The sequence below is a fragment of the Ruegeria sp. AU67 genome (assembly GCF_900312795.1).
Lineage (GTDB): Bacteria > Pseudomonadota > Alphaproteobacteria > Rhodobacterales > Rhodobacteraceae > Ruegeria > Ruegeria atlantica.
The window spans coordinates 56059-168687 of the sequence record NZ_OMPH01000018.1 but is presented as its reverse complement, the minus strand read 5'-3'; the positions used below and the strand labels follow the sequence as shown (position 1 = coordinate 168687).

Genomic DNA, 112629 nt, shown 5'->3' with positions numbered 1-112629 from the left:
CGCGATGCCAAGCCGCCAAACGGTGTCCCAACCGCTCCAATAAACGATGAGCGTGGCGACAGCGAATGCCGTGATGGCCACCACTTTGACGAAAGGGATGCGAATGGAACGCGGGTGGTCCGGCATCAGGCGGCGCAAGCACACAACGGCGATTGGCCCAACGGCAAAAGATACGACTATGGCGGCGCCATTCAGGGCAATAACGGTGGTGAACGGGACCGTAAGAAGGAACAGAATTCCAATCAGAAAGTTCAGAGACAAGGCCCACAAGGGCACCCCAAATGAAGACAGTATTTGCAAACGCTTTGGCAGGAAACCGTTCTGTGACAAGGCCAGCGCGATACGCGCGTTCGAGCCGGTGGACACCAAACCGTTGCCAAAGGGGCCAATGACCGAGCCGACATTCAAAACGCTCAGGAACCAGACGATCCCAACGGATAGGATGACCCCGTCCAATGGCCCCTGACCGCTAAAATTCAGGCTTGCCCAGCCGTTCTTCAGCATCTCCGGGCCAAGAGCGCCGATAAACGCAATCTGTAATCCGACGTAAATGGCTGCACACAGAATGATGGACAGCACCAGTGCCGCAGGAATGGCTACTTTGGGGTTTCGAACCTCACCAGCCATATCGACCACATGGCGGAAACCGATGAAGGAAAAGATGACGCCTCCGGTTGAAACAGCCGCCATGATGCCCTGCAAGCCGTACGGCGCAAAACCACCCGGTTGGGTGAAGTTCCCGGTGTCAAATCGACTTGCGATCAGCAGAATCGACAGAACGATCGGAATGGCAATTTTGGCCCATGTCAGCGTTGCGTTCACTTGCGTAAAGAATTTTACCCCCAACGCATTAATGACAACGAACAACAACATGAAAAACAACGCCACGGCGATACCCGCGCCGGTCAAATCGCCCGTAGCGGCTGTGTGCAGCCAGGGAGCATAAGGCCCGAGGTATTTAAGCATCGCCTCGACCTCAATCGGGGCAGTGGTGTTGTACCCAATCCAGGCTGTCCACCCCATTGCCATCGAAACGATATTCCCGTGCGAAAACTGGGGGACGCGGGCGATCCCCCCGGGAATGGGCAGCATGGCCGAAATCTCGGCGAAGGTTATCGCAAGAACGAACATGGCCACCGCGCCAATGATCCACGAAAGGATAGCGGCAGGACCTGCGTGTTGAACTGCGAGGAGGGGACCGAACAACCAGCCGGAACCGATAATTCCACCGACCGAAATGAAGGTCAGGCCGACAAGGCCAATATCCCGTTTCAATTTGGCCATGCGAAACCCCATGCCTCAGCGCCGGTTGATCACACGGCAGATGCAGGAACGATACGCAGCTGAAATGCAAGCTGGCAAGTAATGTAATTTCAAGGCCTTAGAATGCGTTGATTCTGAGGAAGTGGAATGGTGGGTGATAAGAGATTTGAACTCCTGACAACTTCGATGTGAACGAAGCGCTCTACCACTGAGCTAATCACCCGTAGGCACTGCTGTTACAGCGACTCGGATTGGTTGGCAAGATGGCCGGTGGTGAATTCGATACAGCTCATGAAAAGCTGGTTTTCCGGCCTCGGGGGTGGGTGGCACAATCGGAAAAAATCAGGTTCTTCGAAAAAACTTCAAAACGCCGCTTGACGATGTCGGGGCGTAGCCATAATACACCCAAACGTTCAGCGATGAACAGACAGCGGGCGGTTGTAGCTCAGATGGTTAGAGTACCGGCCTGTCACGCCGGGGGTCGCGGGTTCGAGCCCCGTCAACCGCGCCACTGCTGTCCGCCTGGATCCGGGTTAAGGGATCACGAAAATAGATGCGCGGTTGTAGCTCAGTTGGTTAGAGTACCGGCCTGTCACGCCGGGGGTCGCGGGTTCGAGCCCCGTCAACCGCGCCATTTTCCCTAAAGTCAGCGGTAAATTCATTATTTATGCCACGCTTCAGCGTGTCAAATGCGATGCTGCTTTGTCGGATCGGCGAATAGATGACAGTTCTTGCTTTGTTCTAACTTTTCTGTTGGAGTTCCAGCGTCGTTCACCTATTTCTAAGACACTTGTGTGTTGGGGGCCAAAAATGGCTGAGCTGAAGAATATCGAAGTGCGCGGTGCGCGCGAACATAACCTCAAAGGTATCGACGTGGACATCCCACGTGATCAGCTTGTGGTGATCACCGGGCTGTCGGGGTCTGGTAAGTCGTCTTTGGCTTTCGACACGATCTATGCCGAGGGCCAGCGTCGTTACGTTGAAAGCTTGTCAGCCTATGCCCGCCAGTTTCTGGACATGATGGAAAAGCCGGATGTGGATCACATCAGCGGCCTGTCACCAGCCATCTCGATCGAACAGAAGACAACGTCCAAGAACCCGCGTTCGACCGTCGGAACGGTCACCGAGATCTATGACTATATGCGCTTGTTATTCGCCCGGTCCGGAACGCCGTACAGCCCGGCCACTGGGCAGCCGATTGAGGCGCAGCAGGTTCAGGACATGGTCGACCGCATCATGACGATGGAGGAGGGGACACGCGGATACTTGCTCGCCCCCATCGTGCGCGACCGCAAAGGCGAATACAAAAAGGAATTCCTCGAACTGCGCAAGCAGGGCTTCCAACGCGTGAAGGTCGATGGAGAATTCTACGAGCTGGATGAACCGCCCACGCTGGACAAGAAGTATCGCCATGACATTGATGTCGTTGTCGACCGCCTTGTCGTGCGCGAAGGGATGGAGACCCGGCTGGCCGACAGTTTGCGTACTGCTTTGGACTTGGCCGACGGTATCGCCGTTCTCGAAACCGCGCCGCGTGAGGGCGATCCGGAACGGATCACGTTTAGCGAGAACTTTGCTTGCCCGGTCAGCGGCTTCACCATTCCTGAAATCGAACCCCGTTTGTTTTCGTTCAACGCTCCGTTCGGGGCGTGTCCGGATTGTGATGGTCTGGGTGTCGAGCTGTTCTTTGACGAACGCCTTGTGGTTCCGGACCAGACCTTGAAACTGTACGACGGGGCGTTGGCGCCCTGGCGCAAGGGAAAGTCGCCTTACTTTCTGCAGACCATCGAAGCGATTGCCCGACACTATGAGTTCGACAAGAACACGCCGTGGAAGGACCTGCCGCCAAAGGTGCAGCAAGTGTTTCTGCGCGGTTCCGGCGACGAAGAAATCCAATTCCGCTATGATGAAGGCGGGCGGGTCTATCAGGTCACCCGCAGCTTTGAGGGCGTGATCCCGAATATGCAACGCCGCTATCGCGAGACCGACAGCGCGTGGATCCGTGAAGAGTTTGAGCGGTATCAGAACAACCGACCCTGTGGTGCCTGTGAAGGCTATCGCCTACGTCCCGAGGCGCTGGCGGTTAAGATCGCAGGCGCGCATGTCGGGCAGGTTGTTCAGATGTCGATCCGCGAGGCCTTGACCTGGATCGAAGATGCACCGAACCATCTAAGTGTCCAGAAGAACGAAATCGCACGCGCCATTCTCAAGGAAATCCGCGAGCGGCTGGGATTTCTGAATAACGTTGGTTTGGAATACCTTACGCTGTCCCGCTCAAGTGGTACCTTGTCTGGTGGTGAAAGCCAGCGCATTCGTCTGGCCAGCCAGATCGGATCTGGTTTGACAGGAGTTTTGTACGTTCTGGATGAACCGTCCATCGGTTTGCACCAGCGTGACAACGACCGCTTGCTTGGAACGCTCAAGAATCTGCGTGATCAGGGTAACACCGTGATTGTCGTCGAGCATGACGAGGAAGCAATCCGCGAGGCGGATTATGTTTTTGACATTGGGCCAGGGGCTGGCGTGCATGGCGGTCAAGTTGTCAGTAAGGGAACGCCTGACCAGATCGCGGCTGATGCGGCCTCAATGACCGGGCAATATTTGTCGGGGACCCGCGAGATTTCGGTCCCGGCTGAGCGACGCAAAGGGAACAAAAAGAAGGTGACGGTTGTCAAAGCGACCGGGAACAACCTGAAAAACGTGACCGCGGATTTCCCGTTGGGCAAGTTCGTCTGCGTTACCGGGGTGTCGGGCGGCGGAAAATCGACGCTTACGATTGAGACGCTGTTCAAAACTGCCTCCATGCGTCTGAATGGCGCGCGGCAAACGCCGGCGCCCTGCGAAACCATTAAAGGGTTGGAGCATCTGGATAAGGTCATCGACATTGACCAGCGTCCTATCGGGCGAACTCCGCGTTCAAATCCAGCGACTTACACCGGGGCCTTCACGCCGATCCGCGATTGGTTTGCCGGTCTGCCCGAGGCAAAGGCGCGCGGCTATAAGCCCGGACGGTTCAGCTTCAACGTCAAGGGTGGTCGTTGCGAGGCCTGTCAGGGTGACGGCGTCATCAAGATTGAGATGCATTTCTTGCCCGATGTTTACGTCACCTGCGAAACCTGTAAGGGCGCGCGATACAACCGCGAAACGCTGGAGATCAAGTTCAAAGGCAAGTCTATCGCCGATGTCCTTGATATGACCGTCGAAGACGCGCAGGAGTTCTTTAAGGCCGTGCCGTCGATCCGCGATAAAATGGACGCACTGGCGCGGGTCGGGCTTGGTTATATTAAGGTTGGGCAGCAGGCGACCACACTTTCGGGTGGCGAGGCGCAGCGCGTTAAGCTTTCAAAGGAATTGTCCAAACGCTCGACCGGGCGGACTTTGTATATTCTGGATGAACCAACCACTGGCCTACATTTCGAAGACGTGCGCAAGTTGTTGGAGGTGCTACATGAACTGGTCGATCAGGGCAATACGGTCGTTGTGATTGAACACAATCTGGATGTCGTCAAAACCGCCGACCACATCATTGATATCGGCCCGGAAGGCGGCGATGGCGGTGGTGAGATCGTGGCAACCGGGACACCCGAGAATGTGGCCGAGGTCGACCGCAGCCATACCGGTAGGTATCTCAAGCCGATGTTGGACGGTGCGCGCGTTGCTGCGGAATAGTGCCGTTCTTTAGTAAAGAATATCTGCCACTGCGCCGATCAGGTTCAGCACCTTTTGCGTTTCGGGGTCGACACGATAAACGTAATCGCCGGCGCGAATGTAGGATCCGCCGCGATTCAGACCATAGCGGTAGGGATCATTGATCCAGCGATAGTCACGCGTGATATAGTCGCCTTTGTTGTACAGGTTTTTTACCTGACCCGGCGGAACACAGGGCACTGCTTTTTTTGCCAAGCCTGGCGGGCAATGACCCGCCTTACTCTTTCCGTTCCCAGCCATTGCAGTAGCCGGACTCAATGAAAGCGCGACAATGGTCAAAGTAACAGACAGAATTCGCGACATCGTGTTTCCTTTCGCGTTAAAGCGCGGTTAGGAAACAGATGGCCGCTGTTTATCCGCCGGTCAACCCGATGGGCAGGAAGTCGCCACCCTGTGGCGACTAGCTCCGGGTACGGTTTTCAAAACGTGGCAGCATGGCGGAAAAATCCTTGCCCAGCCCGTCTTCGGATTCGACGAATTTCTCATAAAGCGTTGTTGCAACCTGTCCCATGGGCGTGTCTGCGTCCGAGCTTTCTGCCGCTTGCTGGCTGAGCCGCAGATCTTTTAGCATCAGCTCGGCCGCGAAACCGGGCTGATAGTCGTTGTCCGCGGGGCTTGCAGGGCCGACACCTGGGGCAGGGCAATAGGCGTTCATCGTCCAGCTATAGCCCGAAGACGTGCTGACCACATCAAACATCTTTTGCCGGTCTAGCCCAAGCTTGTCGGCCAGCGCAAAGGCTTCGCAGGTGGCGATCATAGTTACGCCCAGGATCATGTTGTTGCAAATCTTGGCCGCTTGACCAGCACCGGATTCGCCGCAATGCACGGCTTTCTGACCCATAATGTCGAACAGCGGCGATGCCTTTTCAAACGCCGCGTCGCTACCGCCGGCCATGAAAGTCAGCGTACCCGCTGCCGCACCGCCGATGCCGCCCGACACCGGGGCGTCGACTGCGAGAACGTCCGCTTCCTTGGCTTGCTCGGCAACGGCGCGGGCGCTGTCTACATCGACCGTCGAACAGTCGATCCAGACCGCGCCGGGTCTCATGGCGGGAATGATCTCATTTGCCACCGCCCGCAGGATCTGTCCGTTCGGCAGCATGGTCACGACGATGTCGGCATCGGCCGCGGCTTCAGGGCCGGAGCTGGCCATAGTGACACCCGGCACGGTGACATCCGCCATATCAAAGCCGCTGACATCATGCCCTGCTTTGGCAAGGTTGGCCGCCATCGGATTGCCCATGTTGCCCAGACCGATAAACCCGATTTTCATTCCTTAATCCTCCTCAAAAGTCAGCGTGTTCGCGCCCAAAGGTTGTAGCATCTTTGAAACAGCGACAGCCGGTATGTCTTGGTTCTGATGGCGCCAGCTCGGGTTGCGATCCTTGTCGATGATCTGCGCCCGGATACCCTCCAGAAAGTCCCCGTGTTCCATCGCGCGATAGGTAAAGCGATACTCCAGCTCCAACGCCTTGCGCATGGTCAGGTTTGGAGTGCGGAGACGGTGCAGCATCTCGACCGTGCAGGCCATGGAGAGTGGTGAATTGCGCCCGATCAATTTCAGCGCGTAAGTGGCGGCGTCATTGTTCGAGTTGCGCAGGCTGTTCTGGATATCTCCAAGCGTTTCGCCCCCGAAATCCGTCTCAATTGCATCTTGCATTGCGACCAACGAACCTTCGGGCGGCGTGTCGGAATGGCTTTCAAGAATGCTGGCGTCGCCGGATGCTTCAAGCATGTCGATCAGATCAGACCATTGCTGGATCGGAATGTGATGATCTGCGAAACCGGCCAGAATGGCATCGGCTGGCCCCATGCGATGCCCGGTTGTGCCGAGGTATTCACCTAACCGTCCGGGTGCGAGTGCCAGCATCAGCGTGCTGCCGACATCCGGAACCAAACCGATCGAGCATTCGGGCAGGGCGATTTGCGACGTTTCACCCACGATGCGATGGCTGCCATGGCACCCGATGCCGACGCCACCACCCATCGTGAATCCCTGAAGAAAGCTGACTACTGGCTTTGGGTATTCGAAGATCAGAGCATTCAAGCGGTACTCATCGCGCCAGAACTTTCGGCCGTATTCAAAATCGCCCTTGGTTCCGGTCTCATAAAGCTCGGCAATGTCACCGCCCGCGCAAAAGGCCTTGTCGCCCTCGGCATCCAGAATGATCAGATCCACCGCGTCATCCTCACGCCAATTGCGCAGGGCGGTGTCGATAGCCAGGCACATATCATAGCTGAGCGCATTCAGCGCCTTGGTCCGGGTTAGGGTGATACGACCGGCACGGCCTGCTGTGCGAATATAGACGTCTGACATAAAGTCCTCAGCGCTGAGAGACCATCTGGCGGGCAACGATGACCCTCATGATCTCGTTCGTGCCTTCCAATATCTGATGCACGCGCAGATCGCGTACAAGTTTTTCGATGCCATAGTCGGCCAGATAACCATAGCCGCCGTGCAATTGCAGGCATTGATCCACCACTTTCGATCCCGTTTCGGTCACAAATTTCTTGGCCATAGCGCAGAACTTTGTTGCATCCGGCGCGCCTTGATCCAGTTTCCACGCCGCCTGACGCAGGAATGTCCGGGCGGCCTGCAATTCGATCTCCATATCTGCCAGACGGAACTGAAGGGCCTGAAACTGGTCGATGGACTGCCCGAAAGCCTTCCGCTCGGACATGTATTGCAGTGTCATGTTCAACCCGGTTTGTGCGGCACCTAGAGAACAGGACGCGATGTTCAGGCGCCCGCCATCCAACCCCTTCATCGCGTATTTGAAACCGTCGCCCTCGACACCGACAAGGTTGTCGGAAGGGATCTTGCAATCGTCGAACTGCACCTGCGCCGTAGGCTGGCTTTTCCACCCCATCTTTTGTTCAAGCGCGCCAAAGCTAAGGCCGGAGGTGCCATCTTCGACATAAACTGTCGAAATGCCCTTGGGCCCATCCTGACCGGTGCGCACCATGCAGACATAGGCATCCGAATACCCGCCACCCGAGATGAAAGCCTTGGTGCCGTTCAGGGTATAGCCTTCGTTCGTGCGTTCAGCACGGGTTTTCAAAGCGGCTGCGTCAGAACCTGAGCCGGGCTCGGTCAGGCAATAGCTGAGCACGGTGTTCAAGCTTAGAACATTGGACATGATGCGGGATTTCAGCTCGTCACTCCCAAAGCTGTCCAGCATCTTGGCGCACATGTTGTGGATCGACAGAAAGGCCGCGACAGAGGGGCAGGCCATCGACAAAGCTTCGAACACAAGCGTAGCGTCCAGACGAGACAGGCCAGAACCGCCGCTGTCCTCAGAAACATAAAGGCCGCCGAAACCCAGCTCACCAATGCGCGGCCAAAGGTCTTTGGGGATGGTGCCTTCAGCCTCCCACTGGCGGGCATATGGAGCGATGTTTTCCTGCCCGAAATCATGGGCCATGTCGAAGATCGCATTCTGCTCTTCGGTCGTTGCGAAATCCATGGCTTGCCTCCCATGCTGCCCGATGAATTGAACGAGTGTTTATTTCCCAATCCTTACAGAAATTTTGCACGGCCAGCAATCACTGGCACATTCTTGTGTGGGAAAACGTGCCAAGGTTCAGAGGTCTTGATGGAATTCGTCAATCAAGTGCTGAACAACAGCCTTGCCAGGGTCATCGCCTTTTGCCGCTGCCTCGGCATGTACGCGGCGCTGGCGGGTGGCCGAGGTGCCGTTCTGGGCAATCTGATGTAGTTTGGCCAACTCGGTCATGGTGCCCAGAGCTTCGGCATCTTCCGCGAGTAAGCCCATCAGTTCGCCCATGAGTTCCGGCATAGGTTTGATCGAGCGATCACCGAAGTCAATCATCCCTTCGCCAACGCCATAGCGCTGCGCACGCCAGCGGTTTTCGCCAATTAGGAACCGATCGTATTGTCGCCACCTGAGGTTTCGGTCTTTCAAGCGACAAAGCATGCGCGTTAACGCCTGCACCATTGCGGCCAGTGAAAGTGCATGCTCCATGCGGGGCTGCACGTCCATGATCCGGGTTTCCAGCGTTGGATATTGGTGCGACGGTCGCAAATCCCACCAAATTTTCGTGGTGTCTTCGATCACGCCCAGTTCGACCAGAACGCCCGTAGTACGTTCATATTCGGACCAGCCGGAAAAGATCGGGGGCAGACCGGTCCGGGGCAGGTTGTCAAATACCGTTAACCTGTACGAAGACAGACCTGTGTCCTCACCGTTCCAGTATGGCGATGACGTCGACAAGGCTAAGAGATGCGGCAAAAAGTAGGACAGCTGCGGAATCAGGTCGGCGCGCAAGGCTGAATCGGCCACCCCGATATGGACATGCATGCCACAGATCAGCATACGCCGCGCCACTCCGCCCAACGCGTGTTGGAGCGCGTCATATCGGTCTTTGCGCGTATGTTGCTGCTTTTTCCAGTCGGCAAAGGGGTGGCAGGATACAGCGATTGGGGCAAGGTTGTGCTCGGCGGCGCGTTTCGAAACACAGGACCGCAAGCGTTTCAGATCCTCGCGCGCAGAGCTGATGGTCACATGCGGCCGCGTACCGACCTCGATCTGGCATTGCAGGAATTCGGGGCTGACCTGTCCTTCAAAATCGGCCTGGCAGGCTTCCATTAACGCGGCAGGCGCTTCGGCGAGTTCCAGACTGTCTCGATCAACCAACAGATACTCTTCTTCGATGCCCAGCGTAAATTCCTGCTGCATTCCGGCCCTCGCAACTGTGTTCTGACCAGTGAATACGGAAATTGTCTTTTTGCCAAGTGTTTGCCAGCTGGGTTCTTGCGAAGCCCCCATGCGCACAGGTAAGGAGGCGTCTAGACCGTCAGCAAACCCGGAGCCCCCCCGTGAAACCAAGGAAATTCCCACGGCTGAACGCCGCGCTTGATCGGTTTGGTGTGAAACTGATCGACAAAGTGACCGAACGGGACGAACGCGCGCGCCTTGAGGCATTTGAACGTGCAGGGGGTCTGACCCGACCTGCCTATGCTCTGTCTCCGGGGATGGAAGGGTTCGATATCACTCAATTGGTGTCGGAATACCAAGAACACTCTACTTCTCTGGAAGCTCTTAAAGACCCGGCGCGCAACAAGACCGGTTATCGTATCAACAATGGGTATTACGACAGCCCGGACGCGGATGCGCTGTATCTGATGATACGCAGGTTCAAACCCAAGCGGGTGATCGAGGTAGGTTGCGGAAACTCGACCCGTGTGACCCGGCAGGCGATAATTGACGGCGGATTTCAGACAAAGGTGTCCGCAATCGATCCGTATCCACGGGCAGATATCGCGCATGTGGTGGATGAGTTCGAACAAAAACGTCTGGAAGAAGTCGATCCGGCGCTGTTCGAGCAACTCGAATCCGGTGACGTATTGTTCATCGATTCCAGCCACGTTGTTCGCATGAGCAATGACGTCGCGCACCTGTTTTGCCGCATCATTCCGGCGCTCAAACCCGGTGTGGTCATTCATGTGCACGATGTTTTTCTGCCTTATGAATATCCCAAACGGTTCTTTTATGATTGCCCGGGCTGGGGTGAGCAGTACATGCTGCATGCACTCCTGCAATCTGGTGCATATTCAATGCTTTGGCCCGGATACTACCTTCAACAGGATCGCCCCGATGCGGTCGAATCCTTGCAATTTTTGAAAGACGGTCGCGCCCAAAGCATATGGGTTCAGGTCAAAGAAAATTGATCTGTTAGTGATCCGGCGCGACTAAGAGCCCGTACCCCTTTTCATAACTAGCTGGAGAGGAGATGACAGCCATGTTTCGTCGTACGTTTATGGGCGCCGCCGCCGCAATTGCACTGACACTGCCTGTAAAAGCACAGGCTGCAGATATCGTGGATACCGCAGTATCAGCCGGTTCCTTCAACACATTGGTCGCCGCTGTTCAGGCTGCGGGTCTTGTCGACACGTTGAAAAGTGACGGACCGTTCACAGTGTTCGCACCAACTGATGAAGCTTTTGCGGCACTGCCCGACGGTACGGTGGAAACACTGCTGTTGCCGGAGAACAAAGACCAACTGGTCGAAATACTGACCTATCACGTGGTTCCCGCCAAGGTGATGTCCGGTGACATCGCTGGCAAGCGCGCCAAGGTTCTGACCGTGCAAGGCGATCGCCTGAGCGTAAATGCAAAGAACGGCGTGAAAGTGAACGGTGCCGAAGTCATTCAGGCCGATATTGAGACCAGCAATGGCGTGATCCACGTTGTCGACGCTGTGATCCTGCCGGAATAAGATATTTTTGTTTCATGAAAAAGCCCCGGTCCTCATGGCCGGGGCTTTGTCGTCAAACCAGTCTGACCTGGGTCCCGACCTGGACAAGAGGAAACAATTCCTCGACATGTTGATTGTACAGGCCGATGCACCCGGACGAGCTTTGGCGCCCGATTTTTCGCGTATCGTGGGTGCCGTGCACAAGATAGGCTGGCCAGCCCAGATACATTGCACGGGTGCCCAACGGGTTGCCTGGTTCACCACCTTCCATACGCACTGGCAAAAGCGGATCACGCTCGCGCATTGATGCGGTCGGTGTCCAGCTTGGGTTCTCGGCTTTGCGCACAACCTTGGTATAACCGCGCTTCGTCAGCTCTTCGCTCATCGGTACCGAACTGGGGTACAGTTTGTAGGTGCCATCGGGCCCCCAATAGTGCACCGCGCGGCTTGTGATATCGGCCAGCAAAGCCCCTGCGCCCAGCTGGTCAAAATGGTCCTGCCAATTCTGTTGCGAGAAGGACGAGACATTGCGGCGCACCGGCAGTTGCGTGCTGATCGCCTCTTCTGTTGTTGGGAAAGCATCTGAGCTTTGGGCGCGCAGAAGCGTCGGCGTCGCTAGGACGGACGCAGCACCCAGCAAGGCGGTACGACGATTAATACGGGAACTGGACACGGATGCCTCCTGAAGGAATGCTCTATGGTTTCGGGCAATTTAGTAACTGCTTTCCCTCAGGGCCAGATGCTTGGCTTAAATTTTCCGTGAGATTTACACATTTGACGCAGTTTATTGCCTGTCCGGACGGGGGAATACTCGGTGTCCGGACAGGTTTTTGCTGTTTGCGGGACACGGCTTGGGGTATTTTTTCGGGCATGTCTGCTCCAATTCCAGGGGACAGGCCCACAGATGTTCGGAGACCGCACGATATGACCAAGAAATCGGAAACCTTGGAAATTCGCGTATCTTATGAGTTGAAAAGCAAGTTGGCAGATCTGAGCGAACAGCGCGGATCGTCGATGAGCGAACTCGTGCGTGGTGTGATCGACCGCGAGCTGGCAGGGCCTTCACCAGACACAGTTGGAGAAGATGAAATGCCCATTCGAACGCTCAGCCGTTTTGCCCCCAAGACGCTCTATCTGCTGCCGGTCCTGTTACTGGCTGGTCTTTATTGGGGGTCTGCCCAAACACCTGCACAAGCAACGCCTATGGCGCGGATCTTCTTTGCCGAGTTGGATCGCGACGGGGATGGGGTGATTACTGAACCGGAATTGTACCAATTCCTGACGGAAGATGAGGGCCTCATCGTCGGGGATGATTGTGAAGCGGCAAAAGAATCCTGCACACCAGAAGCTATTGCAGCTGAGGAGATCAATCGGGCGGATTCCAACGCAGACGGACACGTCGAATATTCTGAATTCGAAATCTTCTATCTTGCAGAGCGGGCGGTGGAGTTTCTCGAATATGATGCCGACGAAAATGGCGTGGTGTCCCCGGATGAATTTGTGGCCATGGAAGTGCGGGATCTCATCGAGTTCCCCGATCCGGAAATGGATGAGCCGCTGTCGGCCGAATGCTTGACCATGGTTGAAAGCGACAAGATCGAAGGCATTGCCAAAGCTTGTATCCATGCGCACGAGCTTCGGATGGTCATGGCCGAGTTTGACGCGGATTTTGATGGCAGAGTCACATTGCGCGAATTTTTACAGAACTGACCCCTCGCCGCGCAACGAAAAAGGCCGCCCAACGGGGCGGCCTTTTGAATTTGTTTGGGTGGGAAATCAGTCCATCGCTTTGAAGTTGAATTCGCCACCTTCTTTGATGCCCGACGGCCAACGGGCCGTAACGGTTTTCGTGCGGGTGTAGAATTTGAAGCTGTCCGGACCGTGCTGGTTCAGGTCACCAAACATGGATTTCTTCCAGCCGCCAAAGGTGTGGTAGGCCAGCGGAACCGGGATCGGAACGTTGATCCCGACCATGCCGATATTCACACGGCTGGCAAAGTCGCGCGCAGTGTCGCCATCGCGCGTGAAGATTGCAGTGCCGTTGCCGTACTCATGGTCCATCGCCAGTTTCAGCGCTTCTTCATAAGAGCCTGCGCGCACGGTCGACAGAACTGGGCCAAAAATCTCTTGCTTGTAGATGTCCATCTCAGGCGTCACGTTATCGAACAGGTGCGGGCCGACAAAGAAGCCGTCCTCATAGCCCTGCAAGCTGAAGTCGCGGTTATCAACAACCAGCTTCGCGCCTTGTTCTACGCCCGAGTTGATCAGACCAAGAATACGCTCTTTGGCAGCACCGGTTACAACTGGGCCCATGTCGACGTCATCGCCGGCGGTGTAGGGGCCGACCTTCAGCTTTTCTACGCGCGGAATCAGCTTTTCGATCAGTGCGTCGGCTGTTTCTTCGCCAACGGGCACAGCAACCGAGATGGCCATGCAGCGTTCGCCCGCCGCGCCAAACCCGGCACCGACCAGCGCGTCGGCAGCCTGATCCAGATCCGCGTCAGGCATGACGATCATGTGGTTCTTGGCGCCGCCGAAACACTGCGCGCGCTTACCGTTCGCAGTCGCGCGGGAATAGATGTACTGCGCGATCGGGGTCGACCCAACGAAGGACACGCCCTGAATGGTATCGCTGTCCAGCAGAGTGTCCACGGCCTCTTTGTCGCCGTTGACGACCTGGAAGACGCCCTTGGGCAAGCCGGCTTCGACAAACAGCTCTGCTAGCATCAACGGCACGGATGGATCACGCTCGGACGGTTTCAGAACCACGGCGTTGCCGCAGGCTAGGGCAGGGCCTACGTGCCACAGCGGCATCATTGCCGGGAAGTTGAACGGCATGATCGAGGCCACAACACCCAGCGGCTGCCGCATGGAGTACATGTCGATGCCAGGGCCTGCGCTGTCGGTGAACTCACCCTTCAGCATCTGCGGTGCGGCGATGCAGTATTCGATCACTTCCAGACCGCGCTGCAAGTCGCCCTTGGCGTCTGGGATGGTTTTGCCATGCTCGCGGCTGAGCGCCTCGGCCAACTTGTCCATGTCGCGGTTCATCAGGTGAACCATGGCCATCATGACACGTGCGCGTTTCTGTGGATTGGTTGCACCCCAGGCAAGCTGCGCAGCGGCTGCGCTTTCGATTGCCGCCGTGGTTTCGGCAGCACTTGCCATCGGGCACTTGTACTGAACCTCGCCAGTGGCGGGGTTAAAGACGTCGTCAAATCGTCCTGAGGTTCCGGCGACATTCTCGCCGTTGATGAAATGGGACAGCTCGGTCATTGCAGATCTCCTCCGATGCGTTTGTGCGCACAATAGGCTTGCATAAATTGCTTGAACAGAGGCAATGTCCCAAAGATATTTTGCAAAAATGCAAAGGGCAGGGCGTGACACCAAACTGGGATGATATGCGGGTCTTTCTGGCCGTCGCGCGCGAAGAAAGCCTTTCGGCTGCTGGGCGGCAGTTGAAGATCGACCCCGCCACGGTTGGACGCAGGATCGCCCGGTTAGAAGCCTCATTGGAAGCCCCCCTGTTTACCAAGTCGCAACAAGGCTACCTTTTGACCGCTGCAGGTGAGCGCCTGATGGAACACGGGCTAAAAGCCGAAGAGGCGATGCGCGCGGCGGCGGGTGCAATGGCGGGCACGTCGAAAACGCTCAGCGGACAAATACGGATTGGCGCGCCGGACGGGTCGGCCAATTACCTTTTGCCGCAGGTCTGCGCGAAAATCAGTGATGCAAACCCCGATTTGGATATTCAGATCCTGGCCCTGCCGCGCGTGATCAACCTGTCCCGGCGCGAGGCTGATATGGCGGTGACGGTCAGTGCACCAACAGCTGGGAGCCTTCTGGTCCAGAAAATCACCGATTACAAACTGCACCTTGTTGCGACGCGCGACTATCTGGCCTTTTGCCCGGCAATCCGTTCGATCCAGGACCTGAGTGGCCATCGCATGATTGGCTACATTCCGGATATGATCTTTGACCGCGAGCTGGATTATCTAGTGGATATCGGCGTTGACCGTGTCGCGCTTGCATCGAATTCGGTGTCGGTTCAGCTGCGGCAGGCCACGCTTGGGACGGGGGTTTGTGTTGCGCATGACTTCACCTTGCCGTTTCATCCCAACCTGCAGAAAATCCTGACGGATCAGGTGAGTTTGACCCGGAGTTTTCACCTGGTGCGACATCAGGGCGATCAGCGGAATGAAAGGTTGAACCGGTTTGCGCAGGCCTTGACGCAGGGTATTCGGGAAGAGGTTGAGCGGCTTGAGGCTCAAGTGTCACCTTGACAGGTTTAAGCATTCCGGCAACGCTTTGGAAAACAGGACATTATTTCGGAGGTTACGCTTATGCTCGTTCAGGCCATTCTGAAATCCAAGGCCACCGGAGGGGTCGAGACAGTCAGCCCGACAATCACTGTGGCTGACGCCTCGAAAATCCTGGCCGAAAAACGGATCGGGACGGTTGTTGTATCAGAAGATGGCGGCGAAACGGCATCTGGCATCCTTTCCGAGCGGGACATCGTAAGAGAGCTGGCCGCAAGCGGCAGTGGTTGCCTGGCGCAGCCAGTCAGCGCCTATATGACCCGTAACCTTGTGACAGCCACTCAGCAGGACACGGTTCAGGATATCATGACCCGCATGACCGAAGGGCGCTTTCGCCACATGCCCGTTGTCGAAGATGGCAAGCTGGTGGGGATCGTCACACTGGGCGACGTGGTAAAGGCGCAGCTGGCAGAACTGGCTATGGAAAAAGACGCGCTGCAAGGCATGATCATGGGGCATTGAGGCCCTTGAACCCCAAAGCTGGCTCTTGCACCTGCGGCGAAGTTATGTTTGCTTGCGCAGAAATTTTGTTGCGCAGGAGGCCGCGATGAGGGTTGGATTATATCCCGGAACATTCGATCCAATCACCTTGGGTCATATCGATATCATTCGCCGTGCGGCTGCTTTGGTGGACAAGCTCGTCATTGGCGTCGCAATCAACCGAGACAAGGGGCCTTTGTTCTCGCTCGAGGAACGCGTTGCGATGATCGAGGCGGAATGCGCCCATCTGACTGAGCAAACGGGAACCGAAATCGTTGCGCATCCCTTTGAAAACCTGCTGATCGACTGCGCCCGTGATGTTGGGGCGCAGATCATTGTCCGCGGGCTGCGGGCTGTTGCGGATTTTGAATATGAATTCCAGATGGTCGGGATGAACCGGGCGTTGGACGACACGGTCGAGACGGTCTTCCTGATGGCCGAGGCGCGGCATCAGGCCATTGCCTCCAAATTGGTTAAGGAAATCGCCAGGTTGGACGGGGACGTGTCGAAATTCGTCACGCCCCGCGTTAATGCCGCGCTGCGTGACCGTTTAGGCTAGGGCACCCATCGCTGCGGCGGTGTCCAGCATCCGGTTCGAGAAACCCCATTCGTTGTCATACCACGCCAGCACACGCACCAGTGTGCCGTCGGTCACCTTGGTTTCCGGCAGCGAAACGGTCGAGCTGTGTGGGTCGTGGTTGAAGTCCACCGAGATCAGCGGGCGGTTCTCTGCCGCCAGAACCCCGGGGATTCTGGCTGCGGCTTCGGTAAACAGCGCGTTGACTTCTTCCTCGGTTGTCGGGCGTGAGACCTCGGCGACCAGATCAACCACGGACACGTTCGGTGTGGGGACGCGAATGGCCTGACCCGTCAGTTTGCCGGCCAGTTGCGGCAGGACGAGGCCAACGGCAGAGGCCGCGCCCGTAGTGGTCGGGATCATCGACAATGCCGCCGCGCGTGACAGATAAGGGTCTTTACCGGCGGTGTCGTGAACCGGTTGGCTGGCTGTGTAGGCGTGAACCGTGGTCATGTTGCCGTGGACAATGCCTAGCCCTGCGTCCAGCGCTGCGGCCACCGGTGACAGGCAGTTGGTGGTACAAGACGCATTGGACACCACGTTATCTTCGGCCGTAAGCTCGTGATCGTTAACGCCAAACACGATCGTTTTCACAGCGCCATCGCCGCGGGCGGGGGCCGAGATCAATACCTTCTTCGATCCGTTCGTGAAATGGCGGGATGCAGCTTCGCGTGTGCGGAATACGCCAGTGCATTCCAGAACGACGTCCACATCGGACCAATCCAGTTTTTCCGGCTCACGCTCGCTGCTCAGGCGGATTGGACCGTTTCCAACGTCCAGGCCTGCCTCGGTTAAAGTGACCGGTTTGCCGTACCGGCCATGGACGCTGTCGAATTCGAACAGATGCGCGTTCATTTCCGGCTTCGCCAAGTCGTTTATCGCAACGATTTCAACATCCGTACGCCCGGATTCCATGACCGCCCGCAGCACGCCGCGTCCGATCCGTCCAAATCCGTTGATTGCCAGTTTGAGTGTCATGTCCTGCTCCGTCCGAAATGCGGCTAATGTGAAGTTAGCGCTAACAAAGCCAGATCAGAGGAAAAGTCAAGCAAAACCTCTGTCACCGCCAGAAGGCGAGCCAGTCCAGAAAGGTGTAGAGTTTCTTGCCAAGGAACACGAATTGTTCGGTTCCAAAGAGGGCATAGCTGACAACGAACAAGCCCAGAATGAGCAGGGCAAGCCAGATGGCGATTTGATTTGTCATGCTTGCCCCGGACGAAAACGCCCGCCCAGTTAACCTGAGCGGGCGAAAAGGTTCAAGATTTCAAAGCAACCTTAGTTAAGGCGACCCATGGCAACTGCAACGTCTGCCATGCGGACCGAGAACGCCCATTCGTTGTCGTACCAAGCCAGAACGCGAACCATGCGGTCGCCGACAACGCGGGTCTGATCGGGTGCGAAGATCGAGCTTTCTTCGGTGTTGTTGAAATCGGTCGAAACAAGCGGTGCGGGTTCATAGCCCAGAACACGCTGCATCGACCCCAGCGAGGCTTCGCGTACGATGGCGTTCACTTCTTCTACCGTTACATCACGAGCAGCGCGGAATGTCAGGTCAACCGCAGAAACATTCGGGGTCGGGACACGGATGGCCGAACCGTCCAGGCGACCTTTCAGATTGGGCAGAACCTCACCCAAGGCTTTCGCGGCACCTGTCGATGTCGGAATCATCGACATCGCGGCAGCACGGGCGCGGTAAAGATCACTGTGACGGCGGTCCAGGGTCGGCTGGTCGCCGGTATAGGCGTGGATCGTGGTCATGATGCCGTTCTCGATGCCGATACCCTCGTCCAGTACCTTGGCAAGCGGAGCAAGGCAGTTCGTGGTGCACGAGCCGTTCGAGACCATTTTATCATCGGTCACAAGGCTGTTGTGGTTTACACCATAGACGATGGTCTTATCGACGTTTTTGCCCGGGGCAGACAGCAGTACCCTTTGTGCACCGCGATCCAGGTGCGTTTTGGCTTTCAGACCGTCATTGAATTTACCGGTGCATTCCAGAACGACATCGCAGCCATCCCAGTCCAGTTCGTTCATGTCATAGGTCGAGAACATCTCCATCGGGCCGCGGCCCAGATCCATGGTTTTGCCATCGATTGCGACATCGCGGGGGAAACGTCCGTGGACACTGTCATACTTTAGCAGGTGCGCTGTGGTTTCCAGCGGGCCGGTTGCGTTGACCTTGATCACTTCGATGTCGTTGCGGGCGGATGCCGCGATATGCGACAACGTGCAGCGGCCAATGCGGCCAAAACCATTGATACCGACCTTGATGGTCATGTGCTGTCTCCAAATGCGCTTGCGTTGGACGCCATATAGCTGTCAAAGCGCTTTCTCAAAAGACCAAAAGTGACATATTTTTAACGTGTTAGCGCAAACCTGCGCCGGTTGCGCTAACGCTTGCGCTAGCCGTCGGATCGGGTAGGCTCCGGTTGCGGCAGGTGAAGTGAAAGGAAACACCATGAGCGGTCTGTTGGCCCTGTTGGATGACGTAGCAGGTATTGCAAAGGTTGCGGCCTCGTCCGTGGACGATGTGGTCGCAGCGGCCGGAAAGGCGGGCGCAAAGACCGCTGGTGTGATCATCGACGATGCCGCCGTAACCCCGAAATACGTTCAGGGATTCGCCCCGGCGCGCGAGTTGCCCATCATTTGGCGCATCGCGCGTGGTTCCATATTCAACAAGATTATCCTGCTGCTGCCGGTTGCTTTGCTACTGGCGAATTTTGCTCCGTGGTTGATCACGCCTTTGCTGATGATCGGCGGCTCTTACTTGTGTTTCGAGGGGGCCGAGAAGATATTTCATGTCCTATTCCCTCATGGCAGTCACGTTATCGACGAAGACATGGCCATTCGCGACCCCGGCCATCTGGAAGAGCAAAAGATCAAAGGCGCGATCAAGACGGATTTTATCCTTTCGGCTGAAATCATGACGATTGCGCTGGCTGCGATTGAGGCCCCAAACCTGTGGATGCAGGCCGCGACCTTGGCGGTTGTGGGGATCGGTGTCACCGTGGCGGTCTACGGGTCAGTTGCCCTGATCGTTAAGATGGACGATGTCGGGCTGTACCTCGCGCAAAACGCACCGACACCGATTGGGCGAGGGCTTGGGCGCGGGTTGGTCAAAGCCATGCCGGTTGTCATGAAAATCCTGTCCATAGTCGGCACAGCCGCGATGTTGTGGGTCGGCGGTTCCATCATCATTCACGGGATGGAGGTTCTGGGCTTTGGGTGGCTGGGACACCACATCCACGACTGGGCCTATGCCATTGGTCATTCAGTGTCTGAGCAGTGGACCGGTGTTGTTGAATGGGTATCCAAGGCGACGATGGACGGTGTGTTCGGTCTGGCATGGGGGTTTGTTCTGATCCCGGTGGCGACAAAGGTGGTCGGGCCGATGATCGAGATGTTTTCAAAGAAGACTGATGCGCATTAAATTTATAATCCTGAAATGAGTGACCTGAGCCATCTACCGACTTTTAGACCGGTTCAGAGTTGGGTCCGCATACAATTGAAGGGGCGGGCAGCCAAACGCAAAGCGGCGGCCTTGTCGGCCATGAACCTTGGCGCGGAACAAATGCCGTTTGAACCGCTCAGGCTTTACCAGGTACTGCATTTCCGGATCGACACGGCGGAGACTGCGGCCCGACGCGCCAAGTGGGCAGGGGGGCGATTGTTTAACCTGCTCAGCGGCCAGTCGGCGCAATTCATTCCGCTATATGGAACGCATGTTAGGCAGGTTTTGTCTGCTGCAGTGCAGAACGTGCCCGATGGGATTGTGCCAGCAGAACGGTATGAGTTGCGGTTGGATTATGCGAAACGGGCCTATACGGCGTTGAAGGCCGAGCTAAAGCAGCCAAAATAGGAAAGGGCGGCCAAAGCCGCCCTTTTTGTATCTGGCTGATGAGCAGAGCGTTTACTGACCCAGCAGTTCCTTGACCTTGGCCACTGTCGCCTCGGCGGTGATGCCGAAATGCTTGTACAGTTCACCGGCTGGGGCCGACGCACCGAAGCTGGACATGCCGATGAAACCGGCTTTGGCTTCGCGACCACGTTCACCCAGCAACCAGCGATCCCAGCCACCGGCGCGAACGGCGGCCTCGATACCGACGCGGACGGGGCCGCCCGGCAGGACGCGCTTGCGATAGGCTTCATCCTGCTGCGCAAACAGCTCCATCGACGGCATGGAGACGACGCGGGTGCCGATGCCTTCAGCCTCGAGCATCGCTTTGGCTTCCATCGCCAGCGACACTTCGGACCCGGTGGCGATCAGAATGGCCTGACGCTTGCCCTCGGCATCGGCCAGAACATATGCGCCTTGCGCGGTCAGGTTCTTGGCCCTGTGTTCTTTACGCACCGTCGGCACGCCCTGACGGGTCAGCGACAGAACCGAAGGGCTGTCCTTGAACGTCAGCGCCAGTTCCCATGCCTCAGCCGTCTCAACCACATCGGCGGGACGGAACACATAAGTGTTCGGCGTCGCGCGCGAGATGGCCAGATGTTCAACAGGCTGGTGGGTCGGGCCGTCTTCGCCCAGACCGATCGAGTCGTGGGTCATCACGAAGACCGTCGGCACCTTCATCAAGGCGGCCAAACGCATCGAGGGGCGGGCATAGTCGGTGAACGCCATGAACGTGCCGCCATAGGGGCGGATACCGCCATGCAGCGCCATACCGTTCATCGCTGCGGCCATGCCGTGTTCGCGGATTCCGTAGTGGATATAGCGACCCTTGCGGTTTTCCGGCAGGAACACGCCCATATCCGCAGACTTGGTGTTGTTCGACCCGGTCAGGTCGGCGGAACCGCCAACGGTCTCGGTCATGATCGGGTTCACTACGTTCAGAACCTTTTCCGAAGACGCGCGGGTGGCGAGTTTCGGCTGATCTTCCGACATCTGCTTTTTGAACGCACGGATGGCACCGGCCAGTTTCTTAGGTGCATCAAACGCATAGGCGCGGTTGAATTCGGCCTGTTTGCGTTCGGAAATCTGCGCGAAACGCTCTTCCCATTCGGCGCGTTCAGCCGCGCCACGGGCACCGATGGCCTCCCAAGCCGATTTGACGTCAGTCGGGACCACAAAGGCATCATGGGGCCAATCATAGCCGTCTTTGGCGGCTTTCAGCTGATCCTGATCGGTCAATGCGCCGTGACCTTTGGAAGTATCCTGTGCGGCGTGACCCAGCGCGATGTGGCTTTCGCAGGCGATCATGGATGGTTTGTTGGACGATTTGGCTTGCACAATGGCCGCATCAATCGCGATCGGATCATGGCCATCGATTTCAATCACGTTCCAGCCCGAGGCCTTGAAGCGGCGCACCTGATCGGTGCGATCAGCAATATCCACGGTGCCGTCGATGGTGATGTTGTTGTTGTCCCAGAAAACAATCAGCTTGCTCAGCTCATGACGGCCAGCCAGTGTGATGGCCTCTTGGCTAACGCCTTCCATCAGGCAACCGTCGCCCGCAATCACATAAGTATAGTGATCGACGACCTTTTTGCCGTAATGCGCACGCTGGATTTCTTCGGCCATGGCGAAACCAACTGCGTTGGAAATGCCCTGACCCAGTGGTCCGGTGGTGGTTTCGATACCGTTCACCAGGAAGTTTTCCGGGTGACCCGCAGTTTTTGCACCCAGCTGGCGGAAGTTCTTGATCTCATCCAGTGTCACGTCCGCATGACCAGTGAGATACAACAGAGAATAAACCAGCATCGAGCCGTGCCCCGCGGACAGGATGAACCGGTCGCGGTCGGGCCAGTTCGGGGCCGAGGCGTCAAATTTCAGGTGCTTTTCAAACAGCACGGTCGCAACGTCGGCCATGCCCATCGGCATACCGGAATGGCCGGAATTAGCGGCGGCGACGGCGTCAAGGGTCAGGGTGCGGATGGCCGCAGCCTTGTTCCAGTGTTCAGGATTGGCATTGCGCAGCGCAGTCAGGTCCACGGGCGTTGTTCCTTTGGATTACAGGCAGATGGGGCGCTCAATACCATCCGCCCCCCAAAGTGCAAGTGGAACCGGGGATTGCGTCGCGTTCGTGGTTCAAGAATGCTGTCCAAGTGATTGAAAGCAAACAGTGGGTATTTTCCGTTTCATTCGGTTAGACTAGGCCAATACCCGGCCTGTATTGATTCGGACGGGCCGCGAAAAAGTGAACCTTGGTAAAGAGGTGGCAGGGGCATGAGCCAGATCGAAGAATTACAGCGCCGTATCGTTGCCGCGATGGAGAGGATCGGAACCGGGGTCGACGCCCTGCGTGACGCGGTGCCCGCAAGTGGCGGTGATGACACTGCTTTGCACACGGCATTGGAAGACGAGCGCGTCGCCAATGCGCAGCTGGAAGAGCGGCTGAAATCCCTCAAGGAACGGCACGAAAAAGAAGTCGACGCGATGCGCGCCGACATGGATGCGCTGAAAGCAACGCCAGCCGAAGATCCTGAAAACGGCGCTTTGCGTCAGCAGCTGTCAGAGGCCACTGCCAAATTGGTGGCGGTCGAAGCGGCCAGGGCCGAGTTGGCAGAGGCTAAAGCTGCATTGGAAAACCAGGACGAACTGGTTGTTCTCAAGACAGAAAACGATGAACTTAAAGCGGTTGTGAGCAAAACGCAGTCGCTTGAAGATGAGAATAAAAAGTTGCGGTCCGAATTGGCCGACAGCGAGCGTGTTGCGGAGTTAAGCGCAGAGCTCGAGATGTTGCGTGCGGAACGTGCCAGCCACGGCGCGGCCATGTCGCGTTTGGATGATGATCTTCAACGTATGCGCAAGGCGAACGAACAACTGCGCAACTCGGTGGACGAGTTGCGGGCGGCCAGCAAGGACGGTCTGGCCGATGCCGAGCTGTTGAACCGCGCGACTGTGGCCGAGCTTGAGGCGACGAAGGCTGCACAGGCGACGGACGCTGCCGAAGCTCAAGCTGTACTAGCCCGGCTGGAACCGTTGCTGTCGCAGGCAAAGCTGGCTGAGGGAGAGGTGGAGTAATGCCCGAATTGACCATTCATATCGGTGGCCGCGGTTTTGATGTTTCGTGTCAGGACGGTGAAGAGCCATTTCTGCAATCTGCGGCGAAAATGCTGGATGATGAAGCGCAGGTTTTGTCTGATCAGATCGGTCGGATGCCCGAAGCACGCATGCTGTTGATGGCCGGGCTGATGCTGGCTGATAAGACCGCCGCGACAGATGACAAGCTCAAACGGGCAGAGGCCAAACTGGCCGAGGTTGAAGCCGAATTGCAAAGCCTGCGCAACCGGCCAGAGCCCGAGCCTGAAAGGATTGAAGTGGCGGTCGTCCCGCCTTCGGTCACGGACACACTGGCCGAACTGGCCGCACGCGCTGAGGCCTTAGCCTCGGTGGTTGAGGAGAATACGGCGAAATGAATGCGTTGAAAACGGTAGCGTTGGCCGGATTGTTCGGTCTACCAGGGGGCTTGGCCTGGGCGGACATGGATATCCTGCCGGTTAGCTTCACTTGCCAGAATGGCATTGAGTTGCAGGTTGCGTATTTCAATGCGTCCGACGGCTCCGGTGCGGCGGCGATGATGGTAGACAACCAATTGGTTGCCTTGCAGCAAGTGCCCAGCGGATCAGGTATTCGCTATGAATCCAAAGGAGAGACCGGGTCGTATATCCTTCGGTCAAAAGGGTGGGATGCGACCGTCAGCTTTCTGGCGGCCAGTGGGGCCACCAGTGAGCAGGTTGTTCTGGAGAATTGCAGCAGTCGCTGATCAGGCGTTTGCTTCGCGAATTTTGTCAGCCGCTTCTTTGTTGAATTCGACACCATTTTCGTCAAACAGCGTGTCCAATTCGCCCGACAGGGTCATCTCGGTGATGATGTCGCAACCGCCGACGAATTCACCTTTGACGTACAGCTGTGGCACGGTCGGCCAGTCAGAATAATCCTTGATGCCCTGACGAACGTCTTCGTTGGCCAGAACATTCACATCGGCATATTCAACGCCCATGTAGTTCAGCACGCCGGCCACGCGGGACGAGAAACCACATTGGGGCATCTCTTTGGTGCCTTTCATGTAGAGTACCACATCGTTGGCTTTGACGGTTTCGTCGATCTGAGTCTTAACGTCGGTCATCTTGCTTGTCCTTTTCACCCGCGTCGGGGGCGGTCGTTTCATCCTTTGACGGGTCCGGGACCCATCCTTCTTCCTCTAGTCGCCGATGCTCGGCCTGTGCCAGGGCCAGCGGATCCAGCCCGTATCTTTCAATGCCGCCGACCTTGCTGATCTTGTCCGGGTCCGGGCGCATGTCGGCCAGCTTACGCTTTCTGTTGCGCTTCACATAGGCTTCGATCAGAGCGGCGGCAACAATCAACGTTGCGATTACTGATATCCAGAACAGCCAACTACTCATTTTTTGCCATCCAGCTTTGGCGAAGGTTGTAGTCGCGGCGCCTCATTATCCTGGTAACACGCCAATATCTGGGTCCGTATTTCAGTAGCTTTGGCAGATCACAAAACAAGATCGCTACGAAGTTGGCAATATCAAAGACCAGAAAGGTCAACCTTAGCAGAATCCATCCAATCGGCTCATTCACCGTTCAGGCACTTTTGTGGTCAACGCCAGCGCATGCAACTCTCCGTCCGCGCCGTCCATCTTGCCCTTCAGGGCCGCATAGACTGCGCGTTGCTGCTGCACCCGGTTTTTCCCCCGAAAGCTCTCGTCCACGACCATTGCGGACATATGCACGCCATCACTGCCGCCAACCTGAATTTCCGCATCCGGAAAGGTTTCGCGCAGTAGGGCTTCGATTTCGTGGGCGCTCATCGGCATGTAGGTTTCTCCTGAAGGTCTTTCTCAAGATGTAGAGCGCCCAGACGGGGCGTGCAAGGGGAGGATAGAGGCCTTGAAACGACAAAACCTGCGCCGGGACAGGCGCAGGTTTCATGTTGCAAAGATTGCTTTGGTATTAGGCGACGGATTCAGCAAAGCTGGTGCGGAACGTGGTAGCCAAATCCTCTAACGCGGCCTCAGAGTTGCCAACCCGAATGCTGTCGCCAGTGAACCGTCCTACGGACACCAGAGGGACGCCTGCCTGACCAGCAGCGATCATCAGTGCTTCGGCCTGATCAAAGTTGCACGCAACCAGATAACGGGCCTGATCCTCGCCGAACAGGAACTCGGTCGTGGCTTCATCGAGGTGAACGCCGACGCCTGCGGATTCCGCCAGCTCAAAGGCTGCCAGCGCCAGACCACCGTCACCCAGATCGGTGCAGGCCTTGATCATCTCGCGGTTGGCACGGATGAATTCGCCATTGCGTTTTTCGGCATCCAAATCGACATGCGGCGCGTCGCCGTCTTCGCGGTTGAACACTTCAGAAAGCAGAGCGGACTGCCCAAGATGGCCGTTGGTTTCGCCGATCACCAGAGCAACATGGCCCTCTCGGACCTCATTGCCGATGATCTCGTCCGTGTGAGTCAGCAAGCCTACGGCGCCAATGGTCGGGGTCGGCAGGATCGCCTGACCATCGGTTTCGTTATACAACGAGACGTTGCCCGACACGATGGGCATATCCAGCGCGGCTACGGCTTCGCCGATGCCCTGGATCGCGCCGACGAACTGGCCCATGATCTCGGGCTTTTCGGGGTTGCCGAAGTTCAGGTTGTCGGTGGTCGCCAATGGGTTGGCGCCAACGGCGGTCAGGTTGCGGTAGGCCTCGGCCACAGCCTGCTTGCCGCCCTCAACGGGGTTTGCCCGTACATAGCGCGGGGTTACGTCGCTGGTGAAGGCAAGCGCCTTGTCAGTGCCGTGCACGCGGACCATGCCTGCGCCCAGACCCGGCGTGCGGGCGGTGTCGGCCATGACCATGGTGTCGTACTGCTCATAAACCCACTGTTTGCCTGCATAGTTCGGCGAAGCGAGCAAGGCGCGCAGACCGTCGATCGGGTCGATTTGCGGGACTTCGGCCAGCTCTTCGGCTTCCGGCGTGGCTTCCCATGGGCGGTCGTATTCCGGTGCCGTCGAAGAAAGCTTGGACAGGACCAGATCGGCTTTGACTTCGCCGTTGTGAAGGATCAGAAAGCGGTCTTCGGCGATGGTTTCGCCGACGATTGCGAAATCCAGGTCCCATTTTTCGAATACGGCGCGGGCTTCGGCTTCAAGCTCGGGCTTCAATACCATCAGCATGCGTTCTTGTGATTCAGACAGCATCATCTCATAGGCTGTCATATCTTCTTCGCGCTGGGGAACGTTCTCCAGATCCAGACGCACACCCAGACCGCCCTTGTCGCCCATCTCAACGGCAGAACAGGTCAGACCCGCTGCACCCATATCCTGGATCGAAATCACGGCACCGGTCTGCATCAACTCCAGCGTCGCCTCCATTAGGCGCTTTTCAGTGAACGGATCGCCGACTTGAACAGTGGGGCGCTTTTCTTCGATTGTGTCGTCAAACTCGGCCGAGGCCATGGTTGCGCCGCCAACGCCGTCACGTCCGGTTTTTGCCCCCAGATACACAACAGGCATACCGACGCCAGAGGCCGCCGAATAGAAAATCTTGTCGCTGTCGGCCAGACCGGCAGCAAAGGCGTTCACAAGGCAGTTGCCGTTGTAGGCGGGATGGAACCGAACTTCGCCACCCACGCAAGGGACACCAAAGCAGTTGCCGTAACCGCCAATGCCTTCGACCACACCGTTGACCAGCTGGCGGGTCTTGTGGTGGCCGGGCTCGCCAAATGACAGCGCGTTCATCGATGCGATGGGGCGCGCACCCATGGTGAAGACGTCGCGCAGAATGCCGCCAACACCTGTGGCCGCACCTTGATAGGGTTCGATATAAGAGGGATGGTTGTGGCTTTCCATCTTGAACACCACCGCCTGACCGTCGCCGATATCCACAACGCCGGCGTTTTCACCTGGCCCGCAGATCACCTGAGGCCCAGAGGTGGGCAGGGTGCGCAGCCATTTCTTGGACGATTTGTAGGAACAATGTTCGTTCCACATGGCCGAGAAGATGCCGAGTTCGGTAAAAGTCGGCTCGCGCCCGATGATCTCAAGGATCATATCGTATTCTTCGGGCTTAAGCCCGTGTGCGGCAATCAGATCCGGGGTGATGGCGGGCTCTTGCATCGTATGTCCTTGTCCAGGTTGGCCGGGATTGCGGGCCTTTTAGGGCAAGGTGCCGCTTGTGGAAAGGGTCAAGTCAGCGCAGGCCAATTGTGAAAGTAAAAAACGGAACCGCCAATTGGGCCGGTTCCGTCTGTTGTTTGGAACGTGCGGGTGTCACCCGCTGACGCGTCAGCGGATGATCCATTATCGTTAAGCTGGGTTCTGCGCCTTTCTGGACGCATCTGCAGCCGCAGCGCCAACTGCTGCTTTTTGTTCTTCGGTCAGGTTTTCAGCTTCATCCAGTCCCGGGATGGCGACACGAACTTCGCGACGGGCAAAGTCGATGCCATTTTCCTTAAAGGCGGCCTTGACCCGGTTGAAGATCTCCTTGCGCAGGGTGAACTGCTTACCCGGTTTGGCCATGAACTTGCCGCGGATGATCATGCCGACATCGTCAAAGTCGAACACGCCCTGAGATTTGAAGGGCTGCAGGAAGCCGTCCTTGTGAACTTCATCCTCCATCATCTCGGCACCGATCTTCTTGAAGATTTTCTTCACCTTGTTCGGATCGGTATCGAAGGGCACGGTGAATTTCAGCTTCATGATGACCCAGTCGCGGCTGAAGTTGGTGATCTTCTGAATCTCACCATAGGGGATGGTGTGAACCAGACCGCGGTGGTGGCGCAATTGCATCGAGCGGATCGAGATCTTTTCGACCGTTCCCATGGTGCCGCCGATATCAACATATTCACCAACCCGGAACGCATCGTCGATCAGGAAGAAGATTCCGCCGACAATGTCCGAAACAAGCTTTTGCGCACCAAAGCCGATGGCCAGGCCAAGAATACCGGCACCAGCAAGCAGCGGCGTGATATCCAGACCCAGCGCGCCAAGCGCGAGCAGGACAAAGATCACCGCAATCGCGACCTGAGCGGTCACACGTAGCAGGGGCAGAACCGTCGCCAGACGTGATCCACCGGAACCGCCGCCTTCGCCCGCTTCTTGATCGGCACTTTGTTCAACCGCAGTTTGCTCTTTCGCAAGCCGACGGTTGATCCAAAGCGAAACGACCTCGTTCAGGATGTAGCCAACAGCAATGATGATGAAGAACTGGATGACCTTGCTACCGGATTCATCCCCACCACCCGCGATTTCACTGAGGTCGAGATCCCATGCCCGGGCAATCATCAGGATGACAAGAATGCCGGCCAAAACCCGACCAATCCGGATATAGCTGCGTTTAGTGGACTTGTATGCGCGCTCGGCCACCGGTCCTTCGCCGAGCATCGGCGGTTGCAGATGGCGAACCAGCCCACGTATCAGCGTATCCAACGCAGGTGCGATCAGCAGCCATGCCATGGTGGTGAAATGCGCCCCCTTGACCAGCAGCGCCAAGGACGAAGGATTGCGTTGCGCTACGATAAACTCGACCAGCAGCCAGATTACCGCCGACACGCCGATTGCGAAGTAGGGGTAGTAGTGGGCGACTTCCTCATCAAATTTGGAGTGATCAGGGTCGGTACCCAACATCATCTGAGACAGGCCTTCGCGCGCGGTCCAGGCGATGACGCCGATATAGATATGGATCGCTGCGTTCAGCCAGAAACCAATGCGTGTTTCGCCGCCGGTAATGCCGTTCAGCCTGTTGAAATGAAGCAGGAACAGCGTGAAACCGACCAAAATAAGCAGACCGATCAGGTTGCGGTGTAGGTATTTCGCCCAGTGATCATCAATGTTTACCAGCCGGTAGTGTGGTTTGCTTGGTGCAAGTACGAACCGCGAGGCCGCTGCGCCCAGGCGCGGAATCCAGATCAGGTAAAAAACGAAGGGTGCCGCGTAGGTGATTTGTTCCGGAGTCAGAAGCCCACGCCCGACCGCGCGGATGACGACATAGAACACGACCAATCCTGCGATCTCGCGGCAAAAACGGCGAAACAGGTACCTGACGGCGCCCCAAAGGTCATTTTCATCCCCAACTTCAGCATGTTCGTGCCACCGGCGAGTAAGGAATTCGAACAGCTTTTCCGCGAGGAAGCCGACGACAAGTACACTGAGGATCAGGCCCAGCAGGGTAAACGCGCCGGTCGTACCAAAGGTTGCCGAAAAGTTTTTGAAAGCGTCGGCTTGCGCACTGAAGATGTTCGGGACCGTGACGATAACCTGAGTCCACGACGCCACCATTTCGGCCCAGATCTCATTGATTTCCGTGATTGGGTCTTCGCGCTCTTCCGCTTCGGCGGCGTTTTTTTCCGCAACTGCGTCCAGACGCTCCAACAAGATCGCGCGGACCTGGTCGTCGGACATTCGTGCCACCATGTCATCGACTTGTTCGGGCGTCAGATCCTCGGGGATTGTGACGGTAGCCGGTGCACTAGAGGTACTAGTGACCTGGGCAAGTGCTGGCCCAGATAATAGCGCAATGGAGAAGAACGCCATTAACAGGCGAGTGAGGTGAAACATCGAATCTGTCCTCGACCATAAGTCTTGATGATTTTTTCGTGATCATAGGCTTAAGTGCAGGATTTTCCCAGATGTTTCACCCATTTCAGATATGAATTTAGTGTTGCGGGCAAAAAAAAGGCCGAGCACTAAGCTCGGCCGTAGTCCAACAGGGAGGTGAAGATGATGAGCGTTACAGCATCACCGCCTTCGATTGCTCATTTAGGGGGCGGTTTGTGTACTATCAAGGTTTTATAGACTGATCGCAGATCATTGCCGCTATGCTACTGGCGCATAGCTACAGTTTTCCCATCTGCTTCAACTGCTTGCGCTGCGCAATGATCTCATCCTGAACAAAGTCGCGGAATGCCGCGACGCGTTTGGAATGGCGCAGTTCCTCGGGGTAGGCGAGATAAACCGGGACATCGGCGGTTTCGATATCCGACAGGATCGACTGCAGATGCGGAAAGTCATGGGTCACGTAGTCCGGCAACACACCGATGCCAAGGTTGTGCAAAACACCCTGCAAAACACCGAAATAGTTGTTCACCGTCAACAGCGAGGTCGGATTGTAGGTCATCAGGTGCCGAACCATCATCGCGCTTGCGCCGACCTGCGGGGCCGAGGGTGTCTGGCAGATCAACCTGTGTTTCGAGATGTCTTCGGGACTTTCCGGGCTGCCGCGTTCTTCCAGGTATTCCGGCGTAGCATAAAGCTGCATCTGCACGGTCATCAGGCGTTTTCGCACCAGATCGGCCTGGCTGGGCTCTTTCATGCGGATGGCTACATCAGCCTCGCGCATCGGCAGGTCCAAGACACGCTCCTCCAGCATCAGGTCGATGTTCAGATCGGGGTATTGCTCGTATAGTTTCGGCAGGCGCGGTGCTAGCCAGAGTGTGCCAAAGCCAAATGTGGTGGTAACGCGCAGAACTCCGAACACTTCTTCTTCGCTGTCGCGAATGCGGGCAGCGGCGGCGTCCAGACGTTTCGACATGGCCGAAGTTGCGTCGAACAACAACTCACCCTGTTCGGTTAGAATCAGTCCCCGGGCGTGGCGGTGAAAAAGTGTCGAATCAAGCGACTCTTCAAGCGCGCGGATCTGCCGGCTGACCGCGGATTGGGACAGATTCAGCTTGTCTCCCGCATGAGTCAGGCTGCCCGCATCCGCAACCGCGTGAAATATCCTTAACTTGTCCCAATCCATCGCCGCAACTTTCGTTATCCTTCCGAAGCCCTATATGAAATAGGTAACAAGTTCTACATTCAAACTGTTGAAACGTTACAATAACAGACTGGTAGGCCCTATACAGGTCAGCTTTTTTGACCTAAAATGCGTATGAATGAAGCACACTGATCTGACGAGGGGAGGCGTCTGATGAGTCAGCCACAAATATCGCTAAACGACCGGTTCGATCTTGAGAAAAACCCCGTTCTTTTGAACGGCACACAGGCGCTGGTGCGTCTTATGCTGATGCAGAAGGCACGGGACAATGAGGCGGGCCTGAATACTGCGGGTCTTGTGACCGGATACCGCGGCTCGCCCCTTGGGGCAGTAGATCAACAGATGATGCGAGCCCAAAAACATCTGGCTGAAAGCGATGTGACCTTTCAGTTCGGTTTGAACGAAGATCTGGCCGCCACGGCACTATGGGGCAGCCAGCAAGCCGGGTTGCGCGGGGACGGCAAGTTCGACGGCGTCTTTGGACTTTGGTACGGCAAGGGTCCGGGAGTGGACCGTTCCGGCGACGTGATGCGTCACGCGAACATGGCCGGAACCGCCAAACATGGCGGCGTTCTGATGGCAATGGGCGATGACCATACCGGCGAAAGCTCGACCGTGTTGCATCAATCCGAATGGTCTTTGGTCGACATGTACATGCCTGTGGTTAGCCCCGCTGGTGTACAGGAAATCTTGGACTATGGCATCTACGGGTTCGCACTCAGCCGGTTTGCAGGCGTCTGGGTAGGCCTGAAGACGATGAAAGACACGATCGAGGTTACTTCGGTCGTGGATGGCAGCCCGGATCGCATAAATGTGGTGGTTCCCGAATTCGACATGCCTGAAGGTGGTTTGAACATTCGGTTGGGTGATACACCGCACCTTCAGGAAGCACGGGTCATCGACTATAAGCGGTTCGCGGCCGAGACGTTCTCGCGTGCGAACAAGATGGACAAGCGTGTCTGGGGTAAGCCGGGTGCGAAAATCGGGTTTGTAGCGGCCGGCAAGAACTGGCTGGACCTGACGCACGCCATGTCACTACTGAATATCGATGAGGCCGAGGCCGAGCGCCTAGGCATTACGACTTACAAGATTGGTCAGACATTCCCGCTGGATATGGCAGGCTTCCATGACTGGGCCGAGGGTTTGGACCTGATTGTAATCGTTGAAGAAAAACGAAAGCTGATTGAGGTTCAGGTCAAAGAGGCCATCTTTGACGACCGCCGCGGGCGTCGCGTCTACGGCTGGTACAAGGGTGGGGCCGGGACCTTGCATCGGGAAGAGCTGTTCCCGACACGCGGCGCGCTGGATCCGATCATGATCGCCGAAAAGCTGGGCGATATCCTGATCGAGGAAGGGCGCGATACTGACGGGGTGCGCGCCGGGATGGCTAAGCTTTCCGAGGCGCGCCGGGCGGATAATGCAGAAGAGATTGCAACGCGTTTGCCGTACTTCTGTTCAGGCTGCCCACATAACAGTTCGACCAAACTGCCCGACGGCAGCCGGGCCTATGCAGGGATCGGCTGTCACTACATGGTGCAGTGGATGGATCGGGAAACCACCGGGTTCACCCAGATGGGCGGAGAAGGTGCAAACTGGATCGGCGAAGCGCCGTTCTCGACGACCCATCACGTGTTTCAGAACCTGGGCGACGGGACATACAACCACTCGGGCGTTCAATCGATCCGAGCGGCGCTGTCGGCAGGCACCAACATCACCTTCAAAATCCTGTTCAATGATGCCGTCGCCATGACGGGCGGGCAGGATAACGAAGGTGATCTGAGCGCAGAGCGGATCGTGGCCGAGGTCAAGGCGATGGGCGTTCAGCATGTGGCTGTGGTTTACGATGAAAAAGAAGACGTGAACTTCAGGGCGATGCCGTCAGGCGTGGAAACCTTTGAGCGCGCCGAACTGATGAACGTGCAGAAGAAATTCCGCGAAATCGAGGGTGTATCGGTCATCGTCTACGTTCAGACCTGTGCGGCAGAAAAGCGTCGTCGTCGCAAGCGGGGTACGTTCCCGGATCCAGACAAGCGCGTGTTCATCAACTCGGACATTTGCGAAGGATGCGGCGATTGCGGGGTTCAGTCGAACTGCGTCTCGATTGTTCCGAAGGAGACTGAACTGGGGCGCAAGCGCGCTATCGACCAATCCAGCTGCAACAAGGATTTCTCTTGCCTGAAAGGGTTTTGCCCGTCTTTCGTGACGTTGGAAGGGGCCAAGATTCGCAAAGAAGCTACGACCGAGATCGATTTGCCCGACTTGCCGATGCCCGTTCTGCCGACGATCAACGGTACACATAACGTGGTCATTACCGGTATTGGCGGGACCGGAGTGGTCACTCTGGGCGCTGTGATGGCGCAAGCGGCTCAGATCGACGGCAAGGGCGCCGGGATGATGGAGATGGCGGGTCTGGCCCAAAAAGGTGGCGCAGTGCACATCCACTGCCGTCTGGCCAACCGACCCGAAGATATCAGCGCCATTCGTGTGGCTACCGGCGAGGCGCATGCGCTGATCGGGGGCGACCTTGTTGTGTCCGCTGGGGCCAAAACCCTGGGTCTGACCCGCACGGGTCAAACCGGTGCCATGGTTAACAGCCATGAAACCGTCACGGGCGACTTTACCCGCGACACAAACTTTCAGATCCCCGGTGATCGACTAGAGCTTGCGCTGCAAGCACGGCTGAAAGAGGGCCTGTCGCTATTTGACGCCACTGATCTGGCGCGCGCGGTTATGGGCGACTCGATCTATTCGAACATGATGGTCCTGGGTGCCGCATGGCAACGTGGTCTATTACCGATTAGCCATGAAGCAATGCTGCAGGCGATCGAATTGAACGGGACCGCGGTTGAGCGCAACAAACGCGCCTTTGATATCGGCCGTTGGGCCGTTCTGCATCCGCAGGACGTCACCGCGATTTTGAGCCCTCAGGTGACTGAGCTGCCAAAAACTTTAGAACAGCTGATTGATTTCCGTGTGCAGCACCTGACCGACTACCAAGGCGCCCGTCTGGCAAAACGTTATCGTAAGCTTGTCGATAGCTTCGAGGATGAATCCGTCAAAGAGGCCGTCGCAAGAGGGTATCATAAGCTGTTGTCCTACAAGGACGAATACGAAGTTGCGCGTCTGTTGCTGCGTAGTCGCGAACAGGCTGCGGCCGAGTTTGACGGCGACTTCAAAATGACCCTGCACCTTGCGCCACCGATTTTGGGTGGCAAGGACGCAGAGGGTCGGCCACGCAAGCGGACATTCGGAGAGTGGATGTTGGGTCCGTTGAAGCTGCTTTCCAGGTTGAAAGGCCTGCGTGGTACTCCATTGGACATCTTTGGCTACAGCACCGAGCGAAGGATGGAGCGCGCCTTGATCCGGCAATATGAACACGATCTCAAAGAGATAACGCCCTTGGTTACACCACAAACTCACGATGCGGTTGTCGCTTTGGCCAAGCTGCCGCTTGAGATTAAGGGCTTTGGCCCGGTTCTACTTGAAAACGAGGCTAAGGCCGCAAAAAGGCGCGAAGAACTGTTGGCGACCATTCAAAATGGCGGTCCAGAAATGCAAGCGGCGGCCGAATAATCCGTCACAAGCCTGTCACGATAGCTAGGCAAAATTGTTACTTGGCACTATCTAGCAGGTGCCAAGTATCGGAGTTCGAAATGCCCTCGCGCCGCCATGTAGCTCGTGACATCTCTTATGCCTATTCTGCCGAAACCAAAGGCGGGCGTATGGTCATTAAGTTGATGGAGAACACAACGGGCCGCATGCGCCTGATCAAGCGTGCAGATGGGTATGAAAAAGAGGTGGCCGACGGGCGTGATTTCTGGTCGGTCATGGTTGAGAGGTACGGGCTTTCGCTGGACGTGGTCGGCGGATCGTCGTCGAACATCCCCCGAACCGGGCCGCTAATCCTGATTGCCAACCATCCCTATGGCATTTTGGACGGAATGATGATGGGTCACATTTTGTCCGAAACGCGCGGCGATTTTCGCATTCTGGCAAATCATGTGTTTCGCAAGGCTGAAGACTTGGACAACATTGTCTTGCCGATATCGTTTGAAGAAACGAAAGAGGCGATGAAGCAGAATATTGAAACGCGCAAAACCGCGCTGAACTATCTTGGTGATGGCGGTGCCATTGGGATATTCCCGGGTGGAACGGTCAGCACTGGCTTAAAACCGTTCTCTCAACCGATGGATCCGGGCTGGCGCGGGTTTACCGCAAGAATGGTGGCTAAATCCAACGCGACTGTCGTGCCGGTTTTCTTTGACGGACACACCTCGCGCCTGTTCCAGATTGCCAGCCATCTGCACAACACTTTGCGTATGGGATTGCTAATCAAAGAGTTCAAGAAACGCGTCGATACGCCGGTTAAAGTGGTCATCGGAGAGCCGATTTCCCGCGACGTTTTGGACCCGTTATCCACTGACAAACGCAAGATGATGGATTTCTTGCGCAAAGCCACGTATGAGCTGTCCCCGAAGCCGCTGAAGTCTTATGACTATGGCTATGAATTTGAGGAACGGCATCGCGCCTGAAGGGGCAAATGGCAGTAGGCATCTTTGATTCCGGGTTGGGCGGCTTGACCGTCCTGAACGCCGCGCAGAAACGTCTGCCGGACGTGGATTTTCTGTATTTCGCGGACAGCGAACACGCGCCCTACGGCGTGCGGGACGCTGAAAATATTTACGACCTGACACGCAGGGCGGTAAACGATCTGTGGAACCGGGGCTGTGACCTGGTGATTCTGGCCTGCAATACTGCTAGTGCTGCGGCGTTACGCCGGATGCAGGAAGAGGGGGTGCCCGAAGGCAAGCGCGTGCTTGGCGTGTTTGTTCCGCTGATCGAAGCGCTGACGGAACGGCAATGGGGCGATAACAGCCCGCCGCGGGAAGTCGCCGTCAAACACGTGGCCCTGTTCGCAACGCCCGCCACAGTGTCCAGTCGGGCCTTTCAGCGGGAATTGGCATTTCGAGCCATCGGTGTAGATGTCGAGGCGCAGGCCTGTGGAGGCGTCGTAGACGCGATTGAAGACGGCGACATGATCCTGGCAGAAGCGCTGGTTCGGTCCCATGTGGACGCGCTAAGGCGCAAGATGCCGGAACCGCAAGCCGCGATTCTAGGCTGTACCCACTACCCGTTGATGGCTGAGACCTTCCAAAAGGCGCTGGGGTCGGATGTACAGGTGTACAGTCAGGGTGATTTGGTGGCCGAAAGCCTTGCGGATTACCTGCAACGACACCCAAAAATGCAAGGTAACGGCGACGGTGGATTTTTAACCACCGGCAAGCCCGCGTTTGTCAGCGACAGGGCGACGCAATTCCTCCGACGACAAATCACCTTCGAGGCTGCCTGACTTAGGTCAAGGACGCAGCCTGTTTGATTCCGTAGTTCAACGACCGTCACACCGGCGATCGTATCCTGTGACACACTGAAACAAGAGGTCTCACATGACCCATAGAATCGCAATTTTGGGCGCATCTGGTTATACCGGCGCTGAACTGGTGCGGCTGATCGCCGAGCACCCGAATATGGACATCGTCGCGCTGGCAGCCGAGCGTAAGGCTGGTCAGTCGATGGCGCAGGTCTTTCCGCATCTGCGGCACATGGACTTGCCGGATCTGTGCAAAATCTCCGAGATCGACTTTTCGCAAGTCGACCTGTGTTTTTGCGCGCTGCCGCATAAAACCAGCCAAGAGGTCATTCGGGACTTGCCCAAGACCCTGAAGATCGTCGATCTGTCTGCGGATTTCAGGCTGCGCGACCCCGAAGAGTACGAGAAGTGGTACGGAAACCCGCATGTGGCAATGGAGCAGCAGGAAGAGGCTGTCTATGGCCTGACCGAGTTCTATCGGGATGAGATCCGCAATGCGCGCCTTGTGGCCGGAACCGGTTGCAATGCGGCGACTGGTCAGTACGTGCTGCGCCCGCTGATTTCGGCCGGCGTCATTGATCTGGACGATATCGTGTTGGATCTGAAATGCGCTGTGTCCGGGGCAGGGCGGTCGCTGAAGGAAAACCTGCTGCATGCAGAGCTTAGCGAAGGTTACAACGCCTATGCGGTTGGTGGCACGCATCGACATCTGGGTGAGTTTGATCAGGAATTCTCGGCTCTGGCCGGGCGGACCGTTCATGTGCAATTCACACCACACCTGATCCCGGCCAACCGGGGTATTCTGGCAACGACTTATGTCAAGGGTGATCCGAGCAGCGTATATGAGGCGCTGGCAAAGGCTTACGTAGACGAACCCTTTATCCAGATGCTGCCCTTTGGCGAGGCACCCTCGACCCACCATGTGCGGGGATCGAACTTCTGCCATATCGGTGTGGCGGCAGATCGGATAGAACGCCGGGCCATTGTGATTGGCGCGTTGGATAACCTGACAAAAGGTAGCAGTGGGCAAGCCTTGCAGAACGCTAACCTGATGTTAGGTGAGGATGAAACCCGGGGCCTTATGATGGCCCCCTTGTTCCCGTGAGGACGGTATGAAAACGCTCAAGAAACGTCGTCGAATTCAGGTTATTGTGCTGGCAGCTGTCGCTTTGGCGCTGTCGACGGCGTTGATTGGGTATGCCATGCGGGACGGCATCAATTTCTTCCGTTCACCCAGCCAGGTGATCGCCGAGCCCCCCAAGCCGACCGAAGTATTTCGGATTGGCGGGCTGGTCGAAGAAGGCTCGATCGTGCGGGGGCAGGGCAAGACGGTACGCTTCGTCGTGACCGATGGTGGCGATAGTGTTCCCGTAGCCTTTACCGGCGTTCTGCCGGACCTGTTCACAGAAAATCAGGGAATGATCGGTACCGGATCTTACGTAAACGGCGTTTTCGAAGCCACTGAAATTCTTGCCAAACACGATGAAACCTACATGCCGAAAGAGGTCGTAGATGCCTTGAAGGAACAGGGTGTCTATAAGGAGGTCGACGGAGGCTGATCCAGGACCGAATTCTAGTTTGAAAACAAGGGCGTTGCGTGCACATGACACTCTGCTCCCTTTTTAATTGCCACGTGTTAACGAATTTGCCCGAGCCTTTGCGCAATCACAGGCGGAGGGTGCGATGCAGACAGTTCGGCAAATTGCGACTGAGATCGTGGGGCGAGAGGGTGGGTTCGTAGATGATCCGGATGATCCGGGCGGCGCAACAAACTATGGTGTGACGGTTCATGCCATGCGGCGTCTGGGTCTGGATTTGTCCGGTGATGGAGTGGTGGACCGAACGGATGTGCGAAGGCTCAGCAAAGCACAGGCCACCGACATTTTCGTCCGGTATTATTTTGAGCTTCCGCGCCTGAGGCTGTTGCCCAAGGTGGTTCAACCCTCGGTGTTTGACATGTACGTCAATGCTGGTGCGCAGGCAGTCCGGATTCTGCAGCGATTGTTGCGCGAAATGGGATTCGACGTAGTCGTTGACGGTGTTGTCGGGCCACAGACAGCTCGGGCATGCCAAAGCGCGGCCAAGTCTGACCCGGTTACGTTCGCAGATGCCTATGGGGTCGCGCGTCGCAACTATTACTTCCGTCTCGCGGATCGAAGGCCCGCGTCCCGAAAATACGCGCGTAGCAGGGCGGGCGGTAAAGGGGGCTGGATCCGGCGGGCGGAAGAGTTTGTTTCACCGCCCTACCACCTAACGGATGCAGAGTTTCAAAAGAGGGTTTCACGATGGGATTGATCTCGGGTATTTTGGGTTTTCAGTTTGGAAACGAGCGCAACATCATACGTGAAACCGTCGAAGTCTTTCGGGAAAATGCCGAAAGCGGCGCCGAGAGGGGTTTGCAGGTTCGACAGCAAGCCGTCAGTCAGTTCGGGGCGGAATTCCATGGCGCTGGAAAAGCTCCGTTTGATCGGGTTATCGACGGTCTTAACCGCCTGCCGAGGCCCGCGATGGCACTGGGAACGCTTGGTCTTTTCGTGGCGGCCATGGTCGATCCGATCTGGTTTTCGGCGCGTAAGCAGGGGAGCGCCTTGGTACCCGAGCCGTTGTGGTGGTTGCTGGGGGTGATTGTGTCCATTTATTTCGGCGCGCGGCATCAGGCCAAGGTGCAAGAATTGCAATGCGAAATTTCCGCCACAATGATGCGCACTCCGCAGGTACTTGGGAACATAAAGGCGCTGGCGTCGATGCGTAGCGACAGCGTGGGTGTGGCCAATGCCGACCCGGACGCGGCACTGACAGCAGACACAATAAAATCCGACGAAAACCCAGCGTTAGAGACATGGCGGCGTAAAAGGACCGGCTGACCCGCGACACTATGTTCGCGGCAAGAGGGCGAAAGTGATTGGTGCTTGTCACGCAACAGGATTATATCCGGGGCATGATTACAGAACTTGGCCATTTCGCCCTGATCCTCGCCTTCCTCGTCGCAATCGTGCAGTCGATCGTTCCCTTGATCGGCGCAGCCAAACGCTGGGTCGGCTGGATGGGGGTCGCGGAACCCGCCGCAATCCTCCAGTTCTTGCTGGTTTCTTTCTCGTTCGGAGCCTTGGTCTGGGCGTTCGTGACTTCGGACTTTTCCCTGCGTGTGGTCGTCGAGAACAGCCATTCGGCCAAGCCGATGCTGTACAAGATCAGCGGGACATGGGGAAACCACGAGGGCTCAATGCTGTTGTGGGTTCTTATCGTGTCATTGTTCGGAGCGATGGCTGCGTTTTTCGGAGGTGGCCTGCCGCCAACGTTGAAGGCGCGCGTTCTTTCGGTTCAATCGATGATTGCGGTGGCGTTTTTTGCGTTCATCCTGTTTACCTCGAACCCCTTTGATCGGCTGATCGTTGCCCCGTTTGACGGTCGCGACCTGAACCCGTTGTTGCAGGATCCCGGTTTGGCTTTCCATCCGCCGTTCCTTTATCTGGGTTATGTGGGGCTTAGCATGGCATTCAGTTTTGCTGTGGCGGCCCTGATTGAAGGGCGCGTTGATGCCGCATGGGGCCGCTGGGTGCGTCCGTGGACCTTGGCCGCGTGGATATTCCTGACCATTGGCATCGCTCTGGGATCATGGTGGGCCTATTACGAGCTGGGTTGGGGTGGTTTCTGGTTCTGGGACCCGGTGGAAAACGCCTCGTTCATGCCATGGCTTTTGGCCGCTGCCCTGTTGCATTCCGCCATCGTAGTTGAAAAACGCGAAGCGTTGAAAAGCTGGACCATCCTGTTGGCCATCATCGCATTTGGCTTTTCGCTGATCGGGACATTCATCGTGCGGTCGGGCTTGCTGACTTCTGTGCATGCCTTTGCAAATGACCCGGAACGCGGCGTCTTTATCCTGATCATTCTGGTGCTCTTCATCGGTGGCGCATTGACCCTGTTCGCGGCCCGCGCACAAGCGATGGAGGCAAAGGGTGTGTTCAGCGTGGTCAGCCGCGAAAGCGCGTTGATTCTAAATAACATCCTGCTGGCGGTCAGCTGTTTCGTGGTATTCTTCGGAACGATGTGGCCGATGGTGGCCGAGATGGCGTTTGACCGTAAGCTCTCGGTCGGGGCGCCATTCTTCAACGCGGCCTTCACGCCCTTCATGGTGGCCTTGGGAATTGCTTTGCCGATAGGGTCCATGTTGCCATGGAAACGGGGCAAATTGGGCAAGACGGCCTATTCCCTGCGCTATGTGTTCATCTTGTCGGTCGCGTTGGCCCTGTTGGTCTGGGTTATGCAGACCGGGCGCAGCGCCCTTGGGCCAATCGGACTGTTTCTTGGGGCCTGGATCACTTTAGGTGCGGCTGTGGACTTGTGGAGCCGCACCGGTCGCAAGGGCAGTATCCAACGTCTGTTCCGCTTACCTGGCGCGGACTGGGGTAAAGCTGTGGCTCATACCGGGCTTGGCGTGACCATCTTTGCCATTGCCGGTCTGACCGCGTGGGAGGTTGAAGATATCCGCGTTGCGCAGCCCGGTCAGCCGTTTGAAGTTGGGCAGTTCACACTGACGCTTGAAAATGTCCGCGACGTGCAAGGGCCGAACTATTTTTCAACCACTGCGGATGTTCAGGTTGAAAAGAGCGGTCGGTCTATGGGCACGCTACATCCCGAGAAACGCAATTACCCCGTTGCCCGGATGCCTACTACCGAGGCGGCGATCGACTATCGCTTTTGGGGCGACCTCTATGTCGTGATAGGGGACCAGCAAGCCGATGGTGGTTGGGTCATGCGGACTTACATCAAACCTCTGGCCAACTGGATCTGGGGCGGATGTATCCTGATGGCATTAGGCGGGCTTCTGAGCTTGACTGACCGCAGGTTCCGGGTGGCAGCGGGTGCGCGCAAAGCACCCTCGGGCGGAGTACCGGCGGAATGAAGCGTCTGATCCTGATTTTCGCCCTGATCGCATCGCCCTTGTTTGCGGTGCAGCCAGACGAGGTACTGGAGGACCCGGTCCTGGAGCAACGCGCGCGTGACCTGAGCACCGGCCTGCGGTGCCTTGTCTGCCGCAACGAAAGCATCGACGAAAGCAATGCCGAACTTGCTCGCGACCTGCGCCTGCTGCTGCGCGAACGGCTGGTCGCGGGCGATACGGATGAGGAAGCGGTCGATTTTATCGTGGATCGTTACGGTGAATACGTTCTGTTAAAGCCTACGGTTACGGGGGCGAACCTGATGCTTTGGCTGGCCGGTCCGATCATGCTGTTGATCGCCGCCGTGATAGGCTGGAGTTTTTTACGCAACCGATCTCAGGCGGTGGGCACTGAAGTCAAGGACGGCCTCAGCGAAGCTGAGAAAGAACGACTGCGCCAGATTCTTGACGACTGACCCACCGTATTTCTTTCCCTTCGTCTTGAATTGAGTCAGGGTTCCCAAATGCCGTGAGCATGGGGAGAGGACTACATGGACTATGAGGCTATACTGCTGGAAATCACTGACAATCTGGCAGTGGTAACCCTGAACCGGCCCGACAAGATGAACGCGCTGACCGCACAGATGCGGGCCGAGGTCACCCATGCGATGACGCATGCGGCCCGGCATGCGCGGGCAATCGTGCTGACAGGGGCAGGGGGCGCATTCTGCTCGGGTCAGGACCTGGGCGATTCTTCCAGCACTGGCCGGATTGATCTGGAACGCACACTGCGCGACGAATACGATCCCATGCTGGAATCCATCTACAACTGTCCGGTCCCAACTATCGCAGCCGTCAACGGACCAGCTGCCGGGGCCGGGGCGAACATTGCGCTCAGCGCAGATGTGGTGATTGCGACTGAAAGTGCGTATTTCCTGCAGGCGTTTTCCCGTATCGGCTTGATGCCAGATGCGGGCGGAACATGGTTCCTGCCACGCCAGATGGGGTTCGCCAAGGCCATGGGCGCTGCGCTGTTTGCCGACAAGGTCAGTGCCAGACAGGCGGACGAATGGGGAATGATCTGGGAAGCGGTGGCTGACGACGATTTCGACGCGCATTGGCGCAAGCGAGCTGCCTATCTGGCAAACGGACCGACCACCGCGTTTGGCGCGATCAAACAGGCAATCCGCGGAACTTACGACAACACTCTGCCGCAGCAACTGGAGATGGAGGCGCATTTGCAGGGCGACTGTGGCCGTTCGCGCGACTTTGCCGAAGGGGTAGTGGCCTTCATGGAAAAACGCCCCCCGAAATTCGAGGGGCGCTGAAAGATTTAAGCGCGGCGGCGGCGGCGATTGCGCCGTTCAGGCACTGCCGCATCGTCTCCGGTACCGTCCGAAGCTGATGAGAACGGGCCTAAAGCATCCGTGATCTGATCCAGCGTCGGGCGCGTGCCGCGGCTGGTTGTATCCAGTGCCTCGCGCATTTTGCGCAGGTGATCTGGCATGGTGCCACAGCACCCGCCGATGATCGTGGCGCCCGCATCCCGTGCCATCGCGGCGTACTGCCCCATCAATTCAGGCGTGCCGTCATAGTGGATATGGCCATCGACATATTTCGGGATACCCGCGTTGCCTTTGGAAATCACCGGACGTTCGGTTCCCTGAGCCGCAAATCCAAGAACCGTGCGCAGGATGTCCGACGCGCCCGTGCCGCAGTTGGCACCGAATGCAATCGGCGGATTGGGCAGGGTTTCGACCAATTGAGCCAGATCTGCGGAGGTTACGCCCATCATGGTGCGTCCGGCAGTATCAAAGCTCATGGTGCCACACCAGGGCATGTCGGCCAGCGCAAAAGCTTCCGCCGCTGCTTTGAATTCCTCTGGTGCGCTGATGGTTTCGACCCATAGAACGTCCGCGCCACCTTCTTTCAGCGCTTCGGCTTGCTCGTGAAACATCTCAACAGCGCCGGCATGGGACAGGCTGCCAATAGGTTCCATGATCTCACCGGTCGGACCAACCGAGCCTGCGACAACAACGGTGCGCCCGGATTTGTCCGCCACTTCACGGCCCAGTTCGGCACCGATCCGATTCAACTCACCAACCCGGTTCTGGGCGTCGTGCAATTTCAGGCGCGCGGATGTGCCGCCGAAGGTGTTGGTCAGAAACAGGTCGCTGCCTGCGTCAACAGAGCCTTGGTACAAAGCGCGGATTTTGTCCGGAGCTTCGACATTCCACAGCTCGGGCGCGTCACCTGATTGCAGGCCCATATTGAACAAGTTCGTGCCCGTGGCACCATCGGCCAGCAAAGCATCATTTGTTTCCAGAAGTTTATTGAGCGCATTTGTCATGGGGGTATTCCCAAATAGCCGAATAGGGCCGTTAAAAATAGAGACGCCCCGTGTCTCATGACCGGGGCATCAAATCAAATTCATAAAACTCATGAAGATCATGAGCCGAGTGTTTTTTATTCGGTTTCGCTCAGGACCTGCGCTTTGGCTTCAGGCAATAGCTCGGCCATTTTTGCGCGGATTTCCTCATCGGACGACAGCGCGCCCAAATCACCGGAAACCTTGCGCACAACATCCTCGTGCCCGGCCTCTTCGAAATCGGCGATTACTACGGTTTTGGCATAGGCTTCGGCGTCCTCGCCGGACTTGCCCATCTTTTCTGCGGCCCAGAGGCCCAACAATCTGTTGCAGCGCGCCTGTGCTTTGAACTGCATTTCTTCGTCATGAGCGAATTTTGCTTCAAAAGCGTTTTCGCGTTCGTCAAAAGTGGTCATTGTTTGCGGGCCTCATAGCTTACATCTTCTTAATTGATGATATGACTATAGCTGAGCGCCTGTGCAAGGGAATTGCGCTGCGTCAAAGCCTCTCGGTCCGCTGAACTTGCGGGAAAGGGGGGCTTGGACTATGAGGGCGCCAACGCGAAGGGACTCATTCCCTCGCCCCGGACTGGAAAGGTCGCTCATGGCGCGTCGCAAAAAGATCTACGAAGGTAAGGCCAAAATTCTGTATGAAGGCCCAGAGCCTGGCACCATTGTGCAGTACTTCAAGGATGATGCCACCGCGTTCAATGCGGAAAAGAAAGATGTCATCGACGGTAAGGGCGTGCTGAACAACCGTCTGAGCGAGTTCTTCATGAACGGCCTCAACCAGATTGGTGTTCCGACCCATTTCATTCGTCGCCTGAACATGCGTGAGCAATTGGTGCGCAATTGCGAGATTGTTCCACTTGAAATTATCGTTCGCAACTATGCCGCGGGAACAATGTCGAAACGTTTGGGCATTGCCGAAGGTACGCAACTGCCGCGACCGATTGTCGAATATTGCTATAAAGACGACGCGTTGGGTGACCCGCTGGTTACTGAGGAACACATCGCTGCCTTTGGCTGGGCCAGCCAACAGGACATGGACGATATCCTGAGCCTCGCGCTGCGCGTCAATGACTTTATGAGCGGCATGATGCTGGCTGTCGGCATTCGTCTGGTCGATTTCAAGATCGAGATTGGCCGTGTTTATGATGGGGATTTCCAGCGTTTGATCGTGGCCGATGAAATCAGCCCCGACAGTTGCCGTCTGTGGGATATCGAAACCGGTCAAAAACTGGACAAAGACGTATTCCGCCGCGATCTGGGCAGTCTGACGGATGCCTATTCCGAAGTCGCACGCCGGCTGGGCGTTTTGCCGAAAAGTAACGTCGCTAAGCCTACGTTGATCAACTGATCACACCGGCGAACCGCATATTGTTAAAAGCATCGCTTTACCCAAAGCGGTGCTTTTTTCTTTGTATCTGGCGGTTTGACAGGGTTACCGGTTGTCCGGCATTGTCGGGCAAATTCGAAAACGAGGGTGGCGCTATACATGGCCGAATTGTTTGATCAGGCAGTTTTTCTAAAATTCCTTGCAGCCCTTCTGGCTATTTTCAACCCGCTCTACGGAATCCCGATTTTTCTTAGCATGACAAAAGGATATTCGGCCCCCGAACGTCGGCGGGTAGCGTTTATCGTGACAGGGACGGTGATTATAGTCGGTCTGATAGCGGTTGTGATCGGAGAAGAGATCCTGGCTGTGTTCGGGATCGACATACCGTCGTTCCGTATTGCCGGGGGGCTAATCATCTTCGGAATTGGTATGTCGATGCTGAACGCTTCGGACAGGTCACAAGGGGATCAGCAAGCCGTTGAGGAGGGGCATAAGAAAAAAGACAACATCGCCGTTGTACCACTTGCTATTCCGTTGACTATCGGGCCTGGCACTATTGCGATAACAATCGTTTACTCTCATACGCTTAGCGATGGTGCCGAAGTAGTAACCCTTGGAACGGCAATCGTGATCGCCTGTTTGATCGTTGGCCTTGGCTTGTTGTTCGCCGATCCGATCTCGCGCCTATTGGGTATGACGATGATTAATGTCATCACCCGGGTCATGGCTCTCATACTGGTGGCGGTCGCAATCGAGATGGTTTTGACAGGCACGTTCAATGCAATCGACGCGCACTATCCCGGTTTGAATTCCGGTGGTGGCGGGTAGCGGGTGTAAGTGCGGTCATCTGCCCACCTCAAGAAGGGTTGTCGAACGCCTTCCAGCGCGTTATCCCCCGCGCAACGGAACGGGCCGACAACATCGGTCCTCAGCTGGAGTTGCGAGAATGAAAGCACGTGTGCATGTGATGCTCAAGAACGGGGTCCTCGACCCTCAGGGTGAGGCGGTGCGTCACGCATTGGGTGCCATGGGCTTTGATCAGGTCGAAGGTGTGCGGCAGGGCAAGGTGATCGACCTTGAGCTGGCCGAAGGCGCGACCGAGGCGGACATCACCGAGATGTGCGAAAAGCTGTTGGCCAACACGGTCATCGAGCGCTACGAAATCGAACTGGTCTGAACCTTATCCCCGGAGGCCCCGCCATGCGCGCAGCTGTCATCGTATTCCCAGGGTCCAATTGTGATCGGGATCTTGCCGTCGCTTTCGAACAGGCTGGTTTTCAGGTCGATATGGTCTGGCACAAGGACGCCGCGCTGCCCGAAGGTGTGGATATCGTCGGTGTTCCGGGTGGCTTTTCCTACGGCGACTACCTACGCTGCGGTGCCATCGCCGCACAGTCGCCGATCTGCAAGGCCGTGGTCGATCATACCAAACGTGGCGGTTATGCCGTTGGTGTTTGCAATGGCTTTCAGATCCTGACAGAAACCGGCATCCTGCCGGGTGCGTTGCTGCGAAATGCCGGTCTGAAATACATCTGCCGCACGGTTGACCTGAAGGTGGAAACCAGCGACAGCGCGTTCACCGAAGGTTACAATGCGGGCGATGTGATCGGTATTCCGATCGCGCACCATGATGGTAACTATTTTGCGGATGACGCCACACTGGCCAAATTGCAGGATCAGGATCGGGTCGCGTTCACCTATACCGAGAATCCGAACGGCTCGGTCGGAGATATTGCCGGTATCCTGTCTGAAAACCGTCGGGTGCTGGGAATGATGCCACACCCTGAACGTGCGGCAGACGACGGCCATGGCGGAACGGACGGAACGGCATTGTTCCGCGCATTGTCTGGCGTTCTTGCTCCGGCGTGACTTGAGCTTACGATCCAGCCCGCGTAACTTTCCGGGATGAGTTCCGAAGTTCGCTCTGGCTGGTCCTTTCTGACAAAACCGTTTCGTGGTGCGCCATTGGGTTGGCGGCTGCGCTTGGCGGTTATCTTTCTTTTGATCGCAACGGTTACCACGGTTTATGTAACCAACCGTCTACTGACGGACCGGTTTACCGAATCCACACGAAACCGGGCCGAAGTGCGACTGGCGCTGTATTCAGGCAACTTGCTGAGCGAACTGCGCCGAAATGCAATTGTTCCGCAGCTTTTAGCGCGCGACCCCACATTGATTTCCGCGCTGCAGTCCAGTGATTATTCGCTGTCCACCCAGCGTTTGATCTCGTTTGTTGAAGAGATCGGCGCGGCCTCGCTGATGTTGCTGGACGGTGATGGCCGTACTGTTGCGGCCACTGATCGCGCGCGTTTGGGAGAGCCACACCGGAGTTCGCCGTATTTCATTGATGCGGTGCGGGCGAATTCGACAATATTCACGGTGATTGAAAAAGATTCGGGCGGCTACAGCTTTGTCTATTCAAGACGAATGGAGGCGAACGCCGAGGTTCTTGGCGTTATCGTGGTCGAAGTTGACCTGCAGAAATTCGAGCGCGCCTGGGCAGGTATTTCCGACGCTGTGATGGTGACGGACAGCACCGGGACGATCATTCTGTCGACTGAACCGCAATGGCGCGGGCTTGAAGAAAACGCCGCATTGCTGCGCCAGCCGGCGCAAGGTGCTATCCAGCGTGCAATTCGTGCCACGACCGACTGGACCGCCTTGCCGCCAGACGCCTACCTGCAGGGCGAGGCAGTGATGCGGATGGAAACGCGCATCCCGTTTCGCGGTTGGAAAATGACCTCGTTCACCACCTACGAGTCGATTCGGGAAAAAGTGAACAGTGTTATCGCGCTTGAGATCATGGGTTTTGCGATTCTTCTGGCCTTGGCCTTCTACGCGCTTAGCCGCCGAGCCACGTTCCGCATGGCGTTGTTCCAACGCGAGTCGGCAGAGCTTCGCGCATTGAACTCAAGGCTAAAGCGGGAAATTGCTGAGCGGGAACGGGTTGAAAAAACACTGGAAGTTGCCGAACAGACGCTGGCGCAAAGCTCGAAACTGGCCGCTTTGGGCGAGATGTCGGCGGCCGTGAGCCATGAGCTAAATCAACCTCTGGCTGCAATGAAAACCTACCTGGCTGGCGCACGTCTTTTGCTGCGTCGGAACCGGCCGGAAGAGGCGCTGGCAAGCTTTGGTCGGATCGATGGTTTGATCGAAAGGATGGGGGCGATTACCCGTCAGCTCAAATCCTATGCGCGGAAGGGTGCGGATACGTTTTCCCCAGTAAACCTTAGTGAAGCGCTGGCAGCGTCCCTCTCCATGATGGAGCCGCAGCTGCGCCAGCGTCACGTCAAGATCACCCAGATACTGCCCGACGAACCGGTGTCTGTGATGGGGGACCGGATGCGGATCGAGCAGGTGATGGTGAACCTCTTGCGCAATGCTCTGGACGCCACCAAATCAGTATCCGAACCGGATGTCGAAATCATACTGGCAGCGGGCGATACGGCGGTGCTGACAGTGCGCGACAACGGCTATGGAATCGAGAACATCGAAAACCTGTTCGAACCGTTCTATACTACGAAACAGCCCGGCGACGGGGTCGGTCTGGGGCTTGCCATCTCATCCGGGATCGTAAACGACCATGGTGGACGCCTGACAGCACGAAACAGCCCGCAAGGCGGGGCCGTGTTCGAGATGCAGTTGCCGATACTGGGAAGCGACGGCCTTGAGGCCGCGGAATAACGAGGAATGACTATGGCACAGGCCATGAAAATCGCCATTGTGGATGACGAACAGGACATGCGCCAGTCGATCAGCCAATGGCTGGCACTGTCGGGATATGACACGGAAACCTTCGCCAGCGCTGAGGATGCGCTGAAAGTGTTGGGACCGGAATATCCGGGTATCGTGATCTCGGATATCAAAATGCCCGGCATGGACGGCATCCAACTCCTGAAAAAGCTGATGGGCGCCGACAGTACGTTGCCGGTCATCATGATCACCGGTCATGGCGATGTGCCGATGGCGGTAGAAGCGATGCGCGTTGGGGCGTTTGATTTCCTAGAAAAGCCCTTTAACCCTGATCGAATGTCGGAACTGGCCAAACGCGCCAGCAACGCGCGCCGACTGACCTTGGACAACCGTGCCCTGCGGCGCGAACTGTCAGGTGGAACCCAGATCATGAACAAACTGATCGGGGCCAGCCCGGTCATGGAGCGTCTGCGCGAAGATATCCTCGATCTGGGCCAGGCCGATGGCCATGTACTGATCGATGGTGAGACCGGCACCGGTAAGACACTCGTGGCTCACGCGTTGCACGCGGTTGGCAGCCGTGCTGGCAAGAAGTTTGTACTGGTTTCCTGTGCCGCGCTTGAGGAAGAGGCGCTGTCGAAACGCCTGTTTGGCCCAATGATGCCGGAAGATGCGCAGTTGCCTGCGATCGAAGAGGCGCGGGGCGGTACACTTGTGCTGGAAGACGTAGAAGCACTGAGCGATACGCTGCAGGCCCGCCTGTTGAGCGTGATGAATGATCAGGGCACCCCGGCTGAAACGCGGATCATAGCGATTTCCAACCTTCAGGAAGCAGGAAAGACCAGCGAAGACGTTCTGCGCCCGGACCTGTTCTATCGCCTTGCGGCACTGCGGATCACGATGCCGCCATTGCGTCAGCGTGGCGAGGACATCCTGACGCTGTTCACCCGTCTGAGCGAGCAGTTTTCTGAAGAGTACGGCTGCGAAGCGCCGCAGGTGAGTGCCCAAGAAGCGGCGCAGTTGTTACAGGCGCCTTGGCCGGGAAATGTGCGGCAGTTGATCAACATCGCGGAACGGGCAGTTCTGCAATCGCGGCGTGGGTCGGGGACGATTGCGTCGCTGTTGATGTCCGATCACGAAGAAATGCAGCCCGTCATGACGACCGAAGGCAAACCGCTTAAGGAGTATGTTGAGGCGTTCGAACGGATGTTGATCGACAATACAATGCGGCGGCACAAGGGATCGATTGCGTCTGTGATGGACGAACTTTGCCTACCACGCCGGACCTTGAACGAGAAAATGGCGAAATACGGGCTGCAGCGCTCGGACTATTTGTGAGAAAGAGAGGGGGCCAGCCCCCTCTTGAGCCTGCGGCTCAAATTACCCCCGGGATATTTCTGGCCAGATGAAGTGATCCCGGGGCTTTGTATTGTTCTTCTCGCAGTTTGCCCATTGTGTTTTCCACAGGACTGCTTTTATTGTATCTGGACGGGCAGGGCTAATTTGCGCCCAAAAGTCCCGAATCTTTGAGTTTCGCTGCTCTGCCGTTGATGGTGATCAATCCCGCAAGGCAAAGCAGACCGATTATGCCCCATAGGGGCAGATGAACGCCTGAGCCCGCATCAGCGGGCGAAAGGAATAAATGGGCAGGCGGCGGTTAGATCTGCGCCTGTCGGAGAAGAACCGCGATGACGCGCGCGCAACGATTGAGTATACGGGCAGGGGGCCACAGCGCCAGACCCTGCCGCGCGCCGTCCGAAATCGCCCTGACAAGACACCACCCCAAAAGCGCCTGTCCCCCCGGACGGGTAAGGACAACGCGTTTGGCGCGGTGCACCAAGGACACATGGCTAAGAAAATGCTTATCGATGCCACCCACGCGGAGGAAACCCGCGTCGTGGTGGTTGACGGAAACAAGGTCGAGGAATTCGATTTTGAATCCGAAAACAAACGCCAGCTTGCTGGCAACATCTATCTTGCAAAAGTAACCCGGGTCGAACCGTCACTTCAGGCGGCCTTTGTCGATTATGGCGGGAACCGGCATGGGTTCCTGGCGTTTTCGGAAATCCATCCGGATTACTATCAGATCCCCGTGGCCGATCGCGAAGCGCTGATGGAAGAAGAGCGCGCCTATGCTGAGGCAATGAAAGCGCGTGACGAAGCCGAAGAGGCCAAGCCGAAGAAACGCCGGTCACGGTCGCGGTCGAAGGCTGCGGACGTTAAGTCTGACGATGCGGTTGAGTCGATTGAAGTATCGAACGAACCCACCGGCATGGAAACCATTGATCTGGACGAAAGCGAAGACGGCGCTGATGGCCCGGACCTTGAGGGCACATCCCCGGCAGATCGCGTTGCTGAAACACCGGTAGAAGAGCCTGGTGATGATGTGGGGGCGTCTGAAACCGACGCTGATGGTGCAGCAGAAGGTGCGTCGTCGGAAGACAGTAGCGAGGCAGCTAATAGCTCTGATGCGCCTGCAATCGAGGCGACGGAAGCCAAAGATGAGGAAGCCGCCGACAAGTCCGATGACGCGGTTAGCGAAGCAGAAGCACAAGATGCACCCGAACCTTCGGAGGACACGACCGAAGAAAACGAGGGCAAGTCTGAAGAAGAAGCGCGAGCCGATGCCACCGCGAAGGACGATTCGATTGAATCCGTCGCCGACGAGGATGACAGCGAAGACATTCGCCCGGTGCGCAAACCGCGGCCACGTCGCTATAAGATTCAAGAGGTTATCAAGGTCCGCCAGGTCTTGCTGGTGCAAGTCGTCAAGGAAGAACGTGGCAACAAAGGCGCTGCCCTGACAACCTACTTGTCTCTGGCAGGACGATACTGCGTTTTGATGCCGAACACGGCTCGTGGCGGCGGGATCAGCCGCAAAATCACCAACGCACCTGACCGTAAAAAGCTCAAGGAAATTGCTGCGGAAATTGACGTTCCAACCGGTGCGGGTCTGATTATCCGGACAGCCGGTGCCAAGCGGACGAAATCCGAGATCAAGCGAGACTATGAATACCTGCAGCGCATGTGGGAGCAGATCCGCGAGCTGACACTGAAATCGATTGCGCCGGCGAAAATCTATGAAGAAGGCGATCTGATCAAACGGTCGATCCGTGATCTTTATAATCGCGAAATTGATGAGGTTCTGGTCGAAGGTGAAGGCGGTTATCGCATCGCCAAAGACTTCATGAAGATGATCATGCCGTCACACGCGAAGAACGTGAAACGGTACGAGGATGCGCTGCCGCTGTTTGCACGCTATCAGGTCGAAAGCTATCTGGCGGGCATGTTCAACCCGACCGTTCAGCTGAAATCGGGTGGTTACATCGTGATCGGCGTGACCGAAGCGCTGGTCGCGATTGATGTGAACTCGGGTCGGGCGACCAAAGAGGGCTCGATCGAGGAAACCGCGCTCAAGACCAACCTTGAGGCCGCTGAAGAGGTGGCACGACAGCTGCGTCTGCGCGACCTGGCCGGTCTGATCGTCATCGACTTTATCGACATGGACGAGCGCAAGAACAATCTCGCCGTCGAAAAGCGTATGAAAGAACGGCTGAAAACAGACCGTGCGCGTATTCAGGTTGGCCGTATCTCGGGTTTTGGCCTTATGGAGATGAGCCGCCAGCGTCTGCGTCCCGGCATGTTGGAAGCCACGACTCAGCCATGCCCGGCTTGCCACGGAACAGGTCTGATCCGGTCGGACGACAACATGGCGCTGTCGATCCTGCGGCAGATCGAGGAAGAAGGCACACGCCGTCGTTCCCGCGAAGTACTTGTTCGTTGCCCTGTCAGCATCGCCAACTTCCTGATGAACCAGAAACGCGAGCATATCGCACAGATTGAGGCCCGTTATGGCCTGTCTGTACGTGTTGAAGGCGACGTACATCTGGTCAGCCCTGATTTCTCGATGGAGAAATTCAAGACGGCAAGCCGGATCGTTCCCGAAGCCAGCGCGCCCGTTGTTTCCGTGGATGCGTCCCTGATGGATCTTGTCGACGCCAGCGAGGATGAGCCGGCCGAAGAGGACACCACCGTTCAGGCTGAGGAGGAGGCCAAGCCCAAGCGCAAGCGTCGTCGCCGCCGTCGGAAAAAGAGCAATGGTTCTGACGAAACTCCTGAGGTGAACGCTGAAGAGGGTGACGTGGTGGCGGCCGAGGAATCGGATGAAGCCAAAACCGAAGCGGCAGATGACGCAAAACCCGAGAGTGAAGCATCTGAGCCTGCCGAAGAGGAAAAAGCAGCCAAGCCCAAGCGCCGCCGTGCACCGCGCCGCAAGAAGAAGGACGCCGAACCTGTTGAAGCTACGGAAGAAGTCGCTGCTGAAGCTGTTGTGAGCAAGGATGCCCAGGCCGCAAGCCCTGAAGCACCGGCCAAGGAAACTGGTGTGACAGATGCACCTGTTGAAGCTCCTGTCGAAACCGCCGAGAAGGTTGAACAGGCCGAAGCGGTGGCGGAACTGCCCACGCCCGAAGCGGAAAGCGTCGTTGAAGAAAAGGTTGAACCTGCAGAGGCCGAACAACCCGAACCTGTGGCCGAAGTGGCCGCAGAAGACCCGCAAGAACTAGCGGACGTAATGGTTGAAGAAGCCCCTGAGCCGGTTCTGGAGGTCGTGTCCGAAGAACCGGAGCAGCCGGCCAAACCCAAGCGGCGTGGTTGGTGGTCACTGGGTCAGTAACAAGAAGAGGCGGGCCATGTGCCCGCCTTTTTCTTTTGGCCGATCTTAGTGAGATTTCTGGATCAAATAGATCTGATGGCCGTCTGCGTCTTCCTGCGACAACAATTGGTGCCCGCTCTCAGAGCAGAAATGCGGGACATCAATTATGGCGGCAGGATCATCTGCCAGCACGCGCAGAACGGCCCCGACAGGCATGGATTTCAAACGCTTGCGCGCTTTCAGGACGGGCAAAGGGCACAACAGACCTAGCGCATCGAGTGTTTCTGATGGATTTGACATAAGGTTCAGATATTTCCACTTTGGCGGGGTGTCCAGCGTGCAACCACGAGGATGTGACCGATTGGCCCCGTGACGTTGGCCGCCTCATACCATATGTGCTTGAACATGTTCGGAATAGATATCATAGACGCGGGCCTGCTGCCTGCCATGTTCATCGCGATGCTGGGCGGGCTGATCAGCTTTCTGTCGCCCTGCGTTTTGCCCATCGTTCCGCCGTACCTGGCTTATATGAGCGGTGTGACGATCAACGAAATGCAGGATGAGGCGAAAGCACGCCGCAAGGCAACCTTGGCCGCTCTGTTCTTTGTTCTGGGCCTGTCTACGGTGTTTTTGTTGCTGGGTTTCACCGCTTCTGCCTTCGGGGTGTTTGTCCTGCAGAACCAGGTGTTGTTCGCAAAGATCTCTGGCGCTGTGGTCATCGTCTTTGGCCTGCATTTTCTGAACGTCTTCCGCATCCCCTTTCTGGATCGCGAGGCCCGGATTGAAACCGGTGATTCCGGTGGATCAGTGTTTGGCGCTTATATCCTTGGTCTGGCCTTTGCATTTGGCTGGACACCCTGCATTGGGCCGCAGCTGGGGGCAATCCTGTCGCTGGCCGCGTCTGAGGCCTCGGTCGCAAGGGGAACACTGTTGCTGGGCGTCTATGCGGCGGGCCTCGGTATTCCATTCCTTCTGGCCGCGATGTTCCTGAACCGGTCGATGTCGGTGATGAATCGGATCAAGCCATACATGGGCACGATCGAAAAGGTGATGGGGGGCTTGTTGCTCTTCGTAGGCATCATGCTGATTACTGGCTTGTTCACGGAGTTCAGCTGGTGGCTGTTAGAGACATTCCCGGCACTGGCAAATTTCGGATGATCTGTTGATCTGACTTACCTTGACGCTCAGGCTGCGTTAATCTGCGCTGCAGAAGGTAAGGCCATGAGCAGTCAGAATAATCATCCTCGGGTGCGGAAACGCCGGGTATTCTATATTCCCGGCTACGACCCGATTCCGCCGCGGCGGTATCGTGAACTTTATCGTACCGAAGGCTCGCTGCAGGCGGAGATATCCGGTTATGAGATTTTGGTATCCGCCAAGTCAGACGATGGCCCATATGGATGGCACGTCACTTCCCGGCAGGATGATGATGAAGTTCAGGCCGATGTGAGTGTTTTGGTCTGGTCGGATCTAGTGCGTGACAGTATGTCCAATTCGATCCCGGCGACCTATCTGCAATTGGTGCAGACCGCATGGACCTATATGTCCTCCGGAACGCTGTGGCGCCTGATGCAGCTGCGCAAGGGACCGGTGATTGCCGCACTGTACCCGGTTGGAATGTTGGTGGCTCAACTGCTGTTGGCGATCCTGCTAGCCGGGGCCATGACATGGGTTTTGATGCCGTTTATCGATTGGCTGGGCGTAGTCCTGGCAGTTGGTGCCGCCTACGGTCTGATGCGCTGGTTTCGCCAGCAAGACGGCCAGCTTTTTGCCTATTACCTGATGCATGATTACGCCTATTCCGCAAAACTCAAAGGGGCGACGCCTGTTGAATTACGCAATCGCCTGCGTGCATTCGGTGCGTTGATCCAAGAGGCGCTGAATTCAGACGCAGACGAGGTGCTGGTCGTCGGGCATAGCTCAGGGGCCCATCTGGGTGTCAGCGTTCTGGCCGATGTTATCCGCGACAACAGTCAACGTGATAACGGCCCCGCGTTTTCGTTCCTGACATTGGGGCAGGTCGTGCCCATGGTGTCATTTCTACCCGAGGCGCAGGGTTTGAGGGCGGATTTGCAATTCTTGTCCACGCAGGAAGGCCTGACCTGGGTCGACGTCTCGGCCCCCGGCGATGGCTGTTCTTTTGCGTTGTGCGATCCGGTTTCCGTCAGCGGTGTCGCCACCGCCGAAAAGAAATGGCCTCTGGTTCTGTCTGCGGCCTTCACACAGACCCTGTCCCCCGAACGCTGGAAGAACTTGCGATGGAAATTCTTCCGTTTGCATTTCCAGTATCTCTGCGCCTTCGACGAGCCCGATCGGTATGACTATTTTCGTATCACCGCCGGGCCTCAAACCTTAGGTCAGAGGTTTGAGGGGCGGGAACCGTCGAAATCGCGGATGGATAAGCCGGTCTCAAAACACACGACGGTGAAGGCATGACGCCGCCCAAGCCAACTTCGCGCCCTGATAAAGTATCGCTTTGGCGGTATCTGAGGTTGTTTCGCAAGGACATTCTGTCAGCTCAACCCCATAGGCTGTACCGCGCCTGGATGGCCGAATTTCGCACGCCGTTCTTTCGATCATATTTGGTAAATCAGCCAGAATTGATCGACACAGTTCTGAAAAAACGCCCTGATGATTTTCCCAAATCAAACCGCATAAGTGAAGGGCTGCGTCCGTTGCTGGGGGACTCTGTCTTCCTGACCAATGGGGACACCTGGAAGAGGCAGCGCAGTATCATTGATCCGGCGTTCGAAGGCGGCCGTTTGAAAGATACCTTTCCGGCGATGCACACGGCTGGTCAAGCAGCGGTGGATCGGTTGCGTCCGCAGTCAGGTGGTGTCGTTGAGTTTGAAGAGGTCACCAGCCATATCGCGGCGGATGTCATCTTTCGAACCTTGTATTCGGTGCCCATCGAACACGAAATTGCCGCTCAGGTTTTTGACAAGTTTCGCAGCTATCAGCGCGAACAACCCATTCTGAACATTGCGGCCTTTGTCCCTCTACCAAAATGGTTGCCGCGATTGCATTCAAGACGCACCAAGAAGAATGCCAAGGATATCAGGGCGCTAATCCAGCGACTTACGGCGGATCGGGCTGAACTGATCGCTCGTGGTGGCGCGCCGGATGATCTGGCAACCAAGATCATGACCACGCGTGATCCCGAAGCCGGGCGTGGGTTTGACACGCAGGAAATGGTTGATCAGGTGGCGATCTTCTTTCTTGCCGGGCATGAAACCAGCGCGTCCGCACTGGCCTGGACGTTGTACTTGATGGCCATGTATCCCGAATGGCAGGACAGGCTGGCCGAGGAAGCTGCGGCGCTCGACACGCCCGATTTTTCTGTAATGTCGCGGCTAAAACTTAGCCGGGATGTGTTTCGCGAAGCGCTGCGGCTTTATCCGCCTGTGCCGATGGTGGTGCGCGAGGCGGCTTGCCCTGAACGTTTCCGGGACAGGGATGTCCCCGAAGGGTCGCAAATCGTGATCAGCCCGTGGCATCTGCATCGGCAGGAAAGGCTCTGGGAACGTCCCGACGAATTTGATCCGACCCGGTGGGGAACAGAAAATGGAAAGACCTGTCAGCGCAACGCGTACATTCCATTCTCGACAGGGTCCCGCGTATGTCCCGGTGCCGGGTTCGCCATGATCGAGGGGCCGCTTCTGTTATCCATTCTGTTGCGACACTTCCGGTTCGAGTTGGTCGCGGGACAAACGCCGGTTCCGGTCGCGCATTTGACCGTCCGATCGAAAGACGGAATTTGGTTGCGCTTGGTTGAGCGCTAACAAACTACCATCCTTTCACGCCTTGCTGTATGCGGTTTGAAATCGCGGAATCATATTGAACGGGAAAGTCTTATGTCATCAGCAGAACAGCGCACACAAATGTCCGACGGCGCAGGATTCATCGCAGCATTGGATCAAAGCGGTGGCTCGACCCCCAAAGCGCTGGCGCTTTATGGCGTGGACGCATCTGAATACAGCTCGGACGAAGAGATGTTCGGTGAAATCCAAAAAATGCGCGCGCGGATCATTCTGGCGGATGATTTCACCAAGGACAAAGTGATCGGTGCGATCCTTTTCGAACGCACTCTGGGCGAGCAAATTGATGGTCAGAAGGTCGCCGACTATTTGTGGTCAGTGAAAGGCATTGTACCTTTCCTCAAGATTGACAAAGGTTTGGAAGACGAAGCGAATGGCGTTCAGATGATGAAACCCATCCCGGGTCTGGCCGCAACATTGGCCAAAGCCGATGGTGTTTTCGGAACCAAGGAGCGCTCGGTCATTCATGAGGCAAACGCCGAAGGCATCGCGGCGGTTGTTGCACAGCAGTTCGACGTTGCGCGTGAAGTCGTGGCTTCCGGAATGGTTCCGATTGTTGAGCCTGAGGTGAACATCAACTCCGCCACCAAAGCCGAAGCCGAAGACATCCTGAAGGCTGAAATCCTGAAAAACCTTGATCAGTTGGCTGACGGACAGGACATCATGCTCAAGTTGACGATCCCTAACCAAGCTAACCTCTATGACGAATTGGCCGATCATCCGCGTGTTCTGCGCGTGGTTGCGCTGTCGGGTGGTTATTCGACGGAACAGGCCTGCGATCTGCTTGGCCAGAACGGTAAGATGATCGCGTCCTTCTCGCGCGCGCTGACCGAAGGATTGTCAAAAAAGCAATCAGACGCCGAGTTCAATGCAGCCCTGGGCGGAAACATCGACAAGATTTTCCGCGCGTCAGTCTAAACACTATTGGGGTTTGGTGAATTCGCGGCGCAACTGCGCCGCTTTTTCACGCATGACGCAACCTTCGGCGTGATCATTCACCAGCCCCATTGCCTGCATGAAGGCAAACACGGTCGTCGGCCCGACAAACTTCCAGCCCCGTTTCTTCAGGTCTTTCGACATCGCCACAGATTCAGGCGACGTTGAAGCGGTTTGCGGGGCAGGCGGTGTATCTGCCTCGTATCGCCACACATAAGCGGCCAGAGACCCTTCGGCAGCGATTAACTCTTGCGCGCGGCGTGCGTTGTTAATCACGGCCTCGATCTTTCCACGATGTCGAACAATTCCTGCATCTTGTAGCAAGCGCTTTGTATCTGCATCATCAAACGCGGCGACGGCGTTGATATCAAAAGTTTTGAAAGCTTTCCGAAAGTTCTCGCGCTTGGACAAAATCGTGCGCCAGCTTAGACCGGACTGAAAGCTTTCGAGGCATAGCTTTTCGAACAGACGCTGGTCATTGCCAACCGGATACCCCCATTCAGAATCGTGGTAGTCAAAGAATTCGGGCGCGGCCTGACACCACGCGCAGCGTGGTTTTCCGTCTGGACCTAGAACTGTATCAACCACCGTTTCGTACTCCTTTTGTTCCTTTTACTGTAAGCGGTTTCAGGATGTCAGAGCAAGACTGATCTACTTGGATTGATACCAGTGTAGAATGAAAACCCTTATGGCGGATGCAAGTCCGATGTCCGGGTCACGCTCGACATCAATTTCGGCCGCCAGAGCGTTGATCGGTAGGTTTTTTTCCTTGGCAATGGTCCGGAACGCCTGCCAAAATTCGTCTTCCAGCGATACGGATGTCCGATGGCCTTTCAGCGTCAGGGATCGTTTGACCGGGCGTCCGCTCATTTATCCAACTTACGGCCTTCGTGGTCTTGGTTCAGCTTGTGTTGCTGCTTTTTTGCCAGATCCTTTTCGGCCTTGGTGCGACCAAAAGCAACGGCATTTTGATCAGCGCGGGCCTTGTTTTCGGTTCGCGCTTTTTCTTTTCGATATTTGTTCAGATTGACCGGTTCCGTCATTGCGTATGTCTCACTTTGGTCAGACTATCGAACAATTCCGCACGGCTGTCATCTGAAAGGCATTCGACATTCACGGTGTCCAGAAAATCAGCCTGCGACGCAGTTGAGACCGGTGGTTGATCCGACAATGTGTCAAGGATTCGCCCGCCCAAATCCAACAGAGCGGGGCGCGCCTCGGTCGTCAGATCCGCATAGCTTTCGGGAACAGAGGTTTGGTCTTCGGTCCACCGTTCAATCCAACAGGATTGAATCTCTTTCGCAGCTTCGATCTGCGCTTCAAAAAACAGCTGAGCGCTGTCCGGGTCAACGCCCGCAAGCGCTGCTTGTTCCAAGGTTTTGTCAATCACGACTTTTTCACGCTCAAGGTCTTCGACCGGGCGGTCATTGGCGTGTTTGAACGCAGCAACGTCCTGCATCCATTCCAGCCTGGAGTCGATCAGGTCGAACAGGTCAGCCTGAGCTGAGGTCGCTGTGCCTGCAATAAGCAGGCACAGGCAGGCAGGCTGACGCCACCCGATCACTTGGGGCCGATCATGTGCTCGGGCCGCACGACCGCATCGAATGTCTCCTCATCAACAAAGCCCAGCGCAATGGCCTCTTCCTTGAGGGTCGTGCCGTTCTTATGCGCCGTTTTGGCGACAGTAGTGGCGTTGTCGTAACCGATGGTCGGGGCCAGCGCCGTGACCAGCATCAGGGATTCCTTCATCAGCTTGTCGATGCGTGGTTCATTGGCCTTGATGCCCAGCAGCATACGCTCGGTAAAGCTGTCGGTGGCATCACCCAGCAGCTGAATGGATTGCAGCAGATTGTACGACATCATCGGATTGTAGACGTTCAACTGGAAATGACCCTGCGAGCCAGCGAACTTCATCGCCGCATCGTTGCCTATTACATGCGCGGCCACCTGTGTCAGTGCCTCGGCCTGTGTTGGGTTCACCTTGCCGGGCATGATCGACGAACCCGGCTCATTCTCTGGCAGGATCAGCTCACCCAAGCCAGACCGCGGGCCAGAGCCCAGGAACCGGATGTCGTTGGCGATTTTGTAGCAAGAGCCAGCAATCGTCGCCAACGCGCCTGACAGGAAGACCATAGCATCATGGGCAGCAAGCGCTTCGAATTTGTTGGGCGCGGTAACGAAGGGCAGGCCGGTGATGTCAGCCATGTTCTTTGCGACGGCCTCATCCCAGCCATCATGCGTGTTCAGACCGGTGCCAACAGCTGTACCGCCTTGTGCCAGTTCATAGATGCCGGGCATCGCGGCTTCGACCCGGGCGATACCCTGACGGATTTGGTGTGCATAGCCGCCGAATTCCTGTTCCAGGGTCAAAGGAGTCGCATCCTGCGTGTGTGTGCGGCCGATTTTGATGATACCTGCGAACTCTTTCGCTTTGGCTTCCAGTGCCGACGCAAATTTCTCAAGCCCGGGCAGCAATACGTCGCGTACGCTCATGGCGGTGGCGATGTGCATTGCCGTCGGGAAAGTGTCGTTCGACGACTGACCCATATTACAGTGATCGTTCGGGTGCACAGGCTCTTTCGAGCCGATCACACCGCCCATGATTTCAATCGCGCGATTGGCGATCACTTCGTTCGAGTTCATGTTCGACTGAGTACCCGAACCGGTTTGCCACACGACCAGCGGGAAGTTGTCGTCAAACTTACCCTCAATCACTTCACCCGCGGCCTGGATAACGGCGTCTGCGATCTTGGCATCCAGCTTGCCGATGGCTTTGTTCTCCATCGCACAGGCCTTTTTGATGACGCCCAGCGCCCGTACGATAGCGACGGGTTGCTTTTCCCAGCCGATCGGAAAATTCATGATCGAGCGTTGAGTCTGTGCACCCCAATATTTGTCGGCGGGAACTTCCAACGGGCCAAAGCTGTCGGATTCGGTGCGGGTCTGGGACATCGGTCACTCCGTCTAGTATGCAGTCGTATGCCGTTTACCCGTGACGGCGTCATCGCGCAATCGGCCAGTTGCGTGCACCATAAGCGTAAGCCGACCAAAGGTATAGGCGTTGGGGTGGCGCATTTTTCTTTGATACACAGGTACTAGGACCATTGTGTGCGCCTGTGACTGGGGTAGAATAGCAAGATCAAAACGCTGGAGGGTCAGGTGCTGCAATTTAACCGGGTTAATCCGCCGCGGCTTATCGCATTCGCGGTGGGTACCGTATTCTGGCTTGTCTTTGCCAATCTTCAGGCCCATGCCGGGGACATCACGCCCTTTATCGGGGATTACGTCGGTTCGGCCAATTTAGTTGACGATGATGGTACCGAAACACCACGCGATATGAGCGTTTCGATCCATGAAACGAAAGAAGGGTTCAACGTCAGTTGGAAGACCACGACCTATAAGCCGGATGGCCGGGTCAAAGATCAATCCTTCTCGATCGATTTCAAGCAATCTGACAGGTCCGACGTGTATTCAGCGGCGATGAAGCGCAATGTGTTTGGTCACGAGGTGCCCCTGGACCCGATGCAGGGTGAACCGTTCGTCTGGGGCCGGATCGAGGGCGAGACACTGACGGTGTTCTCGTTGTTCATTGATGAAAACGGTGGCTATGAACTGCAGCAGTTCGATCGCACACTGGCCGACGGTGGGCTTAACCTGTCTTTTTCGCGGTTCCGTAACGGGATTAAATCCCGCTCGGTCGATACGTTCCTCAAAAAACAATAAACCCCGCGAGAGGCGGGGTTTGTAAGTCTGAGCCTACTTTCTGAAGCTGTCCAGTGAAACGACATCCGCGTCTTGCTGGACCGGAGTTTCCTCAACCTCAATCGATTCTTCGACGATATGGGTCGCAACCTCTTCTTCGTCTTCCGGACTTTCGAAGCGCAGTCCGAATTCAACCGACGGATCCACGAAGGTTTTGATCGCATCATACGGAATATAAAGCGGTTCTGGAGCGTCACCGAAATTCAGTGTGATCGCGAAACCGTTGTCGCCGACATCAAGGTTTTCGAACCAGTGCTGCATGACGACCGTCATTTCTTCGGGGTAGCGTTCGCGCAGCCAGTCGGCCAGTTCAACACCGTCCTGCCGTGTGTCGAAGGTGATGAAGAAATGATGCGCCCCAGGCAGACCGTTTTCAGAAACGTTGGTCAGAACCTTCTGAATGAGGCCGCGCATGGCGGTGTGCATCAGGGTTCCATAGTCAATGTCCTGCGACATGTTTCATCCTCAAAAGTGGTTATCTCAAGCATAGGGGATTCGTTCGGAAACGAAAGACCGGGAGTTGGTGGATTGTTCAAAGAAAATGAAATCCAACTCCGGCCATGGCCATCAGAGCCAAGGTCATTCCCATGCCGAATTTTAGCTTGAATATCAACACCCCGGCCATGAAAGTTAAAAGCAGTGCCTTTATGTTCAGTGTTGCAAGTTCGGGCCATGGGATGGTTAGGGGTCCCCATGCCAATTCCGGGATTGTTCCGAAAAGAACGTTAAGAGCAAACCACACGGAAAGGTTGAGAATCACACCGACAACCGCCGCTGTAATCCCGTGCAGGGCTGCGGACAGCCGTGGACGGGCGGCCAGTTGGTCCAGATAAGGTGCGGCAAGGAAGATCCACAGGAAACACGGAACAAACGTGGCCCAAAGGGCCACCGCACCAGCGGCAAGTGCTAAAGGGATCCCGCCTGAGATCTGCCCTGTCAGCATGGCCACAAACTGTGTGACCAGGATCAGAGGACCGGGTGTCGTCTCCGCCAGCCCCAGCGCATCAATCATCTGATCCGTGCTGATCCACTGATATTTGTCCACGACGGTTTGGGTCATATACGCCAGAACCGCATAGGCGCCGCCGAACGTAACAACAGCCAGGCGGGCGAAGAACCACCCGAGATCGCTCAGCAATTTCTGACCAGTAACGCTCAGCAACACCAATGGGCCAAGCCATAGGGTCAGCCAGATGGCACAGGTGCGCAGCGGGCGCGTCGCACTTGGGGCAGGGGGCGTTTGGGCGGTATTGGCCTCACCCTTGAAGCTCAGATACCCCCAAAGCGCTGCAGCCAGAATGATCAAGGGAAAAGGCAGGTTAAAGGCAAAGATTGCGACAAAGCCCAATCCGGCGATTGCCCGGTGCTCCACATCGGTCAGGGCTTTGCGCGACAGGTTTCTAAGCGCCTGAAGGACAATGATGATTACCGTTGCCTTCACCCCAAGAAAAGCGGCCTGAACCAGTGGCAGGTCCCCGAAAGCTGCGTAAAGCCCAACCAATACTGCGATTATCAGCGCGCCAGGGATGACGAACAGGCCACCGGCGATCAACCCTCCGGTCACGCCGCGCAGCCGCCAGCCGGCATATGTGGCAAGTTGCATGGCCTCGGGGCCGGGCAACAGCATGCAAAGAGACAGCGCTCGCAGATACGATTGTTCGTCCAGCCACGGGCGTTTTTCCACCAATTCCTGATGCATCAGTGAGATTTGCGCCGCAGGCCCCCCAAAGGACAAAAGCCCGATGCGACCAAAGATACGGACCAGCTCCGATAGGGTCGGGGTCATGATTTGCGGTCCATTGGCCAGTCGTGTTGTTCTTCAACCCCGTCGCGCGCCCAGCGATACAGCGCATCGTACAAGTGCATTCCTGCAGCAAGGTTTTCGTGATCGTCACGGTATTGCCGGGACAACCCGACAGAGACCGCAAGCAACCCGGCAGCTTCTGGTGCAAGGTCATGGCGATTGGTGTCTGCGGCCCTAACGATCGTTGCAAGCCGATCCAGCGCGGGCGTGTGCAGTGCGAATTCGTCCAGCATGGTGTCAAAGGTGCATTTGTCTTGCCGGTGGCTCCAATGAGCGCCTTCGATGTCAAAAGGGGTCGCGTCAAATATTGCAGCGGTGGCGTCGACTTCCGACGGGGCAACAAACAGGAACCGGGCATTCGGGTCCACAAATCGCCGGATCAGCCAGGGGCAGGCGATACGATCGATCTTTGGTCGGTGTCGAGTTACCCAAAGGGATCCTTTGGACTGCAGCATCGAAAACGCTTTCGCAGGCACACGCGGAGCGTCCGGCATGTCTCGCCACGCAAACATGCCGCCCTCCAGATACTCGGCCTGCACACCTTCGCCCCGCAGCCAAGAAACGACGGCCTGGCTAAGCTTCTTGCCTTTCTGGCAAATCACGACTGCAGGTCGGTCAGCGATCAGGTTGACCAGCCCTTCGATATCCTTCGCAGGATGGCGTATAGAGCCTGGGATAAGATAGGGGTCAGCCTCAAAATCCGCATCCATACAGATGTCGATCAGTATGGGGGATTGCGGCGTGCCTATCAGTCTTAACAATTGCTTTGGGGTGATCGAGTTTGGTGCGGGCACAGCATGTCTCCTGGTTTTGTCGGATACATGCGAAACTTGGGCTGACGCCTCACGGGGTGTTCGCAATCTTACCCCATGGCACTTGCTACCGCGTAAGCGCTGAGGGGGTCAAGATTGCTTATATGGTCAAGCCCAATCCAGCCTTTGACCGGTCATACACACAGGCAATGTGTCTTGCGGGAACTGGCCGAGCTGTTCGAAGAGTGAGATGAAATCGAACTGGTTATACGCTTCAACCATGCGCCCGTTTTTAATCCGCCCCATGACGCTGCCGGTGGCTTAAAGCGGGGCACCATTATCGGCGCGCGTTGTGCGCAGGTGAATGATGGCGGATACCCAATCGCCGTTTTCGATGATTTTGGGCATGTCGACCTGAATGTCGCCAAGGATGTGGCGAAAGGCCATGACCAGATCCCGGAAATCATCCGCACCGACCTGCATTTCCGGAATAAGCCCTTCAGCCATGGCTTATACTGGTCAATCGCGTCTGTATTGCCGTTTTCCCAAACCTCGTAATACCACTCTCTTAGTAGATCTGCGTGCGACATCCCAGCTCTCCTTATTCTGCTGGGGTCAGCATGAGACCAAATAGTGAAAAAACTCTGAACATGAACATGCTCAGCGAAAAACTCAGACTTTAAATGGAAAGTGCAGGTTTCTGTTGCCAGGTACCTGCGAACCCCGCCTTACGCGGCTAGGCGCAAGGGCTTAAGTTTCGGTCTTGCTACTGCTTACGCAGCAACTGCAACCGGAGCACGATTGTCATTTGCAATTGTACTTTTCGGGCCGATACGGTGGCACCCCGCCGAGACAAAGCTAACCCCTTTAGACGTTCGTCGATCCTATTTCGGCCCCATGATCCCCAAATGAAGGATGTTGGTGGAGCCGCCGGGTACCGCCCCCGGGTCCGATCCGCTTATTACGAGCGCGTTTATGTCCATAGTCCCGAAGGACATACCTTATATAGGTGAGCCTGCGGGCAGATGCAAACCGGGAATCTTGCCGGGCGTTGGAAATAATTACAGTGGGTTAAGCGGCCCTGTTGATGTTGGCCAGTATCAGCCAAAGCGCAAGGACCAGCTCGATTCCACCAAAAGTCACCGCCTTGACCAACGGTGGGTTGTCCAGAAAGACTGAAACAAACCGGCCCAATGCCGCGCCCGCGTAGACAACACCCAGCATGGCGTAGGCCATCGGGTTGTTGAGGAACAAAACAGCCACGCCAGTGACGACGAAAAGCCCACCGACCGAAGCACGCATCTCGCTCAGCCCCATGTTGCTGTTGGTGGTGCTCAGATCCAGCGCGCCCAAAGTAAAGCTGGGCGCCAGAAACCCGAACAGGCCGAACCCAATGGTCATGAGGGCTGCAATCACGTTCAAAGCGGTGGTCATTTCATCTTCCTTACGCCGGATTACGTCGCTGCTGCGCTACGTCTTGCGCCAATTGTCTTGTGTAGCTCTCAAGCTCAACTAGCGTCGTGTCCACTTTGGTCGAGTCGCGTTCTTCCAGCGCGTCGGCGATCTGATTGTGGAAGGCAATAATTGCTTCCCGGGACCGCGCTGTGAAGGTGATCATGTTCATCAATGGCTGCATGGCTTCGACCGCGCCGGCCAGTTGGTAAGACAGTACAGGATTGCCGGCACCATCAACCAGCGCCCGGTGAAACGCCACGTCCGAAGCGCAGAATGCCTCATCTGTCAGGCCGGGTTGGGATTGGCGGTGAACTTCGGCCCGCATGGTGGCCAACTGATCGGCTGTACGGCGTTGCGCGGACAAGGCGGCGCAGGCGCGTTCGAGAGCGAAGCGCGCTTCGCAGGCGGTGTCGAAACTGACTGCATTCATCGATAGCAACAGGGTCGAGGTCGTGATCTGTTGGGAATACGCGCCCTCAAAACTCAACCGGTTCACAAATGCACCACCGCTTGCACCGCGTTGCGTGCGGATCAGGGATTGCGCCGCAAGACGCTTCAATGCCTCCCGCACGGTTGGGCGAGACACCTGGAATTGCTCGGACAATTCCGCCTCGGAGGGCAAACGTTCATCCACGATCAATTCGCCCGAGATGATTGCGTCACGAATGGCCTGAGCGATCTGCGCAGACAGATCAGCAGGTTTTTTTGGGTCGATTTTCATATTCCGGGGACCGTCGGTGAATTTTTATTTGTCTGACATTTAAAAGTCTGACATTTGAAAAGCAAGGACTGAGTCGGGAGGAGCGCGTGAGTCGCACAGTTCTACGCACCGCATTTTGGCTGGGGTTTTATGCCCTGATCCTGTCCGCGTGGTGGGTCATGTTCACCATGAGCCGCGACATGGATCTGGATTGGATCGGTCGCCCCGGCCCAATGGGTCAGGCCATGGCGGCCATGGACCCGCGCATGGACATGTATATGCCCATGGCCGAGTTTGGCCCGCTGTTCTGGATGTGGGCTATCATGATGGCGGCTATGATGCTGCCGACGCTCGTGCCGACGTTACGCAGCTATGACGATCTGATCCGCAGCGCCAATGGCTCGCGCGCAGGTTGGTTGGGTGTTCTGTCCGGGTATCTGGTCGTCTGGGTTGGCTTTGCAGCTTTGATTACCGGTGTTCAGTTGGCGCTGTTGTTTGGTGGGGTCGTAGACATGCTGGGCATTGGCAAATCCGGATATTTCGCGGGCGGCTTGATGATCGCCGTCGGCGCATTTCAGTTCACCCGCGCGAAAGAGGTTTGCCACGGCGTCTGCCACGCCCCTATGACCTATTTCCTGGGGCACTGGAAAACCGGGTTCACTGGCGGATTGCGCATGGGGCTGGGACTGGGCGCGTTTTGTGTGGGCTGCTGCTGGGGCTTCATGGCGCTCGGCTTTGTTGGCGGTGTCATGAGCCTGTTGTGGATGGGCCTAGCGACCCTGTTCATGGTTTTGGAGAAACTACCCCAGATCGGACACGCAGTGACCCGACCGATGGGATTTGCATTGATAGCGGGCGGTCTTGTTCTGCTCTTCTATCCAATAAGCTACGGAGGATAAGCCTATGGCTAAGAACAGAAAACCCGAGGCCGACAAGTTGCCGATCAGTCAGCGCATTGACAGTCGTATGCCCAATCCCAAGCGGCGTGAGATGAGCCCGACAGATTGGGCGATCAAAGGCGAATTGATCCTGAACTGCTCGTGCGATGTGTTCTGCCCCTGCGTGGTATCATTGGGCGCGCATCCTCCGACCGAGGGGCATTGCCACGCGTGGATGGGAATTATCGTTGATGAGGGCCACTATGAAGGCGAAGACCTGTCCGGTCTGAATGTCGGGCTGCTGGTCGATATTCCGGGCCGAATGGGTGAAGGACAGTGGAAAGTGGCCGCTTATGTCGATGAGCGTGCCAGCGGCAAGGCCTACAACGGGCTGTTGCAAATCTTTAGCGGTCAGGCAGGCGGGACCACCGGTTTGTTTACCATGCTGGTCAGCGAGATTATCGGGGCCGAGCGCGCGCCGGTTCAGATCGAGCGCGACGGAACCAAGCGTCGCATCGCGATCGGCCGCAAAATTCAGGGTGAAATTGAGATGCTGGGCGGCAAAGACCCGGAACACCCTGTCATGGTGTCAAACTCGAAATATTGGATGGGTCCGGACATCATCGTGGCCCGCGGCACCAAGTCCAAGGTGCGCGACTACGGCCGTGTCTGGGATTTTGGCGGAAAATCTGCCGAAATCTGCCCAATCGATTGGCACGGGCCAAAGTAATGATCACCGCCGCCTATGCGCAAGAAATGGCCCGATATAATCACTGGCAAAACAGCCAGTTGAAGGGGTTTCTTGCCGCACTTTCGAATGAGGAACTGACCCGCGAGCGCGGAGCGTTTTTTGGTTCGATCCTGGGCACGGCAAATCATTTGCTTTGGGGGGACTGGATATGGATGTCGCGGTTTGACAAAGGGCAGAGTCCCGGCGGCGGCATCCCGGAAAGCCCGTCACTGTGCATCGATCTGGCAGAATGGTTGCCGCTGCGCGATCAGATAGACCAGCGGACAACCCAATGGGCCGCGTCCTTGAATGACGAGGACCTGCGCGGCCCGTTCACATGGTTCTCGGCCGCCAAAGAAGCCGATGTCACGAAGCCGTATGCGCAATGCGTCATTCATTTCTTCAACCACCAAACACATCACCGGGGCCAGCTGCATCAAATGCTGACCGAAACAGGTTCTGCTGCACCGGTGAGCGATCTGGTTTTTCTGCCTGAGGAGGCTTAAGTGGCTCAGATCTCACTCTCGCGTCGCCTACGCCGAACACCTTTTTCTGATGGTGTCGAAGCTGCTGGGGTTAAAGGATATACGGTTTATAACCGTATGTTATTGCCCACTGTTTTTGAATCCGTCGAAGCGGACTACCGGCATCTGAAAACCCATGTGCAGGTTTGGGATGTTTCCTGCGAAAGGCAGGTCGAACTGCGTGGGCCGGACGCCGCGCGGCTGATGCAAATGCTAACGCCGCGGGACCTGCGGAGGATGTTGCCCGGTCAGTGCTTTTACGTTCCCATTGTCGATGAAACAGGCGGAATGCTGAATGATCCTGTGGCGGTGAAGCTCTCGGAAGATCGGTGGTGGATTTCGATTGCCGACAGTGACTTGCTGCTTTGGGTCAAGGGCATTGCCAACGGATACCGTCTGGATGTGCTGGTCGACGAACCCGATGTGTCTCCGCTGGCGATACAGGGGCCGAAGGCGGATGACCTGCTGGCCCGTGTTTTTGGCGACCGGGTGCGTGACATTCGCTTTTTTAAGTTCGACAAGTTCGAATTCGAGGGACGTGAACTCGCAATCGCACGGTCTGGTTATTCCAAACAAGGTGGTTTCGAAATCTATGTCGAGGGTTCGGACATCGGTATGCCCTTGTGGAACGCCCTTTTCGCGGCGGGTGAAGACCTGCACGTCCGCGCGGGCTGTCCCAATCTAATCGAACGGATCGAGGGCGGGTTACTGTCATACGGCAACGACATGACCGACGACAACACGCCGCATGAATGCGGATTGGGCAAATTCTGCAACACCCATACGGCGATCGGGTGTATTGGCCGAGACGCTCTGCTGCGCGTGGCCAAAGAGGGCCCGGTGCAACAAATCCGTCCGATCGCAATCGAAGGAGACGCCGTGCCGCCATGCGACCGCCCTTGGCCGGTAGTGGCTGCAGGCAGGCGGATTGGCCAGATCACGTCGGCCGCTTGGTCCCCGGATTTCGACACCAATGTGTCAATCGGTATGGTCAAGCTGAGCCATTGGGAACCCGGCACACGGATCGAAATTGAAACACCGGACGGAATGCGTGGAGCAACCGTGCGAGACAAATTCTGGATATGAATGGGAATTATCAGTTCAGCAAAGGCTGGTGACTGGTTGAAAAGAAAGGAAAGTTGAAATGTTCAATGCGTTGGTAATGGATAAGGACGAAGACAGCGGACTGGCAAGCGCTTCGGTCAAACAGCTTTCCGTTGGGGATCTGCCCCATGGCGAAGTGACAATCGATGTTGAGTATTCAACCGTGAACTACAAGGACGGCCTTTGTATGTCGCCGAAGGGCGGCGGGCTGGTGCGCAGCTATCCGCACGTGCCCGGCGTTGATTACAGCGGCACGGTCGAGGCGTCCTCGGACGATCGCTACAAACCCGGCGACAAGGTCGTTCTGACCGGCTGGCGCGTGGGTGAAGCGCATTGGGGCGGATATTCCCAAAAAGCCAACGCCTTGGCGGATTGGCTAGTTCCCTTGCCCGAAGGTCTGGACACACGTCAGGCCATGGCAGTGGGCACGGCCGGTTTCACAGCGATGTTGGCGGTTATGGCACTTGAGGATCAAGGCATGCAGCCGGGTCATGGTCCAGTGCTAGTTACCGGGGCCGCTGGCGGTGTTGGTTCGGTTGCGACCGCCATTCTGGCCAATTTGGGCTATGAGGTTGCTGCCGTGACAGGCCGGCCAGAGGCGGGTGACTATCTGAAATCACTGGGTGCCAGCACGATTGTCCCGCGCGAAGATCTCAATGAAACCGTGAAACGCCCGCTGGAAAGCGAGTCCTGGGCAGGGTGTATTGATGCGGTGGGGGGCGAGATGTTGGCCCGTGTGTTGGGTCAGATGAAATACGGTGCCTCAGTCGCAGCCGTTGGTCTGGCCGGAGGGGCAGGGCTGCCCGCAAGCGTCATTCCGTTCCTGTTGCGCGGTGTCAACCTGCTGGGCATCGATAGTGTGATGCAGCCCTATGACAACCGCGTTCGCGCATGGCAACGCGTCGCAACCGACCTGCCGATGGACAAGCTTGAGGCAATGGTTCATCCCGCGACGCTGAGCGATCTGCCTCAATTGGGGGCGGATATTCTGAAAGGGCAGGTCAAAGGCCGTGTTGTTGTCGATGTAAACGCCTGATTCCTATGCACATGATTGAGCCGGCTGACATCAATGTTGGCCGGTTCAGTTGCCATTGAAAGAACCCGAAAATGCCAGAAACATATCTGGTCATTGGCTCAATTCCAGATCATCATTGCTATACATCCCAATTGCGATGGACTATGAGCCATGCAAACATCACCTGAAGACGGGGAGTGAGCAGCATGTCTGACGATTTTGAACTAGACACCGATGATCTGAAGCGCCGTATGGATGGCGCCATGGGCAACCTTAGAACCGAATTCGCTTCACTACGAACAGGCCGTGCGTCGGCGTCGATGCTGGAACCAGTTATGGTTGATGCCTATGGGTCGATGACCCCGATCAATCAGGTCGGTACCGTGAACGTCCCCGAACCGCGTATGGTGACGGTGAATGTTTGGGACAAGGGACTGGTTGGAAAAGTTGAAAAGGCCATTCGTGAAAGTGGTCTGGGTATCAACCCCCAGCTGAACGGCACCATCATCATGCTGCCGATCCCTGAATTGAACGAAGAACGCCGCCGCGAGTTGGGCAAGGTTGCCGGGCAATATGCCGAGCACGCCCGTGTTTCAATCCGTAACGTCCGTCGCGATGGCATGGATCAGATCAAGAAAGCCAAGGCTGACGGCATGTCAGAAGACGATCAGAAGTTCTGGGAAAGTGAAGTCCAGGACCTGACCGACCAGATGATCAAGAACGTAGACGCCGCGCTTGAAACCAAGCAGGCCGAGATCATGCAGGTCTGAGCCCGCATCATGCCTGACACAACTCAACCCTCACCCGCTATCGGGCCACGCCACGTAGCCATCATCATGGATGGGAACGGGCGTTGGGCACAGGCGCGCAACCGGCCCAGGCTGTTTGGGCATCAGGCCGGTGCCCGGCGGGTACGAGAAGTGGTTGAGGCCTGTCCGGAATTGGGCATCAAGTATCTGACCGTCTTTGCCTTCTCGACCGAGAACTGGAAACGGACCCAGGTGGAAGTCGCCGGTTTGATGAGCCTGTTCCGACGGTACATCATCAAAGAAGCGCGCAACCTAACCAAAGCCGGTGTGCGCGTACGCTTTATCGGCGATCGGGTTCGTCTGGATTCCAAGCTGACGGAATTGATGGACACTTTGGAGGTTGCAACCCAGCACAACGATCTGGTGCACTTGACCATTGCGTTGAATTACGGCGGGCGGGATGAGGTTGCCCGGGCGACCAAACGGCTGGCGCGTGACGTGGCCGAAGGCCATCTGCGCCCTGAGGACGTGGATGAGGAAACTCTACCCAAGTATTTGGATACGCACGTTCTTCCAGATCCGGATCTGGTGATCCGAACCAGTGGCGAAGCCCGTATATCCAACTTTCTTTTGTGGCAATCCGCCTATTCGGAATACGAATTTATCGACACGCTTTGGCCCGACTTCACCTCGGCCGAACTTGAACGGCTGTGCCGAAATTTTGGAAGCCGTGACCGGCGGTTCGGAGCGGTTCCGGCATGAGCGAGGGCCGATGGTCTGACTTAACCGCCCGTGTTCTGTCTGCTGCGGTGCTTGTGTGCATCGGTTCGGTCGAAGTGTGGCTGGGCGGGCTGTGGTTCGAAGCCTTTATCGCAATGGCCTGCGGATTGATGACCTGGGAACTGGTGCGGATGATCGATCCCGACCGCAATGATGTCGCGATCCAGTTGGGCATTCTCACCGGTGTTGCGGTCGTGCTCAGCTATCATCTTCCGCCGCTTTATACGCTGCCATTCCTGCTTGCACCGGCCTTGGTCGGGGCAGGGCAAATCAGTCGTTCCAAGGGGATCTACGCGCTTTTCGCTCTCTGGATCGCTGCGTCGGGTCTGGGCTTCATCTCAATCCGCGAAAACATGGGGTTCGGCTGGATGGTCTGGCTGATCTCGGTGGTCGTGGCAACGGATGTTGCGGGATACTTTGTTGGCAAAACCTTTGGCGGCCCTAAGTTCTGGCCTAAAGTCAGCCCAAAGAAGACATGGTCGGGCACCGCAGGCGGGTGGGCTGCTTCTGCCGTGGTTGGCATGATCTTTGCTGTGCATGCCGGCTTTGGCGTCATGTTTGTGGTAATTTCGGTGCTTGCGTCGATGGCCAGTCAGGCCGGGGACATTGTCGAAAGCGCAACAAAGCGCAAGTTTGCGGTCAAGGACAGCTCGAACCTTATACCAGGTCATGGCGGGTTTCTGGATCGCTTTGACGGCATGATGGGCGCGGCTCTGTTCGTTTTGATAGCCGGGATTCTCTATTCCCCCGGAGCGATGTGATGCGCAAAATCTCAATCTTCGGCGCGACCGGATCAATTGGGCAAAACACGATTGATCTGATTGATCGCGACCCCGCGTCCTATGACGTCGTCGCTCTGTCGGGCGGGGCGAATATCGAAAAGCTGGCGGAAGATGCCCGGCGTTTGAACGCCGATGTGGCAATTACGGCCTATGAAGACCATCTGGGTGATCTGCACGCGGCCCTTGCAGGTTCGGGTGTCGAAGTGGCCGCTGGTCAAAAAGCGCTGACCGAAGCTGCGGCACGGCCCGCCGATTGGGTTATGTCGGCCATCGTGGGCGCCGCAGGTCTGGAGCCGGGCCTTGAAGTCCTTAGGCAGGGCAGCACGCTGGCTTTGGCCAATAAGGAAACGTTGGTCTGTGCCGGTGCGTTGGTACTTGAAACGGCCAAAGCAAACAACGCGCGGCTTTTGCCGGTCGATAGCGAACACTCAGCCGTATTTCAGGCGCTTGTCGGCGAGGATATGGCCGCAGTCGAGCGTATCATCATCACAGCAAGTGGCGGCGCGTTCCGCGATTGGCCGTTGAGCAAACTGGCACATGCGACAGTTGAGCAAGCCTCGAGCCACCCGAACTGGGATATGGGGCAGCGGATCACGATCGACAGCGCGTCGATGTTCAACAAAGCACTGGAGCTGATTGAAACCAAAGAATTCTTCGGTGTATCCCCGGATCAGATCGAAGTGTTGGTGCACCCGGAATCCATTGTTCACGCCCTGGTCGGATTCCAGGACGGCGCTGTCATGGCCCATATGGGCGCCCCGGATATGCGCCATGCCATCGGGTACGCTCTCCACTGGCCCGACCGGAAGGGTTTGCCGGTCGAACGGTTGGATCTTGGAAAACTTGGGCAGCTTAGGTTCAGTGAACCTGATGAGGCGCGGTATCCCGCGCTGCGCTTGGCACGCGTCGTGATGGAACGCGGTGGCCTGTCAGGTGCTGTGTTCAACGCCGCCAAAGAACGGGCGTTGGATCGATTCATTGCGCGTGAAATCGGTTTCCTTCAGATGGCCGACATAGTCGAGACCGTTCTAGACCGGTTCGAGGCCGCAGGCGACCTTATTGATGCCTCTTTAACCCTTGATAACGTGCTGCAAACGGACCATTTGGCACGTATGTGGGTCGATGACATCGTCATCCAACGAGCAGGATAAACTTTTGGACGTACTTTCTCTGATCCCTCAGTTCGGCAATTTGCTGTATACGATCATTGCCTTTGTCATCGCACTTTCGGTGATTGTCGCGGTGCACGAGTACGGCCACTACATCATTGGACGCTGGTCCGGTATTCATGCCGAGGTGTTCTCGGTCGGGTTTGGTCCGGTTCTTTGGAGCCGCATCGACAAGCGCGGCACGCGGTGGCAGATCGCCGCGCTGCCTTTTGGTGGGTATGTCAAATTCCTGGGCGACGCGAACGCGGCGTCGGGCAAAGACGAAACCGCGATGGAGGAAATTACCGAGCAAAGCCCAGAGGATCTGCGTCGCACAATGCATGGAGCACCTCTTTGGGCACGGTCGGCCACGGTTGCCGCAGGTCCGGTTTTCAATTTCATCATGTCCATCTTGGTGTTTGGTCTGATTTTCCTGACCCAGGGCGTGACCAAAGACCCACTGACCGTTGGGACCTTGCACCCTTTGCCCGGCACTGTTCAGCAATTGCAGGACGGTGACGAAATCGTCGCGATTGGCGGCGTCGCGGTGCCCGATTTCGACGGGGAGGGCGCATGGACAGACTTTGTTGACGCACTGCCGGTGGAACCGGTTCTGGATTATACGGTCATCCGCGATGATCAGACCATGGATGTGACCGGCCCCTGGCTGTTTCCGCCGCTGATCCAGCAAGTTAGCCCCCGCAGTGCGGCCATGGATATCGACCTTCAGCGTGGTGATGTCATTACGTCGGTCAACGGAGACCCAATCTTTGCTTTCGATCAGCTGAAAGAGTATGTCGAAGGGTCCGACGGGAAAGTTCTGCTGTTGAATGTCTGGCGCGATGGGGCCGATCTTGAGTTCGCCCTTGCCCCCCGCCGCACGGACGAACCGCAGTCAGAAGGCGGCTTTGTCACGCATTGGCGCATTGGTATTGTTGGTGGCATGATGCTGGAACCTGCGACTGAGTCGGCTGGTGTTCTCGAATCCATTTCGGGCGGCGCACGTCAAACCCTGCGTGTCATAGACGGCTCACTGTCAGGTATCTGGCACATGATTACCGGTGCCATCAGCACCTGCAACATGACCGGCCCGATTGGTATTGCCGAAACTTCGGGGGCGATGGCCAGCCAGGGTGCGCAAAGCTTCATCTTCTTTATTGCCGTGCTGTCTACAGCCGTCGGTTTGCTGAATCTGTTTCCGATCCCGGCCTTGGACGGCGGGCATCTGGTGTTTTATGCCTATGAAGCTGTTACAGGCAAACCGCCGAGCGATGGCGCGCTAAAGATATTGATGGGAGTAGGGGTATCCTTGATACTCGGCTTGATGATCTTCGCCCTGTCCAACGATCTGTTTTGCTGATTGTGGCCTTGCGCGCCAACAAAAGCCGCAATTACGCCTCAATCTGCAGATAGTTTTGTCGCGTCTCAATTCTATGTGGCAGATGCAAAAATGACCAAGGCACTTCGAAAATCATATCAAAGCTTTAGCTTTCTGTTCATGTTGAACTGGGACTTTTTGCTGTTTTTCGGCGCGACTGCACTCGCCATCGGCGGCTGGACCTTCTTGGTCAACATGTGATTCTTACCGAAAATTAAACACGATTAGCCGCGGCCCATCGGGCCGCTTTGTGTTTTCGTCTTTTGACAAGGAAACCTAATCTCGCTACTCAACAATAAAGTCTTAAAATTCGGGTAGAAAAAAATGACTGATAGGCGAGGCGCAGGCACATCCTGCGGGGGGCAAAAGCCAGCAAACAAGATTTTGTGGCAGACGCTACGTATTTTTTCTTTTGTGTTTGTAGCTAGCTTTATATTCTTGCCGGAGGTTGCGCGCGCGCAAAGCTACACTATCAATTCGTTCGATGTTGAGGGTAACAGGCGGATCGAAAGTTCGACAATTATTGCCCGGACTGGAATTCAGCCCGGCCAGACAGTGACCGCCGGACAGTTGAACGATGCGTTTCAGCGTTTGCTTGACAGTGGTGTTTTTGAGACAGTTGAGCTGACGCCGCGTGGAAGCACTCTGGTGATTGAGGTCGAAGAGTATCCGACGATCAACCAGATCAGCATCGAAGGCAATCGTCGCGTGAAAGACGATGTTCTGCTTGATGCCATCAATTCTCAGCCCCGCCGGGTTTTCACACCACAGCTTGCTGAAGCCGACGCAGATCAGATTGCTGAAATCTATTCCGCGCAGGGCCGCGTTTCCGCGACTGTTATCCCGCGCATCATTCGCCGCAGCGACAACCGCGTCGATCTTGTCTTTGAAATTGCCGAGGGCACCACGATCGAGGTTGAGCGTGTCAGCTTTGTTGGTAACCGGGCATACTCAGACCGCCGCTTGCGCCGGATACTGGAGACAAAGCAGGCCAACATTCTGCGTACATTCCTGCGCGGCGATACGTTTATCGCGGACCGGATCGAATTCGATAAACAGGTCATCCGAGACTTCTATCTGTCACGCGGATACGTGGATTTCCGCGTGAACAGCGCAAATGTCGAATTCACCCGCGAACGTGACGCATTCTTCCTGGTGATGAATATCACCGAGGGGCAGAAGTTCTCGTTCGGCAAGATTTCGACCGTCAGTGAAATTCCGGGAGTGGATCCCGCCGCATATCAAGCAGCGTTGAAAATCCGTCCGGGCGTGACCTATTCCCCGTCTCTGATCGAAAGTTCGATCGCTCGCCAGGAACGGTTGGGTTTGAAACAGGGAGTTGATTTTCTGCGGGTCGAACCGCGGGTCACGCGTAACCCTCGTGATCTGACGCTGGACGTTCAGTTTGTTCTGACCAGGGGTCCGCGGATCTTTGTTGAACGTATAGACATCGAAGGCAACACAACGACACTGGACCGCGTGATCCGCCGCCAGTTCGATACGGTCGAAGGTGATCCGTTCAACCCGCGCGAAATCCGCCAGAGTGCTGAACGTATCCGTGCCCTTGGTTTTTTTGCCGTGGCTGACGTTGAGCCGCGCGAAGGGTCAACCCCCAGTCAGGTTATCGTGGATGTGGACGTCGAGGAACAGCCTACCGGCTCGCTGAGTCTTGGTGGTAGTTACTCAATTTCCGACGGTTTCGGCATTGCAATCGGCCTGAATGAATCCAACTTCCTGGGTCGTGGTCAAAACCTTGGCGTGACGCTATCTACGGCACAGGATTCCGAGCAATACATACTTAACTTTACCGAACCATATTTGCTGGGTCGCCGGTTGCAGTTCGATCTCGGTCTTGGCCTTGCATCGACGAATTCGAGCTTTGCAAGCTACGATACCAAGCGCGTCTTCTTCGAGCCGCAGCTGAGCTATGCAATCAGTGAGTTGTCTTCGCTCCGTCTCCGCTATGGTTGGAACCGCAGCGAGATGACACAGCAAGATGATGAAGTGAACGGTGCTGTTATCGCTTCGGAAATCGAGCAGGGTAAGCGGACATCCAGCACACTGGGCGTATCTTACCTCTATGATAGCCGACGCGGTGGTCTGAACCCGAACGCGGGCGTTTTGTTTGAGGTAGGCGTTGATGCGGCCGGTCTTGGCGGCGACAACGAGTTCTACAAAACCACAGCGCGCGGCATCGCGCAGACACGTGTCCTGAACGAGGAAGTTGTTCTGCGGGCATCGATGGAAGTAGGTGCACTGCATTGGCAGGGCGACGACTTCAGCCGTGTAATCGACCGCTTCTTGATTGGTCCGAACACGTTCCGTGGCTTTGAACCTGCGGGTCTGGGTCCGCGTGACCTGTCGAACGGTCAGGACGATGCGATCGGTGGTAACTATTACTGGGTTGCCCGCTTTGAATCAGACTTCCCGCTTGGCCTGCCCGAAGAACTGGGTCTGCGCGGCGGTGTGTTCTACGATGTTGGTAACGTCTACAACATCAACAACGTGAACACTGCTGGCGCCGACATCGTGGGTGCGGACGGGTCTGTCCGCCATGTGATCGGTGTGTCAGTTCTGTGGGAAACGCCTTTTGGGCCTCTGCGGTTCAACTTCTCCAAAGCTTTGAAGAAGGAAGACTTCGACAAGGAACAGAACTTTGACCTGACTGTTCAGGCACGGTTCTGATCGCCAGATGTTGAACCGAATATGTAATGAAGTGCAGGGCCCAATTCGGGCCCTGTGCGTTTTTCTTGCGCTGGCCTGCATGTCGACTGCTCAGGCGCAGCAATTAGGCGTTCCTCAGGCGAATGTACTGACCCTGTCCAGCGACCGTTTGTTTTCCGAGTCGCAATTCGGTCGGCGCGTCCTGCGCGAGATCGAAACCGAAGGTGCATTGCTGGCCGATGAGAATGAACGAATTGTCGCTGAGCTCAGCAAGGAAGAAAAAGTCCTGACCGAAAAGCGCGCAGAACTGCCAACTGAAGAGTTTCGCCCGCTGGCCGAGGCGTTCGACAACAAGGTTCAGACACATCGCGAAAGTCAGCGCGCCAAACTGGACGCCCTTGCGCGCCAAAGCGAAGAAGCGCGGCAGACTTTTCTGGTTCTTGTGCAACCGATCCTGATCGAGTTGTTGCGCGAGTCCGGGGCGTCGGTCGTTATCGAACGATCCAATGTTTTTCTCAGCGCGGACCGAACCGATGTGACGGACACGGCGATTGCGCGGATCAATGAACAGATTGGCGATGGCAGCCAACTTGAAGAAGAAAGCAAAGAATAGGTTTGCTTGCCCTTCAGGCGCGGTGTTGCTAACCACGCGTCAAAGAGAAATCCAGAACGGGACGACTGCACTATGACCAAGGAAACCAAAAGCGCAGACATTCAGCTGATCCAGCGCATATTGCCTCACCGCTATCCGTTTCTGCTGGTCGACAAGGTCGTCTATATCTCGGGCTTTCAATCGGCAGTTGGTATCAAGAACGTCACAATGAACGAGCCGCATTTCCAAGGGCATTTTCCGGGAACCCCGATCATGCCGGGCGTGACCATTGTCGAGGCGATGGCACAGACCGCGGGTGTCATGCTGGGCGTGGGCATGGATGTGATCGACAGCGAACTGCTGATCTATTTCATGAACATCGACAAATGCAAATTCCGTCGCAAAGTGATCCCGGGCGATGTGCTTGAGATGCATGTCGAAACGGTTCGCGGTAAAAAGGGTGGCAAGATCTTCAAATTTGCTGGTCGCGCCACGGTCGAAGGAGAGGTCGCGGCCGAGGCTGAGTTTTCGGCCTATGTCGATTGGGACATGGAAAAGACCACATGAGCGGCATCCATCCAAGCGCAATCATCGAAGAAGGCGCGCAGATTGGTGAAGGCTGCGTCGTAGGTCCGTTTTGCTATGTGGGTCCTCAGGTCAAGCTTGCGGATCGGGTCGAGCTGAAATCGCATGTTGTGGTGACCGGCGATACCTCGGTTGGTGAAGAGACCGTGATCTTCAACTTCTCGGTCATTGGAGAGATCCCGCAGGATTTGAAGTTCGGTGGTGAGAATACGCGTCTTGAGATCGGCAAACGCAATCGGATTCGCGAACATGTCACGGTGAATACCGGGACCGACGGCGGCGGCGGCGTTACACGGATTGGGGATGATTGTCTTCTGATGGCGGGCGTGCATGTGGCCCACGATGTCCAGATTGGCAATCGGGTGATCATGGTGAACCATGCCGGCGCAGCGGGTCATTGCATCATTGAGGATGACGTGATTGTCGGTGGTATCTCTGGATTGCACCAGTGGGTCCGCGTCGGGCGTGGCGCGATCATCGGCGCGTTGACCATGGTTCCAAATGACGTGATCCCATATGGCCTGGTTCAGGCGCCGCGTGGCGAACTTGATGGTCTAAATCTCGTCGGCCTCAAACGGCGCGGTGTCTCACGTGAGGATATTGCCGCTTTGCGGGCGGCCTTCCGCGAATTGTCGACTGGCGATGGTACGTTCATGGAGCGCGCGCACCGCGTCGGCACGGATAACGAAAGTGAATACGTTCAGCGGATCGTCGATTTCGTGACCGGACATTCGGATCGGTCTTTCCTTACACCGGGGAAATAAACAATGCTGGCGCTGATTGCTGGAACAGGCGTTTTGCCGGGTGAAGTTGTCGCGCAACTGACAGACCGCCCGGTGGTCTGCGCGATGGAGGGGTTCCGTCCTGACACTCTGACCCCGGATGTCGAGTTTCCATTGGAGCAGGTTGGAAGCTTTATCGCCAACATCAAGGCGCGGGGTGTGACCCAAATCTGTATGGCAGGTGCGGTGGGGCGACCGCCCATTGATCCCGCAAAGATCGACGCGGCAACAATGCCTTTGGTCCCAATCCTGCAACAAGCTATCATGTCCGGCGATGATGCGGCGCTGCGCGCGGTCATCGGCATTTTTGAGGATGCAGGTCTGGAGGTTAAGGCAGCCCACGAAATCGCGCCGAACCTTCTTCCAAAACTCGGGTGTCTGACGCAGGCGCAACCGTCTGAGGCCGATCTGACGGATGCGGACCGTGCATCGGGTATCGTCCGGGCGATGGGTGCTGCGGATGTCGGGCAGGCCTGCGTGGTTTCAAAACGGCAGGCGCTGGCGATTGAAGGTATCTTCGGCACGGCATGGATGTTGCAGTCTCTGTCTCAGCGCCCCGATGCGGGCGGCGGCATTCTGTTCAAAGCCCCGAAACCAGATCAGGACGTTCGTGCAGATCTGCCTGCGATCGGGCCTGATACTGTGTCTGGCGCAGTTGCGGCGGGGCTGTCGGGAATTGTAATCGAAAAGGGCAGCGTCCTTGTGCTTGAGAAAGACCGCGTGATTGCGGAATGTGATCGGCTGGGCCTGTTTTTGTATGTCCGCGAGCGGACGAACTGATGCGGGTTTTCGTCGTCGCCGGTGAACCTTCGGGGGACCGGCTTGGCGGGGCTTTGATGGAAGGCCTGCGCGCGCTGCTACCCGGAGTTGAATTTCAGGGTGTTGGCGGCTCGCTGATGCAGGCACAAGGGTTGGACAGCCTTTTTCCCATGTCCGAATTGTCGGTTATGGGACTGGTCGAGGTTCTCCCCAAGTTTTTTCACCTCAAACGTCGGATTTCTGAGACAGCGCAGGCTGTTCTGGATAGCAATCCAGACGTTCTGATCACCATCGACAGTCCCGATTTCTCATTGCGGGTTGCCAAGCTGGTCAAAGCGCAAAGTACTATTCGCACAGTTCATTATGTTGCCCCCAGTGTCTGGGCTTGGCGTCCCGGGCGTGCGGACAAGATGGCCAAGGTCATCGATCATGTGCTGGCCCTGTTGCCGTTCGAGCCGCCCTATATGCAGCGTGCGGGGATGGAATGTGACTTTGTCGGGCACCCGGTGGTCAGCGAAACAGTGGCGACCGAACAAGACATTCAGGCTTTTCGCGAGGCATACGGCCTAGGCCAAGCGCCCATTGTTCTGGCCTTGCCCGGTTCGCGGCGGGGTGAGGTGGATCGTCTGGCTCCGGTCTTTGGTCAGGCGTTAATCGAGTTTCTGAAACAGCGCCCCGACACGCGCGTGGTCGTACCAGCCGTGGCCCATATGGTTGATGCGGTAACTGTGCATGTTCAGGACTGGCCAGGGTCGCCAGTCGTAGTTGATCCGCGGGACTTGCCCTCGGACCAGGCTCAGGCGCAGAAAAGGGCGGCTTTTGCTGCGGCCGACCTTGCGTTGGCGGCGTCTGGGACAGTTTCATTGGAACTGGCGGCACAGGCCACGCCAATGGTGATAGCCTACAATCTGAACTGGCTGACGACTCTGATCGCAAAGCGCATGGTGAATCTGGACACGGCGACCCTTGTCAATTTGGTGTCTGAAACACGCGCGGTTCCCGAATGCCTGCTGGATGATTGCGAACCGAATAAGGTTGCCACGGCATTGTCGGACGTGGCCACCAGTCCGGATGCGCAGCGCAGCGCTATGGACGTGACCATGGATCGTCTGGGCCGGGGTGGTGAAGCGCCGGGTCTGCGCGCCGCCCGAGCGGTTTTGAACAGGCTGCCCAATCGCCATGATTGAACACATCCTGTTCGCATTTTCCGCTGCGATCGTGACCATATCAACTAACCTGGACAATCTGGTCATCCTGTTTGGCCTGATCATGGTGATGGAAACGCGCCGTGCCGTCTTTGGCTTTGCCGCGGCGCAAATGATCATTCTGAGCCTGTCGCTTGTGATTGCCAGCGGGCTGGATCACAGCCGGTTTCTGAATTGGGTCGGTTATCTTGGGATTATCCCTTTGTCTCTGGGCCTATATGGCATCTGGCAACAACGGAAAGGCTCGGGCGGGCGTCAACTGCCCGATACTGGGGCTATCACCTCAGTCGTCGCGCTGTTTTTGACGCTATCGATTGACACGCTTGCGGCTATGACTCCGCTGTTCGCGGATTCGACGCCAGCGTTTCGGTTGACGGCCTTGATCGGGGCCGGGTGCGCACTGGCGACGTTGATCGGGATTGCAAGTTGGGGCGCACCACGCGCTCAGGTTTTAGGTCCGCGATTTGCCCGCCTTGACAGGATTGCGCCTTACATCATGGTGACAGTCGGACTGTATATTCTGGTGAACAGCCCAACCGACGTCTTGTGATCCGGACGCCTCAGTAACCGCGCCAGATCCAGCCGCCGCCGTATATGCGGCTGCTTTCATTGGAATAGAACACACAGGCCTGACCGGGCGAAATACCTTCCTCAGGTGTCAGCAATTCGACTTCGGCAGTCGTTTCAGACAGAGGTCGGATAATCGCCTCACGCGGCGGGCGGGTCGACCGCACCTTGACCGACAGACGCCATTCGTCGCGCGAAGTAAAAGGTTCATCCCCCAGCCAGTTGATCTCGCGCACCGGAACGGTCCGGGTCGCCAGCAGCTCTTTCGGGCCAACGACAACCTGCTTTTTGTCTACGTCCAGCTTCACCACATACAAAGGCTCGCTCAGCCCGCCGATACCCAGACCGCGGCGTTGACCAATGGTGTAGTGGATGACGCCATTATGCTGCGCCAACACCCGACCGTCGGAATGAACGATCTCACCCGGTTCCGCCGCACCGGGGCGCAACTTTTCGATCACGCTGGCATAGTTGCCATCGGGCACAAAGCAGATGTCCTGACTGTCGGGCTTGTCCGCCACCGACAGCCCGTATTGCGCGGCCATCTCTCGGGTCGCGTCCTTCGATGGCAAGTGGCCCAGAGGAAATCGCAGAAAGTCCAACTGCTCGGGCGTGGTGGAAAACAGGAAATAGGATTGATCCCGGTTCGCGTCCTCGGCGCTGTGCAGTTCGGGCCCGTTCGCGCCCATCTTGCGCTGGATATAGTGACCGGTGGCCATGCAGTCGGCTTCAAGGTCCTTGGCGGTTTCCAGGAGGTCCTTGAACTTCACGCGCTCGTTGCACCGGATACATGGGACCGGAGTCGCTCCGGCCAGATAGCTGTCGGCGAATTCGTCGATCACAGCATCTTTGAAGATGTTCTCGTAATCCAGAACGTAATGCGGAAAGCCGCGCTCCTCGGCCACACGCCGCGCGTCATGGATATCAATCCCCGCGCAACAGGCGCCTTTCTTGGCCAAGGCCGCGCCGTGGTCATACAACTGCAGCGTCACGCCAACCACGTCATAGCCCTGATCAGCCAGATAAGCGGCAACAACTGAACTGTCGACGCCGCCAGACATGGCAACAACCACCCGCGTCTCTGACGGGGGTTTGGCAAAACCAAGCGAGTTCAGTGGTGTCTCGGTATCGAGGGCCATGACGATTCCAGTGCGGGTTAAGAAAGACCGGCAGAATATAGGAAAATTCTACACACTCTCAAGGGGCGGTTTCACGCGACATTAAGTAGGCTGTTGTCAGCTTTGTCGCAGCTGAAAAAGGGTCAAGAGATGTATTTGCACAAAGTCGAAGGGCCAAGGTCCGTAACCCTGCCGGATGGAACGGTTTTATCGCGAAACGATCTGCCACCTGCAGGGACGACCAGATGGGTCGCTTCGCGCAAGGTCATTGTGGTGCGCGGCGTTCTATACGGGCTGATTTCGTTATCGGACGCCAAAAAACGCTATGGGCTAAGCGATGAAGAGTTCAATTCTTGGGTTTCTGCGGTCGCTGAACACGGCGCGGATGCTCTGAAAGTGACGGCATTAAAAAAATATCGACAACCTAAAGATGAAAGTGAATAAATGATTCAACGATAACGTAAGGTTAACCATTTTTGAGCAGTCTCAATTTGAATTGTTAAATTGACCCAAATTGGAGCAGTAGATGCGTATACTTCTTGTCGAGGATGATCCAACCACGTCGAAAAGCATTGAGCTGATGCTGACGCACGCCAACCTCAACGTCTATGCGACGGATCTGGGCGAGGAAGGCATCGATCTTGCCAAACTGTACGACTATGACCTGATCCTTCTGGACCTGAACCTGCCGGACATGAACGGTCACGAAGTATTGCGGCAGCTGCGCATTGCGCGGGTTGAAACACCCATCCTGATCCTATCGGGCGCTGATGACACCGAAAGCAAAATCAAGGGCTTTGGTTTTGGCGCAGACGATTACATGACCAAACCCTTCCACCGAGAGGAGCTGGTTGCCCGCATCCACGCAATCATCCGTCGGTCCAAGGGGCATTCCCAATCCATCATTCATACAGGTCGGGTCGCGGTGAACCTGGATGCCAAAACCGTTGAGGTTGAAGGCAAGGCTGTTCATCTTACTGGCAAGGAATACCAGATGCTCGAACTGCTCAGCCTGCGGAAGGGCACAACGCTGACCAAAGAGATTTTCCTGAACCATCTTTATGGCGGTATGGACGAGCCCGAGTTGAAAATTATTGACGTTTTCATCTGCAAACTGCGCAAGAAGCTCAGCAATGCGACCGGCGGCGAAAACTATATCGAAACCGTCTGGGGTAGGGGCTACGTGTTGCGCGATCCGCAAAGCAACAGCTTGGACGAACGTCGGATCGCTGTTGGAGCCTGACCTAAAATGAAATCTGGTCGCTGTAGGTTCAGGGCGACCCCCTCACTCATGGAACAGCACATCTGGACCTAGCCATGGCCTCGCCCTATCACTGGGTTCAAAGACTATGTGACAGGGCGAGGCCATGAGCGATTCAATTGCGGTAACAGAGCTGACGGAAGATCAAGCACGTGCCGAGCTGGCGCGACTTGCGGAATTGATTGCGCGGGCCAACACGCTGTATCACGCCGAGGACGCCCCAGAGATCTCGGACGCCGACTACGATGCGCTAAAGAGGCGAAACGCGGACATCGAGGCGCGTTTCCCCAAGTTGAAACGGCTCGACAGCCCCACAGATCAAGTGGGCGCAAGACCGGCGGAGGGATTTTCAAAACTCGTACACGCTGTCAGAATGATGTCCCTGGGCAATGCGTTCAACGATGAGGACGTTTCGGATTTTGACAGGTCAATCCGCAAATATCTGGGATTGGGCGACTCGGCCGAGCTGGCTTTTACTGCTGAACCCAAGATTGACGGTCTGTCCCTGTCGCTAAGGTATGAACAGGGGAAGCTCGTGCAGGCGGCGACCCGCGGCGATGGCGAGATTGGTGAAAACGTGACTTCGAACGCGGGGACGATCTCGGACATTCCGCACAGCGTCAAAAACGCTCCGGAGGTTCTGGAAGTGCGCGGTGAAGTTTACATGTCGCATGAAGACTTCGACAAGCTGAACGCGCGACAGACAGAGTTGGGCGAAAAGGTTTTTTCAAATCCACGAAACGCTGCTGCAGGGTCGTTGAGGCAGCTTGACGCGAAAATCACACGATCCCGTCCGCTGCGGTTTTTCGCTTATGCCTGGGGTGAGTTGTCAGCCCCCTTGGCCGATACACAATTGGGTGCCATTGAACAGTTGGCGGAATTCGGTTTCTCAACCAACCCACTGACAGCATTGTGCGAAACGACAGATCAGATGATCAAGCACTACCGTAGCATCGAAGCGCAACGTGCAACGCTTGGTTATGATATCGATGGCGTTGTCTACAAGGTGAACGACTTGGCGCTGCAGGCCCGGTTGGGGTTCAGATCCACGACCCCCAGATGGGCTATCGCGCATAAATTTCCCGCCGAACTGGCATGGACAAGGCTGGAGGCCATCGACATTCAAGTGGGTCGCACGGGTGCGCTCAGCCCGGTTGCCCGGCTGCACCCGGTAACTGTTGGTGGCGTCGTCGTGTCCAATGCCACGCTGCATAACGAGGACTATGTCGCTGGTCGCGACGCAAAGGGCGGTACGATCCGGGATGGGAAAGATATTAGGGTCGGCGACTGGGTGCAGGTTTATCGCGCGGGCGACGTGATCCCAAAAGTAGCGGATGTCGATATTTCGAAACGTCCAGATGGCGCGCAACCTTATGATTTTCCCACGACCTGTCCGGAATGCGGCAGTGATGCGGCTCGGGAAGAAGGCGATGCCGTTAGACGCTGCACCGGTGGGATTATTTGCCCGGCGCAGGCCGTTGAAAAATTGAAACATTTTGTATCTCGGAAAGCGTTCGATATCGAAGGGCTGGGCGCCAAGCAGATTGAAATGTTCTACGATGACCCGGACTTGCCAATCAAAACCCCGGTGGACATCTTCACACTGCAGAACAGAGATGCGGCCAATCTAAACAAGCTCGCCAACCGCAAGGGCTGGGGCGCGCAAAGTGCCGGGAACCTTTGGGCTGCAATTGATGAAAAGCGCCAAATCCCATTCGGACGCCTTATTTTTGCATTGGGCATACGACACGTCGGAGAGGCGGCGTCGAACCTGATCGCCAACCACTATGGCGCCTGGCCAGAATTTGAGCGTGCCGTCACCGCAGCCGCTGATTTCGAAGGACCTGAGTGGGACGAGCTTTTGGGTATTGATGGCGTAGGTGACGTCATGGCGCGCGCCTTGGTGTCTGCATTTGCTCAGGACGCGGAGCGCAAGAGCATCGACGCTTTGGTCGTGCAATTGGACGTGCAGGACGCCAAACGACCCGACACATCGGGCAGTCCGGTGGCTGGCAAGACGGTTGTCTTTACAGGGTCACTTGAAAAGATGACCCGCGCCGAGGCCAAAGCCCGCGCCGAAGCGCTGGGGGCCAAGGTCTCTGGGTCGGTCAGCAAGAAGACTGATTTGCTGGTCGCAGGCCCTGGTGCTGGGTCAAAAGCCAAGAAGGCAGCAGAGCTTGGGATAGAGACGCTGGACGAAGATGAATGGCTGCACCTGATCGGCACCGCATGAGCGGTCGCCCTGAAATCCTGTTTCCCCTGTTCGCGGGGCTGGAGACGCTGGAAGGCGTTGGCCCTAAGACTGCGCAGACAATGGTGCAGGCGGGGATCGAGTCGCCGCGCGATGTGCTGTTCGGTTTGCCCTATGCTGTCGTTGATCGCAGGCAGCGCGATACAATCCACGGGGCTGATCTGCCAACGACATTGACAGTTGAGGTCACGGTCGGCACCCACAGGCCGTCGCGAAACAAGGGCGGGGCATACCGCGTTAACGTCGAAGACACGCAGACCGAGTTTCAGTTGGTCTTTTTCCACGCGCGTGGCGACTATTTGAAAAAAGTTCTACCGCAAGGCAGCCGTCGTGTGATCTCTGGCAAGCTCGAACTGTTCGACGGCATGGCGCAGATGGTCCATCCAGATCACATGCTGCCCGTGGAAAGCGCGGATGACATTCCTGAGTTCGAGCCGGTTTATCACCTGACGCAGAGCATCACCCAAAAGACGGCTTACAAGGCGGCACGTAGCGCATTGACCCGCGCACCAAAGCTGGCTGAGTGGATTGACCCTGCGCAAGTGTCAAAACAGGGCTGGGCGGATTGGGCCACGGCTGTATCCGCGGCGCACAATCCACAGGGGGCGGATGATGTGGCCGCGCATGCGCCAGCCCGGGAACGCCTTGCCTATGATGAGCTTTTTGCCCATCAGGTGACACTGGCTCTGGCGCGACAACGCGAGCGAAAGGCCCGGGGCATCGTGAGCGTCGGCACTGGTGCTCTGCAAGCTAAAGTTCTTGCTAATCTGCCTTACAAACCCACCGGGGCCCAGGCGCGGGCAATCAAGGAAATAACCGCCGACATGGGCTCGGACGCACGGATGAACCGATTGCTGCAAGGCGATGTGGGCGCAGGGAAAACCTTGGTCGCCTTCATGGCACTTCTGGTCGCGGTCGAGGCTGGTGGACAAGGTGTCATGATGGCGCCGACCGAGATTCTGGCCAGGCAGCATTTGGAAGGCCTGCGCCCGCTTGCCGAAGAGGCCGGAGTCGTTCTGGAAATCCTGACGGGACGGGACAAGAGCGCCGAACGGCGTGCAAAGTTGGCCGCCCTAAAACAGGGCGATATTCACATCCTTGTCGGCACCCACGCGGTGTTTCAAAGCGATGTGGAGTTCCACGCCCTGCGACTTTCCATTGTGGACGAACAACACCGGTTTGGGGTTCGCCAAAGGATGGAGCTGTCCGAAAAAGGGCAGGGCGCGGATGTTCTGGTGATGACCGCGACACCGATCCCGCGCAGCCTGGCCTTGGCGCAATATGGGGACATGGATGTCTCTGTTCTGGATGAAAAACCACCGGGGCGGAAACCAATCAAAACGGCGATTATCAGCACCGAGCGTATGGATGACGTCGTGGCGCATTTGCGTCGGGCTATCGATGAAGGACGTCAGTGCTATTGGGTCTGTCCGCTGGTCGATGAATCCGAAATCTCGGACCTGACGGCAGCGGAAGAGAGGTTCAAACGGCTGCGTGCCATACTGGGCGAAGGTATTGTCGGCCTGGTCCATGGCCAGATGCCCGCGTCCGACAAGGATGCCGCAATGGCCGCGTTTCAAGAGGGCCGAACAAAAGTACTTGTTGCCACGACTGTAATCGAGGTTGGCGTGAATGTTCCGAACGCCTCGATCATGGTGATCGAACGGGCTGAGATTTTCGGGTTGGCTCAACTACACCAACTACGCGGCCGCGTTGGACGGGGTGAGGCGGATTCGACCTGCTTGTTGATGTATCAACCGCCCCTTAGCGAAGGTGGGCGCAAACGGCTGGAAGTTCTGCGTGAGACCGAAGACGGGTTCCGGATATCAGAGACAGACCTGCAGATGCGCGGCGCAGGTGACCTGATCGGCACGGCCCAATCCGGGTTGCCTAAATTCCGGATTGCGGACCTGGAACGCCAGGCCGGATTAATGGCTGTAGCACAGACGGACGCACGCAATTTGCTTAGCAAAGACCCGACCTTGGCCACGGAACGTGGGCAGGCGGTGCGTGTTCTACTTTGGCTTATGAAACAGGATCAGGCAATCCGTTTAATTTCAGTGGGTTAGCAATTTCGTTCTATAAAGTTCACAAATGTTCTCAAAAAGTTCTTTACCGACTCGACGAAATATGAGAACAAAAGGTCAACAAAGGATTAAAACCCGACCGGAGGTGAGACCATGCTGACCCAGATCAAGACCGCCATAAGCCGTTCGCATTCCACGCTATTGCAGGATGCGGCAGGTGCGGTGTCATTGGTGGTGATGCTGGTGGTTGCCCTTCACCTTCCCGGAGCTTTCTGACCCTTTCTGCCTGCGATCTCGTGCCGAAAACTCCGCGCCGTCGTCCCCATTTCTGTCAAGGGTGACCTGCCTGTCCCAATTCCCTTGAAAGGGCCATGCCTCGGCCCTGCGCGGAAATACGGATCCCACGCGAGACACGCATTGCCTACCGCCGCCCTTTCCGCCCGGAAGGAGCGGCGGTTTTTTTACAACTGTCCGGTTTTGAAGATTTCGAGCATCGCCGACAGCACGGAATTCACTGCAACCGATGCCAGGATCATCCCCATGATGCGGCTGATAATGGCAGCACCGGAATGGCCAATCAATCGAATGATCGGCTCGGCCAACAGCATCAAAACAAAGGCGATGGCCACAACGGATAACATAACCAGTGCCGTGATGCCTTGATCCGCCACGCTGAACCGGTTGTTGTCAGTCAGGATAACCACGGCCAGCATTGCACCCGGCGACGCCAGTGAGGGTACCGCCAACGGAAAGATCGCGGGGTTGGGCTTGTGGAATTTGTCTTCCTGATCGTCTTCTGCTGCGCGTTGTTCAACCTCTTGTTTGCTTTCGCCAAAAATCATCGTCAGGGCGAACAGGAACAGGATGATCCCTCCGGCCACTTGGAACGAGTTCAACCCGATATCCAGCGCCTCGATCAGCAGTTGTCCAAAGACAAGGAAGAACAGCAAAACCCCGGCACTTATGAACGCCGCCAACAGGGCTGTTTTACGACGCGCCGCCGCCCCAAGCCCGGCTGTAACGGCGATAAATACGGGAATTGTTCCAATCGGATCAATAACGACCCACAGGGTAACAAAATGTTCCAGCAAACTATTCAAACCAAATTCTCCCCAAAACTTTGGCGGAGGTTAGATGGGTTTGAATTGAATTACCATCTTCAGGCGCAGTTGGCCTGTTCGGCTTGTTCCATAGCTTCAGCAGTGGCATCCAACGCCAGCAAAATCGAAGCGTGCCGGTTCTTGTAGTCGCGCGCAGGCATGAGAACTTCCAGCCCGTCAAATGGTGCATCCGGAGCAGGGCCGTCTTTCTTCAGCATAGCCGACAGCTGATCCCGCGCGGTTTCGATTTGTGCGCGCGTGGTTCCAATTACAGCGGATCCAACGACCGAGGCCGAGGCCTGACCCAGGGCGCAGGCCTTAACGTCCTGACCAAAGTCGGACACGTGACCGTCCTCAACCTTGACGTCCACGGTCACGGTCGACCCGCACAATGGCGAGCGTTTCTTGACGGTCGCATCAGGGTTTTCCAGTCGTTCCAGATGCGGAATGTCAGCAGCCAGAGCCAGAATGCGCCCGGAATACAGCTTTATCAGGTCGTTCTCGCCAGACATGGCTTTCCCTCGTTGCGTGTTCCCCATACATAGTGGCCATCCACCGGGATGCAAAAGGTTTTTACAATGTCCGAGACCGTCACTTTCGATCTGTCTAGCCTGAAGTTTAACGACGCTGGTCTGATTCCGGCGATCGCACAGGATGAAGCTTCTGGCGAGGTGTTGATGATGGCGTGGATGAACGCAGAAGCGGTTGAAAAAACTCTTGAAACGCGCCGCGTGACGTATTGGTCGCGTTCACGTCAGTCGTTCTGGATCAAGGGCGAAACCTCGGGGCATGTTCAGGAACTGATCGATTTCCGCGTCGATTGTGATCGCGACTGCCTGCTGGTCCTGGTGCGACAGACCGGCGCGGCGTGTCATACGAACCGGCGCACCTGTTTCTACACCGCAGTGCGGGATGGTGAAGAGGTCGAGCTAATGCGACCGATGGACTAGGGTCGGTCACAGCCCGACCATGACCCGAACCTGTTCCGCGGTAACTCCATCACCACGATACTTGGCGATGGCGCGCGCGTCGTCGCGTTTGGCCAAGCGTTTGCCTGCGTCATCTCGGATCAGTTTATGATGGTGATAGACAGGTGTCGGCAAGCCGAGCAGGGCCTGCAACAGAACATGGATACGCGTCGCCTCGAACAGGTCCTGACCGCGTACGACGTGGGTAACGCCTTGTTCTGCATCGTCCAGAACGACGGATAGATGGTAGGACGTTCCCATATCGCGCCGGGACAATACCACGTCTCCGATTGTGTCCCGCAACTCATCAGCAGTGAAAGTGATGGGGCCCGTTTCCCTTTCCGGACCGGCGCCTGTTTCTTCGAAAACAGCCGTTTTTGCATACGGTTGAGCGGCAGTCCTAAACAAATCTGGAACTACACGTGCAGCCATTTCAATGTCCAGTCGAAGGGGCAAATCTTGTGGAATCGGCCCCGATCGCTCTGAAACATGCCTGCACGTGCCCGGATAAATGATCCCATCCGGCCCATGCAGAGGAACTCCTTCCTGTGGTGCCCCGGCGGCGGCGGCAATGTCCCGACGGTTGCAGGTGCACGGGTACAACAGACCTTGTGACCACAACGTTTTCAGCGCGTCTTTATAAGTCGACACACGAGACGATTGCCACATCACGGGTTCTGGCCAGGTCAATCCTAGCCAAATCAGATCGTCATAAATCTGCTCTTCCCAATTTGCCCGGCAGCGGGAGCGGTCGATGTCTTCGATCCGCAATAGAAATTGACCGCCTTCAGCGGCGGCCATATCACTGGCAAGAAGTGCAGAATAGGCATGGCCAAGATGAAGCGGCCCCGTAGGAGATGGGGCGAATCTGGTAGTGAATGTCACGTTTTTTCAACAACATATACGTCAGATTTAAGGTCCATCCCGGGAAGATGCGGCCCGTATTCCCGAAACAACAACCGCGCAGCGCCCATGTCCAGCCAATCGTTCAAACGGGTGGTGAAGGACGGGTCATCAAGTGTGTGATCGTTGAAGGAAAAGGCCAGTAAGCCACCTTTGGGTAGTGCCTTCATCAACAGGTCGAATGTCTCTGGCGGTGCGGCGCCGGTTCCGATCACGCCAATCGCTGTGATTGCCTTATAGGCATCTTGCTCCAGCGGTTCCGGATCGGTGATCTCAAACGTCGTGAGGTTTCTGTAAACCTTCTTGGCGGCTGCCCCTTCAAGCATCTTTGGCGTGGGATCCACACCATCGATTACCTGAAATCCCGTATCGTGCAGGGCTTTGCCGGACAAACCCGTGCCACAACCGTAATCCAGAACAGGCGTCTGCGGTTCGGGCATCTGGGACCAAAGCGCCTCGGCCACGCGGCCAGGCGTGGCGTAGCCATGTGACCCCACTTCGGCGTCGTATGACGAGGCCCACTTCTGATAATGCGTACGAGTCGCCTCGGGAGTATCAAGCCCGTAGGCGTCTTTGAGGTATTTGTCGCTCATACCCGTATGTTAGGCCGGTAGCGTGCAATGCGTCCAGTCAGCAATGCGCCAGCCAGTCTGTCCATTCCGTTTTGGCCCGGTCGGTGTAGGCCTTGTACCGGTCCTTACGGCCCCGGCGCCCCCCTTTGAGGCCATCAACCGGGCGAAACAGACCAAAGTTGACGTTCATGGGTTGAAAGGTCTTGGCTTCGGCCCCGCCGGTGATGTGGTGTATCAACGCGCCCATGGCACTGTCCTGCGGGATCTCGGGCAGGGAACGCCCCAGGATCTCGGCAGCAGCCAGCCGCCCAGCCAACAATCCCATTGCAGCGCTTTCCACATACCCCTCGACACCGGTTATCTGGCCGGCAAACCGAATATTCGGCTTTGATTTCAGTCGCATCTGCGCGTCCAGCAATGTCGGAGAGTTGATGAACGTGTTGCGATGAATCCCGCCCAGGCGCGCGAAACTGGCGTTCTCAAGCCCCGGGATCATGCGAAACACTTCGGTTTGCGCGCCATATTTCATTTTGGTCTGGAAGCCGACGATGTTGAACAACGTACCCAGGGCATTGTCGCGGCGAAGTTGCACAACGGCATGAGGTTTGACGTCAGGCTGATGCGGGTTTGTCAGGCCGACCGGTTTCATGGGACCGTGGCGCAGCGTTTCGCGGCCGCGTTCCGCCATAACCTCGATGGGCAGGCAGCCGTCAAAATACCCGGCAGTTTCACCTTCGTGAAATTCGGTTTTGTCAGCGGATAGCAGGGCGTCAATGAAGGCCTCGTACTGATCGCGGTCCATGGGACAGTTCAGATAGGCCGTCCGCTCCTCTTCGGTTTCGCCCTTGTCATAACGTGACTGCATCCATGCCTGGCTCATGTCGATGCTGTCGGCATAGACAATGGGCGCAATCGCGTCGAAGAACGCCAGAGCCTCAGCACCTGTCTGATCCCTGATCGACTCGCCCAGCGACGAGGATGTCAGCGGACCCGTCGCAATGATCCAGTGGCCGTCGTCGGGCAGGGCGGTGACTTCTTCGCCCGTCACCTCAACTCGCGGATGGGCCTGCAGCTTGGCGGTTACTGCTTCGGCAAACGGATCACGATCCACGGCCAATGCGCCACCGGCGGGCAGGCGATGCGTATCGGCGGTGCCCATGATGATGCCGTTGGCTTCGCGCATTTCCCAATGCAGCAGACCGACGGCATTCTGTTCGTCGTCATCCGAGCGGAAGGAGTTCGAGCACACCATCTCGGCCAGATTGCCGGTCTGGTGCGCAAAAGTGCCCACTTTGGGCCGCATTTCGTGGATTACAACGTCCACGCCCATTTCCGCTGCTTGCCAGGCCGCCTCGGACCCTGCCATGCCGCCGCCAACTATATGCAATTTCTGTGTCATGAGGTGCCACATAGGGCACAGCATCGCGCAACGCAACACACGCCAAGTTTCGCGTTGATTAGCTAGTAATTTAAGGGGGGTACTTGGGGTCGCCGCAGCGGGAATGTCAGCGCCGGTGAGAGAAACCAGCTTGGAGGGACCTTCCGCCTACAGCGACCCAAAAGCGTATTTGGGCCTAAGCCATGCCTCAGCATTGCCACAGTGTGGCCCTTTTGAAAAGGACTAAATTGCGAACAGTCGCGAAAATTTCCTTAAATAATCTCGTTATTGTTCCCAATTTGGCGGTCTTTTTTCGATAAATGCAGATATTCCTTCTTCGGTATCCCGATGCATCATATTCTGCGCCATTACCTCTCCGGTATAGGCGTAAGCCTGTTCGATCGGCATATCCAATTGCTTGTAATAGGCCTGTTTGCCCACTTTGACCGCTGATCCAAGCTTGTCCGCCAGTAGTTCGGCAAGCGCCATCGTTTCATGTTCCAACAACATTTCCGGTACGGCGCGATTGATCAGGCCCAGCTCTGTCGCGCGTTCTGCGGAGATGAACGCGCCTGTTGTCAACATTTCAAATGCCTGTTTCCGGGGGATATTCCGGCTGAGGGCCACCATAGGGGTCGAACAAAACAACCCGATATTGACCCCGTTTACACCAAAGCGCGTGCCTTCGGCTGCAATCGCAAGATCACAAGTGGCCACTAGTTGGCAGCCGGCGGCTGTGGCGATGCCGTGGACTTGCGCGATCACGGGTTGGGGCAGGGATTGAATCGACAGCATCATTTTGGCGCACTGCGCGAACAAGTCCTGGAAGTAGGCTTTTCCCCCATCCTCGCTCTGACGTCCGGCTGTCATTTGTTTAAGATCGTGACCTGCGCAAAACGCTTTGCCTTCGCCGGACAGGATCACGGCGCGAATGCTCGAGTCGTTACTTAAGGCGTCGAATTCAGCCTGAAGTGCTGCAAGCATCTCTTCGCTCAGGGCATTCAGGCGCTCTGGCGCGTTCATTTTCAACCGGGCAACGCCGTTCATGTCGTTACGTTCCAGAATTCCCATCTTGCTCTCCGATCTGATGTCGGGCCAACTCTAGGGTGGCAATTCGAGGAGGGGAAGTATGTCGTTGGTTTTGAACCGCGAACAACTGTCAGATTATCTGGTTGAGGTTTTTCCACAGGTCGCGAAGGACTTTGTCATCGACAGCCTAGATGAAAACTCAATCACCATGCGGCTGAAGGTCGGGGACAGGCATCTGCGGCCAGGGGGGACAGTTTCAGGCCCGTCGATGTTCGGTCTGGCCGATGTCAGCGTCTATGCAATGATCCTTGCATTGAAAGGACGTCAGTCGCTGGCGGTGACGACGGGGTGTTCGATGGATTTCATGCGCAAACCCGATGGGGCCAACGATATGATCGCGCGCTGCAGCTTGCTAAAACTGGGCAAGACGCTTGCGGTAGGCGATGTTTTGATGTTCTCGGAAGGCTCAGACAAACCCGTGGCGCGGGCTACGATGACCTATTCATTGCCACCGGCGGGGTCTGCAGCTGCGGCATTTGGATAAAAAAGGGCCGGGTATGAAACCCGGCCTAGGAAGAGGTCCCGATAGGGACTGGGGATAATTAATACTGCCAGAAATAGCGTTTGATCTCGCGGTCGGCCGCGGGGCGGGTCAGGCCGACATCTTTAAGCATGCGATCATCCAACTTGGACAGGTTAATTCTGCTGCGGCGCTGTCGTTCCCACTGTGTGACAGTCGCCGCAAACCGCACGGCCAGCGCGGCGATCATCGGCAGCCGAGGGCTATCGTTCAGCAGCATGAGGGCGGGGTTGTGCATATGGCGTGTCATCTTGGGTATCCTTTCAAATTGTATTGACACAAAGTACTAATATTCGGTACATATGTGTGATACATTCGAGATTGTGTCAAAAGCAAAGGAAGAATTGTAATGGATACAATTTGGCCAGAGGCGTTACCAAAATCCAAAGGTCCCAAGTACACACTGGTCGCCGACACAATACGAAAAGCGATTGATAACAAAGCGCTGGAGGTAGGATCCAAACTGCCTCCAGTCCGAGAACTTGCGTACCGGTTACAAATAACGCCCGGCACGGTTGCCCGGGCATATACGATTCTGACGGAAGAAGGCTTGCTACAAGCCGAGGTCGGACGTGGTACATTTGTCGCCCCTCCAAAATCACCTTTGCTGGACGATGTGTGGGCAAGACAACTTCACCTGCGCGACGACAAGTACAACGCCGATGTCAGCTTGTTCAGCCCCAGATTACCGGATGTGGGGCAGGTGGCATTGATCAGGGAATGTCTTAAGAAAGTGTCCCAAGCCGATCCGCGTTTGCTGATGAATTACCCGACACGCGATGCGTACCAACCCATGCGGCAGGCGGTCGTTGAATGGCTCTCAGATCTGCCGCTTGGCGCAGTGACCCATGATGATGTGGTTTTGACTCATGGTGGGCAAAATGGTCTTTGCCTTGTGTTTCAGACGATCCTGCGCGGCCCCAAGCCGGTCGTTCTGGTTGAAGATCTGTCGTATGCCGGTTTCCGTCGGGCAGGTGAGTTGATGCGGGCCGAGGTTGTCGGCGTGAAAATGGACAAGTGGGGCATTGACCCTCAGGCTATGGATCACATTTTGCGTCAGACCCAGGCGCAAGCAGTTTGCGTCTCGCCCGAGGTGCAAAACCCAACCGGTACACATACGCCGCTGGAACGTCGAAAAGAGGTTGTGGAAGTCGCCCGCCGCCATGATTTGCAGATCATTGAAGACGATTGCTATCGAATGGGGGACGCGCGCGAGCCCAGCTATCGCGCATTAGCACCTGAACGGGGTTGGCATGTTTCGTCGATCTCAAAGATCCTGACGCCAGCCCTACGCGTCGGGTTCGCCATCGCCCCGCGCGAACGCAGCGTCGATCTTCGGCGCTCAGCCGAATACGGCTATTTCGGTTTGGCGCAACCACTTGCAGAACTGACCCGGCTGTTGCTGTCTGATCCACGGACACGGCAGATCGCCAGGGACGTTCGTGCCCGGATGGGCGATTATGTCCGGGTGACGGTCAATGCGCTTGGCGGCTTTGATCTGAACTGGGCGCCGGACGTGCCGTTTGTCTGGCTGAACCTACCGTCGGGTTGGCGTGCCGCCGCATTCAGCCGTGCTGCTGAACGCGAAGGCATACAGTTACGGTCTGCCGACGAGTTCGCGCTGCGGGACGGGCGTGCCCCCAACGCCGTACGCATTGCGATGAATGGGCACGTGTCATTGGAGCGGTTTGAGGCCGCAATGCAGCGCCTGCGTGCACTTTTAGATAATCCGCCGGAACAGATCAGCGTCTAGGCTCCTAGCTCAATGGGGCGGGGTCGCCAAAGAACCCGGCCAGATGTGAAATCTTGCCTTGTTCATTCAATCGTACGAAATCGTGGCCGGTCACCATTATGGTGCCGTCGGGGCCAACCATACGCCAAGTAAAGTGGACGACATCGTGATGATTGTTGGGGTTGCTGGTCAGCTCAACCCGACCGCCAGAGCTTTGGAGGACTTCCCCGATATGATCGCACAGGTTTGACCGTCCGTTCACTTCTGCCGTCGGGTCGACATAGATGCCATCCTCGGCGAAACACTTGGTTAATAGGTCAAGGCGTTGACCTTGGTCCGCCTGTTGCCAGGCCGCCCCGTAATCGGCGATGGTTTGCTGCCAATCCATTCTCTGGCCACTCCCTTTTTGATCGCTGGTCTACAACAGTATATCTGGTCGGGGATATTTGCGGAAATTGAAGACGATTTCATGGGGTAAAATAATACCTATTTCGTAATATGCTGTAATTGCTAGATTATTTTTGATTTCATGTTCTTGACGCGCCACAAGGGTACATCTAAATACGCAACATCGAATTCGGGCCGCTCCGTATGTGGGCGGTCTTTCACATCAAACAGGACTATCCTGCCATGAAAACCTTTTCTGCAACACCTGCAGACATCGACAAGAAATGGATCCTGATCGACGCCGAGGGCGTTGTTCTGGGTCGTCTTGCTTCGATCGTCGCCATGCGTCTGCGTGGCAAGCACAAAGCGTCGTTCACCCCGAACATGGACATGGGCGACAATGTCATTGTGATTAACGCTGACAAAATCCAGATGACCGGCAAGAAGCGCGAAGAAAACTTCTACTGGCACACTGGCCACCCGGGCGGCATCAAGTCGCGCACCAAACAGCAGATCCTTGAAGGCAAGCACCCCGAGCGTGTTGTGACCCAAGCGGTCAAGCGCATGCTGCCTGGCAACCGCCTGTCGCGTCAGGTTATGACCAACCTGCGTGTTTATGCCGGTGCTGAGCACCCGCATGAAGCCCAGTCGCCCGAAGTTCTGGATGTTGCATCCATGAACAAGAAAAACACCCGGAGCTAATGACCATGGCTGATCAGATCAATACTCTCGAAGAGCTGAGCGCCGTTGCAGGCGTTGAGGTTGTGGCCGAAGAAGTCATCGTGCGTGAACCCGTACGTGACGAACTGGGTCGCTCTTATGCCACCGGCAAGCGTAAAGACGCTGTTGCCCGCGTTTGGATCAAGCCGGGTTCCGGCAAGGTCACCGTGAACGGTAAAGACCAGGACGTGTATTTCGCACGCCCCGTTCTGCAGCTGATCCTGCGCCAGCCGTTTCAGGTTGCTGGCGTTGAAGGTGAATTCGACGTTGTCGCAACCGTCAAAGGCGGCGGCCTGACCGGTCAGGCCGGTGCGGTCAAGCACGGCATCTCGAAAGCGCTGCAGCTGTACGATCCGTCCCTGCGTGGCGCACTGAAAGCCGCTGGCTTCCTGACCCGCGACAGCCGTGTTGTTGAACGTAAGAAATACGGTAAGCGCAAAGCGCGTCGTTCGTTCCAGTTCTCGAAGCGCTAATTCGCCACCGAGTACACAAAATCAAAAGGGCTCGCATGTGCGAGCCCTTTTTCGTTTGAGATGCGTGTTGGGCGTTATTCTTCGTACACCATCTTCCAGGCACCGTTTTCGACAACATTCACATAGACTGAGTCAGCCCCCTGATGGTCATCAGGTCCAAAAGTCATATGGTTGCCCACCAGTTCATCCTGATAGTCCAGCGTTTCCATCGCTGCGATAAAGCTTTCATGCGTCAGATCGGGGCCAGCAGCCTCAAGCGCTTTGACCATCGTTTCGGCCGCAGAATATCCCAGCATGGCAAATCCGACGGGGTCTTCACCGGTTGCCGCTTTATATTCTTCGATAAAGGCGGCAGGGGCGGGGTCTTCTGCGCGGGACCACAGATCCTGCCACGACGCGGCGGCGTAGAACCCGTCTGTCACTCCGCCCGGCACCTGCGCAACAACAGTCAGGAAACTGGCCGATGTACCGAGAAACTTCATATCCGTCAGGCCCATCTTTTTGGCGGTGCCGACAACGGTAATGGCCTGACGCACACCCAAAGCGATCGTGACGATATCGCACCCTTCTTCCTTGAGCTTGCTCAGCGAGCCCACGAAATCCGTTTCATCCGGCTTATGCGTGGTCTCGGCGACGAAAGTGATCCCGGCTTCTTCGGCACCGGCCTTGGTACCTTCGACGATTTCGGCACCAAAATCGGTTGGCAAGTACATCGAACATACAGACTGCCCGCCGAACTCGCCCGCCAGATACTTCACGCCAACACGGCTTTGGTCAAAGTAGGTCGAAAAGGCCGTGAACTTGTTGTCCATCGGTTCCTGCAGCATTTGCCGTGCGGCGGACAGTGGGGCGACATTAGGAATACCTTTTGGATCCAACAGCTTGAAGCCCGCGACGTTCATCGGAGTTCCCAGCGACTGTAGCATCGCAAACACTTTGTCGCGGTTCAGCAGCTTATTATAGCCCTGCATCGCACGTGGCATCTGATACCCATTGTCCTCGACCACATAGCGGATCGTACGTCCGTGCACGCCGCCATTGGCGTTCACGCGATCGAACACCACATTTGCACCCTTGGTCGCCGGAACACCGACGGCCGCGAAGATACCGCTCAGATCGTTGACCGAACCGATGATGATCTCATCATCCGTGACACCCTGTGTCTGTGCATTGGCAAGGGTCGCCGAAGCCGTCAAGGTGGTGGCCGCCGCCAGCCGCATGATCACATTCTTCATCTTTCTCCTCCCTCTAGGTTATCTCTTTTACTAATTGTACATGTCTTCAATAAGATGGCCGTGTTTCTTTTCGACAAAACTGCGTTTCAGCTTCATTGTCGCGGTCAGTTCATCATCATCTGCGGTCAGAAGTACATCGATCAGGCGAAAGTCCTTGATCTGCTCGACCCGTGCAAAATCCTTATTCACAACATCGATTTCCGCCTGAATCTGATCTTTGACTTCCGATGCGGCACATAAGGACGCAAAATTCGAGAATGGAATCTTCCGGTCTTGTGCAAATTTCTCAACGTTATCCTGATCAATCATGATTAGCGCTGTCAGGTACTTACGCTTGTCGCCGATGATCACCGCGTCCGCGATATAGTGGCTGAATTTCATTCGGCTTTCGATCTCGGCAGGGGTGATATTCTTGCCCCCGGCAGTGATGATGATATCTTTCATGCGCCCCGAAATGGTGACGTAGCCGTCGTCATCGATATGCCCCAAGTCGCCGGTTCGCAGCCAGCCATCGGCGGTGAACGTCTCGGCCGTTTTAGCGTTGTTGCGCCAATATCCTTGAAAGATATTAAGGCCTTTTAGCTGAATCTCACCGTCTTCGGATATCCGGATATCATTTCCGGGCACAGCGCGTCCGATGGTTCCGACCTTATTGCTTTCAATGGTATTTAGCGTCGCCAGACCCGAGGTCTCGGTCATCCCGAACCCCTCGACCAACGGCACGCCAATAGCCCAGTACCATTTCAGCAGATCGGTCGAAATCGGGGCCGCGCCTGAACCTCCGCGCCGCATCTTGTCCATACCCAGCATGCGGCGCAAGTTGCGCAGTACCAGCCGGTCCCACACCCAGAATTGCGCGGCGACACTGGCCGGGACGGGTTTGCCGGCCAGAATGTACTCGGCCCGCGCAAGCCCTGCCTTCAGGGCCATGCCAAAGGCTACGCGGCCCGTGGGCGTCGCATCCTGCGTCATGATCTGAACGTAGGAATAAATCTTCTCCCAAACACGCGGAACAGCCGTGAAGGTCGAGGGTGAGATCTCTTGCAAGTTCGCAAACACGGTCTCCGGGCTTTCGGCAAAATTTACGATGCATTTGGCGGCAAGTGGGAAGTAGATGGATACGTCACGCTCTAGAATATGGCACAGCGGTAGAAAGCACAGCTGTTCGTCCGTCTCTAAGGCAGGCAACGCATGTGCCCCACATTCTATTGCCGCAAGGATGTTCTCATGGCTCAGCATCGCGCCTTTCGGCATTCCCGTGGTGCCCGAGGTGTAGATCAACAGCGCGGTATCCTGCGGCGACGCCAGCGCGATTTCAGCCTCGAAACGATCGGGATCTTCAGCCTCGGCTTGTTGGCCCAGCGTATACAGCGCGTCGATCATCATGCAGCGCGCATGATCCAGATCGTGCAGCCCCTCATCGTCAAGAATGATGACATTCAGCAGCCCGGGAACCTCGTCTTCGACCTGCAGAAATTTGTCCAGTTGCTCTTCGTTTTCGACGATCAGAAATCGGCTGTCACTATCATTGATGAGATATTTCAACTGGCTGGCAGAATCGGTGGTGTAGACACCAGACGCGATGCCACCAACGGCCTGAATGCCCAAATCGAACCAAGCCCATTCCTTGCGGTCCTCTGACAGGATCGATACAACCTCGCCGCGCTGCATCCCCAGTTTGCGCAGGGCAAGGCCAATCCACTTTGCGTGCTGCCAGTAATCTGCCCACGAATACGACCTCCAGATGCCGAGGTCCTTTTCACGGTGCGCTGTGCGATCGCCAAGCTCGGCGCAGCGTTTCCTGAACAGCTCGCAGATTGTCGTGCACTCATCGACACAGACCGGGCGCTGGCCGGGGTTTGCGTTCAGGCGAACGCCGTTGACTGTGATCTGAGGGGGCAGGGTACTGATATTCATCTGTCTCACCTCCACGTCTTTTTCCGCTTCCAACGGCGGTTTTCCCGCGCGCCTTCTTCCTGAACGCCCAGATAGAAATTCTGGATGTCCTCTGACCGCATCAGAACATCTGCTGCGCCGTCCATGACGATGCGTCCGACCTCCATCACATAGCCATGGTGGGCCAGTTCCAGGGCGGCGTTGGCGTTCTGTTCGACCAGCATCATGGTCATGCTCTGTTCATCGTTCAGACGCCCCAGGATGCCAAAGATTTCCTGTACCAACAACGGTGACAGACCCAGCGACGGTTCATCCAACAGCATGATTTTAGGGTTGGCCATCAAGCCACGGCCGATTGCCAGCATCTGTTGCTGCCCGCCAGATAATGTTCCCGCCTCTTGATTGCGACGTTCCTTGAGGATCGGAAAGTATGAGAACACCAGATCCCGATCGTGATCAATCTGACCCTTGTCCTTCAGGGTATAGGCCCCGAGGCTGAGGTTTTCGTCGACCGTCAGCAGTGGAAACACTTCACGCCCTTCGGGCACGTGAACGATGCCTTTCTGCACGACCTTGTGTGGCTCGGACCCCTGAATTTCGTTGCCTTCAAACGTGATCTTGCCCTTTTCCGGATCCATCACGCCAGAAACGGTTTTCATCAGCGTGGTCTTGCCCGCGCCATTGGCGCCAAGGATCGAGACAATTTGGCCCTGATGAACATCCAGAGAAACACCCCGGATCGCCATGATCGGACCATAAAAACTTTCGATGTTGCGGATTGTCAGGATGGGCTCGCTCATGAGGCTTTCCCCAAATAGGCCTCGACCACCGCCGGGTGCGACTGAACCTCAGCAGGTGTTCCCAGCGCCAGTTTTGCGCCGTCCGCCATTGCCAGAACGCGATCCGAGACGCCGGAAACCAGCCCCATGTCATGCTCGACCATCAAAACCGTTATCCCCATCTGCCGCCGGATATCATCGATCCACCAGCGCATGTCGGTTGTTTCTTCCACTGAAAGACCCGAGGCCGGTTCGTCCAACAATAGCAGCTTGGGATCGGTGGCCAGTGCGCGGGCCACTTCGACCACCTTACGTACGCCATAGGGCAGGCCAGAAATCATCTTGTCGCGGAACGCCTGCAGGTCGAGGAAGTCGATAATCTCTTCGACCTTTTCGCGGTTCTCAAGTTCCTGTCGTCGTGCGGATGGCAGAAACAACACCTCGGACAGCATGTTCGATTTGCGGTGGCGGTGCCGTCCGACAAGCAGGTTCTGCAAGACCGTCGCATGCTCGAAGAGTTCGATGTTCTGAAATGTCCGCGCCACACTATATGCAGCCACGCCGGACGGTTTGGCCTTAAGCAAGTCGTGCCCGTCGTAACGGATTTTGCCTGCGTTGGGGTCGTAGAAACGCGAGATCAGGTTGAAGACCGTAGACTTCCCTGCACCATTAGGGCCAACGATGGCGAAAACCTCGCCTTCCTCGACTTCGAAAGATAGATCATTGACGGCAGTCAACCCACCGAACTTCAGGGTGACGTTTTCGAACTCAAGAAGGCTCATCTCAGGCGCTCCGTCTTGAGGTAGGATTTCTGACGCTTGAACATGTCCTTGCGATAGAAGGGAAACAGCTCGAACCACGTTCGGATTTTCAGCCAGCGCCCGTACAGGCCCATCGGTTCAAACAGGATGAAGGCGATCAGGATCATACCGAAGATACCGAACTCCAACCCCGGGATGGCAACGGTATTGCCACCAAACACCGCGCCAACATATTCCTTTGATATCGACAGGAATTGGGGAAGGAACCCGATCACGATCGCTCCAAGGAATGCGCCGTGGATGGATCCCAGACCACCGATCACGATCATCATCAGTAACTGGATTGAGATCAGGACGCTAAACGTCTCGTTGTTGAATGCGCCCGAGAACATGCCCATCAACGCGCCTGCCCATCCGCTGACAGCGCAGGACAGTGCGAACGAGATCATCTTGGTCCGTGCAATGTCCACGCCCATGGCCTGTGCCGACACTTCAGAATCCCGAACAGCGATAAAGCTGCGCCCCAAGGGCGCGCGCAACAAGTTGATGTAGCCAAGTGTGACCAACACCGCCACGCTTAGAACTAGCCAGAAAAATTGAACCGGAGTGCCCCAGCGGTCGACCAGAAACCCGAATATTTCGACACCGCCCAGATATTTCCCAGCAACGCCCCCCGTGATCGGTTCGGCCAGAACTATGACGTCATCCATCAAGATGGACAGGGCCATTGTGAAGATCGCGAGATATATCCCGTGCAGTCGCAGGGCAGGGATGGCAACCGTCACTCCGGCCAATCCGGTCAGAATACCAGCCAAGGGGAAGGCAATCAGGAACGGCACGCCAGCTTCAAGAAGAATGACATTGGCGTAGCAGCCAAAGGCTAGAAACGCTGCGTGACCCAGACTGACTTGACCTGTGTGACCCGTCAGGATCATCAACCCCAGACCTGCGATGGCCCAGATCAGCACGTTTGTCAGCTCACCCAGGTAGAAGTCGTCCAGCCACAACGGAGCGGCGGCGACAACCGCCAGCAAGATCAGGTACAGGCAAAGCTGATACGCGTCCTTCCAAGGTCGGATATCCTGCATGTAGTTGGTTTTGAACACAATCCGCATGACTTAGACCTTCTTGACCCGAACCTGACTGAACAGCCCGTTTGGGCGAAAGATCAGCACCGCCAGCAGCAGCGCATAAGGCGCGATCTGGCTGTACCCTGCTGCAATGTAACGGCTGGCAAAGGGTTCAATCACGCCGACGATCAGCCCGCCAGCCAATGCCCCCGGCAGGCTTCCAAAGCCACCGATTACGGCTGCGGCGAAGGCCTTGATGCCGAGCAAACCGGTGGTCGGATCGACAGACCCCTTGGCCGCGAACAAGATGCCTGCAATCCCCGCGACAACCCCCGCCAAAGCCCAGATAAAGCCCTGCACACGCTTCACCGGTATTCCCATGTAATACGCCGCCAACTGGTTCTGCGATGCGCCCTGCATCGCAAGACCCAGCTTGGTTCGACTGAAGAAAACATACAGCCCCCAGGTCAGCAAGATGGTCACGACGATGACGGCGACGTCCTCCATCCCCAGCACCAGCCCGCCAAAGCGGACTTCCTTGCCGGCCAACGGGTTTTGAAGCGTCTGCGGCTCGTGCCCCCAGATCAACCCGGCTGCGAACCGGATTACGAAACCCAAAGCGATGGTCAGGATAACAACTGCCGTTTGGCTTTCTCCAAACAAACGCCGGATGATCAGGCGATCAAGCAAGTAGCCCAAAGCGCCCATGATCCCCAATGAAATCGGCAAGGCCATCCAGAAGGGCAGCCCCATATACTCCGTATTCGTAAGCCCGATCGTCACGAAGGCGCCCAACATCATAAAGTCGCCCTGCGCGAAATTCACTGCCTCGGTGGCCTTGTAAATCAGCACAAAGCCAAGCGCGATCAGGCCGTAGACACAGCCATTCGCCAGCCCGCTGATCAGCAGCTGTGCGTTATCCAAGTTTGTCCTCCCGTGCCGGTTGGCCCGGCGTTCCTTACGCCCCGGACATTCTCCTTCGTCCGGGGCTTTGTTCTACTATGGCGTGATAATCACCTTCCCGTCACTCTTTTTCAGAGCATTGGCCAGATTTGCCACCACATCACGCAAGCCAAGCCGTTCAGAAACATCCGTTTTCCAGCGTCCGTCAGCAAACCGGGCCTGTACTTCATCAACAACTCTCATTTGGTCCGCCGGAGGCGTTGACGTCATCCACTTGGTCAACCAGAACCCCTCGATCCGTTTGCCCATAAAGATCAACTGACCGGTCTGTGTCAGTTTTGGCAATTCGGGGCTGAGCTTGCCGTAGATGACCCACCGCGCACCGTTGGGCATCGAACAGAAAATCTGCTCGGAAACCTGATCCGTCACGGCATCCAGAAAGACACGTGGTTTTAGTTCCATGCTGAGCGCTGCGAATTTCTGCATCATGTCCGGGTCGGACGTGACCAAGACCTCATGAGCGCCAAGTTCCTTCAATGATTCCACTGCCTCGGCCCGACGCACGATTGCGATGGGTTTCAGTCCCAAATCGCGTCCAAGCGAGCACATGAGTTTGCCCAACTGGCTGGTGGCCGCCGAAACGACAAAAGCATCGCCCGCACCCCGCGCGATGTCCACCATGGCCATCGCAGTCATGGGATTGATGACCTGGGCGGAACCATCTTCGTCCGAGATATCGGGTCGCAGTGGGATGCACATCAACGCCTGCGTCACGACATACTCCGCCCACGCCCCGGAACCAGCCGCCACAAAGGCAACCCGTTGATCCTGCAATGCTTCGGCACCGGCGCCGGTGGCCACCACGTCGCCACAGCCTTCGAACCCGGCGGGCGCGCCTTTGACACGCGGTTGCCCGTATTCTCCCTTGATAAAGTGGAGATCGGAGGGATTCACCGACGCCGTCCGTAATTTGATCAACACCTGACCGGGACCAGGTTCGGGCACGGGAAGCTCGGCCTCGGCCAGCCAATCGGCGGCATCCTCGATAAAAGGACCTGTGGCCGATCCGGAATAGCCGTCATGGGTTTGAATGACGGCGAACATGTTTGGGGGCAGGGTGGTCATTATGTCTCCTATCTCCTGTGCGGACACAGCACAGAACAGGTCTGTTGCAAGTGGTGTTGCGTTGGATTTAGGGGCAGCCAATCAAACGGGTGCTGAGACGTCAATTAGAGTTGCGCCTGACGTAACGGGAATGCGCGCCCGGTAAAGAAAAAGAGCCGCTCAAAATAGAACGGCCCCCAGAAATTATTGTTGTCCAGTCAGAAGCGTGCGCAGCTCTTCGATCTTCTGAGCAATCAACTGAGGGGATGCCTTGATTTCATCCAGGATACCCAAGGCTTTTGTTTTCAGGTCCTGTGACAACTGGCTATCCTGAACCGAAGCTACCATGGCGTCATAGTCAAAATTCTGGACGGAAAGCGTACCTTCTTCGATCCAGGAATTCAGCAAGTCTTGCCCCTGATTGGCCAGGGACGCGACCTGATCTCCGGCCTGGTCGGCCAGATCAGTGGCCGCCTGTCCGGCTTGTTCGGCCGCTTCGGTGGCCTGGTCAGCAATGGAAGATGCGGCTTCGCTCGCCTGTTCGGTGGCGGCATCCACGGCATCATTTACGGCCGCACCTGCGTCCTGGGCTGCCGATTGCAGGCTTTCGGCAGGCGTGGGTTCGGGTTGATTGAGGTAATAGTAAGCTCCGGCGCCAAGTCCGGCGACGATAACAGCTAATATGAGAGTACGCGACATGGGGTTCTCCTTGAAATATGTGTCGCTTAGATGAGGGTAAATTATCAGTGATCAAAGGGGAATTCCCAGAAATTCATTTCAATTCGGCGGTTTGAGCCAGCCCGCGCCGATCTGATGAAACCTTGCGGCATTAAGACGCCGTCATGAGGACAGCATTGCCCATGAGCTTGACTACTTGTCTAAAACCGAGGTGGGTTTGAACCCGTAAGTACAGAGGCAGTGCGGATCGCTTTTGATCCTGCGACGATCTGATCGTCGCTTTCAACCGGCAAGCGTTGTCGCCGGCATCACCTGGAACCCCTCAAATGCTGGCGTCATTGCTCGGATTGAAACTGTTCGTGCGATCCGATTTCCGGGCAAAAAATATGATCCATACGACTAAAAACAAAGAGCGCCCAAGGGCGCTCGTTGTTGAGAAACAGTTTGGGTTTCTTTTAGCCGCCCCAGCTGCGAACCTCGCCGCAATCCATATGGACGAAGTTCGAGCGGTGGTACTTGCCAACACCGCCTGCGCGGCAGGACATGGCTGCTTTGGCCATCTGGGACACGGAACGGGACGACAGGCGCAAGTCAGCAGCCTGACCTTTCATGTGCAGCGAGTTCTTAGCCACACGGCGCGAACGAGACCGCAGCATTGCATTGGTTTGGGGGGAGCGGTAGCCGGACAAAAGAGTGTAGGGCTCATTCACGTCCAGAAGATTATGAGAGGCTGCCATGATGTCGATGGTACGCAGATCCATGGACTTGGCCTGGTCAGTGCGCCAATCGCGCATGAAGTGATTCACTTCTTTGACGGCGTCCTTGATGTATTTGCCGTCGACCCAATAGATCATATCGATCCGTTCGCCCGTGCGGCCCGAATACATACGGATACGACGGATATCGCCGCCACCGCGCAAAAACCCTGCTGCATTGGAATAAGTCGGTGCTGCTACAACTGCTGTTGCAGCGAATGCGCCCAATAGGGCACGCCGGGTCAAGCCCGATGTACTGCTCGTGGTCATTTCGTTTCGTCCCGTACTGTTCCTGCCTGCACACGATGTTACGCGCGCGATCTTAATTTTTTCCCATCCCAGATGCGGGATTTATGACACAGTACGAAATGCCAGCCAAGAAATCTTTCACATTCATCTTTTCAAGGGGGGATTTTCGGCGAATTTTTGCGCAGGTGATGCAAATCGGTATAGTATTGAAGCAATTAGGCGTTGGCGCAACATAGCCGATGCAAACGCGCATCAGGCTCGGATGGATGCTTTGGATTGATGTATTTGTGAATGGACAAAACGTCCAGCTGAAAACCATATTCGTTCGGAACGCGCCTCAGAACGCGCAAAGTATTGAATAATCAAGGTCATCCCATGCGAGCACTTTATCAGTTGCCTAAAAGTCTTATCTTCGCCGCTTGCATTACGGCGTCAGCCTCTGTGGCAAGTGCCCAGTCGGCAACCGGAACGGCATTTCAAATGGCAGTTGCCGAGTTTGCGCCTGCAGGTTCGGGTCTGGCAGAGTTCTATCGTACCAACGCGTTTGCGCCAATCTGGGTCGGAGACACGCCCGAGCACGAGGCGCGTAGGGCGCGGTTGATCAAGGCTTTGTCGACTACGAACTTGCATGGTTTGCCAGAAGGGGCTTATGACGTTCAGTCGATTGTTTCAAAGATGCAGGACGCAAGATCGCTGCGGGACTTGGGTGCTGTTGAAATCGAACTGAGCAAGGCGTTTGTCAGCTACGCAAGTGATCTGTTTTCGGGCGCATTGAGTCCTGCGCAGATCGACGATGGGCTGGTCCGCAAGGTGTCGCGTCGGTCAGTCAATGACCATTTGCAGGGCTTGCTTGCTGCGGAGGGTGACGCGTATTTCGATCAACTCGCGCCGCAGTCCACCCAGTACCGCGCATTGATGAAACAGAAAATCGCGCTGGAAGCTTTGGTCAACCAAGGCGGTTGGGGTGCCGGTGTGCCCGTGGGTAAGTTGGAGTATGGCGATACCGGACCTAATGTAGTTAAGCTGCGTAACCGTCTGATCACAATGGGGTATCTAAGCCCGACCGCAAGTCCCGAATTTGATGAGGCAATGCTTGTTGCTGTCAAAGACTTCCAGCAAGCGCATGGTCTGGCCACAGATGGTGTCGCCGGAGAGGGCACGATCACCGAACTTAACCGCACGGCTTCCGAGCGTTTGAAGGCCGTGTATGTTGCACTGGAACGCGAACGCTGGTTGCCGCGGGAACGGGGTGAGCGGCACATTCTGGTCAACCAGGCTGACTTTTCGGCCAAGATCGTGGACGATGGCCGGGTTACCTTTGAAACCCGCGCAGTGATTGGCAAGAACGTGCATGACCGTCGCAGCCCGGAGTTTTCGGACGAGATGGAGCATATGGTCATCAACCCCAGTTGGTATGTACCGCGCTCGATCATCACCAAGGAATATCTTCCAAAACTGCAGTCAAATCCAAACGCCGTAGGCCACATCCAAATCACGGATCGCAGCGGTCGTCTGGTTAATCGGGGCGCGGTTGATTTCACCCAGTTTAACACCAGAAACTTCCCGTTTGCCATGCGTCAGCCCCCCAGCAAAAGCAACGCGCTGGGGCTGGTAAAGTTCATGTTCCCCAATAAGTACAACATCTATCTGCATGATACGCCACAGAAATCTCTGTTTGCACGTGAGGCGCGAGCGTTCTCGCACGGGTGTATCCGTTTGGCGCAACCTTTTGAGTTCGCCTATGCGCTTTTGGCCAAGCAGGAAGAGGACCCACAGGCGTTTTTCCACCGGATTTTGGCGTCTGGCAAGGAAACGACAGTGCCGCTGGAACAGCATGTTCCGGTTCATCTGATCTATCGCACCGCCTATATCGGTCCGAAAGGTGAGGTTCAGTATCGCCGCGATGTATATGACCGGGACCGGAAAATCTGGGACGCTCTGCAGAAAGCAGGGGTGGCCCTGCCGGACGTTCAGGGGTAATCACCGGGGGCAGGTCCTTAATTCGAGAAGCCCGTCATGCAGTACACTATTCAGCAAATCGCCGAAGCCTTGGGCGCGGACTGTCAGGGTGATCTTGGCCTTGTCATAGAGCGTGCCGCAGAACCGGTCGATGCCGGGCCGTCTGACCTGGCAATGGCGATGTCGCCGAAATACGCGGACGCGCTTAGCACGGGTGCCGCCCGCGCCGCCGTTTTGTGGGAAGGTGCGGATTGGCAAGCTCTGGGGCTGGAGGCCGCGATTTTTGTTCCGCGTCCACGCATGGCGATGGCAGGTATCACGGCAATGCTGGATCGCGGGCAGGGGGTTGAGCCGGGCATTCACACCTCGGCCGTAATCGACCCGACAGCGGAGATCGGCGACGGCGCCTCGATCGGTCCATTGGCAGTTGTTGGTGCCGGAGCGCGCATCGGTAAAAATGCGGTCATCGGTCCACATTGCGTGATCGGTTTGGATGCTGTTCTGGGCGACGACGCGTTTCTGCGCGAGATGGTGAGTATCGGAGCAGGGGCTCAGATCGGTGACCGTTTCATTGCGCAACCCGGCGCAAGGATCGGCAGTGACGGTTTTAGCTTTGTTACGCCCGAGGTATCAGGCGTGGAAAACGCCCGTAAATCCATGGGCGATCAGGGTGAAGCCCGGGCGCAGAGCTGGCTCCGTATTCATTCTTTGGGTGCCGTCGAGATTGGCGATGATGTCGAAGTCGGTGCGAATTGCACCATTGACAATGGAACCATCAGGAACACACGCATCGGCGATGGTTCCAAGCTCGATAATCAGGTTCATATCGGGCACAACACACGTGTTGGGCAGGATTGCCTGTTATGCGGGCAATCCGGTGTTTCCGGATCAGTTGAAATTGGAAACAACGTTGTTTTGGGCGGGCAGACCGGAGTGTCCGACAATATCTTTGTCGGCGACGGTGTGATTGCGGGCGGGGGCTCAAAAATCCTGTCCAACGTTCCCAAAGGGCGTGTGGTTATGGGCTATCCGGCCGTCAAAATGGAAACGCATACAGACATTTACAAAGCACAGCGCCGACTACCGAGATTGGCACGTGACGTTGAGGCGCTTAAAAAGGCTGTTTCCAAACAGCCTCCGAGCGATTAAATCAACCACAACATGATAATTAGAGGATCGACATGAGCATCAGCGACCGCGTCATCGCAATCATTGCAGAGCAGGCCGTGCTGGAGCCGTCGGACGTGACACCCGAAAGCACGCTCGAAGATCTGGGTATCGACAGCCTTGGACTGGTCGAGAGCATTTTTGCCATCGAGGAAGAGTTCGATATCTCGATTCCATTCAACGCAAACGAGCCGAGCGCCAGCGCCTTTGACATCTCGAACGTCGCGGCCATCATCACTGGCATCCAAAAGCTGGTGTCGGAAAAGGTCTGACATAATCCTATGAAACGCGTCGTTATCACCGGGGCCGGTACAATCAATTCACTGGGCCATTCGGTGCCTGATACGTTAGAGGCTATGCGCGAAGGGCGCTGCGGTATCTCTGCGCTTGAATTTCGCGATGTTGAAAGACTGGCCATTCAGATTGGTGGTCAGGTCCGCGGGTTCGAGGCCGAGGGGCGGTTTAACCGCCAGCAAATGACCCTGTATGACCGGTTCACACAATTCACTCTGACAGCGGCCAAAGAAGCGATTG

117 protein-coding genes, 3 tRNA genes and 1 other RNA gene (2 of these 121 cut by a window edge) are annotated in these 112629 nt (G+C 56.5%); 68 read left to right on the top strand and 53 right to left on the bottom strand.

Going from position 1 to position 112629, the window contains the following annotated elements; all coding sequences use genetic code 11:
* Both DK510_RS07815 and DK510_RS07810 read right to left on the bottom strand, forming a co-directional pair.
* On the bottom strand, positions 1–1284 hold the 5' portion of the coding sequence (locus DK510_RS07815) for an APC family permease (protein WP_109311674.1). Its footprint begins 303 nt before the window's first position; 1284 of the gene's 1587 nt are visible here — the first part of the coding sequence; the start codon lies at positions 1282–1284; the stop codon falls past the left edge of the window.
* A 127-nt stretch (positions 1285–1411) separates the two neighbouring features.
* Positions 1412–1486: transfer RNA gene (locus tag DK510_RS07810), tRNA-Val, on the bottom strand.
* 211 nt (positions 1487–1697) lie between these two features.
* Between DK510_RS07810 and DK510_RS07805 the strand changes: the two genes are divergently transcribed.
* The 3 genes from DK510_RS07805 to uvrA all read left to right on the top strand — a co-directional run bounded on the left by DK510_RS07805 (position 1698) and on the right by uvrA (position 4932).
* A tRNA-Asp gene (locus DK510_RS07805) sits at positions 1698–1774 on the top strand.
* A gap of 46 nt (positions 1775–1820) precedes the next feature.
* Positions 1821–1897, top strand: a tRNA-Asp gene (locus DK510_RS07800).
* 176 nt (positions 1898–2073) lie between these two features.
* On the top strand, positions 2074–4932 hold the full coding sequence (uvrA, locus tag DK510_RS07795; RefSeq protein ID WP_109311596.1) for an excinuclease ABC subunit UvrA: 2859 nt from the start codon (positions 2074–2076) through the stop codon (positions 4930–4932).
* 9 nt (positions 4933–4941) lie between these two features.
* Here the strand turns inward: uvrA and DK510_RS07790 are convergent, their stop codons facing one another.
* The 5 genes from DK510_RS07790 to DK510_RS07770 form a co-directional block, all read right to left on the bottom strand.
* Positions 4942–5274 carry a hypothetical protein gene (locus tag DK510_RS07790; RefSeq protein WP_109311595.1) on the bottom strand — a complete coding sequence of 111 codons (333 nt, stop codon included), beginning with the start codon at positions 5272–5274 and terminating at the stop codon, positions 4942–4944.
* A 97-nt stretch (positions 5275–5371) separates the two neighbouring features.
* A complete protein-coding gene (mmsB, locus tag DK510_RS07785) occupies positions 5372–6244 on the bottom strand; it encodes a 3-hydroxyisobutyrate dehydrogenase (RefSeq protein ID WP_109311594.1) in 873 nt (290 codons plus the stop codon).
* 3 nt (positions 6245–6247) lie between these two features.
* Positions 6248–7288, bottom strand: coding sequence for an enoyl-CoA hydratase/isomerase family protein (locus DK510_RS07780; RefSeq protein WP_109311593.1), 1041 nt, complete (start codon positions 7286–7288; stop codon positions 6248–6250).
* 7 nt (positions 7289–7295) lie between these two features.
* A complete protein-coding gene (locus DK510_RS07775; RefSeq protein ID WP_109311592.1) occupies positions 7296–8438 on the bottom strand; it encodes an acyl-CoA dehydrogenase family protein in 1143 nt (380 codons plus the stop codon).
* Between the two features lie 117 nt (positions 8439–8555).
* Entirely contained in the window at positions 8556–9671 is a 1116-nt protein-coding gene (locus tag DK510_RS07770; protein WP_109311591.1) for a carboxylate-amine ligase, read from the bottom strand.
* Positions 9672–9811: 140 nt separating this feature from the next.
* Between DK510_RS07770 and DK510_RS07765 the strand changes: the two genes are divergently transcribed.
* Both DK510_RS07765 and DK510_RS07760 read left to right on the top strand, forming a co-directional pair.
* Entirely contained in the window at positions 9812–10663 is an 852-nt protein-coding gene (locus DK510_RS07765) for a class I SAM-dependent methyltransferase (protein WP_109311590.1), read from the top strand.
* Between the two features lie 71 nt (positions 10664–10734).
* Entirely contained in the window at positions 10735–11211 is a 477-nt protein-coding gene (locus tag DK510_RS07760) for a fasciclin domain-containing protein (protein WP_109311673.1), read from the top strand.
* 52 nt (positions 11212–11263) lie between these two features.
* On the opposite strand, the gene DK510_RS07755 is transcribed toward DK510_RS07760, so the two are convergent.
* Positions 11264–11863, bottom strand: a complete 600-nt coding sequence (locus DK510_RS07755; RefSeq protein WP_108858717.1) for a L,D-transpeptidase — start codon at positions 11861–11863, stop codon at positions 11264–11266.
* Between the two features lie 251 nt (positions 11864–12114).
* Here DK510_RS07755 and DK510_RS07750 point away from each other — a divergent pair, with 251 nt between their 5' ends.
* Entirely contained in the window at positions 12115–12900 is a 786-nt protein-coding gene (locus DK510_RS07750; protein WP_160116483.1) for an EF-hand domain-containing protein, read from the top strand.
* Positions 12901–12966: 66 nt separating this feature from the next.
* On the opposite strand, the gene DK510_RS07745 is transcribed toward DK510_RS07750, so the two are convergent.
* Positions 12967–14466: a CoA-acylating methylmalonate-semialdehyde dehydrogenase gene (locus DK510_RS07745; protein WP_058271513.1), complete on the bottom strand. Its 1500-nt coding sequence runs from the start codon at positions 14464–14466 to the stop codon at positions 12967–12969.
* 104 nt (positions 14467–14570) lie between these two features.
* Between DK510_RS07745 and DK510_RS07740 the strand changes: the two genes are divergently transcribed.
* The 3 genes from DK510_RS07740 (at position 14571) to coaD (ending at position 16548) form a co-directional block, all read left to right on the top strand.
* A complete protein-coding gene (locus DK510_RS07740) occupies positions 14571–15473 on the top strand; it encodes a LysR family transcriptional regulator (protein ID WP_109311671.1) in 903 nt (300 codons plus the stop codon).
* Positions 15474–15533: 60 nt separating this feature from the next.
* Positions 15534–15971: a CBS domain-containing protein gene (locus DK510_RS07735; RefSeq protein ID WP_058271514.1), complete on the top strand. Its 438-nt coding sequence runs from the start codon at positions 15534–15536 to the stop codon at positions 15969–15971.
* An 85-nt stretch (positions 15972–16056) separates the two neighbouring features.
* Positions 16057–16548, top strand: a complete 492-nt coding sequence (gene coaD / locus DK510_RS07730; RefSeq protein ID WP_058271515.1) for a pantetheine-phosphate adenylyltransferase — start codon at positions 16057–16059, stop codon at positions 16546–16548.
* Here coaD and gap (DK510_RS07725) read toward each other — a convergent pair.
* The 3 genes from gap (DK510_RS07725) to gap (DK510_RS07720) all read right to left on the bottom strand — a co-directional run bounded on the left by gap (DK510_RS07725) (position 16540) and on the right by gap (DK510_RS07720) (position 18843).
* Positions 16540–17544 (bottom strand): type I glyceraldehyde-3-phosphate dehydrogenase, encoded by a 1005-nt coding sequence (gap, locus tag DK510_RS07725; protein WP_109311589.1) that lies wholly within the window; start codon positions 17542–17544, stop codon positions 16540–16542. The two genes, coaD and gap (DK510_RS07725), sit on opposite strands and share 9 nt — an antisense overlap.
* A gap of 82 nt (positions 17545–17626) precedes the next feature.
* Positions 17627–17770 (bottom strand): hypothetical protein, encoded by a 144-nt coding sequence (locus DK510_RS22955; RefSeq protein WP_200833222.1) that lies wholly within the window; start codon positions 17768–17770, stop codon positions 17627–17629.
* A 71-nt stretch (positions 17771–17841) separates the two neighbouring features.
* The gene (gene gap / locus DK510_RS07720; RefSeq protein ID WP_058271518.1) at positions 17842–18843 is read right to left on the bottom strand and encodes a type I glyceraldehyde-3-phosphate dehydrogenase; all 1002 of its coding nucleotides are present in this window, start codon (positions 18841–18843) and stop codon (positions 17842–17844) included.
* A 181-nt stretch (positions 18844–19024) separates the two neighbouring features.
* Between gap (DK510_RS07720) and DK510_RS07715 the strand changes: the two genes are divergently transcribed.
* Entirely contained in the window at positions 19025–19996 is a 972-nt protein-coding gene (locus DK510_RS07715; RefSeq protein ID WP_109311588.1) for a DUF808 domain-containing protein, read from the top strand.
* A 15-nt stretch (positions 19997–20011) separates the two neighbouring features.
* Positions 20012–20425, top strand: a complete 414-nt coding sequence (locus DK510_RS07710) for a hypothetical protein (RefSeq protein ID WP_109311587.1) — start codon at positions 20012–20014, stop codon at positions 20423–20425.
* A 51-nt stretch (positions 20426–20476) separates the two neighbouring features.
* Here DK510_RS07710 and tkt read toward each other — a convergent pair whose 3' ends face one another.
* Positions 20477–22501 carry a transketolase gene (gene tkt, locus DK510_RS07705; protein WP_109311586.1) on the bottom strand — a complete coding sequence of 675 codons (2025 nt, stop codon included), beginning with the start codon at positions 22499–22501 and terminating at the stop codon, positions 20477–20479.
* 234 nt (positions 22502–22735) lie between these two features.
* On the opposite strand from tkt, the gene DK510_RS07700 reads away from it, so the two are divergent.
* Genes DK510_RS07700 through DK510_RS07690 form a run of 3 tightly spaced genes read left to right on the top strand, consistent with a single transcriptional unit; the run spans position 22736 to position 24275 of the window.
* On the top strand, positions 22736–23533 hold the full coding sequence (locus tag DK510_RS07700; protein WP_109311585.1) for a hypothetical protein: 798 nt from the start codon (positions 22736–22738) through the stop codon (positions 23531–23533).
* On the top strand, positions 23533–23928 hold the full coding sequence (locus DK510_RS07695) for a cell division protein ZapA (RefSeq protein WP_058277846.1): 396 nt from the start codon (positions 23533–23535) through the stop codon (positions 23926–23928). Before DK510_RS07700 ends, DK510_RS07695 begins: the two co-directional genes overlap by 1 nt.
* Complete coding sequence (locus DK510_RS07690; RefSeq protein WP_109311584.1) at positions 23925–24275, top strand: MliC family protein; 351 nt, start codon at positions 23925–23927, stop codon at positions 24273–24275. Before DK510_RS07695 ends, DK510_RS07690 begins: the two co-directional genes overlap by 4 nt.
* Here DK510_RS07690 and grxD read toward each other — a convergent pair whose 3' ends face one another.
* The 6 genes from grxD to DK510_RS07655 all read right to left on the bottom strand — a co-directional run bounded on the left by grxD (position 24276) and on the right by DK510_RS07655 (position 31253).
* Positions 24276–24638: a Grx4 family monothiol glutaredoxin gene (gene grxD, locus DK510_RS07685; RefSeq protein ID WP_058277848.1), complete on the bottom strand. Its 363-nt coding sequence runs from the start codon at positions 24636–24638 to the stop codon at positions 24276–24278.
* Positions 24625–24915, bottom strand: a complete 291-nt coding sequence (locus DK510_RS07680) for a hypothetical protein (protein WP_058271526.1) — start codon at positions 24913–24915, stop codon at positions 24625–24627. The genes grxD and DK510_RS07680 overlap by 14 nt, the downstream gene beginning before the upstream one ends.
* Positions 24916–25095: 180 nt before the next feature.
* Positions 25096–25335 (bottom strand): BolA family protein, encoded by a 240-nt coding sequence (locus DK510_RS07670; protein WP_058271527.1) that lies wholly within the window; start codon positions 25333–25335, stop codon positions 25096–25098.
* A 136-nt stretch (positions 25336–25471) separates the two neighbouring features.
* Complete coding sequence (gene purL, locus DK510_RS07665; protein WP_109311582.1) at positions 25472–27631, bottom strand: phosphoribosylformylglycinamidine synthase subunit PurL; 2160 nt, start codon at positions 27629–27631, stop codon at positions 25472–25474.
* Between the two features lie 189 nt (positions 27632–27820).
* Complete coding sequence (locus DK510_RS07660; protein ID WP_109311581.1) at positions 27821–30070, bottom strand: mechanosensitive ion channel family protein; 2250 nt, start codon at positions 30068–30070, stop codon at positions 27821–27823.
* Positions 30071–30347: 277 nt separating this feature from the next.
* Positions 30348–31253 (bottom strand): LysR family transcriptional regulator, encoded by a 906-nt coding sequence (locus tag DK510_RS07655; protein ID WP_058271530.1) that lies wholly within the window; start codon positions 31251–31253, stop codon positions 30348–30350.
* A gap of 171 nt (positions 31254–31424) precedes the next feature.
* On the opposite strand from DK510_RS07655, the gene DK510_RS07650 reads away from it, so the two are divergent.
* The 10 genes from DK510_RS07650 to DK510_RS07605 all read left to right on the top strand — a co-directional run bounded on the left by DK510_RS07650 (position 31425) and on the right by DK510_RS07605 (position 42846).
* Positions 31425–34844 carry an indolepyruvate ferredoxin oxidoreductase family protein gene (locus DK510_RS07650; RefSeq protein ID WP_109311580.1) on the top strand — a complete coding sequence of 1140 codons (3420 nt, stop codon included), beginning with the start codon at positions 31425–31427 and terminating at the stop codon, positions 34842–34844.
* Positions 34845–34924: 80 nt separating this feature from the next.
* Complete coding sequence (locus tag DK510_RS07645) at positions 34925–35803, top strand: lysophospholipid acyltransferase family protein (protein ID WP_109311579.1); 879 nt, start codon at positions 34925–34927, stop codon at positions 35801–35803.
* Positions 35804–35811: 8 nt separating this feature from the next.
* Entirely contained in the window at positions 35812–36621 is an 810-nt protein-coding gene (gene murI, locus DK510_RS07640; RefSeq protein WP_109311578.1) for a glutamate racemase, read from the top strand.
* A gap of 94 nt (positions 36622–36715) precedes the next feature.
* Positions 36716–37744: an N-acetyl-gamma-glutamyl-phosphate reductase gene (gene argC, locus DK510_RS07635; protein WP_109311577.1), complete on the top strand. Its 1029-nt coding sequence runs from the start codon at positions 36716–36718 to the stop codon at positions 37742–37744.
* Positions 37745–37751: 7 nt separating this feature from the next.
* A complete protein-coding gene (gene ccmE / locus DK510_RS07630; protein WP_108858699.1) occupies positions 37752–38198 on the top strand; it encodes a cytochrome c maturation protein CcmE in 447 nt (148 codons plus the stop codon).
* A 124-nt stretch (positions 38199–38322) separates the two neighbouring features.
* Positions 38323–38934: a holin-associated N-acetylmuramidase gene (locus DK510_RS07625; RefSeq protein ID WP_109311576.1), complete on the top strand. Its 612-nt coding sequence runs from the start codon at positions 38323–38325 to the stop codon at positions 38932–38934.
* Positions 38925–39503, top strand: a complete 579-nt coding sequence (locus tag DK510_RS07620; RefSeq protein WP_109311575.1) for a holin family protein — start codon at positions 38925–38927, stop codon at positions 39501–39503. Before DK510_RS07625 ends, DK510_RS07620 begins: the two co-directional genes overlap by 10 nt.
* A 74-nt stretch (positions 39504–39577) precedes the next feature.
* Positions 39578–41542: a heme lyase CcmF/NrfE family subunit gene (locus DK510_RS07615; protein ID WP_109311670.1), complete on the top strand. Its 1965-nt coding sequence runs from the start codon at positions 39578–39580 to the stop codon at positions 41540–41542.
* Positions 41539–41994, top strand: a complete 456-nt coding sequence (locus DK510_RS07610; RefSeq protein WP_058271538.1) for a cytochrome c-type biogenesis protein — start codon at positions 41539–41541, stop codon at positions 41992–41994. Before DK510_RS07615 ends, DK510_RS07610 begins: the two co-directional genes overlap by 4 nt.
* A gap of 75 nt (positions 41995–42069) precedes the next feature.
* Entirely contained in the window at positions 42070–42846 is a 777-nt protein-coding gene (locus DK510_RS07605; protein ID WP_109311574.1) for an enoyl-CoA hydratase-related protein, read from the top strand.
* Between the two features lie 5 nt (positions 42847–42851).
* On the opposite strand, the gene bmt is transcribed toward DK510_RS07605, so the two are convergent.
* On the bottom strand, positions 42852–43868 hold the full coding sequence (bmt, locus tag DK510_RS07600; protein ID WP_058271540.1) for a betaine--homocysteine S-methyltransferase: 1017 nt from the start codon (positions 43866–43868) through the stop codon (positions 42852–42854).
* A gap of 116 nt (positions 43869–43984) precedes the next feature.
* Positions 43985–44302: a DUF1476 domain-containing protein gene (locus tag DK510_RS07595; protein WP_108858693.1), complete on the bottom strand. Its 318-nt coding sequence runs from the start codon at positions 44300–44302 to the stop codon at positions 43985–43987.
* A 187-nt stretch (positions 44303–44489) separates the two neighbouring features.
* On the opposite strand from DK510_RS07595, the gene purC reads away from it, so the two are divergent.
* The 7 genes from purC (at position 44490) to DK510_RS07560 (ending at position 53592) form a co-directional block, all read left to right on the top strand.
* Complete coding sequence (purC, locus tag DK510_RS07590) at positions 44490–45245, top strand: phosphoribosylaminoimidazolesuccinocarboxamide synthase (protein ID WP_108858692.1); 756 nt, start codon at positions 44490–44492, stop codon at positions 45243–45245.
* A gap of 138 nt (positions 45246–45383) precedes the next feature.
* Positions 45384–46052, top strand: coding sequence for a MarC family protein (locus DK510_RS07585; RefSeq protein WP_109311573.1), 669 nt, complete (start codon positions 45384–45386; stop codon positions 46050–46052).
* 118 nt (positions 46053–46170) lie between these two features.
* Positions 46171–46401 carry a phosphoribosylformylglycinamidine synthase subunit PurS gene (gene purS, locus DK510_RS07580; RefSeq protein ID WP_109311572.1) on the top strand — a complete coding sequence of 77 codons (231 nt, stop codon included), beginning with the start codon at positions 46171–46173 and terminating at the stop codon, positions 46399–46401.
* Positions 46402–46424: 23 nt separating this feature from the next.
* Positions 46425–47093: a phosphoribosylformylglycinamidine synthase subunit PurQ gene (gene purQ / locus DK510_RS07575; protein WP_109311571.1), complete on the top strand. Its 669-nt coding sequence runs from the start codon at positions 46425–46427 to the stop codon at positions 47091–47093.
* A gap of 36 nt (positions 47094–47129) precedes the next feature.
* A complete protein-coding gene (locus DK510_RS07570) occupies positions 47130–48908 on the top strand; it encodes an ATP-binding protein (protein WP_109311570.1) in 1779 nt (592 codons plus the stop codon).
* Between the two features lie 12 nt (positions 48909–48920).
* On the top strand, positions 48921–50255 hold the full coding sequence (locus DK510_RS07565) for a sigma-54 dependent transcriptional regulator (RefSeq protein ID WP_108858689.1): 1335 nt from the start codon (positions 48921–48923) through the stop codon (positions 50253–50255).
* 508 nt (positions 50256–50763) lie between these two features.
* A complete protein-coding gene (locus tag DK510_RS07560) occupies positions 50764–53592 on the top strand; it encodes an Rne/Rng family ribonuclease (RefSeq protein WP_109311669.1) in 2829 nt (942 codons plus the stop codon).
* A 45-nt stretch (positions 53593–53637) separates the two neighbouring features.
* Here DK510_RS07560 and DK510_RS07555 read toward each other — a convergent pair whose 3' ends face one another.
* Positions 53638–53871: a sulfurtransferase TusA family protein gene (locus DK510_RS07555; RefSeq protein ID WP_109311569.1), complete on the bottom strand. Its 234-nt coding sequence runs from the start codon at positions 53869–53871 to the stop codon at positions 53638–53640.
* 105 nt (positions 53872–53976) lie between these two features.
* Here DK510_RS07555 and DK510_RS07550 point away from each other — a divergent pair, with 105 nt between their 5' ends.
* The 4 genes from DK510_RS07550 to DK510_RS07535 all read left to right on the top strand — a co-directional run bounded on the left by DK510_RS07550 (position 53977) and on the right by DK510_RS07535 (position 58307).
* On the top strand, positions 53977–54729 hold the full coding sequence (locus DK510_RS07550) for a cytochrome c biogenesis CcdA family protein (RefSeq protein WP_058271899.1): 753 nt from the start codon (positions 53977–53979) through the stop codon (positions 54727–54729).
* Positions 54730–54792: 63 nt separating this feature from the next.
* Positions 54793–56007 carry a hypothetical protein gene (locus DK510_RS07545; RefSeq protein WP_109311568.1) on the top strand — a complete coding sequence of 405 codons (1215 nt, stop codon included), beginning with the start codon at positions 54793–54795 and terminating at the stop codon, positions 56005–56007.
* Positions 56004–57353: a cytochrome P450 gene (locus DK510_RS07540; protein ID WP_109311567.1), complete on the top strand. Its 1350-nt coding sequence runs from the start codon at positions 56004–56006 to the stop codon at positions 57351–57353. Before DK510_RS07545 ends, DK510_RS07540 begins: the two co-directional genes overlap by 4 nt.
* A gap of 72 nt (positions 57354–57425) precedes the next feature.
* A complete protein-coding gene (locus DK510_RS07535; protein WP_109311566.1) occupies positions 57426–58307 on the top strand; it encodes a fructose bisphosphate aldolase in 882 nt (293 codons plus the stop codon).
* A gap of 3 nt (positions 58308–58310) precedes the next feature.
* Here the strand turns inward: DK510_RS07535 and DK510_RS07530 are convergent, their stop codons facing one another.
* The 5 genes from DK510_RS07530 to fumC form a co-directional block, all read right to left on the bottom strand.
* Entirely contained in the window at positions 58311–58913 is a 603-nt protein-coding gene (locus tag DK510_RS07530) for a DNA-3-methyladenine glycosylase I (RefSeq protein ID WP_109311565.1), read from the bottom strand.
* Positions 58914–58976: 63 nt separating this feature from the next.
* Positions 58977–59195 (bottom strand): ribbon-helix-helix domain-containing protein, encoded by a 219-nt coding sequence (locus DK510_RS07525; protein WP_058277874.1) that lies wholly within the window; start codon positions 59193–59195, stop codon positions 58977–58979.
* Positions 59192–59368: a DUF4169 family protein gene (locus DK510_RS07520; RefSeq protein ID WP_109311564.1), complete on the bottom strand. Its 177-nt coding sequence runs from the start codon at positions 59366–59368 to the stop codon at positions 59192–59194. The genes DK510_RS07525 and DK510_RS07520 overlap by 4 nt, the downstream gene beginning before the upstream one ends.
* Positions 59365–59889, bottom strand: coding sequence for a gamma subclass chorismate mutase AroQ (gene aroQ, locus DK510_RS07515; RefSeq protein WP_160116482.1), 525 nt, complete (start codon positions 59887–59889; stop codon positions 59365–59367). The genes DK510_RS07520 and aroQ overlap by 4 nt, the downstream gene beginning before the upstream one ends.
* On the bottom strand, positions 59886–61277 hold the full coding sequence (gene fumC, locus DK510_RS07510) for a class II fumarate hydratase (RefSeq protein ID WP_109311562.1): 1392 nt from the start codon (positions 61275–61277) through the stop codon (positions 59886–59888). Before fumC ends, aroQ begins: the two co-directional genes overlap by 4 nt.
* Before the next feature lie 207 nt (positions 61278–61484).
* On the opposite strand from fumC, the gene DK510_RS07505 reads away from it, so the two are divergent.
* Positions 61485–62048 carry a hypothetical protein gene (locus tag DK510_RS07505; protein WP_370246245.1) on the top strand — a complete coding sequence of 188 codons (564 nt, stop codon included), beginning with the start codon at positions 61485–61487 and terminating at the stop codon, positions 62046–62048.
* A gap of 33 nt (positions 62049–62081) precedes the next feature.
* Here the strand turns inward: DK510_RS07505 and DK510_RS07500 are convergent, their stop codons facing one another.
* The 8 genes from DK510_RS07500 to DK510_RS07470 all read right to left on the bottom strand — a co-directional run bounded on the left by DK510_RS07500 (position 62082) and on the right by DK510_RS07470 (position 66819).
* Positions 62082–62543 carry an SspB family protein gene (locus DK510_RS07500; RefSeq protein ID WP_058271556.1) on the bottom strand — a complete coding sequence of 154 codons (462 nt, stop codon included), beginning with the start codon at positions 62541–62543 and terminating at the stop codon, positions 62082–62084.
* 76 nt (positions 62544–62619) lie between these two features.
* A complete protein-coding gene (gene chrA / locus DK510_RS07495; RefSeq protein WP_109311561.1) occupies positions 62620–63873 on the bottom strand; it encodes a chromate efflux transporter in 1254 nt (417 codons plus the stop codon).
* Positions 63870–64685 carry a sulfurtransferase/chromate resistance protein gene (locus DK510_RS07490; protein ID WP_109311560.1) on the bottom strand — a complete coding sequence of 272 codons (816 nt, stop codon included), beginning with the start codon at positions 64683–64685 and terminating at the stop codon, positions 63870–63872. Before DK510_RS07490 ends, chrA begins: the two co-directional genes overlap by 4 nt.
* A 126-nt stretch (positions 64686–64811) precedes the next feature.
* Complete coding sequence (locus DK510_RS23255) at positions 64812–64949, bottom strand: hypothetical protein (RefSeq protein ID WP_234998971.1); 138 nt, start codon at positions 64947–64949, stop codon at positions 64812–64814.
* Between the two features lie 15 nt (positions 64950–64964).
* Entirely contained in the window at positions 64965–65150 is a 186-nt protein-coding gene (locus DK510_RS23250) for a nuclear transport factor 2 family protein (RefSeq protein WP_234998970.1), read from the bottom strand.
* A gap of 182 nt (positions 65151–65332) precedes the next feature.
* Positions 65333–65678, bottom strand: a transfer-messenger RNA (tmRNA) gene (gene ssrA, locus DK510_RS07480).
* Positions 65679–65714: 36 nt separating this feature from the next.
* The gene (locus DK510_RS07475; RefSeq protein ID WP_109311559.1) at positions 65715–66077 is read right to left on the bottom strand and encodes a DUF4345 family protein; all 363 of its coding nucleotides are present in this window, start codon (positions 66075–66077) and stop codon (positions 65715–65717) included.
* Positions 66078–66087: 10 nt separating this feature from the next.
* A complete protein-coding gene (locus tag DK510_RS07470; protein WP_109311558.1) occupies positions 66088–66819 on the bottom strand; it encodes a FadR/GntR family transcriptional regulator in 732 nt (243 codons plus the stop codon).
* A gap of 86 nt (positions 66820–66905) precedes the next feature.
* Here DK510_RS07470 and DK510_RS07465 point away from each other — a divergent pair, with 86 nt between their 5' ends.
* From DK510_RS07465 to DK510_RS07385, 18 genes are all read left to right on the top strand, one after another.
* On the top strand, positions 66906–67697 hold the full coding sequence (locus DK510_RS07465; RefSeq protein ID WP_234998968.1) for a DUF2182 domain-containing protein: 792 nt from the start codon (positions 66906–66908) through the stop codon (positions 67695–67697).
* A gap of 4 nt (positions 67698–67701) precedes the next feature.
* Positions 67702–68406: a DUF1326 domain-containing protein gene (locus DK510_RS07460; protein WP_058271563.1), complete on the top strand. Its 705-nt coding sequence runs from the start codon at positions 67702–67704 to the stop codon at positions 68404–68406.
* On the top strand, positions 68406–68912 hold the full coding sequence (locus tag DK510_RS07455; protein WP_109311557.1) for a DinB family protein: 507 nt from the start codon (positions 68406–68408) through the stop codon (positions 68910–68912). The genes DK510_RS07460 and DK510_RS07455 overlap by 1 nt, the downstream gene beginning before the upstream one ends.
* Complete coding sequence (locus tag DK510_RS07450) at positions 68913–70016, top strand: dimethylsulfoniopropionate demethylase (RefSeq protein WP_109311556.1); 1104 nt, start codon at positions 68913–68915, stop codon at positions 70014–70016.
* Positions 70017–70074: 58 nt separating this feature from the next.
* Positions 70075–71070: an acryloyl-CoA reductase gene (gene acuI, locus DK510_RS07445; RefSeq protein ID WP_109311555.1), complete on the top strand. Its 996-nt coding sequence runs from the start codon at positions 70075–70077 to the stop codon at positions 71068–71070.
* Between the two features lie 185 nt (positions 71071–71255).
* Positions 71256–71819 (top strand): ribosome recycling factor, encoded by a 564-nt coding sequence (gene frr / locus DK510_RS07440; RefSeq protein ID WP_058271567.1) that lies wholly within the window; start codon positions 71256–71258, stop codon positions 71817–71819.
* Positions 71820–71828: 9 nt separating this feature from the next.
* Positions 71829–72560 carry an isoprenyl transferase gene (locus tag DK510_RS07435; protein WP_109311554.1) on the top strand — a complete coding sequence of 244 codons (732 nt, stop codon included), beginning with the start codon at positions 71829–71831 and terminating at the stop codon, positions 72558–72560.
* The gene (locus DK510_RS07430) at positions 72557–73339 is read left to right on the top strand and encodes a phosphatidate cytidylyltransferase (RefSeq protein WP_109311553.1); all 783 of its coding nucleotides are present in this window, start codon (positions 72557–72559) and stop codon (positions 73337–73339) included. Before DK510_RS07435 ends, DK510_RS07430 begins: the two co-directional genes overlap by 4 nt.
* Positions 73339–74511, top strand: a complete 1173-nt coding sequence (gene dxr, locus DK510_RS07425; protein WP_109311552.1) for a 1-deoxy-D-xylulose-5-phosphate reductoisomerase — start codon at positions 73339–73341, stop codon at positions 74509–74511. The genes DK510_RS07430 and dxr overlap by 1 nt, the downstream gene beginning before the upstream one ends.
* Positions 74512–74515: 4 nt before the next feature.
* Positions 74516–75868 (top strand): RIP metalloprotease RseP, encoded by a 1353-nt coding sequence (gene rseP, locus DK510_RS07420; RefSeq protein WP_109311667.1) that lies wholly within the window; start codon positions 74516–74518, stop codon positions 75866–75868.
* A gap of 90 nt (positions 75869–75958) precedes the next feature.
* Entirely contained in the window at positions 75959–76087 is a 129-nt protein-coding gene (locus tag DK510_RS23490) for a hypothetical protein (protein WP_255414865.1), read from the top strand.
* 123 nt (positions 76088–76210) lie between these two features.
* Complete coding sequence (bamA, locus tag DK510_RS07415) at positions 76211–78571, top strand: outer membrane protein assembly factor BamA (RefSeq protein WP_109311551.1); 2361 nt, start codon at positions 76211–76213, stop codon at positions 78569–78571.
* Between the two features lie 79 nt (positions 78572–78650).
* Positions 78651–79163, top strand: a complete 513-nt coding sequence (locus tag DK510_RS07410; RefSeq protein WP_234998967.1) for an OmpH family outer membrane protein — start codon at positions 78651–78653, stop codon at positions 79161–79163.
* Positions 79164–79235: 72 nt separating this feature from the next.
* The gene (gene fabZ, locus DK510_RS07405; RefSeq protein WP_109311549.1) at positions 79236–79709 is read left to right on the top strand and encodes a 3-hydroxyacyl-ACP dehydratase FabZ; all 474 of its coding nucleotides are present in this window, start codon (positions 79236–79238) and stop codon (positions 79707–79709) included.
* Positions 79706–80491, top strand: coding sequence for an acyl-ACP--UDP-N-acetylglucosamine O-acyltransferase (gene lpxA / locus DK510_RS07400; RefSeq protein WP_058277897.1), 786 nt, complete (start codon positions 79706–79708; stop codon positions 80489–80491). Before fabZ ends, lpxA begins: the two co-directional genes overlap by 4 nt.
* A 3-nt stretch (positions 80492–80494) precedes the next feature.
* The gene (locus DK510_RS07395) at positions 80495–81289 is read left to right on the top strand and encodes an LpxI family protein (RefSeq protein WP_109311548.1); all 795 of its coding nucleotides are present in this window, start codon (positions 80495–80497) and stop codon (positions 81287–81289) included.
* Positions 81289–82455 (top strand): lipid-A-disaccharide synthase, encoded by a 1167-nt coding sequence (gene lpxB, locus DK510_RS07390; RefSeq protein WP_109311547.1) that lies wholly within the window; start codon positions 81289–81291, stop codon positions 82453–82455. Before DK510_RS07395 ends, lpxB begins: the two co-directional genes overlap by 1 nt.
* Positions 82448–83023, top strand: a complete 576-nt coding sequence (locus tag DK510_RS07385) for a hypothetical protein (protein WP_109311546.1) — start codon at positions 82448–82450, stop codon at positions 83021–83023. The genes lpxB and DK510_RS07385 overlap by 8 nt, the downstream gene beginning before the upstream one ends.
* Positions 83024–83033: 10 nt before the next feature.
* Here DK510_RS07385 and mnmA read toward each other — a convergent pair whose 3' ends face one another.
* Positions 83034–84179, bottom strand: coding sequence for a tRNA 2-thiouridine(34) synthase MnmA (gene mnmA, locus DK510_RS07380; protein WP_109311545.1), 1146 nt, complete (start codon positions 84177–84179; stop codon positions 83034–83036).
* A gap of 129 nt (positions 84180–84308) precedes the next feature.
* Between mnmA and DK510_RS07375 the strand changes: the two genes are divergently transcribed.
* The 5 genes from DK510_RS07375 (at position 84309) to DK510_RS23485 (ending at position 89973) form a co-directional block, all read left to right on the top strand.
* Entirely contained in the window at positions 84309–84602 is a 294-nt protein-coding gene (locus DK510_RS07375) for a DUF1153 domain-containing protein (protein ID WP_109311544.1), read from the top strand.
* 82 nt (positions 84603–84684) lie between these two features.
* Positions 84685–85401: a response regulator transcription factor CtrA gene (gene ctrA / locus DK510_RS07370; protein ID WP_109311543.1), complete on the top strand. Its 717-nt coding sequence runs from the start codon at positions 84685–84687 to the stop codon at positions 85399–85401.
* Positions 85402–85525: 124 nt separating this feature from the next.
* Positions 85526–87652 (top strand): NAD-dependent DNA ligase LigA, encoded by a 2127-nt coding sequence (gene ligA / locus DK510_RS07365; protein ID WP_109311542.1) that lies wholly within the window; start codon positions 85526–85528, stop codon positions 87650–87652.
* Entirely contained in the window at positions 87649–89739 is a 2091-nt protein-coding gene (gene recG, locus DK510_RS07360) for an ATP-dependent DNA helicase RecG (RefSeq protein WP_109311666.1), read from the top strand. The genes ligA and recG overlap by 4 nt, the downstream gene beginning before the upstream one ends.
* Before the next feature lie 111 nt (positions 89740–89850).
* Entirely contained in the window at positions 89851–89973 is a 123-nt protein-coding gene (locus tag DK510_RS23485) for a hypothetical protein (RefSeq protein WP_255414864.1), read from the top strand.
* A 185-nt stretch (positions 89974–90158) separates the two neighbouring features.
* On the opposite strand, the gene DK510_RS07355 is transcribed toward DK510_RS23485, so the two are convergent.
* Entirely contained in the window at positions 90159–90797 is a 639-nt protein-coding gene (locus DK510_RS07355; protein WP_058277905.1) for a MarC family protein, read from the bottom strand.
* 59 nt (positions 90798–90856) lie between these two features.
* Positions 90857–91309, bottom strand: a complete 453-nt coding sequence (locus tag DK510_RS07350; RefSeq protein WP_108858657.1) for an iron-sulfur cluster assembly scaffold protein — start codon at positions 91307–91309, stop codon at positions 90857–90859.
* A 48-nt stretch (positions 91310–91357) separates the two neighbouring features.
* On the opposite strand from DK510_RS07350, the gene hisI reads away from it, so the two are divergent.
* Positions 91358–91747: a phosphoribosyl-AMP cyclohydrolase gene (gene hisI / locus DK510_RS07345; protein WP_058277906.1), complete on the top strand. Its 390-nt coding sequence runs from the start codon at positions 91358–91360 to the stop codon at positions 91745–91747.
* 6 nt (positions 91748–91753) lie between these two features.
* Here hisI and gluQRS read toward each other — a convergent pair whose 3' ends face one another.
* From gluQRS to DK510_RS07325, 4 genes are all read right to left on the bottom strand, one after another.
* Entirely contained in the window at positions 91754–92650 is an 897-nt protein-coding gene (gluQRS, locus tag DK510_RS07340) for a tRNA glutamyl-Q(34) synthetase GluQRS (RefSeq protein WP_109311541.1), read from the bottom strand.
* The gene (locus DK510_RS07335) at positions 92647–93261 is read right to left on the bottom strand and encodes a class I SAM-dependent methyltransferase (RefSeq protein WP_109311540.1); all 615 of its coding nucleotides are present in this window, start codon (positions 93259–93261) and stop codon (positions 92647–92649) included. The genes gluQRS and DK510_RS07335 overlap by 4 nt, the downstream gene beginning before the upstream one ends.
* Positions 93262–93298: 37 nt before the next feature.
* Positions 93299–94639, bottom strand: a complete 1341-nt coding sequence (gene trmFO, locus DK510_RS07330) for a methylenetetrahydrofolate--tRNA-(uracil(54)-C(5))-methyltransferase (FADH(2)-oxidizing) TrmFO (protein ID WP_109311539.1) — start codon at positions 94637–94639, stop codon at positions 93299–93301.
* 264 nt (positions 94640–94903) lie between these two features.
* Positions 94904–95689 (bottom strand): enoyl-CoA hydratase, encoded by a 786-nt coding sequence (locus DK510_RS07325; protein WP_109311538.1) that lies wholly within the window; start codon positions 95687–95689, stop codon positions 94904–94906.
* A gap of 58 nt (positions 95690–95747) precedes the next feature.
* Between DK510_RS07325 and DK510_RS07320 the strand changes: the two genes are divergently transcribed.
* Positions 95748–96191, top strand: a complete 444-nt coding sequence (locus tag DK510_RS07320) for a PaaI family thioesterase (protein WP_109311537.1) — start codon at positions 95748–95750, stop codon at positions 96189–96191.
* Positions 96192–96249: 58 nt separating this feature from the next.
* Here DK510_RS07320 and DK510_RS07315 read toward each other — a convergent pair whose 3' ends face one another.
* Positions 96250–96477, bottom strand: coding sequence for a DUF1127 domain-containing protein (locus DK510_RS07315; protein ID WP_058271589.1), 228 nt, complete (start codon positions 96475–96477; stop codon positions 96250–96252).
* A 99-nt stretch (positions 96478–96576) separates the two neighbouring features.
* Between DK510_RS07315 and DK510_RS07310 the strand changes: the two genes are divergently transcribed.
* Positions 96577–97980: a PLP-dependent aminotransferase family protein gene (locus DK510_RS07310; RefSeq protein WP_109311536.1), complete on the top strand. Its 1404-nt coding sequence runs from the start codon at positions 96577–96579 to the stop codon at positions 97978–97980.
* Positions 97981–97984: 4 nt separating this feature from the next.
* Here DK510_RS07310 and DK510_RS07305 read toward each other — a convergent pair whose 3' ends face one another.
* The gene (locus DK510_RS07305; RefSeq protein ID WP_109311535.1) at positions 97985–98347 is read right to left on the bottom strand and encodes a nuclear transport factor 2 family protein; all 363 of its coding nucleotides are present in this window, start codon (positions 98345–98347) and stop codon (positions 97985–97987) included.
* Between the two features lie 242 nt (positions 98348–98589).
* Here DK510_RS07305 and rplM point away from each other — a divergent pair, with 242 nt between their 5' ends.
* The gene (rplM, locus tag DK510_RS07300) at positions 98590–99048 is read left to right on the top strand and encodes a 50S ribosomal protein L13 (protein WP_058271592.1); all 459 of its coding nucleotides are present in this window, start codon (positions 98590–98592) and stop codon (positions 99046–99048) included.
* 5 nt (positions 99049–99053) lie between these two features.
* Entirely contained in the window at positions 99054–99539 is a 486-nt protein-coding gene (gene rpsI / locus DK510_RS07295) for a 30S ribosomal protein S9 (RefSeq protein ID WP_109311665.1), read from the top strand.
* A 74-nt stretch (positions 99540–99613) separates the two neighbouring features.
* On the opposite strand, the gene DK510_RS07290 is transcribed toward rpsI, so the two are convergent.
* The 9 genes from DK510_RS07290 to DK510_RS07250 all read right to left on the bottom strand — a co-directional run bounded on the left by DK510_RS07290 (position 99614) and on the right by DK510_RS07250 (position 108990).
* On the bottom strand, positions 99614–100774 hold the full coding sequence (locus DK510_RS07290) for an ABC transporter substrate-binding protein (RefSeq protein ID WP_109311534.1): 1161 nt from the start codon (positions 100772–100774) through the stop codon (positions 99614–99616).
* A 30-nt stretch (positions 100775–100804) separates the two neighbouring features.
* Positions 100805–102691, bottom strand: coding sequence for a long-chain fatty acid--CoA ligase (locus DK510_RS07285; protein WP_109311533.1), 1887 nt, complete (start codon positions 102689–102691; stop codon positions 100805–100807).
* Positions 102692–102696: 5 nt separating this feature from the next.
* Positions 102697–103470, bottom strand: a complete 774-nt coding sequence (locus tag DK510_RS07280; protein WP_109311532.1) for an ABC transporter ATP-binding protein — start codon at positions 103468–103470, stop codon at positions 102697–102699.
* A complete protein-coding gene (locus tag DK510_RS07275) occupies positions 103467–104231 on the bottom strand; it encodes an ABC transporter ATP-binding protein (RefSeq protein ID WP_109311531.1) in 765 nt (254 codons plus the stop codon). Before DK510_RS07275 ends, DK510_RS07280 begins: the two co-directional genes overlap by 4 nt.
* Positions 104228–105325: a branched-chain amino acid ABC transporter permease gene (locus tag DK510_RS07270; protein WP_109311530.1), complete on the bottom strand. Its 1098-nt coding sequence runs from the start codon at positions 105323–105325 to the stop codon at positions 104228–104230. The genes DK510_RS07275 and DK510_RS07270 overlap by 4 nt, the downstream gene beginning before the upstream one ends.
* A 3-nt stretch (positions 105326–105328) precedes the next feature.
* Positions 105329–106204: a branched-chain amino acid ABC transporter permease gene (locus tag DK510_RS07265; RefSeq protein WP_058277918.1), complete on the bottom strand. Its 876-nt coding sequence runs from the start codon at positions 106202–106204 to the stop codon at positions 105329–105331.
* A gap of 75 nt (positions 106205–106279) precedes the next feature.
* The gene (locus DK510_RS07260) at positions 106280–107308 is read right to left on the bottom strand and encodes a zinc-binding dehydrogenase (RefSeq protein ID WP_109311529.1); all 1029 of its coding nucleotides are present in this window, start codon (positions 107306–107308) and stop codon (positions 106280–106282) included.
* Between the two features lie 183 nt (positions 107309–107491).
* Positions 107492–107986 carry a hypothetical protein gene (locus DK510_RS07255; protein ID WP_109311528.1) on the bottom strand — a complete coding sequence of 165 codons (495 nt, stop codon included), beginning with the start codon at positions 107984–107986 and terminating at the stop codon, positions 107492–107494.
* A 434-nt stretch (positions 107987–108420) separates the two neighbouring features.
* Positions 108421–108990 carry a DUF882 domain-containing protein gene (locus DK510_RS07250; protein ID WP_058271601.1) on the bottom strand — a complete coding sequence of 190 codons (570 nt, stop codon included), beginning with the start codon at positions 108988–108990 and terminating at the stop codon, positions 108421–108423.
* Positions 108991–109344: 354 nt separating this feature from the next.
* On the opposite strand from DK510_RS07250, the gene DK510_RS07245 reads away from it, so the two are divergent.
* The 4 genes in view from DK510_RS07245 to DK510_RS07230 are tightly spaced (at most 36 nt apart) and all read left to right on the top strand, a layout consistent with a single transcriptional unit that may run on beyond the window.
* A complete protein-coding gene (locus DK510_RS07245; protein ID WP_109311527.1) occupies positions 109345–110949 on the top strand; it encodes a murein L,D-transpeptidase in 1605 nt (534 codons plus the stop codon).
* Positions 110950–110985: 36 nt separating this feature from the next.
* Positions 110986–112077 carry a UDP-3-O-(3-hydroxymyristoyl)glucosamine N-acyltransferase gene (lpxD, locus tag DK510_RS07240; RefSeq protein ID WP_109311526.1) on the top strand — a complete coding sequence of 364 codons (1092 nt, stop codon included), beginning with the start codon at positions 110986–110988 and terminating at the stop codon, positions 112075–112077.
* A 32-nt stretch (positions 112078–112109) separates the two neighbouring features.
* Positions 112110–112367 carry an acyl carrier protein gene (locus DK510_RS07235; RefSeq protein WP_109311525.1) on the top strand — a complete coding sequence of 86 codons (258 nt, stop codon included), beginning with the start codon at positions 112110–112112 and terminating at the stop codon, positions 112365–112367.
* 9 nt (positions 112368–112376) lie between these two features.
* Positions 112377–112629, top strand: the 5' end (the start) of a protein-coding gene (locus tag DK510_RS07230; protein WP_109311524.1) for a beta-ketoacyl synthase. The gene runs 956 nt beyond the window's last position; 253 of the gene's 1209 nt are visible here — the first part of the coding sequence; its start codon is at positions 112377–112379; its stop codon lies off the right edge, out of view.

Bases quoted from the DNA above. Each gene is read 5' to 3' on its own strand.
- uvrA (WP_109311596.1), top strand. From the start codon at position 2,074: ATGGCTGAGCTGAAGAATATCGAAGTGCGCGGTGCGCGCGAACATAAC.
- DK510_RS07790 (WP_109311595.1), bottom strand. From the start codon at position 5,274: ATGTCGCGAATTCTGTCTGTTACTTTGACCATTGTCGCGCTTTCATTG.
- mmsB (WP_109311594.1), bottom strand. From the start codon at position 6,244: ATGAAAATCGGGTTTATCGGTCTGGGCAACATGGGCAATCCGATGGCG.
- DK510_RS07780 (WP_109311593.1), bottom strand. From the start codon at position 7,288: ATGTCAGACGTCTATATTCGCACAGCAGGCCGTGCCGGTCGTATCACC.
- DK510_RS07775 (WP_109311592.1), bottom strand. From the start codon at position 8,438: ATGGATTTCGCAACGACCGAAGAGCAGAATGCGATCTTCGACATGGCC.
- DK510_RS07770 (WP_109311591.1), bottom strand. From the start codon at position 9,671: ATGCAGCAGGAATTTACGCTGGGCATCGAAGAAGAGTATCTGTTGGTT.
- DK510_RS07760 (WP_109311673.1), top strand. From the start codon at position 10,735: ATGTTTCGTCGTACGTTTATGGGCGCCGCCGCCGCAATTGCACTGACA.
- DK510_RS07750 (WP_160116483.1), top strand. From the start codon at position 12,115: ATGACCAAGAAATCGGAAACCTTGGAAATTCGCGTATCTTATGAGTTG.
- DK510_RS07745 (WP_058271513.1), bottom strand. From the start codon at position 14,466: ATGACCGAGCTGTCCCATTTCATCAACGGCGAGAATGTCGCCGGAACC.
- DK510_RS07735 (WP_058271514.1), top strand. From the start codon at position 15,534: ATGCTCGTTCAGGCCATTCTGAAATCCAAGGCCACCGGAGGGGTCGAG.
- coaD (WP_058271515.1), top strand. From the start codon at position 16,057: ATGAGGGTTGGATTATATCCCGGAACATTCGATCCAATCACCTTGGGT.
- gap (WP_109311589.1), bottom strand. From the start codon at position 17,544: ATGACACTCAAACTGGCAATCAACGGATTTGGACGGATCGGACGCGGC.
- DK510_RS22955 (WP_200833222.1), bottom strand. From the start codon at position 17,770: ATGACAAATCAAATCGCCATCTGGCTTGCCCTGCTCATTCTGGGCTTG.
- gap (WP_058271518.1), bottom strand. From the start codon at position 18,843: ATGACCATCAAGGTCGGTATCAATGGTTTTGGCCGCATTGGCCGCTGC.
- DK510_RS07715 (WP_109311588.1), top strand. From the start codon at position 19,025: ATGAGCGGTCTGTTGGCCCTGTTGGATGACGTAGCAGGTATTGCAAAG.
- DK510_RS07710 (WP_109311587.1), top strand. From the start codon at position 20,012: ATGAGTGACCTGAGCCATCTACCGACTTTTAGACCGGTTCAGAGTTGG.
- DK510_RS07700 (WP_109311585.1), top strand. From the start codon at position 22,736: ATGAGCCAGATCGAAGAATTACAGCGCCGTATCGTTGCCGCGATGGAG.
- DK510_RS07695 (WP_058277846.1), top strand. From the start codon at position 23,533: ATGCCCGAATTGACCATTCATATCGGTGGCCGCGGTTTTGATGTTTCG.
- DK510_RS07690 (WP_109311584.1), top strand. From the start codon at position 23,925: ATGAATGCGTTGAAAACGGTAGCGTTGGCCGGATTGTTCGGTCTACCA.
- grxD (WP_058277848.1), bottom strand. From the start codon at position 24,638: ATGACCGACGTTAAGACTCAGATCGACGAAACCGTCAAAGCCAACGAT.
- DK510_RS07680 (WP_058271526.1), bottom strand. From the start codon at position 24,915: ATGAGTAGTTGGCTGTTCTGGATATCAGTAATCGCAACGTTGATTGTT.
- DK510_RS07670 (WP_058271527.1), bottom strand. From the start codon at position 25,335: ATGCCGATGAGCGCCCACGAAATCGAAGCCCTACTGCGCGAAACCTTT.
- purL (WP_109311582.1), bottom strand. From the start codon at position 27,631: ATGCAAGAGCCCGCCATCACCCCGGATCTGATTGCCGCACACGGGCTT.
- DK510_RS07660 (WP_109311581.1), bottom strand. From the start codon at position 30,070: ATGTTTCACCTCACTCGCCTGTTAATGGCGTTCTTCTCCATTGCGCTA.
- DK510_RS07655 (WP_058271530.1), bottom strand. From the start codon at position 31,253: ATGGATTGGGACAAGTTAAGGATATTTCACGCGGTTGCGGATGCGGGC.
- DK510_RS07650 (WP_109311580.1), top strand. From the start codon at position 31,425: ATGAGTCAGCCACAAATATCGCTAAACGACCGGTTCGATCTTGAGAAA.
- DK510_RS07645 (WP_109311579.1), top strand. From the start codon at position 34,925: ATGCCCTCGCGCCGCCATGTAGCTCGTGACATCTCTTATGCCTATTCT.
- murI (WP_109311578.1), top strand. From the start codon at position 35,812: ATGGCAGTAGGCATCTTTGATTCCGGGTTGGGCGGCTTGACCGTCCTG.
- argC (WP_109311577.1), top strand. From the start codon at position 36,716: ATGACCCATAGAATCGCAATTTTGGGCGCATCTGGTTATACCGGCGCT.
- ccmE (WP_108858699.1), top strand. From the start codon at position 37,752: ATGAAAACGCTCAAGAAACGTCGTCGAATTCAGGTTATTGTGCTGGCA.
- DK510_RS07625 (WP_109311576.1), top strand. From the start codon at position 38,323: ATGCAGACAGTTCGGCAAATTGCGACTGAGATCGTGGGGCGAGAGGGT.
- DK510_RS07620 (WP_109311575.1), top strand. From the start codon at position 38,925: ATGGGATTGATCTCGGGTATTTTGGGTTTTCAGTTTGGAAACGAGCGC.
- DK510_RS07615 (WP_109311670.1), top strand. From the start codon at position 39,578: ATGATTACAGAACTTGGCCATTTCGCCCTGATCCTCGCCTTCCTCGTC.
- DK510_RS07610 (WP_058271538.1), top strand. From the start codon at position 41,539: ATGAAGCGTCTGATCCTGATTTTCGCCCTGATCGCATCGCCCTTGTTT.
- DK510_RS07605 (WP_109311574.1), top strand. From the start codon at position 42,070: ATGGACTATGAGGCTATACTGCTGGAAATCACTGACAATCTGGCAGTG.
- bmt (WP_058271540.1), bottom strand. From the start codon at position 43,868: ATGACAAATGCGCTCAATAAACTTCTGGAAACAAATGATGCTTTGCTG.
- DK510_RS07595 (WP_108858693.1), bottom strand. From the start codon at position 44,302: ATGACCACTTTTGACGAACGCGAAAACGCTTTTGAAGCAAAATTCGCT.
- purC (WP_108858692.1), top strand. From the start codon at position 44,490: ATGGCGCGTCGCAAAAAGATCTACGAAGGTAAGGCCAAAATTCTGTAT.
- DK510_RS07585 (WP_109311573.1), top strand. From the start codon at position 45,384: ATGGCCGAATTGTTTGATCAGGCAGTTTTTCTAAAATTCCTTGCAGCC.
- purS (WP_109311572.1), top strand. From the start codon at position 46,171: ATGAAAGCACGTGTGCATGTGATGCTCAAGAACGGGGTCCTCGACCCT.
- purQ (WP_109311571.1), top strand. From the start codon at position 46,425: ATGCGCGCAGCTGTCATCGTATTCCCAGGGTCCAATTGTGATCGGGAT.
- DK510_RS07570 (WP_109311570.1), top strand. From the start codon at position 47,130: ATGAGTTCCGAAGTTCGCTCTGGCTGGTCCTTTCTGACAAAACCGTTT.
- DK510_RS07565 (WP_108858689.1), top strand. From the start codon at position 48,921: ATGGCACAGGCCATGAAAATCGCCATTGTGGATGACGAACAGGACATG.
- DK510_RS07560 (WP_109311669.1), top strand. From the start codon at position 50,764: ATGGCTAAGAAAATGCTTATCGATGCCACCCACGCGGAGGAAACCCGC.
- DK510_RS07555 (WP_109311569.1), bottom strand. From the start codon at position 53,871: ATGTCAAATCCATCAGAAACACTCGATGCGCTAGGTCTGTTGTGCCCT.
- DK510_RS07550 (WP_058271899.1), top strand. From the start codon at position 53,977: ATGTTCGGAATAGATATCATAGACGCGGGCCTGCTGCCTGCCATGTTC.
- DK510_RS07545 (WP_109311568.1), top strand. From the start codon at position 54,793: ATGAGCAGTCAGAATAATCATCCTCGGGTGCGGAAACGCCGGGTATTC.
- DK510_RS07540 (WP_109311567.1), top strand. From the start codon at position 56,004: ATGACGCCGCCCAAGCCAACTTCGCGCCCTGATAAAGTATCGCTTTGG.
- DK510_RS07535 (WP_109311566.1), top strand. From the start codon at position 57,426: ATGTCATCAGCAGAACAGCGCACACAAATGTCCGACGGCGCAGGATTC.
- DK510_RS07525 (WP_058277874.1), bottom strand. From the start codon at position 59,195: ATGAGCGGACGCCCGGTCAAACGATCCCTGACGCTGAAAGGCCATCGG.
- DK510_RS07520 (WP_109311564.1), bottom strand. From the start codon at position 59,368: ATGACGGAACCGGTCAATCTGAACAAATATCGAAAAGAAAAAGCGCGA.
- fumC (WP_109311562.1), bottom strand. From the start codon at position 61,277: ATGTCCCAGACCCGCACCGAATCCGACAGCTTTGGCCCGTTGGAAGTT.
- DK510_RS07500 (WP_058271556.1), bottom strand. From the start codon at position 62,543: ATGTCGCAGGACATTGACTATGGAACCCTGATGCACACCGCCATGCGC.
- chrA (WP_109311561.1), bottom strand. From the start codon at position 63,873: ATGACCCCGACCCTATCGGAGCTGGTCCGTATCTTTGGTCGCATCGGG.
- DK510_RS23255 (WP_234998971.1), bottom strand. From the start codon at position 64,949: ATGGGGCGGATTAAAAACGGGCGCATGGTTGAAGCGTATAACCAGTTC.
- DK510_RS23250 (WP_234998970.1), bottom strand. From the start codon at position 65,150: ATGGCTGAAGGGCTTATTCCGGAAATGCAGGTCGGTGCGGATGATTTC.
- DK510_RS07475 (WP_109311559.1), bottom strand. From the start codon at position 66,077: ATGACCACCGCTTTGAACGTGATTGCAGCCCTCATGACCATTGGGTTC.
- DK510_RS07470 (WP_109311558.1), bottom strand. From the start codon at position 66,819: ATGAAAATCGACCCAAAAAAACCTGCTGATCTGTCTGCGCAGATCGCT.
- DK510_RS07460 (WP_058271563.1), top strand. From the start codon at position 67,702: ATGGCTAAGAACAGAAAACCCGAGGCCGACAAGTTGCCGATCAGTCAG.
- DK510_RS07455 (WP_109311557.1), top strand. From the start codon at position 68,406: ATGATCACCGCCGCCTATGCGCAAGAAATGGCCCGATATAATCACTGG.
- acuI (WP_109311555.1), top strand. From the start codon at position 70,075: ATGTTCAATGCGTTGGTAATGGATAAGGACGAAGACAGCGGACTGGCA.
- frr (WP_058271567.1), top strand. From the start codon at position 71,256: ATGTCTGACGATTTTGAACTAGACACCGATGATCTGAAGCGCCGTATG.
- DK510_RS07435 (WP_109311554.1), top strand. From the start codon at position 71,829: ATGCCTGACACAACTCAACCCTCACCCGCTATCGGGCCACGCCACGTA.
- DK510_RS07430 (WP_109311553.1), top strand. From the start codon at position 72,557: ATGAGCGAGGGCCGATGGTCTGACTTAACCGCCCGTGTTCTGTCTGCT.
- dxr (WP_109311552.1), top strand. From the start codon at position 73,339: ATGCGCAAAATCTCAATCTTCGGCGCGACCGGATCAATTGGGCAAAAC.
- DK510_RS23490 (WP_255414865.1), top strand. From the start codon at position 75,959: ATGACCAAGGCACTTCGAAAATCATATCAAAGCTTTAGCTTTCTGTTC.
- bamA (WP_109311551.1), top strand. From the start codon at position 76,211: ATGACTGATAGGCGAGGCGCAGGCACATCCTGCGGGGGGCAAAAGCCA.
- DK510_RS07410 (WP_234998967.1), top strand. From the start codon at position 78,651: ATGTCGACTGCTCAGGCGCAGCAATTAGGCGTTCCTCAGGCGAATGTA.
- fabZ (WP_109311549.1), top strand. From the start codon at position 79,236: ATGACCAAGGAAACCAAAAGCGCAGACATTCAGCTGATCCAGCGCATA.
- lpxA (WP_058277897.1), top strand. From the start codon at position 79,706: ATGAGCGGCATCCATCCAAGCGCAATCATCGAAGAAGGCGCGCAGATT.
- DK510_RS07395 (WP_109311548.1), top strand. From the start codon at position 80,495: ATGCTGGCGCTGATTGCTGGAACAGGCGTTTTGCCGGGTGAAGTTGTC.
- lpxB (WP_109311547.1), top strand. From the start codon at position 81,289: ATGCGGGTTTTCGTCGTCGCCGGTGAACCTTCGGGGGACCGGCTTGGC.
- DK510_RS07385 (WP_109311546.1), top strand. From the start codon at position 82,448: ATGATTGAACACATCCTGTTCGCATTTTCCGCTGCGATCGTGACCATA.
- mnmA (WP_109311545.1), bottom strand. From the start codon at position 84,179: ATGGCCCTCGATACCGAGACACCACTGAACTCGCTTGGTTTTGCCAAA.
- DK510_RS07375 (WP_109311544.1), top strand. From the start codon at position 84,309: ATGTATTTGCACAAAGTCGAAGGGCCAAGGTCCGTAACCCTGCCGGAT.
- ctrA (WP_109311543.1), top strand. From the start codon at position 84,685: ATGCGTATACTTCTTGTCGAGGATGATCCAACCACGTCGAAAAGCATT.
- ligA (WP_109311542.1), top strand. From the start codon at position 85,526: ATGAGCGATTCAATTGCGGTAACAGAGCTGACGGAAGATCAAGCACGT.
- recG (WP_109311666.1), top strand. From the start codon at position 87,649: ATGAGCGGTCGCCCTGAAATCCTGTTTCCCCTGTTCGCGGGGCTGGAG.
- DK510_RS23485 (WP_255414864.1), top strand. From the start codon at position 89,851: ATGCTGACCCAGATCAAGACCGCCATAAGCCGTTCGCATTCCACGCTA.
- DK510_RS07350 (WP_108858657.1), bottom strand. From the start codon at position 91,309: ATGTCTGGCGAGAACGACCTGATAAAGCTGTATTCCGGGCGCATTCTG.
- hisI (WP_058277906.1), top strand. From the start codon at position 91,358: ATGCAAAAGGTTTTTACAATGTCCGAGACCGTCACTTTCGATCTGTCT.
- DK510_RS07335 (WP_109311540.1), bottom strand. From the start codon at position 93,261: ATGAGCGACAAATACCTCAAAGACGCCTACGGGCTTGATACTCCCGAG.
- trmFO (WP_109311539.1), bottom strand. From the start codon at position 94,639: ATGACACAGAAATTGCATATAGTTGGCGGCGGCATGGCAGGGTCCGAG.
- DK510_RS07325 (WP_109311538.1), bottom strand. From the start codon at position 95,689: ATGGGAATTCTGGAACGTAACGACATGAACGGCGTTGCCCGGTTGAAA.
- DK510_RS07320 (WP_109311537.1), top strand. From the start codon at position 95,748: ATGTCGTTGGTTTTGAACCGCGAACAACTGTCAGATTATCTGGTTGAG.
- DK510_RS07315 (WP_058271589.1), bottom strand. From the start codon at position 96,477: ATGACACGCCATATGCACAACCCCGCCCTCATGCTGCTGAACGATAGC.
- DK510_RS07310 (WP_109311536.1), top strand. From the start codon at position 96,577: ATGGATACAATTTGGCCAGAGGCGTTACCAAAATCCAAAGGTCCCAAG.
- DK510_RS07305 (WP_109311535.1), bottom strand. From the start codon at position 98,347: ATGGATTGGCAGCAAACCATCGCCGATTACGGGGCGGCCTGGCAACAG.
- rplM (WP_058271592.1), top strand. From the start codon at position 98,590: ATGAAAACCTTTTCTGCAACACCTGCAGACATCGACAAGAAATGGATC.
- rpsI (WP_109311665.1), top strand. From the start codon at position 99,054: ATGGCTGATCAGATCAATACTCTCGAAGAGCTGAGCGCCGTTGCAGGC.
- DK510_RS07290 (WP_109311534.1), bottom strand. From the start codon at position 100,774: ATGAAGAATGTGATCATGCGGCTGGCGGCGGCCACCACCTTGACGGCT.
- DK510_RS07285 (WP_109311533.1), bottom strand. From the start codon at position 102,691: ATGAATATCAGTACCCTGCCCCCTCAGATCACAGTCAACGGCGTTCGC.
- DK510_RS07280 (WP_109311532.1), bottom strand. From the start codon at position 103,470: ATGAGCGAGCCCATCCTGACAATCCGCAACATCGAAAGTTTTTATGGT.
- DK510_RS07275 (WP_109311531.1), bottom strand. From the start codon at position 104,231: ATGAGCCTTCTTGAGTTCGAAAACGTCACCCTGAAGTTCGGTGGGTTG.
- DK510_RS07270 (WP_109311530.1), bottom strand. From the start codon at position 105,325: ATGCGGATTGTGTTCAAAACCAACTACATGCAGGATATCCGACCTTGG.
- DK510_RS07260 (WP_109311529.1), bottom strand. From the start codon at position 107,308: ATGACCACCCTGCCCCCAAACATGTTCGCCGTCATTCAAACCCATGAC.
- DK510_RS07255 (WP_109311528.1), bottom strand. From the start codon at position 107,986: ATGTCGCGTACTCTCATATTAGCTGTTATCGTCGCCGGACTTGGCGCC.
- DK510_RS07250 (WP_058271601.1), bottom strand. From the start codon at position 108,990: ATGACCACGAGCAGTACATCGGGCTTGACCCGGCGTGCCCTATTGGGC.
- DK510_RS07245 (WP_109311527.1), top strand. From the start codon at position 109,345: ATGCGAGCACTTTATCAGTTGCCTAAAAGTCTTATCTTCGCCGCTTGC.
- lpxD (WP_109311526.1), top strand. From the start codon at position 110,986: ATGCAGTACACTATTCAGCAAATCGCCGAAGCCTTGGGCGCGGACTGT.
- DK510_RS07235 (WP_109311525.1), top strand. From the start codon at position 112,110: ATGAGCATCAGCGACCGCGTCATCGCAATCATTGCAGAGCAGGCCGTG.